The sequence below is a fragment of the Frondihabitans sp. 4ASC-45 genome (assembly GCF_049472575.1).
In the GTDB taxonomy this organism is placed as follows: Bacteria; Actinomycetota; Actinomycetes; order Actinomycetales; family Microbacteriaceae; genus Frondihabitans.
This window is the reverse complement of sequence record NZ_JBCEBN010000002.1, coordinates 1-113,037: the sequence shown is the minus strand read 5'-3', so window position 1 is coordinate 113,037 and position 113,037 is coordinate 1. Positions and strand designations below refer to the sequence as shown.

The 113,037-nt window shown below is 67.9% G+C and carries 108 protein-coding genes and 1 tRNA gene (1 of these 109 only partly in view); 56 read left to right on the top strand and 53 right to left on the bottom strand.

Annotated elements, in window-relative coordinates:
• From cydD to VH571_RS04145, 8 genes are all read right to left on the bottom strand, one after another.
• Positions 1-1,221 carry the 5' portion of a thiol reductant ABC exporter subunit CydD gene (cydD, locus tag VH571_RS04180; protein ID WP_423263477.1) on the bottom strand. The gene continues 468 nt to the left of window position 1, outside the view, so only the first 1,221 of its 1,689 coding nucleotides appear in the window; its start codon is at positions 1,219-1,221; its stop codon lies beyond the left edge, outside the window.
• Between the two features lie 10 nt (positions 1,222-1,231).
• Positions 1,232-2,236, bottom strand: coding sequence for a cytochrome d ubiquinol oxidase subunit II (gene cydB, locus VH571_RS04175; protein WP_423263476.1), 1,005 nt, complete (start codon positions 2,234-2,236; stop codon positions 1,232-1,234).
• Positions 2,236-3,648, bottom strand: a complete 1,413-nt coding sequence (locus VH571_RS04170) for a cytochrome ubiquinol oxidase subunit I (protein WP_423263475.1) — start codon at positions 3,646-3,648, stop codon at positions 2,236-2,238. Before VH571_RS04170 ends, cydB begins: the two co-directional genes overlap by 1 nt.
• A gap of 259 nt (positions 3,649-3,907) precedes the next feature.
• A complete protein-coding gene (locus VH571_RS04165) occupies positions 3,908-4,834 on the bottom strand; it encodes a glycine betaine ABC transporter substrate-binding protein (protein WP_423263758.1) in 927 nt (308 codons plus the stop codon).
• Entirely contained in the window at positions 4,834-5,580 is a 747-nt protein-coding gene (locus VH571_RS04160) for an ABC transporter permease (protein ID WP_423263474.1), read from the bottom strand. The genes VH571_RS04165 and VH571_RS04160 overlap by 1 nt, the downstream gene beginning before the upstream one ends.
• Positions 5,577-6,257 carry an ABC transporter permease gene (locus VH571_RS04155; protein ID WP_423263473.1) on the bottom strand — a complete coding sequence of 227 codons (681 nt, stop codon included), beginning with the start codon at positions 6,255-6,257 and terminating at the stop codon, positions 5,577-5,579. The genes VH571_RS04160 and VH571_RS04155 overlap by 4 nt, the downstream gene beginning before the upstream one ends.
• Positions 6,254-7,096 (bottom strand): ABC transporter ATP-binding protein, encoded by an 843-nt coding sequence (locus VH571_RS04150; protein WP_123944174.1) that lies wholly within the window; start codon positions 7,094-7,096, stop codon positions 6,254-6,256. The genes VH571_RS04155 and VH571_RS04150 overlap by 4 nt, the downstream gene beginning before the upstream one ends.
• A 143-nt stretch (positions 7,097-7,239) precedes the next feature.
• Positions 7,240-7,884, bottom strand: a complete 645-nt coding sequence (locus tag VH571_RS04145) for a TetR family transcriptional regulator (RefSeq protein ID WP_423263472.1) — start codon at positions 7,882-7,884, stop codon at positions 7,240-7,242.
• A gap of 64 nt (positions 7,885-7,948) precedes the next feature.
• Here VH571_RS04145 and VH571_RS04140 point away from each other — a divergent pair, with 64 nt between their 5' ends.
• Positions 7,949-8,665, top strand: a complete 717-nt coding sequence (locus VH571_RS04140) for an SOS response-associated peptidase (protein WP_423263471.1) — start codon at positions 7,949-7,951, stop codon at positions 8,663-8,665.
• A 190-nt stretch (positions 8,666-8,855) separates the two neighbouring features.
• The gene (locus tag VH571_RS04135; RefSeq protein ID WP_423263757.1) at positions 8,856-9,863 is read left to right on the top strand and encodes an App1 family protein; all 1,008 of its coding nucleotides are present in this window, start codon (positions 8,856-8,858) and stop codon (positions 9,861-9,863) included.
• 4 nt (positions 9,864-9,867) lie between these two features.
• Here VH571_RS04135 and VH571_RS04130 read toward each other — a convergent pair whose 3' ends face one another.
• Positions 9,868-10,620 carry an SDR family oxidoreductase gene (locus VH571_RS04130; RefSeq protein WP_123944180.1) on the bottom strand — a complete coding sequence of 251 codons (753 nt, stop codon included), beginning with the start codon at positions 10,618-10,620 and terminating at the stop codon, positions 9,868-9,870.
• A 288-nt stretch (positions 10,621-10,908) separates the two neighbouring features.
• Here VH571_RS04130 and VH571_RS04125 point away from each other — a divergent pair, with 288 nt between their 5' ends.
• Both VH571_RS04125 and VH571_RS04120 read left to right on the top strand, forming a co-directional pair.
• The gene (locus VH571_RS04125; protein ID WP_055958420.1) at positions 10,909-11,235 is read left to right on the top strand and encodes a DUF6504 family protein; all 327 of its coding nucleotides are present in this window, start codon (positions 10,909-10,911) and stop codon (positions 11,233-11,235) included.
• A 50-nt stretch (positions 11,236-11,285) separates the two neighbouring features.
• On the top strand, positions 11,286-13,133 hold the full coding sequence (locus tag VH571_RS04120) for a glycoside hydrolase family 15 protein (protein ID WP_423263469.1): 1,848 nt from the start codon (positions 11,286-11,288) through the stop codon (positions 13,131-13,133).
• 108 nt (positions 13,134-13,241) lie between these two features.
• On the opposite strand, the gene VH571_RS04115 is transcribed toward VH571_RS04120, so the two are convergent.
• Complete coding sequence (locus VH571_RS04115; protein ID WP_423263468.1) at positions 13,242-14,618, bottom strand: glucose-6-phosphate dehydrogenase; 1,377 nt, start codon at positions 14,616-14,618, stop codon at positions 13,242-13,244.
• 223 nt (positions 14,619-14,841) lie between these two features.
• Positions 14,842-15,900: an FUSC family protein gene (locus VH571_RS04110; protein WP_423263467.1), complete on the bottom strand. Its 1,059-nt coding sequence runs from the start codon at positions 15,898-15,900 to the stop codon at positions 14,842-14,844.
• 97 nt (positions 15,901-15,997) lie between these two features.
• Between VH571_RS04110 and VH571_RS04105 the strand changes: the two genes are divergently transcribed.
• The 4 genes from VH571_RS04105 (at position 15,998) to secA (ending at position 24,286) form a co-directional block, all read left to right on the top strand.
• Positions 15,998-19,477: a DNA polymerase III subunit alpha gene (locus VH571_RS04105; RefSeq protein WP_423263466.1), complete on the top strand. Its 3,480-nt coding sequence runs from the start codon at positions 15,998-16,000 to the stop codon at positions 19,475-19,477.
• Between the two features lie 208 nt (positions 19,478-19,685).
• Entirely contained in the window at positions 19,686-20,444 is a 759-nt protein-coding gene (locus tag VH571_RS04100) for a ComF family protein (protein ID WP_423263465.1), read from the top strand.
• A gap of 138 nt (positions 20,445-20,582) precedes the next feature.
• Entirely contained in the window at positions 20,583-21,284 is a 702-nt protein-coding gene (hpf, locus tag VH571_RS04095; RefSeq protein WP_055959337.1) for a ribosome hibernation-promoting factor, HPF/YfiA family, read from the top strand.
• A gap of 134 nt (positions 21,285-21,418) precedes the next feature.
• Positions 21,419-24,286 carry a preprotein translocase subunit SecA gene (gene secA, locus VH571_RS04090; protein ID WP_423263464.1) on the top strand — a complete coding sequence of 956 codons (2,868 nt, stop codon included), beginning with the start codon at positions 21,419-21,421 and terminating at the stop codon, positions 24,284-24,286.
• 303 nt (positions 24,287-24,589) lie between these two features.
• Here the strand turns inward: secA and VH571_RS04085 are convergent, their stop codons facing one another.
• Positions 24,590-25,093: an Rv3235 family protein gene (locus VH571_RS04085; RefSeq protein WP_228514442.1), complete on the bottom strand. Its 504-nt coding sequence runs from the start codon at positions 25,091-25,093 to the stop codon at positions 24,590-24,592.
• 118 nt (positions 25,094-25,211) lie between these two features.
• Entirely contained in the window at positions 25,212-25,484 is a 273-nt protein-coding gene (locus tag VH571_RS04080; protein ID WP_423263462.1) for a helix-turn-helix domain-containing protein, read from the bottom strand.
• A 105-nt stretch (positions 25,485-25,589) separates the two neighbouring features.
• Between VH571_RS04080 and VH571_RS04075 the strand changes: the two genes are divergently transcribed.
• A complete protein-coding gene (locus tag VH571_RS04075) occupies positions 25,590-27,089 on the top strand; it encodes a sensor histidine kinase (protein ID WP_055959331.1) in 1,500 nt (499 codons plus the stop codon).
• Positions 27,090-27,455: 366 nt separating this feature from the next.
• On the opposite strand, the gene VH571_RS04070 is transcribed toward VH571_RS04075, so the two are convergent.
• Positions 27,456-27,704, bottom strand: coding sequence for a WhiB family transcriptional regulator (locus VH571_RS04070; protein WP_055959328.1), 249 nt, complete (start codon positions 27,702-27,704; stop codon positions 27,456-27,458).
• Positions 27,705-27,927: 223 nt separating this feature from the next.
• Here VH571_RS04070 and VH571_RS04065 point away from each other — a divergent pair, with 223 nt between their 5' ends.
• Positions 27,928-28,329, top strand: a complete 402-nt coding sequence (locus tag VH571_RS04065) for a hypothetical protein (RefSeq protein WP_055959325.1) — start codon at positions 27,928-27,930, stop codon at positions 28,327-28,329.
• Between the two features lie 135 nt (positions 28,330-28,464).
• On the opposite strand, the gene bcp is transcribed toward VH571_RS04065, so the two are convergent.
• Positions 28,465-28,941, bottom strand: a complete 477-nt coding sequence (bcp, locus tag VH571_RS04060; protein WP_055959323.1) for a thioredoxin-dependent thiol peroxidase — start codon at positions 28,939-28,941, stop codon at positions 28,465-28,467.
• Positions 28,942-29,045: 104 nt separating this feature from the next.
• Between bcp and VH571_RS04055 the strand changes: the two genes are divergently transcribed.
• Positions 29,046-29,118 (top strand) — tRNA-Lys (locus VH571_RS04055).
• 239 nt (positions 29,119-29,357) lie between these two features.
• Here VH571_RS04055 and VH571_RS04050 read toward each other — a convergent pair.
• Complete coding sequence (locus VH571_RS04050; protein ID WP_423263461.1) at positions 29,358-30,044, bottom strand: GNAT family N-acetyltransferase; 687 nt, start codon at positions 30,042-30,044, stop codon at positions 29,358-29,360.
• Positions 30,045-30,212: 168 nt separating this feature from the next.
• Between VH571_RS04050 and VH571_RS04045 the strand changes: the two genes are divergently transcribed.
• From VH571_RS04045 to VH571_RS03995, 11 genes are all read left to right on the top strand, one after another.
• Positions 30,213-30,998 carry a BtpA/SgcQ family protein gene (locus tag VH571_RS04045; protein WP_423263460.1) on the top strand — a complete coding sequence of 262 codons (786 nt, stop codon included), beginning with the start codon at positions 30,213-30,215 and terminating at the stop codon, positions 30,996-30,998.
• 24 nt (positions 30,999-31,022) lie between these two features.
• On the top strand, positions 31,023-32,222 hold the full coding sequence (locus VH571_RS04040) for an SIS domain-containing protein (protein ID WP_423263459.1): 1,200 nt from the start codon (positions 31,023-31,025) through the stop codon (positions 32,220-32,222).
• On the top strand, positions 32,215-33,132 hold the full coding sequence (locus VH571_RS04035) for a carbohydrate kinase family protein (protein ID WP_423263458.1): 918 nt from the start codon (positions 32,215-32,217) through the stop codon (positions 33,130-33,132). Before VH571_RS04040 ends, VH571_RS04035 begins: the two co-directional genes overlap by 8 nt.
• Positions 33,129-33,857 (top strand): aspartate/glutamate racemase family protein, encoded by a 729-nt coding sequence (locus VH571_RS04030; protein ID WP_423263457.1) that lies wholly within the window; start codon positions 33,129-33,131, stop codon positions 33,855-33,857. Before VH571_RS04035 ends, VH571_RS04030 begins: the two co-directional genes overlap by 4 nt.
• Complete coding sequence (locus VH571_RS04025; RefSeq protein WP_423263456.1) at positions 33,854-35,395, top strand: amidohydrolase family protein; 1,542 nt, start codon at positions 33,854-33,856, stop codon at positions 35,393-35,395. Before VH571_RS04030 ends, VH571_RS04025 begins: the two co-directional genes overlap by 4 nt.
• Entirely contained in the window at positions 35,392-36,318 is a 927-nt protein-coding gene (locus tag VH571_RS04020; protein WP_423263455.1) for a polysaccharide deacetylase family protein, read from the top strand. The genes VH571_RS04025 and VH571_RS04020 overlap by 4 nt, the downstream gene beginning before the upstream one ends.
• Entirely contained in the window at positions 36,305-38,098 is a 1,794-nt protein-coding gene (locus VH571_RS04015; protein WP_423263453.1) for an oligopeptide/dipeptide ABC transporter ATP-binding protein, read from the top strand. Before VH571_RS04020 ends, VH571_RS04015 begins: the two co-directional genes overlap by 14 nt.
• Complete coding sequence (locus tag VH571_RS04010; RefSeq protein ID WP_055959303.1) at positions 38,095-38,955, top strand: ABC transporter permease; 861 nt, start codon at positions 38,095-38,097, stop codon at positions 38,953-38,955. The genes VH571_RS04015 and VH571_RS04010 overlap by 4 nt, the downstream gene beginning before the upstream one ends.
• A 9-nt stretch (positions 38,956-38,964) precedes the next feature.
• Positions 38,965-39,951 carry an ABC transporter permease gene (locus VH571_RS04005; protein WP_423263452.1) on the top strand — a complete coding sequence of 329 codons (987 nt, stop codon included), beginning with the start codon at positions 38,965-38,967 and terminating at the stop codon, positions 39,949-39,951.
• Between the two features lie 88 nt (positions 39,952-40,039).
• Positions 40,040-41,632, top strand: a complete 1,593-nt coding sequence (locus VH571_RS04000) for an ABC transporter substrate-binding protein (protein WP_423263451.1) — start codon at positions 40,040-40,042, stop codon at positions 41,630-41,632.
• A gap of 61 nt (positions 41,633-41,693) precedes the next feature.
• Positions 41,694-42,383, top strand: coding sequence for a GntR family transcriptional regulator (locus VH571_RS03995; protein WP_055959297.1), 690 nt, complete (start codon positions 41,694-41,696; stop codon positions 42,381-42,383).
• A 106-nt stretch (positions 42,384-42,489) separates the two neighbouring features.
• Here the strand turns inward: VH571_RS03995 and lepB are convergent, their stop codons facing one another.
• Together lepB and VH571_RS03985 are read right to left on the bottom strand one after the other, a co-directional pair.
• The gene (gene lepB / locus VH571_RS03990; protein ID WP_423263450.1) at positions 42,490-43,248 is read right to left on the bottom strand and encodes a signal peptidase I; all 759 of its coding nucleotides are present in this window, start codon (positions 43,246-43,248) and stop codon (positions 42,490-42,492) included.
• A 142-nt stretch (positions 43,249-43,390) separates the two neighbouring features.
• Entirely contained in the window at positions 43,391-44,005 is a 615-nt protein-coding gene (locus VH571_RS03985) for an HAD family hydrolase (protein ID WP_423263449.1), read from the bottom strand.
• A 1,069-nt stretch (positions 44,006-45,074) separates the two neighbouring features.
• Here VH571_RS03985 and VH571_RS03980 point away from each other — a divergent pair.
• Positions 45,075-45,866: a glucose 1-dehydrogenase gene (locus tag VH571_RS03980; RefSeq protein ID WP_423263447.1), complete on the top strand. Its 792-nt coding sequence runs from the start codon at positions 45,075-45,077 to the stop codon at positions 45,864-45,866.
• Positions 45,867-45,994: 128 nt separating this feature from the next.
• On the opposite strand, the gene VH571_RS03975 is transcribed toward VH571_RS03980, so the two are convergent.
• The 7 genes from VH571_RS03975 to VH571_RS03945 form a co-directional block, all read right to left on the bottom strand.
• Positions 45,995-48,070, bottom strand: coding sequence for a hypothetical protein (locus tag VH571_RS03975; RefSeq protein ID WP_423263445.1), 2,076 nt, complete (start codon positions 48,068-48,070; stop codon positions 45,995-45,997).
• On the bottom strand, positions 48,067-49,131 hold the full coding sequence (locus VH571_RS03970) for a glycosidase (protein ID WP_423263444.1): 1,065 nt from the start codon (positions 49,129-49,131) through the stop codon (positions 48,067-48,069). The genes VH571_RS03975 and VH571_RS03970 overlap by 4 nt, the downstream gene beginning before the upstream one ends.
• 45 nt (positions 49,132-49,176) lie before the next feature.
• Complete coding sequence (locus VH571_RS03965) at positions 49,177-50,010, bottom strand: carbohydrate ABC transporter permease (protein WP_055959272.1); 834 nt, start codon at positions 50,008-50,010, stop codon at positions 49,177-49,179.
• Complete coding sequence (locus VH571_RS03960) at positions 50,010-50,957, bottom strand: carbohydrate ABC transporter permease (RefSeq protein WP_423263443.1); 948 nt, start codon at positions 50,955-50,957, stop codon at positions 50,010-50,012. The genes VH571_RS03965 and VH571_RS03960 overlap by 1 nt, the downstream gene beginning before the upstream one ends.
• Before the next feature lie 10 nt (positions 50,958-50,967).
• Positions 50,968-52,254: an extracellular solute-binding protein gene (locus VH571_RS03955; protein ID WP_423263442.1), complete on the bottom strand. Its 1,287-nt coding sequence runs from the start codon at positions 52,252-52,254 to the stop codon at positions 50,968-50,970.
• Positions 52,255-52,359: 105 nt separating this feature from the next.
• On the bottom strand, positions 52,360-53,391 hold the full coding sequence (locus VH571_RS03950; protein WP_423263440.1) for a LacI family DNA-binding transcriptional regulator: 1,032 nt from the start codon (positions 53,389-53,391) through the stop codon (positions 52,360-52,362).
• A 323-nt stretch (positions 53,392-53,714) separates the two neighbouring features.
• Entirely contained in the window at positions 53,715-54,290 is a 576-nt protein-coding gene (locus tag VH571_RS03945) for a helix-turn-helix domain-containing protein (protein WP_423263439.1), read from the bottom strand.
• A 48-nt stretch (positions 54,291-54,338) separates the two neighbouring features.
• Between VH571_RS03945 and VH571_RS03940 the strand changes: the two genes are divergently transcribed.
• Both VH571_RS03940 and VH571_RS03935 read left to right on the top strand, forming a co-directional pair.
• Positions 54,339-55,409, top strand: coding sequence for an NAD(P)/FAD-dependent oxidoreductase (locus tag VH571_RS03940; RefSeq protein ID WP_423263438.1), 1,071 nt, complete (start codon positions 54,339-54,341; stop codon positions 55,407-55,409).
• A 33-nt stretch (positions 55,410-55,442) separates the two neighbouring features.
• The gene (locus VH571_RS03935) at positions 55,443-56,204 is read left to right on the top strand and encodes a hypothetical protein (protein WP_423263437.1); all 762 of its coding nucleotides are present in this window, start codon (positions 55,443-55,445) and stop codon (positions 56,202-56,204) included.
• A gap of 312 nt (positions 56,205-56,516) precedes the next feature.
• Here the strand turns inward: VH571_RS03935 and VH571_RS03930 are convergent, their stop codons facing one another.
• On the bottom strand, positions 56,517-56,768 hold the full coding sequence (locus VH571_RS03930; protein ID WP_423263436.1) for a hypothetical protein: 252 nt from the start codon (positions 56,766-56,768) through the stop codon (positions 56,517-56,519).
• Between the two features lie 139 nt (positions 56,769-56,907).
• Between VH571_RS03930 and VH571_RS03925 the strand changes: the two genes are divergently transcribed.
• Complete coding sequence (locus VH571_RS03925) at positions 56,908-57,549, top strand: maleylpyruvate isomerase N-terminal domain-containing protein (protein ID WP_423263434.1); 642 nt, start codon at positions 56,908-56,910, stop codon at positions 57,547-57,549.
• 25 nt (positions 57,550-57,574) lie between these two features.
• Here the strand turns inward: VH571_RS03925 and VH571_RS03920 are convergent, their stop codons facing one another.
• Entirely contained in the window at positions 57,575-58,354 is a 780-nt protein-coding gene (locus tag VH571_RS03920; RefSeq protein WP_423263433.1) for a hypothetical protein, read from the bottom strand.
• On the bottom strand, positions 58,354-58,938 hold the full coding sequence (locus tag VH571_RS03915; RefSeq protein ID WP_423263432.1) for an RNA polymerase sigma factor: 585 nt from the start codon (positions 58,936-58,938) through the stop codon (positions 58,354-58,356). Before VH571_RS03915 ends, VH571_RS03920 begins: the two co-directional genes overlap by 1 nt.
• A 380-nt stretch (positions 58,939-59,318) precedes the next feature.
• Between VH571_RS03915 and VH571_RS03910 the strand changes: the two genes are divergently transcribed.
• From VH571_RS03910 to VH571_RS03895, 4 genes are all read left to right on the top strand, one after another.
• The gene (locus tag VH571_RS03910) at positions 59,319-60,254 is read left to right on the top strand and encodes an alpha/beta fold hydrolase (protein WP_423263431.1); all 936 of its coding nucleotides are present in this window, start codon (positions 59,319-59,321) and stop codon (positions 60,252-60,254) included.
• Between the two features lie 56 nt (positions 60,255-60,310).
• Complete coding sequence (locus VH571_RS03905; protein WP_423263430.1) at positions 60,311-61,474, top strand: sensor histidine kinase; 1,164 nt, start codon at positions 60,311-60,313, stop codon at positions 61,472-61,474.
• Entirely contained in the window at positions 61,471-62,073 is a 603-nt protein-coding gene (locus VH571_RS03900) for a response regulator transcription factor (RefSeq protein ID WP_423263429.1), read from the top strand. Before VH571_RS03905 ends, VH571_RS03900 begins: the two co-directional genes overlap by 4 nt.
• Positions 62,074-62,431: 358 nt before the next feature.
• Complete coding sequence (locus VH571_RS03895) at positions 62,432-63,181, top strand: hypothetical protein (protein ID WP_423263427.1); 750 nt, start codon at positions 62,432-62,434, stop codon at positions 63,179-63,181.
• Between the two features lie 73 nt (positions 63,182-63,254).
• Here the strand turns inward: VH571_RS03895 and VH571_RS03890 are convergent, their stop codons facing one another.
• Together VH571_RS03890 and VH571_RS03885 are read right to left on the bottom strand one after the other, a co-directional pair.
• The gene (locus VH571_RS03890; protein WP_423263426.1) at positions 63,255-63,878 is read right to left on the bottom strand and encodes a DUF6518 family protein; all 624 of its coding nucleotides are present in this window, start codon (positions 63,876-63,878) and stop codon (positions 63,255-63,257) included.
• A gap of 165 nt (positions 63,879-64,043) precedes the next feature.
• Positions 64,044-64,733 (bottom strand): DNA-binding response regulator, encoded by a 690-nt coding sequence (locus VH571_RS03885; protein WP_423263425.1) that lies wholly within the window; start codon positions 64,731-64,733, stop codon positions 64,044-64,046.
• Between the two features lie 138 nt (positions 64,734-64,871).
• On the opposite strand from VH571_RS03885, the gene VH571_RS03880 reads away from it, so the two are divergent.
• On the top strand, positions 64,872-65,150 hold the full coding sequence (locus tag VH571_RS03880) for a GlsB/YeaQ/YmgE family stress response membrane protein (protein WP_423263424.1): 279 nt from the start codon (positions 64,872-64,874) through the stop codon (positions 65,148-65,150).
• A gap of 364 nt (positions 65,151-65,514) precedes the next feature.
• Here the strand turns inward: VH571_RS03880 and ypfJ are convergent, their stop codons facing one another.
• Positions 65,515-66,405: a KPN_02809 family neutral zinc metallopeptidase gene (ypfJ, locus tag VH571_RS03875; RefSeq protein WP_423263423.1), complete on the bottom strand. Its 891-nt coding sequence runs from the start codon at positions 66,403-66,405 to the stop codon at positions 65,515-65,517.
• A 232-nt stretch (positions 66,406-66,637) separates the two neighbouring features.
• Here ypfJ and VH571_RS03870 point away from each other — a divergent pair, with 232 nt between their 5' ends.
• From VH571_RS03870 to VH571_RS03855, 4 genes are all read left to right on the top strand, one after another.
• Entirely contained in the window at positions 66,638-67,168 is a 531-nt protein-coding gene (locus VH571_RS03870; protein WP_423263421.1) for an ArsR/SmtB family transcription factor, read from the top strand.
• Entirely contained in the window at positions 67,168-68,382 is a 1,215-nt protein-coding gene (locus tag VH571_RS03865) for an MFS transporter (protein ID WP_423263419.1), read from the top strand. The genes VH571_RS03870 and VH571_RS03865 overlap by 1 nt, the downstream gene beginning before the upstream one ends.
• Positions 68,383-68,494: 112 nt before the next feature.
• On the top strand, positions 68,495-69,199 hold the full coding sequence (locus VH571_RS03860) for a ThuA domain-containing protein (protein WP_423263418.1): 705 nt from the start codon (positions 68,495-68,497) through the stop codon (positions 69,197-69,199).
• Positions 69,184-70,281 (top strand): Gfo/Idh/MocA family protein, encoded by a 1,098-nt coding sequence (locus VH571_RS03855; RefSeq protein ID WP_423263417.1) that lies wholly within the window; start codon positions 69,184-69,186, stop codon positions 70,279-70,281. The genes VH571_RS03860 and VH571_RS03855 overlap by 16 nt, the downstream gene beginning before the upstream one ends.
• 215 nt (positions 70,282-70,496) lie before the next feature.
• Here VH571_RS03855 and VH571_RS03850 read toward each other — a convergent pair whose 3' ends face one another.
• The 3 genes from VH571_RS03850 to VH571_RS03840 form a co-directional block, all read right to left on the bottom strand.
• On the bottom strand, positions 70,497-71,405 hold the full coding sequence (locus VH571_RS03850; protein WP_423263416.1) for a DUF6578 domain-containing protein: 909 nt from the start codon (positions 71,403-71,405) through the stop codon (positions 70,497-70,499).
• A gap of 20 nt (positions 71,406-71,425) precedes the next feature.
• A complete protein-coding gene (locus VH571_RS03845; protein WP_423263415.1) occupies positions 71,426-71,641 on the bottom strand; it encodes a hypothetical protein in 216 nt (71 codons plus the stop codon).
• 252 nt (positions 71,642-71,893) lie between these two features.
• Positions 71,894-72,352 carry a MarR family winged helix-turn-helix transcriptional regulator gene (locus VH571_RS03840; RefSeq protein ID WP_423263414.1) on the bottom strand — a complete coding sequence of 153 codons (459 nt, stop codon included), beginning with the start codon at positions 72,350-72,352 and terminating at the stop codon, positions 71,894-71,896.
• Positions 72,353-72,412: 60 nt separating this feature from the next.
• Here VH571_RS03840 and VH571_RS03835 point away from each other — a divergent pair, with 60 nt between their 5' ends.
• From VH571_RS03835 to VH571_RS03825, 3 genes are all read left to right on the top strand, one after another.
• Positions 72,413-72,781, top strand: a complete 369-nt coding sequence (locus tag VH571_RS03835) for a VOC family protein (protein ID WP_194605849.1) — start codon at positions 72,413-72,415, stop codon at positions 72,779-72,781.
• A gap of 142 nt (positions 72,782-72,923) precedes the next feature.
• The gene (locus VH571_RS03830; RefSeq protein ID WP_423263413.1) at positions 72,924-73,136 is read left to right on the top strand and encodes a hypothetical protein; all 213 of its coding nucleotides are present in this window, start codon (positions 72,924-72,926) and stop codon (positions 73,134-73,136) included.
• A gap of 325 nt (positions 73,137-73,461) precedes the next feature.
• Positions 73,462-73,641, top strand: a complete 180-nt coding sequence (locus VH571_RS03825; protein WP_423263412.1) for a hypothetical protein — start codon at positions 73,462-73,464, stop codon at positions 73,639-73,641.
• A gap of 5 nt (positions 73,642-73,646) precedes the next feature.
• Here VH571_RS03825 and VH571_RS03820 read toward each other — a convergent pair whose 3' ends face one another.
• A complete protein-coding gene (locus tag VH571_RS03820; RefSeq protein ID WP_123944360.1) occupies positions 73,647-74,258 on the bottom strand; it encodes a TetR/AcrR family transcriptional regulator in 612 nt (203 codons plus the stop codon).
• 54 nt (positions 74,259-74,312) lie between these two features.
• Here VH571_RS03820 and VH571_RS03815 point away from each other — a divergent pair, with 54 nt between their 5' ends.
• A complete protein-coding gene (locus VH571_RS03815; protein ID WP_423263411.1) occupies positions 74,313-75,110 on the top strand; it encodes an SDR family NAD(P)-dependent oxidoreductase in 798 nt (265 codons plus the stop codon).
• 216 nt (positions 75,111-75,326) lie between these two features.
• Positions 75,327-75,593 carry a hypothetical protein gene (locus VH571_RS03810; RefSeq protein ID WP_423263410.1) on the top strand — a complete coding sequence of 89 codons (267 nt, stop codon included), beginning with the start codon at positions 75,327-75,329 and terminating at the stop codon, positions 75,591-75,593.
• A 20-nt stretch (positions 75,594-75,613) separates the two neighbouring features.
• Here the strand turns inward: VH571_RS03810 and VH571_RS03805 are convergent, their stop codons facing one another.
• Positions 75,614-76,171: an MOSC domain-containing protein gene (locus VH571_RS03805; protein WP_423263409.1), complete on the bottom strand. Its 558-nt coding sequence runs from the start codon at positions 76,169-76,171 to the stop codon at positions 75,614-75,616.
• A 131-nt stretch (positions 76,172-76,302) separates the two neighbouring features.
• Positions 76,303-76,749, bottom strand: coding sequence for a cytidine deaminase (locus VH571_RS03800; RefSeq protein ID WP_423263408.1), 447 nt, complete (start codon positions 76,747-76,749; stop codon positions 76,303-76,305).
• A 50-nt stretch (positions 76,750-76,799) separates the two neighbouring features.
• Between VH571_RS03800 and VH571_RS03795 the strand changes: the two genes are divergently transcribed.
• Positions 76,800-77,294, top strand: a complete 495-nt coding sequence (locus tag VH571_RS03795) for a GNAT family N-acetyltransferase (protein ID WP_423263407.1) — start codon at positions 76,800-76,802, stop codon at positions 77,292-77,294.
• Positions 77,295-77,361: 67 nt separating this feature from the next.
• Here the strand turns inward: VH571_RS03795 and VH571_RS03790 are convergent, their stop codons facing one another.
• Complete coding sequence (locus VH571_RS03790; RefSeq protein ID WP_423263406.1) at positions 77,362-77,784, bottom strand: arsenate reductase ArsC; 423 nt, start codon at positions 77,782-77,784, stop codon at positions 77,362-77,364.
• Positions 77,785-77,986: 202 nt separating this feature from the next.
• Here VH571_RS03790 and VH571_RS03785 point away from each other — a divergent pair, with 202 nt between their 5' ends.
• Positions 77,987-78,526 (top strand): cysteine hydrolase family protein, encoded by a 540-nt coding sequence (locus VH571_RS03785; protein ID WP_423263405.1) that lies wholly within the window; start codon positions 77,987-77,989, stop codon positions 78,524-78,526.
• A gap of 350 nt (positions 78,527-78,876) precedes the next feature.
• On the top strand, positions 78,877-79,317 hold the full coding sequence (locus VH571_RS03780; protein WP_423263403.1) for a hypothetical protein: 441 nt from the start codon (positions 78,877-78,879) through the stop codon (positions 79,315-79,317).
• A gap of 84 nt (positions 79,318-79,401) precedes the next feature.
• On the opposite strand, the gene VH571_RS03775 is transcribed toward VH571_RS03780, so the two are convergent.
• Together VH571_RS03775 and VH571_RS03770 are read right to left on the bottom strand one after the other, a co-directional pair.
• Positions 79,402-79,908 (bottom strand): hypothetical protein, encoded by a 507-nt coding sequence (locus VH571_RS03775; RefSeq protein ID WP_423263401.1) that lies wholly within the window; start codon positions 79,906-79,908, stop codon positions 79,402-79,404.
• Positions 79,909-79,943: 35 nt separating this feature from the next.
• Positions 79,944-80,360, bottom strand: coding sequence for a hypothetical protein (locus tag VH571_RS03770; RefSeq protein WP_423263400.1), 417 nt, complete (start codon positions 80,358-80,360; stop codon positions 79,944-79,946).
• 117 nt (positions 80,361-80,477) lie between these two features.
• Between VH571_RS03770 and VH571_RS03765 the strand changes: the two genes are divergently transcribed.
• Together VH571_RS03765 and VH571_RS03760 are read left to right on the top strand one after the other, a co-directional pair.
• The gene (locus VH571_RS03765; RefSeq protein WP_423263399.1) at positions 80,478-81,176 is read left to right on the top strand and encodes a hypothetical protein; all 699 of its coding nucleotides are present in this window, start codon (positions 80,478-80,480) and stop codon (positions 81,174-81,176) included.
• 58 nt (positions 81,177-81,234) lie between these two features.
• A complete protein-coding gene (locus VH571_RS03760; protein ID WP_423263398.1) occupies positions 81,235-81,567 on the top strand; it encodes a hypothetical protein in 333 nt (110 codons plus the stop codon).
• Between the two features lie 200 nt (positions 81,568-81,767).
• Here VH571_RS03760 and VH571_RS03755 read toward each other — a convergent pair whose 3' ends face one another.
• Positions 81,768-82,751: a diacylglycerol/lipid kinase family protein gene (locus tag VH571_RS03755; protein ID WP_423263397.1), complete on the bottom strand. Its 984-nt coding sequence runs from the start codon at positions 82,749-82,751 to the stop codon at positions 81,768-81,770.
• A gap of 173 nt (positions 82,752-82,924) precedes the next feature.
• Positions 82,925-84,292 carry a polysaccharide pyruvyl transferase family protein gene (locus tag VH571_RS03750; protein WP_423263396.1) on the bottom strand — a complete coding sequence of 456 codons (1,368 nt, stop codon included), beginning with the start codon at positions 84,290-84,292 and terminating at the stop codon, positions 82,925-82,927.
• Positions 84,293-84,491: 199 nt separating this feature from the next.
• Here VH571_RS03750 and VH571_RS03745 point away from each other — a divergent pair, with 199 nt between their 5' ends.
• Together VH571_RS03745 and VH571_RS03740 are read left to right on the top strand one after the other, a co-directional pair.
• The gene (locus tag VH571_RS03745) at positions 84,492-86,678 is read left to right on the top strand and encodes a glycosyltransferase (RefSeq protein WP_423263395.1); all 2,187 of its coding nucleotides are present in this window, start codon (positions 84,492-84,494) and stop codon (positions 86,676-86,678) included.
• Entirely contained in the window at positions 86,675-88,003 is a 1,329-nt protein-coding gene (locus tag VH571_RS03740; protein WP_423263394.1) for a glycosyltransferase, read from the top strand. The genes VH571_RS03745 and VH571_RS03740 overlap by 4 nt, the downstream gene beginning before the upstream one ends.
• Here VH571_RS03740 and VH571_RS03735 read toward each other — a convergent pair.
• The 7 genes from VH571_RS03735 to VH571_RS03705 form a co-directional block, all read right to left on the bottom strand.
• Positions 87,913-88,608: a hypothetical protein gene (locus VH571_RS03735; protein WP_423263393.1), complete on the bottom strand. Its 696-nt coding sequence runs from the start codon at positions 88,606-88,608 to the stop codon at positions 87,913-87,915. The genes VH571_RS03740 and VH571_RS03735 overlap by 91 nt on opposite strands.
• Before the next feature lie 512 nt (positions 88,609-89,120).
• Positions 89,121-90,587, bottom strand: a complete 1,467-nt coding sequence (locus VH571_RS03730) for a phosphatase PAP2 family protein (protein ID WP_423263392.1) — start codon at positions 90,585-90,587, stop codon at positions 89,121-89,123.
• A gap of 275 nt (positions 90,588-90,862) precedes the next feature.
• Positions 90,863-91,996, bottom strand: a complete 1,134-nt coding sequence (locus tag VH571_RS03725; RefSeq protein ID WP_423263391.1) for a Gfo/Idh/MocA family protein — start codon at positions 91,994-91,996, stop codon at positions 90,863-90,865.
• Positions 91,993-92,865, bottom strand: coding sequence for a ThuA domain-containing protein (locus tag VH571_RS03720; RefSeq protein WP_423263390.1), 873 nt, complete (start codon positions 92,863-92,865; stop codon positions 91,993-91,995). The genes VH571_RS03725 and VH571_RS03720 overlap by 4 nt, the downstream gene beginning before the upstream one ends.
• Positions 92,866-92,875: 10 nt before the next feature.
• Positions 92,876-93,751: a carbohydrate ABC transporter permease gene (locus VH571_RS03715; protein WP_194605810.1), complete on the bottom strand. Its 876-nt coding sequence runs from the start codon at positions 93,749-93,751 to the stop codon at positions 92,876-92,878.
• On the bottom strand, positions 93,744-94,619 hold the full coding sequence (locus VH571_RS03710) for a carbohydrate ABC transporter permease (protein ID WP_233573182.1): 876 nt from the start codon (positions 94,617-94,619) through the stop codon (positions 93,744-93,746). Before VH571_RS03710 ends, VH571_RS03715 begins: the two co-directional genes overlap by 8 nt.
• 95 nt (positions 94,620-94,714) lie before the next feature.
• Entirely contained in the window at positions 94,715-95,947 is a 1,233-nt protein-coding gene (locus tag VH571_RS03705) for a sugar ABC transporter substrate-binding protein (RefSeq protein ID WP_055959136.1), read from the bottom strand.
• 200 nt (positions 95,948-96,147) lie between these two features.
• On the opposite strand from VH571_RS03705, the gene VH571_RS03700 reads away from it, so the two are divergent.
• The gene (locus tag VH571_RS03700; RefSeq protein ID WP_235480933.1) at positions 96,148-97,167 is read left to right on the top strand and encodes a LacI family DNA-binding transcriptional regulator; all 1,020 of its coding nucleotides are present in this window, start codon (positions 96,148-96,150) and stop codon (positions 97,165-97,167) included.
• A gap of 22 nt (positions 97,168-97,189) precedes the next feature.
• On the opposite strand, the gene VH571_RS03695 is transcribed toward VH571_RS03700, so the two are convergent.
• From VH571_RS03695 to VH571_RS03685, 3 genes are all read right to left on the bottom strand, one after another.
• Positions 97,190-97,849 (bottom strand): hypothetical protein, encoded by a 660-nt coding sequence (locus VH571_RS03695; RefSeq protein ID WP_055959133.1) that lies wholly within the window; start codon positions 97,847-97,849, stop codon positions 97,190-97,192.
• A gap of 21 nt (positions 97,850-97,870) precedes the next feature.
• Positions 97,871-99,580, bottom strand: a complete 1,710-nt coding sequence (locus VH571_RS03690; protein ID WP_423263389.1) for a RecQ family ATP-dependent DNA helicase — start codon at positions 99,578-99,580, stop codon at positions 97,871-97,873.
• 218 nt (positions 99,581-99,798) lie between these two features.
• Complete coding sequence (locus VH571_RS03685) at positions 99,799-101,583, bottom strand: AMP-binding protein (protein ID WP_423263388.1); 1,785 nt, start codon at positions 101,581-101,583, stop codon at positions 99,799-99,801.
• A gap of 140 nt (positions 101,584-101,723) precedes the next feature.
• On the opposite strand from VH571_RS03685, the gene VH571_RS03680 reads away from it, so the two are divergent.
• From VH571_RS03680 to VH571_RS03645, 8 genes are all read left to right on the top strand, one after another.
• A complete protein-coding gene (locus VH571_RS03680; RefSeq protein ID WP_423263387.1) occupies positions 101,724-103,160 on the top strand; it encodes a protein kinase domain-containing protein in 1,437 nt (478 codons plus the stop codon).
• Between the two features lie 62 nt (positions 103,161-103,222).
• Positions 103,223-104,050, top strand: a complete 828-nt coding sequence (locus tag VH571_RS03675) for a helix-turn-helix transcriptional regulator (RefSeq protein WP_055959120.1) — start codon at positions 103,223-103,225, stop codon at positions 104,048-104,050.
• A 152-nt stretch (positions 104,051-104,202) separates the two neighbouring features.
• Positions 104,203-105,057 carry an ABC transporter ATP-binding protein gene (locus VH571_RS03670; RefSeq protein ID WP_423263386.1) on the top strand — a complete coding sequence of 285 codons (855 nt, stop codon included), beginning with the start codon at positions 104,203-104,205 and terminating at the stop codon, positions 105,055-105,057.
• Positions 105,054-106,034 carry an ABC transporter substrate-binding protein gene (locus VH571_RS03665; RefSeq protein WP_423263385.1) on the top strand — a complete coding sequence of 327 codons (981 nt, stop codon included), beginning with the start codon at positions 105,054-105,056 and terminating at the stop codon, positions 106,032-106,034. Before VH571_RS03670 ends, VH571_RS03665 begins: the two co-directional genes overlap by 4 nt.
• Positions 106,035-106,089: 55 nt before the next feature.
• Positions 106,090-108,192 (top strand): iron ABC transporter permease, encoded by a 2,103-nt coding sequence (locus VH571_RS03660; RefSeq protein WP_423263756.1) that lies wholly within the window; start codon positions 106,090-106,092, stop codon positions 108,190-108,192.
• Positions 108,193-108,314: 122 nt separating this feature from the next.
• Positions 108,315-110,042 carry a glucose-6-phosphate isomerase gene (gene pgi, locus VH571_RS03655; protein WP_423263384.1) on the top strand — a complete coding sequence of 576 codons (1,728 nt, stop codon included), beginning with the start codon at positions 108,315-108,317 and terminating at the stop codon, positions 110,040-110,042.
• 181 nt (positions 110,043-110,223) lie between these two features.
• The gene (locus tag VH571_RS03650) at positions 110,224-110,499 is read left to right on the top strand and encodes a hypothetical protein (protein WP_055959117.1); all 276 of its coding nucleotides are present in this window, start codon (positions 110,224-110,226) and stop codon (positions 110,497-110,499) included.
• A gap of 193 nt (positions 110,500-110,692) precedes the next feature.
• Entirely contained in the window at positions 110,693-111,736 is a 1,044-nt protein-coding gene (locus VH571_RS03645; RefSeq protein ID WP_423263383.1) for an NAD(P)-dependent alcohol dehydrogenase, read from the top strand.
• A 273-nt stretch (positions 111,737-112,009) separates the two neighbouring features.
• Here VH571_RS03645 and VH571_RS03640 read toward each other — a convergent pair whose 3' ends face one another.
• Positions 112,010-112,915, bottom strand: a complete 906-nt coding sequence (locus tag VH571_RS03640) for a WcbI family polysaccharide biosynthesis putative acetyltransferase (RefSeq protein WP_423263382.1) — start codon at positions 112,913-112,915, stop codon at positions 112,010-112,012.
• Between the last annotated feature and the right edge of the window lie 122 nt (positions 112,916-113,037).

Below are 113,037 nucleotides of genomic sequence, written 5' to 3'. Positions count from 1 at the left end.
CGGTGCACGGTCGGCCGTCTGCCAGTGCACCGAGCCCTCGTGCGGCGCTGTTCCGAGGAGGGCGGCGAGCAGTGTCGACTTGCCGACCCCGCTGGATCCTGAGATCGACGTCACGAGACCGACCGGAAGGTCGAGATCGACCGGGTCGAAGACGCGCCGCCCGTCGAAGGCCACGCTGAGCGCCCGTACCTCTAACACGTCGGCGTGCCCGACCGATTCAGAAGACGAAGGATCCGCGGAGCCGCCCGAAGCTCTCGCCGGAGCCGCACCGACCTGCTGGTCGAGCACCCCGAACACCTCGTCGGCAGCGGCCACACCATCGGCGGCAGAGTGGTAGTTCGCCCCGACCTGGCGCAGCGGCAGATAGGCCTCGGGGGTGAGGAGCAGCAGGAACAGGCCGACCGGCAGCTCGATCGACCCGGAGACGAGCCGGAGCCCGATGGCGACCGCGACGAGAGCGACCGACAGCGAGGCGGCCATCTCGAGGGCGAACCCGGAGAGGAACGACACCCGCAAGACCTTCATCGTCTCGGAGCGGTACTCGTCGGTGATGGCGCCGATCCGTCGCACCTGTCTCCGGTCGCGTCCGAAGACCTTCAGTGTCGAGAGGCCCCCGACCGCGTCGAGGAACGCTGTGGCGAGGCCGGCCAGGCGCTCCCACTGGCGGGCCTGGGCGGAGCGGGTCGTCCAGCCGATCAGGATCATGAAGACCGGGATCAACGGCAGCGTCACGACGACGATGATGCCGGTGAGGGCGTCCTGGGTGAAGAGGACGACCACGAACAGCGGGGTCGCCAGAGCCGTCAGGATCAGCTGCGGCAGATATTTGGCGAAATACTCGTCGAGTGCGTCGAGACCGGGCCCCACCAGGGTGGCGAGGCGGGCCGAACCGTGAGCGGCCACCCACGCGCGACCCTGACCTGCGATCGCCGCCACGAGTCGCGACCGCAGCTGGCTCTTGACGCGAACGGCCGTTCGCGCAGACAGGGCCTCCAGCCCCCACAGCAGCGCCGAACGAACGACGAGGGTCGCCCCGAGCCCGAGGAGAAGCGGCGGCAGCTCACCCGAACGCCCCTCGACGACCGCGACGACCGCCTGCGAGACGAACCAGGCGATGGCGACGGTCGCGGCCGTCTGCACCACGCCGAGGGCCGCACCCGCTACCAGAAACGAGCGGACGGACGACGCGTAGCGCAGCAGTCGCGGATCGAGGGGCTTCACGGTGCGACCGTCAGTGCGCCGACGCGGTGATGAGCGAACGGGTGACGCGCTTGCGGAAGATCCAGTACGTGAACCCCTGGTACCCCAGGATCAGCGGCACGAAGATCAACGAGATCCAGCTCATGATCGACAGGGTGTACTCGCCGCTCGACGAGTTCACGATCGTCATCGTGTTGGCCGGGTCGTTCGTCGCCACGAGCACGTTCGGAAACAGGGCGGCGAACAGGCTCGCGACCGTCACCGCGATCGTCGCCGCCATGAAGGCGAACGAGACCCCCTCGCGACCGCGGAGGTTCGCGACGAACGAGGCGACAAGGGTGACGACCGCGACACCGGAGAGGGCGATCGACAGGGGGCGACCGTGAGCGAGGCTGGTGGCGAGGAGGAACCCGCCGGCCACGACGATGGTGGCGACACCGACGCGGGTGGCCAGGTGGCGCGCCCGGATCCTGATCTCACCGTCGGTCTTGAGCGACACGAAGATGAGCCCATGAGTGAAGAACAGCAGCAGGGTGGCCAGGCCCCCGACGACCGAATACCAGTTGAAGAGGTCGGCGAAGGATCCGATGTAGTCGAAGTTCGCATCGAGCGCGAGGCCGCGGACGATGTTGGCGAAGACGACACCCCAGAGGAACGCCGGCACCACAGAGCCGATGAAGATCATCCGGTCGAAGTTGCGCTTCCACTTGTGGTCGGGCCGCTGGTGCCGGTATTCGAACGAGACTCCGCGGAGGATCAGTGCGAGCAGGATCAAGAGCATGATCAGGTAGAAGCCGCTGAACACGGTCGCGTACCACTCGGGGAACGCCGCGAAGAGGGCAGCACCGGCGACGATCACCCAGGTCTCGTTGAGATCCCAGACGGGGCCGATGGTGTTGATGAGCACGCGGCGGTCGGTATCGTCGCGGCCGAGGAACGGCAGCGACATTCCCACACCGAAGTCGAAGCCGTCGAGCACGAAGTACCCCGTGAAGAACAGGCCGATCAGCAGAAACCAGATGTCGGGGAGACTCATCAATAGACCGTCGCTTCGTGCATCAGCTTGCCGGTGGTCTCGTCGACCTTGGTCGGGGCGTCGGGCCCCTTCTGCGCGGCCTTCAGGATCAACCGGAACTCGACGACCATGAGCGTTCCGTAGATCGCGGTGAAAGCGAGCAGCGAGATGAGCACCTCGACGCCGGTGGTGCCGGGCGAGACGCCGTCACTCGTCTTGAGCAGCCCGAAGACGAGCCAGGGCTGTCGACCCATCTCGGTGAAGATCCAGCCGATCACCATGGCGGCGAGCGGGAGTGGGAAGCTCCAGGTCGCGGCACGCCAGACCCACTTGTTCTGCGGCATGCGGCCCTTGCGGGTGATCCAGAGGCCCACGGCCGCGATCATGATCGCGACGATGCCGAGGGCGATCATCCAGCGGAAGGCCCAGTAGGTCACCCAGATGATCGGCGTGTAGTCGCCCGGGCCGTAAGCCGAGACGTACTGCGCCTGGAGGTTGTTGATGCCCTCGACCGTGCCGGTGAACGTGTGCGTCGACAGGAACGACAGCAGGTACGGGATGCGGATGCTGAAGAGCTCGCTTACACCGTCGGGAGTGCCGAGGGTGAAGACCGAGAACGACGCGTCGAAGCCGGTCGACGTCTTGTAGAGCGCCTCGGCCGCAGCCATCTTCATCGGCTGGGTCTCGACCATGGCGAGGCCGAGCTGGTCGCCCGAGAGCACGGTGAGGGCGCCGGCGGCGAGCATCATCCACATGCCGAACCGTAGGGCCGGGCGCATGGTCTCGAGGTGCTGGTTGCGGTGCAGGTGCCAGGCGGCGACCGAGATGATGACGGCGGCCGAGACCATGAAGCAGGCGAAGAGCGTGTGCGGGAACGCCGCGAGGGCGACCTTGTTGGTCAGCACCTCCCAGAGGCTCGTGAGCTCGGCACGGCCCTTCTCCTCGTTGATGGCGTAGCCGACCGGGTGCTGCATGAACGAGTTGGCACAGATGATGAAGTAGGCCGACGCGATGCTGCCGATGGTCGCACCCCAGATCGAGGTGAGGTGCAGGCCCTTGGGCACGCGGTCCCATCCGAAGATCCAGACGCCGAGGAACGTCGCCTCGAGGAAGAACGCGAGGAGGCCCTCGAGGGCGAGCGGAGCGCCGAACACGTCGCCGACGAAGCGGGAGTACTCCGACCAGTTCATGCCGAACTGAAACTCCTGCACGATTCCGGTCACGACGCCCATTGCGAAGTTGATCAGGAAGATGCGGCCGAAGAACTTCGTCAGCTGGAGGTAGTGAGCACGGCCCGTGCGGTACCAGGCGGTCTGGAAGACGGCGACGGTGAAGCCCATGCCGATCGTGAGAGGCACGAACAAGAAGTGATAGATGGTCGTGAGGCCGAACTGCCATCTCGAAAGAAGGAGCGGATCGAGTAGCTCGTTCATGCGATGCTCACCGGGTGGTTCACGGGTGCCTCTTGTCATTCCGAGGGGTGGTCGTCTCGTCGTTGCGACTTCCTGGGGACACTTAAACCCTAAGAGTCCGGCGGGCCCCAATCGGGCCGTCTCACCTGCGAAAAGCCTGATCACGCCGGGGAACGCTCGATCCCGAGAGACTGCTGTCACGAGCGCGGATGACACAGAAGAAGGGCCGCCGTTCGAGTGCCTCTGACTCGAACGACGGCCCTTCCGGGGTGCTGCGACGTTACTTGACGAGCCCGGAATCGCTCAGGAACTTCTTTGCGATGACGGAGGCCGACGACTTGTCGTCGACGCTCGTGGTGTTGAGGTCGATCAGCGTGGCCTGCGTGAGCTTCGCGTTGACGTCCTCGATGATGCCGGCAGCCTTCGAGTCGACCTTGTCGTCGACCACGGGGATCACGTGCTGCGGCAGGATCATGTTCTCGGGGTCTTCGAGGCTGACGAAGTCGTTCGCCTTGATCGCCGGGCTGGCCGAGTAGATGTCGGCGAGCTGGACCTGACCGTTCTTCAACGCGGCGACGGTGTTCGCTCCGCCGGAGTCGCTGATGGTCTTGAGGGTAGCCGTCGCACCGTAGACCGACTTGAGGCCGGTGATGCCGTACGGACGGGTCTGGAACTCGGCGTTCGCTCCGACGACGAGCTTGCCCGAGTAGTCCTTCAGGTCGGCGAGGCTCGTGATCGAGTTGTCTTCCGAGAACTTCTTGGTGACGGTGTACGTGTCTTGGTCGGTCGCCTCGGCGGCCTTGAGGACCCGTAATCCGTCCGGCAGTGCATCCGGCAGAGCAGCTACGATGTCGTCCTCGCTCTTCGCGGTGGTCTTGGCGTCGTAGTACTGCAGCAGGCTTCCGCTGTAGTCGGCCATGACGTCGATCGTGCCCTTTTCGAGCTCGGGCAGGTAGACGTTGCGCTGACCGATGTTGAACTGGCGGTCGACCTTGAACCCGGCGTTCTCGAGCGCCTGGGCGTACGCCTCGGCGACGATCTCGTTGGAGTAGTACTGCTGCGAGCCGATCACGATCGTGTCACCGGACGCCGTGGCATCCGATCCCGACTTGAGCGGGTCGCTTGACGAGCACCCTGCCAGGGCGACCATAGCCCCGATCGCGACTGCGCCCACGAGGGCGAGCCGGCCTCTCTTCGCTGTGAACATCACTTGCTTCCTTCCTGGAGTGGGGATCCCACTACCGCGCGGGAACGGGTTGCTCCCGGGCGGTCGTTTTGAGTGCGTCCCGCGCGGACACCCGCGGGGACGACGAGGCGCTGGATGATCGAGAAGACGATCTCCAGGACGATGGCGAGGGCGACGACGAGAATCGCTCCGACGAGCATGTCGGTGTAATTCTGGGTGCCGAGACCGAGGAAGATGAAGATCCCCAGGCCTCCTGCGCCGACGTAGTTCGCCAGGGTCGCTGTAGCCACGATCTGCAGGGTGGCCGAGCGGAGGCCGCCGATCAAAAGGGGCAGGCCCAGGGGTACCTCGACCTGCGTCAAGATCTGCCACTCGGTCATTCCCATGGCGCGAGCCGCATCGACTGTCTTTCTGTCGACAGCCTCGATCCCCGAGTAAGCCCCCGCGAGGATCGACGGGATGGCGAGAATCACGAATGCGATGAGAGGAGCTCGAAGCCCAATACCAAGCAGTACTGCCAACAGGGTGATGACGCCGAAGGTCGGCAGGGCTCGCGCCCCTCCTGAGATGAGGACGGCCGCGGATCGACCGCGACCGGTGTGACCGATCGCGAGCCCGATCGGAATGGCGATGACAGCGGAAATGACGAGCGCGAGAAGGGTGTACAAGAGGTGCTCGACCAGGCGAGCGCCGATGGGGTTCAACGCCGCGTCGCCCCAGTTGGCCGGAGTGAAGATGAACTGAATTGCGTCAACGAAAAGGTTCATGCTGTTGCCATCACCCGCCTCGCGGCTCTGCGGCTAGGCGTCGCATTCGCCTTCGTCCAAGGCATCAGCGCCCGACCGAGAAGAACGAGGAGCCTGTCGAGGACGAGCGCGAGCACGACCGTGAGCACGATTCCGGACACGATCTCCGCAATGATGGCGCGCTGGAGTCCGTCGGTGAACAGAAGCCCGAGACCGTTGACGCCGAGAACACCGCCGACCGTGACGAGGCTGACGGTGCTCACGACGACGACGCGCATTCCTGCGAGAAGCACTGGCCCGGCGAGCGGAAAGTCGACTGCGAAGAAACGTCCCCACGCGCTGAACCCGATTGCGGTCGCCGACTGTCGGACGTCCGGCTCGACGGCTTCGAGGGCGTCAGCTGTAGACCGGACCATGAGCGCCATTCCATAGAGCGTGAGTCCGATGACGACATTGACCGGGCTTCGAAGACCGGTCCCGATAAGTAGCGGGAGAACGACGAGCAGCGGAAGAGAAGGGATGGCGTAGAGCAGACCGGCGACCGTGAGGAGTGGCCCACGGAACAGCCGGTAGCGGTTCGCCAGCCACCCGAGCGGCACGCTCAACACGAACGACAGGATGATGGGAGGGATGCTCAGCTGGAGGTGCGCCCACGCCGAGTCGGCGAGGTAGGGAAGGTTCTCGAGAACCCACTTCACGACAAAGGCCGATCCGCCACGGGAACTCGGCCGGTCAGAGTGCCCGCAGGGCGACCGTCGGCATCGACGACGATCGAGCCCGACGCCGTCTCCTCGATGTGCAACGCCCGCTTTCCGCGGTTCGCCCCGACGAAATCCGCCACGAAGTCGTCGGCCGGGTTCGCGAGGATCTCGGCGGGAGAGCCGACCTGGGCGATGTGGCCGCCCTTCTTGAGGATCACGACCTGGTCGCCCAGGTAAAAGGCCTCGTCGATGTCGTGGGTCACGAAGACGACCGTCTTGTCGAGGTCGCGCTGGAGGCGGATCAGTTCCTCCTGGAGGTCGGAGCGAACCAGAGGATCCACGGCGCCGAACGGCTCATCCATCAGCAGGATGTTCGGGTCGACGGCAAGACCCCGCGCGACGCCGACCCGCTGCTGCTGGCCGCCCGAGAGCTGGCTCGGGTAGCGGTCGGCAAACGCGCGATCGAGACCGACGGTGTCCATCAGCTCGAGCGCCCGGATCCTTGCTTCGGCCTTCTTGACGCCCTTGAGGAGTGGCACCGTCGCGATGTTGTCGACCACCTTGCGGTGCGGAAGCAGGCCGGAGTTCTGCATGACGTAGCCGATGCTGCGCCGGAGACCCACCGGCTCGAGGCCGCCGATGTCGTCGCCGTCGATCTGGATCGACCCCGAGGTGGGATCGACCATTCGGTTGATCATCCGGAGGATCGTGGTCTTACCGCACCCGCTGGAACCAACGAAGACCGTCGTCTTGCGGGAGGGGATCACGAGGCTGAAGTCTTCGACGGCACGAGTTCCGTCGGGATACTGCTTGGTTACCGAGCGGAACTCGATCATGGGCGACCCTTCTCGCTGGACATGGCATCGATGGACAGTTTCTTCGGGCACCTTCTTCGTGGGCACCACAAATCGACACACGCCAGGTCGTCACACTGAACCACAGTTGCGGCGGCAGTGTTACGAGGCCGTCATAAATCGCCTCAGGCGGACGGGATGCGCTCCAGATATGCCGCCACGACCACCCGGCTTTCGTCGAGGAAGCGCGAGTCGCCCTGAGGATCGTGCAGGAACGCGCGGGCGACGAGCGACGTCGACACCTCGGTCGCCACCTCGATCGCGAACTCGAGGTCGGCGGTGCGTTCGAGAGAGAAGATCTCGACGAGGTGAGACGTCAGTTGATCGGAAAGCGATCGACGCGCGTCGGCATCGCCCGAGCGGTCGGCCGTCTCGGTCTCGCTGAAGCGGATCGCGCGGAAGCCCGGCTCACTGCGGTACATCTCGACCTGGGCCGTGATGGCGAGGTCGAGGGCGGAGTGCCAGTCGGCCGAATCCGCCTCGCCGATCGCTGCCCCGAGCCGCTCGAGCAGGCGCGCGATGCTGCGCGCCGCCAGCGCCTCGACGACGGCGATACGGTCGGGAAAGTAGCGGTAGACCGTGCCGATGGAGGCTCCGGCCCGCTCGGCGACCATGGCCGTGGTCAGACGCTCGAAGCCGATCTCGTCGATGATGCCGGCAGCGGCGTCGAGGAGCCCGGTGAGCCGTGCAGAGCTTCTCGCCTGCACGGGCTCGTTCCTGAGCAGTGATGATCCCCCGGGCAGTGCTTCATTGACATCGGTGACGAGCAATGGTTCTCCTTCTTACAAGCGTTGCGACGCCTCGATGTCGTCCACCTACGGTTGACTGGACGTCATGTGCGGAAGAATCGTGATGGCGCGCGCCTCGAGCGACCTAGTGGCGCTCTTCGACGTGGACGTGACGGGAGACACTCTTCCAGAGCCTTCCTGGAATATCGCCCCGACTGCGCAGGTGAGTCTTCTCGTCGACGCGGCACCCCGGGGCGAGGATGCGGGAGGGCCGCCGATCCGTCGACTGGCCTCGGCGAAATGGGGCCTCATCCCCTCCTGGGCCGACGACCCTTCGGTAGGGTCACGCGCCTTCAATGCCCGCATCGAGACGGCGGCCGAGAAGCCCACCTTCCGCGACGCGGTCGTGTCGAGGCGCGCCGTGATCCCCGCCTCGGGCTACTACGAGTGGGTACCGCAGGCCGACGGATCCAAGCTTCCCGTGTACGTGAGCCTTCCCGACGACGAACTGATGCTCTTCGGTGCGCTCTACGAGTGGTGGCGCAATCCGGGCGCGGCAGCGAACGACGCCGGTCGCTGGATCCTGAGCACCACGATTTTGACCCGCGAGGCCGTCGGGCCGCTCGCCGAGATCCACGAGCGGATGCCCGTGCTGGTCGACGCCGAGATCATGGAGGACTGGCTCGATCCGCACACCGAGGGCGACGCCGACCTCCTCGAGGGCATCTCGGGCGAAGCCGAGCAGCACGCCTACCGGGTGACCGTGCGAGAGGTGCCGGGCGGGCAAGTCGGCGAGCCGCTGGCGAGCGCCGCAGGCGACTGATCGTCGCGGACGGGCAAACCGGCCGGCGTGCCAGAATGATCGAATGCTGGGCTCCCGAAAGTCGCCACCCGCCCGAAAATCCGACTCGACGAGCCGATTCGCCAAAAACCTCGCGCAAACCCCCCTCGGGCAGAGCCCCCTCGGCCAGAGCCAGCTGGCCCAGAACGTCGTCTCGCAGGGCGTCGAGCCGATGCTGCACCGGGCCGCGCGCATGGAAGACACGATCCACGAGTTCCGCGAGCGGAATGCCCGGCGACGCGGCCTGATCCCGACGATCGTCCCGTTCGTCGGCTACGGGGGCGACGGCTGGTTCCGCGTGCTCGGCCGCGTGCTCCTGACGAAAGACGGCGAGAAACGCTCTACCGGGCACACGCACGTGCGCGGTTGGAGGAGCTTCACCAGCGTTCCGATCGACGAGGTCGTCGTCGACGTGGTGGTCGACGGCGTCACCCATCACGCGACCGCCGATCGCGGCGGAGTCGTCGACGCTCGAATCGAAGTGGGATTGCCGCCGGGGTGGAACACCATCACACTCCGCACCGAGGGCTCCCTCGACGTCTCGGCGGAGATCTTCGTCATCGACCCGTCGGCGCGATTCGGCATGGTGTCCGACATCGACGACACCGTGATGGTGACTGCACTCCCCCGCCCGCTCCTCGCCGCCTGGAACACCTTCGTGCTCGATGAGCACGCTCGACGGCCCGTGCCCGGCATGGCCGTCCTCTACGAGCGCCTCCGCGCGACACACGACGGCTGCCCGGTCATCTACCTCTCGACCGGCGCCTGGAACGTGGCTCCGACGCTCTACCGGTTCCTCACCCGCAACTTCTACCCGCGCGGTCCGCTCCTCCTGACCGACTGGGGTCCGACCCACGATCGCTGGTTCCGATCGGGGCGCCAGCACAAGCAGCAGTCGCTGGCCCGTCTGGCACAGGAGTTCCCCGACATGGAATGGCTGCTCATCGGTGACGACGGGCAGCACGACGAAGACCTCTACGGCGGGTTCCTGCGAGATCATCCGAGCAACGTGGCCGGCGTGGCGATCCGCCAGCTGTCGTCGAGCGAGGCCGTGTTCGCCGGTGGCCGCTCCCGGAGCGAGGAGCGCGAGCGCGCCACCAACGTGCCCTGGATCTATGCGCCCGACGGCGCCGGCATCTGGGATCAGCTGGTCGAGAAGGGGCTCGTCGAGCCGAACTGAGCGGCTAGTGGCTGCCGGCCAGCATCTGCATCACCTGGTCGTAGTTACCGTTGGCCTCGGAGTAGCGCAGCGGCTTCACGCGCTCGACCATGACCTGCTTCTCGTCCGGTCGCTCGGTGAGGATCGACATGACCTCGTCGAGGAACTCGTCGACCGGCATGGCGCGCCCGCTGTCGTCCTGATCCTGACCGAGCAGGGTCGTAGCGACCGCCGGCGGGACCAGCTCGAGCACCTCCACCGACGTGTCGGCGAGCTGCAGGCGCAGGATGTCGGTGAACGAGGCCACGGCGGCCTTAGTCGCGTTGTACGTCGGAGTGAGGGCGAGGGGCGTGTAGGCGAGGCCCGAGGTGACGGTCATGATCGTGGCGTCCGGCTTGGTCTGCAAGAACTCGGTGAACGCGGCGATCGTGCGGATCGTCCCGAGCAGGTTGGTCGTGATCGTCTTCTCGGCGGTCTCGAGGAACCCGGCCGAGTGCAGGTCTTCCGGCTGCATGATCCCGGCCATGGTGATCACCACATTGAGCTCAGGATCCGACGCGGTCACCTTCGTGAACGCCTCCGCGATCGATGTCGGATCGGCGACGTCGAGCTCGAGACCGGTGATCCCCGGGTTGCTCGCCTCGATGTCGCGCAGCAGCTCGGCGCGGCGCCCGGCCACGATCACCTTGTTGCCCGCAGCGGCGAATCGCTGGGCGAGCCCCAGGCCGAGTCCCGAGGTGCCGCCGGTGATGAGAATGGTGTTTCCTGTCGTCTTCATGTCTTCACTCTGCTCGGGTCGGCGGGTCTCGGGTAGGGAGCGCTCAGCCGCGGACTCCCGGTCTCTGCTTCCTTCTCAGGTGGCTGGCCGGCTGCCTTTCCGAATTTGAAGGAAAAACCTCACGGGCGAAACGAAAACACAAGGATCCGACGGGGTCACGCACCGGGATCTCCTTCAAATTCGGAGAGGGCCGGGTCGGGGGCTGGGTTGGGGCTGGAAACGGGCGCGAATGTCGGTGGCGATTTCTAGAATTCGAACGTATCTTCGAATCAGACGAATAAGGCGCACATGAGAATCGACGAGCGAGTACCGGTCGAGACGACCGACGAGGGGTTACCCCTCCGATTCACCTGGCGCCGCGTCGTCTACGGGGTGGTCAGCTCGCCCGAGTACTGGATCACCCGGCAGGCATGGTGGGCGTCGGCGAAACGAGCGCCCCGCGGGGCCGGCGCCGACCTGATCGAGATGCCGGTCTGGCGAGTCGACGCCCTTCCCCTCACCGATGGCGCGCAGAGGGTCGACGGCACGTTCGACCTAGCCCGAGATCCCGTCAGCCACGAGTGGCTGCTGCTTGGTGTCTTCGACGACGAGGTCGATCAGCAGCTGTTCGCCTGACGCCGCCCTGGTTCGACCGATTCGAAGCTCCCGAGTGATTTGATGAGCCCATGCCCCTAGCGATCGAAGACTATGCACTGATCGGCGACTGCCACACCGCCGCCCTGGTCGGCCGAAACGGCAGCATCGACTGGCTGTGCCTCCCCCGGTTCGATTCGGCGTCGATGTTCGCCGCGCTTCTCGGCGACGACGACAACGGTCGCTGGCTGGTCGCGCCGAGCGATGAGGCCGCCACAGCCACCCGCTCGTACGTCGACAGCACGTTCGTGTTGACCACGCGCTGGGTCACCGCGACCGGTGAAGTCGAGGTGACCGACCTGATGCCCTACGGCGACAGGCGCGCCGATGTCGTCCGGCGAATCCGCGGCATCCGCGGCACGGTGACGATGCACGAAGACCTCCGCATCCGTTTCGCCTACACGACCGCTGTTCCCTGGATCAGGCAGATCCCCGATTCCGCCGACATTGCCGCCGGCCGGGGCGAGCCCGGCACGACCGCACTGATCGCGATCGCCGGGCCCGACGCCGTCGTCGTCCGCGGCCCCAAGCTCACCGCCTCCGACCACACCCACGAGGCCACCTTCGACGTCTCCGAGGGTGAGACAGTCGATCTGTCGCTGACCTGGTATCCGTCGCACCGCGAGCCGCCCGCTTCGATCGACGTCGGGGCGCGGATCCTCGACACGGTCTCGTGGTGGCAGGAATGGGCTTCCCACTCCGACGCCCCCGCCGTCTACTCCTCCGAGGTGCACCGCTCGCTCCTGCTGCTCCGAGCGCTCACCCACGAAGACACGAACGGCATCGTCGCGGCCGCCACCACGAGCCTGCCCGAGCAGTTCGGCGGGCAGCGCAACTGGGATTACCGTTACGTCTGGCTTCGCGATGCGTCGATGACTCTGCAGGCGCTGATCCTGCACGGCTTCGCCGACGAGGCCACCGGCTGGCGCGACTGGCTTCTGCGCGCCATCGCCGGCGACCCCGCCGATGTGCAGATCATGTACGGGCTGGCGGGCGAGCGCTATCTGGCCGAGACGACCATCGACGAGCTGCCGGGCTACCAGGGGGCTGCGCCGGTGCGCATCGGCAACGGCGCCTTCACGCAATATCAGGGCGACGTCTTCGGTGAGGTGATGGTCGCTCTTCACGATGCCCGCGAGCTCGGCGTCGAAGAGGGGGCTGATTCGTGGTCGCTGCAGCGGGCCCTCATGTCGTACGTCGAAGACAACTGGTCGCGGCCCGACAACGGCATCTGGGAGATCCGCGGCGAGGCGCAGCACTTCACGCACTCGCGGGTGATGATCTGGGCGGCACTCGATCGGGCGATCCGCGGCGTGCAGCAGTTCCACCTCGAGGGCCCCGTCGACCGGTGGCTCGAACTCCGCGAGAAGGTGCGCGACGAGATCGAGGAGCACGGCTACGACGCCGAGCGCAACTGCTACGTGCAGCACTACGGCTCGAAAGAGGTCGATGCGTCATTGCTGCAGCTCGCGCAGGTCGGTTATGTCGACGCCCACGACTCGCGCATGCTCGGCACGGTGAAGGCCATCGAAGAAGACCTCCTGCACGACGGCCTGCTTCTCAGATACCGCACCGAGTCGGGTGTCGATGGCCTGGCCGGCACCGAAAACCCGTTCCTCGCGTGCTCGTTCTGGCTCGCAGAGCAGTACGGTCGCAGCGGCCGCATCGACGATGCGACCCGGCTGATGGATCGCCTCGTCGGCTTCGCCAACGACGTCGGAATGCTCTCCGAAGAGATCGAGGTGGCGACGGGGCGTCACGTCGGCAACACGCCGCAGGCGCTGTCGCACCTGGCCCTCGTGCGCGCGGCCGACGCCATCGACGCCGCGATCGAGCACTCGCGCGGGGGCGATGCTCGTCGGCTCGCGAGTCAGGCCTGACAGAAGGCGTCCGCACACGCACGCGCTTGCAAACGCGAATCGGCCCAAGCACCGTGGCACGCCACGTCGCTTGGGCCGATTCGCGTCACATCCTCAGACGCGCGAGGCTCACGCCTCTTTCGAGGTGGTCCAGCCTTCCGGCCCGGACGAACCCGCGGGGTACTTCTCGAGCGGCACGTCGTCGGCCTGCCACGCGTCGATGACCGGCTGCACGATCGCCCAGCAGCGCTCGGCCACGTCGCCGCGGATCGACAGCGTCGGGTCGTCGTGGAAGATGCCCGAGAGCACCTCGCCGTAGGGGGTCAGCTCGGGCTTGCCGAGGTCGGTCTTGAAGACCGACTTCTCGAGCGAGAACGGGTTGCCCTGGCCATTGGTGGTGACACCGAGCTCGAGAGTCTCGGGGCTGATCTCGATGCGCAGCGTGTCGGGGCTGGAGGCGCCCTTGAGACCAGCAGGAAGCACCGGCACGGGCTTGAACGTGATCAGCACCTCCTTGCGCACCTTGGTCATGCCCTTGCCGGAGCGCAGGATGAACGGCACGCCGGCCCAGCGACGCGTCTTGATCTCGAACTCCACCTCGGCGAGGGTCTCGGTCTGGCGCTCGTTGTCGACTCCGTCTTCGTCGGAGTAGGCGGGAACGTCTTTGCCGTCGATGGTGCCGGCGGCGTACTGGCCGCGGCGGCTGGAGGCGACGGGATCGTTGCCTTTCACCCAGGTGGCGCGGAGGACGCGGGCGATCTCGCTGCGGAGCTCGATCGAGTCGATCGACGACGGGGCGTCCATGGCGATGATCGCGAGCACCTGCAGCAGGTGGCTCTGGATCATGTCGATCAGGGCGCCGGCCTTGTCGTAGTACTGCGCGCGACCCTCGAGGCCGAGGACCTCGTCGTAGAAGATTTCGACCTTCTCGATGTTGTCGCCGTTCCAGACCGGCTCGAAGAGGCGGTTCGCGAAGCGGAGGCCGATGATGTCGAGCACCGTCGAGCGACCGAGGAAGTGGTCGGTGCGATGGATGCGCTCTTCGGGGATGACCTTGAGGAGCTCCTCGTTCAGGTCGCGGGCGCCCTGCTCGTCGCTGCCGAAGGGCTTCTCGAGTGCCAGGCGGAGTCCGTCGGGAACATCGATCTCTTCCAAGGCCTTGATGACCTTGGTCGAGATGGCGGGCGGAAGCGCGAAGTACATGACCGGCGCGCCCTCGGAGGCCGCGAACAGCTTCTTGAGGTGCTCGGGATCGGTCGGGTCGCCCTGGATGTACTCGCTGGAGGCGAGGGTCCGCTTGGCGAGGTCGCTGCCGGCGTCGCCGTTGAAGGCCGTCTTGACGACGTCGTCCCACTCGTCGGTCGAGCGCTCGGAGCGGCCCGTCCCGATCAGCTTGACGTCGACGCCGCGGTCGCTCTTGAGCAGGCTCGCGAGACCGGGGAGGAGGAGGCGCTCGGTGAGGTCACCGGAAGCGCCGAGGATGATGAGTGTGCTCGTCTCCGTCATCAGACGGTCTGCTCGGGGCGAGTCGCGGTGCGGGAATTCATGGACGTCCTTTCCGAAGTGAAGCCCGTAGAAACGGGCCATGTGTCTCAACGCGCTCGTCAGGCGAGAATTCCCGGCGGAGGTCGGGTGCGGTCACGGGCGCGAGAGGCCACGATGCCAGCGTCAACCGTACTGCTCCGCGCCTGATCGTGTCGGCATCGGTCAAGTGGTGCGTGTCACCCGGTCAGCGTGCCAGGGCGACGAGGATCCGCGACGCCGACAGCGCCACCGACGCTTCTTCCGCCACCCGGCGCGGCGAGGGGTTCGTGCCGGCGTCGAGAGCGGACCAGGCGTCGTCGAGGGCGGCCTCGGCCCGAGAGATCGGCCGGGCGCGATCGTCGTGGGCCCGGATGGCGTCGGCGAGGGCGGCGTACAACGCCGCGAGGGGTTCGGTGACCGCGGATCCTGGGCTCTCGACCCGCCGGTCGGGATCGGCGCCGCGTCGTGCCAGCTCGCCGGTCACTTCGGCGGCGTCGCGCAGGTGGAAGGCGATCCGCTCGGCGATGCGCAGCCGGTCGCGGTCGTCGCTGAGGTCGATCCGTCGTCGGCGGCGAGGGTTCCACCGTTGCGACTCGTCGCCGTAGTCGACGGCCGCTCGCACCCGGGCGAGTGTCACGGGCAGGGATTCGATGCGGCTCTCGAACTCGTCGCCGTCGAGCGGCCAGTCGGCGCGGAACACTCCGGCGAGGTCGTCGGCCCGGTCGGCCAGCTCGGAGTGGAGGCGCTGCAGTCGATCTCGGGCGTCACCCGAGTAGAGCGGGGGCACGACCGTGAAGTTGATCACCACGCCCACGACGATGCCGACGAGCATCTGCACCGCATAACCCCAGGAGTAGTCCTCGCTGTCGGAGCCGCCGATGAGTAGCACGAACAGCCCGGCCATCGGCACCCAGTCGCGGCCGGCCCCGAGCAGGGGCAGCCCGCCGAGCAGCACGCCGACGCCGATCACCAGGGCGACAGTCAGCACCGTCGGGTTGCCGAGGGCCACGACGACCGCCGCGAGGCCGATACCGAGCACTAGCCCGGCGAGTGTCTGGATGCCCTGCGTCAGCGACGCCTTCACCGTCGGGTACATGCTCACGACGGCCCCGAGCGGCGCGTAGTAGGGGTAGTCGGCAGCAGTGCCCGGCACGTGCGGCGCGATCCACCAGGCGAGCGCCGCGGCGAGAGCCGCCTTGACGGCGAGAAGGATCCGGGGGTGCGCCAGCAGTCTCAGGGCGCGTCGATTTCCCGGTGAAGGCATCACGACAGACTGCCATACGGCGGCCTGTGAGCTCGTTGATCCGTGTCGGTCGCGTGACCTACACTGTTCGAACACACGTTCGAACGAGAGGGGTCGCATGGCATTCACGCATCTGCACGTGGCCTCCTCGTTCAGCGCTCATTTCGGCACGGCGACGCCGATGGATCTCGTCGCGCAAGCCGTAGCCAGCGGGGCCGATGCGGCGGCGATCACCGACCGCGACGGTCTCTACGGAGCGATTCGGCACGTCGGCGCCTGCCGGGCCGCGGGCATCGATCCGATCGTCGGGGTCGAGCTCGGCGTCCTGTCCGATGCCGAGGGCGGGTCTGCACGCGGCCGGTCGGCGGCCGATACCGATCGCATCGTGGTGCTCGCCCACGGCTCCCCCGCCGGCGGTGTGGCGGCGGGGGCCGGGTGGGCCTCCCTCTGCCGGCTCATCAGTGCGGCGCACGGTCGAGCCACACGCAAGACGAGCGGCACCGCGAACAGCGTTGCGACGATCGCCCGCTCACGGCTCCGAGCCTTCCTGCTGGGCGACGACGGTCCGGCCGGCACCGTGCTGCTCGGTCCCGACTCCGATGTCGGTCGGGCGGTGTCTCGCGGTGATCACGCGAGGGCGATGGCGCTGCTCGACGACTGGAAGACCCTGTTGCCGGGCGGTGTCGTCGTCGAGGTCGTCTGCCACCTGACCGAACCCGGCGAGAGCCGTTCTCTGCGTCACGCGGCCCGCATGCTCGAACTGGCCGACGCCGCCCGCGTTCCGGCGATCCTCAGCAACGCGGTTCGCTACCTCGAGCCCGATGGCGCCGTCACCGCCGACGTGCTCGATGCCGCGGGGCACCTCGCGGCCCTCGGGTCGTTCGAGCCGCAGCCCAACGCCCAGGCCTGGCTCAAAGGCCCCGGGGCGATGCGCGAGTTGGCACAGCAGATCGCGAGCGTCTCGTCGCTCGATCGGCGCAGTGCCGAAGAGATGCTGGCCGCAACCGAAGAGCTCGCCGATCGCTGCCGCCTCGACCCCGACGCCGATCTCGGCTGGCGCCGCCCGAAGGTTCCCGAGCTGAGTGCGATCGGTGTCGAGGGCGACCCCGACCAGGTGCTCTGGCGTCGCTCCGAGGCGGGCATCACCGAGCGGTTCGGCGACGTCTCGATGGCGAAGCGCGAGAAGCTCGAGCGACGCATGCGCGACGAGCTGAAGACCATCACCGGGTTCGGGTTCGCGAGCTACTTTCTCACGGTGGCCGACGTCTCGCAGCTGATGCGCGATATGCGGGTGCGGAACGCCGCCCGGGGGTCGGGCGCCGGTAGCCTCGTCACCTACCTGCTGCGCATCTCCAACGTCGATCCACTCGAGCACGACCTCCTGTTCGAGCGGTTCCTCGGCAACAAGCGCGAGACGCTCCCCGATATCGACATCGACGTCGAGTCGGCGAGGCGACACGAGATCTACCGGGCCATCTTCGACCGCTACGGCAGCAACCGGGTCACCCTGATGTCGATGCAGTCGACCTACCGCGGGCGCGGGGCCGTCCGCGACGCAGGGCTCGCTCTCGGCCTCGACGACGAGCAGATCGACCTGGTGGCGAAGAACGTCTGGCGATCGAACGCCCGCGACTTCCGCACCGCCCTCGCCGAGAAGCCCGAGTTGCGCGAGATCGCCGATCTCGCTCGCGAGAACGACCAGATCGAGCTGCTCGTCGACCTGACCGAGCGACTCGACCGACTCCCCCGGCACATCTCGATGCATCCGTGCGGCGTGATCCTCGGCGACTCCGACCTGCTCAGCATGACCCCGGTGCAGCCGAGCGGCATGGGGCTTCCGATGAGCCAGTTCGACAAGCACGACATGAACGACGCGGGCCTGCTCAAACTCGACGTGCTCGGCGTGCGCATGCAGTCGTCGATGGCCTTCGCGCTCGACGAGATCGAGCGCATCAACGGCCCGCGCACGGCCCTCGCCGGTGCGCTCCCCCTCGATGTGCCCTACGTCAACCGGCAGGGCCGCATCGAACTCGACGCGATCCCCCACGACGACGAGCCCACCTACGAGGCGATCCGCACCACCCATACCCTCGGCATGTTCCAGATCGAGAGTCCCGGGCAGCGCGAGCTGATCGGCAAGATGCAGCCCGACCAGTACGAAGACCTCATCGCCGACATCTCGCTGTTCCGGCCCGGCCCGATGAAGGGCAACATGGTCGCGCCCTACCTCGACACCAAGCACGGTTTTCAGCAGCCCGACTATCTGCATCCCTCGTTCGCCGAGTTCCTCCAAGACAGCTACGGGGTGGTGATCTACCACGAGCACGTGCTTCGCATTTTGAACGCCACCATGGGCATCTCTCTCGCCGAGGCCGACGAGATGCGACGCGCCATGACAAAGCGCGACGACCTCGAAGACGAGTTCCGGCAAAAGACGCGAGACAACCGCGACGAGCAGGGCCGACCGAAGTTCACCGAAAAAGAGATCGACCGCATCTGGGGCGTGCTCAAGGGCTTCGGGTCGTTCGGTTTCTGCAAGGCGCACGGCGCCGCCTTCGCCCTGCCCACTTACCAGAGCGCCTGGCTCAAGACCCACTACCCGGCCGAGTTCCTCGCCGGCATCCTCACCCACGATCCCGGCATGTACCCCAAGCGCCTGCTGCTGACCGAGGCGAAACGCATGGGCATCCCCGTCCTGCCGCTCGACGTCAATGCGTCGAGCGACGTCTTCCACGTCGAGCGGGTGAAGCCCCCGCGCACCCCCGTCGCCCGCTCGTACCCCGGCGAGCTCGGCATTCGTCTCTCTCTGGTCGACGTGCAGGGCATCACGGAGGCCGAGGTGACCCGGATCCTCGAGAACCGCCCCTTCACCTCGATCGCCGACTTCTACCAGAGGGCGACCCCGTCGAGACGGCTCTTCGAGCGGCTCGGCCAGGTGGGCGCCCTCGATTCCCTCGGCGGTGAGGGGCGCACGCGGGGTGACGTTCTGGCGAGAATTCGGCAGCTGACCAGCAGAGCCTCCCGCCCGAAGGCCACCGACGCCCTCAACCAGCTCGACTTCGACGTCGACGAATCGTCGTCGGTGCCGATCGGCACCCCTGACGTCTCTGTCCGTGAGCGGGTCAGCCGCGAGCTCGACATCCTCTCGCTCGAGGTCGGCGAGCACGTCATCGAGAGCTACCGGCCGATGCTCGACGACCTCGGAGTGATCCGAGCCGCCGACCTGCGGAACAACTGGAACGGCACGACCGTGCTCGTCGCCGGAATCCGCATCGCCACGCAGACGCCGCCGATGCGCAGCGGCAAGCGCGTCGTCTTCATCAGCCTCGACGACGGGTCGGGGTGCTCCGACTCGACCTTCTTCGAAGAGGCGCAGAATCGCGCCGGCTCCCTCCTGTTCGGCACGAAGCTGCTGCTGATCCAGGGCCGCACGAGGCGCACCGGCGAACGCGGCATTTCGCTCGAGGCCGACAACGCGTGGGATCTAAAGGCGCTCTGGCGAGACTGGCAGGCAGGGCGGGTTGCTGGCGGTTCGCTCGCCGAGGGGGTCGATGCCTCGGTCAGCGACGGTCTCGACGCCGGCCTGGTCAGCCCGTGATCGCGCCCGGCCGGGTCGGCCCGTGCTCGCGCCCGGCCGGGTCGGCGGGTGTTTCCAGGAGTCGGCGGGTGCTGCMSCMCCCCCCGACTCTCGATAACACCCGCCGACTCGCGCCCGACCACTTCTCCACAGGTTGCAGCGACGACGACTTCTCCCCAGATCGGTTTTCGAACGCAAGCAAGGATCCGTGCGCCGCCACGATCGACCCATGCCCTCTCTCGCACCCGCCGCCGCTCGCCCCCTGCCGCACGTCCGTTCCGCCCTCCGCGCCGCTCTCGCCCTCGTCGCACCCGCCGATTGCGCCGGGTGCGGCGCCCCTGACATCGAGCTCTGCGCCGACTGTTGCCGTCGGCTCGAGCCTCGGCCCCTCGTCGCCGCTCTTCCCGACGGAACGCCGCTCGTCTCCGGCCTCGACTACGAGGGCACCGCCCGCGACGTGATCCTGGCCTTCAAGCAGTCGGGTCGATGGCGACTCGCCAGGCCCCTCGGGCCGGCGCTGGCGGCCGCTCTGCGGCTCGCGGCGGCGGCGGAGGGGCCGCCGGTCGGAGTGGCGGCGTCGGAGGGATTAGCGGTCGGAGCAGCGGCGGCGGAGGGGCCGCCGGTCGGAGCCGCCTCGGTCGCGGTGCTGGCAGTGCCACCCTCGCGGGCCGGCCGCAGGCGACGGGGCTACGACCCTGTCGACCTACTGATGCGAGCAGCGGGGGTGCGGGTGTCGAAGCCGGGGTTTCGGATCCTGCGGTCATCGGCGCAGCAGAAGTCTCGCGGGCGGGCCGAGCGCCTCTCGGGGCGCCTCGGTTCGCTCGGGTGCTCGGGGCGGTGGGCCGGTGCGCGGGTCGTCATCGTCGACGACGTCACGACGACGGGAGCGACCCTGCAAGAGGCCGTGCGAGCGGCCAGGGCCGCGGGTGCGATCGTGATCGGGGTCTGCTGCCTCGCCTCGACACCACTGCGATCGGCGAGGCTGTGAGAAGCGGGGGAGACCGTGACGAAAAGATGAACAGCGCGTGACACGCACGCGTCGGGGTCGATACGGTGAAGCACACGAGGCGTGAAAGCACTACCGCCTACACGAACGGCGGCACGCTGAAGTGGCTGGAGGAACGTCATGGACATTTCCGTAACGGGTCGAAACGTGGGCATCACCGATCGATTCCGCGAGTACTCCACCGAGAAAGCCGAGAAGGTCGGCAGCCTCGCCCCCCGAGCACTGGCGCTCGAGATCAAGCTGACGAGGCACAACGAGAAATCCTCCGGGAGCGCGGGCGACGACCGAGTCGAGTTGACACTCATCGGCCCCGGCCCCCTGGTCCGAGCTGAATCAAGCGGCTCCGACAAATACGTCGCCTTCGACCTGGCCATAGGCCGGTTGCTCGAGCGAGTGCGACGAGCCAAAGACCGAACCAAGGTGCACCGAGGCCAGCACCGGCCCACGTCGCTGCACGAGGCGGCAGCCGTCGACTTCAGTCGGGCCGGAATCGTGCCGGCGTCAGCGGAGACGCTGGAGCAGGTCCGCACCGGTGCAGTGGCCACGGTCGCACCCGACGAGACCGCGGTCGAAGAGGAGTACTGCCCGGTCGTGATCCGCGAGAAGACGTTCGCGTCGACGCCCATGACCGTCGATGACGCGCTCTATTACATGGAGCTCGTCGGGCACGATTTCTACCTGTTCACCGACTCCGCCCACGACGGCCGACCGAGCGTCGTCTATCGCCGCAAGGGCTGGGATTACGGTGTGATCGCCCTCGACGACCAGGCGCCGACGCATCAGGAGACCGAGATGGCCATCCGGGGCGGCCTCGTCGGCTGAACCAGGAGCTGATCACGGACCCCTGGGTCGGAGCGCTCGCGCTTCTTCCCAGGGGTTCGGCCAGTAGGCTTGCTAAAATCACGGGCTGGTAACGCATCACCGGCGTCACAGCCCACCATTTACCAGGAGTTTCCGTGGCCAACGTTCTCGAGAAAGTCCTTCGCGTCGGCGAGGGTCGCACCCTTCGCCGCCTCAAGGCCTATGCCAAAGCGGTCAACGACCTTGAAGACGACTTCAAGACGCTCACCGACGACGAGCTTCACAACGAGACGGCTGAGCTGCGCGAGCGCTACGCCGGCGGCGAGTCGCTCGACGACCTCCTGCCCGAGGCGTTCGCCGCCGTGCGCGAGGCCGCGAGCCGCACCCTCGGCATGCGTCACTTCGACGTGCAGCTCATGGGTGGTGCCGCGCTACACCTCGGCAACATCGCTGAAATGAAGACCGGTGAGGGCAAGACGCTAGTCGCGACGACCGCCGCGTACCTGAACGCCATCGCCTCGCGCGGCGTCCACGTCATCACGGTCAACGACTTTCTGGCGAGCTACCAGTCCGAGCTGATGGGCCGCGTGTTCCGCGCCCTGGGCATGACGACCGGCTGCATCCTCGCGGGTCAGACTCCGGCCGAGCGGCGCGAGATGTACGCCGCCGACATCACCTACGGCACGAACAACGAGTTCGGCTTCGACTACCTGCGCGACAACATGGCGTGGCAGGCGAGCGACATGGTGCAGCGCGGTCACTTCTTCGCCGTGGTCGACGAGGTCGACTCGATCCTCATCGACGAGGCCCGCACCCCGCTCATCATCTCGGGCCCGTCGTCCGGCGAGGCAAACCGATGGTTCGCCGAGTTCGCGACCCTGGCCCGCCGCCTTCAGCCGGGCATCGACTACGAGGTCGACGAGAAGAAGCGCACCGTCGGTGTGCTCGAGCCAGGCATCGAAAAGGTCGAAGACTACCTCGGCATCGACAACCTCTACGAGTCGGCGAACACGCCTCTGATCTCGTTCCTGAACAACGCCATCAAGGCCGACGCGCTCTTCAAGCGCGACAAAGACTATGTCGTGATCAACGGCGAGGTGCTCATCGTCGACGAGCACACCGGTCGCATCCTGTCGGGCCGCCGCTACAACGAGGGCATCCACCAGGCGATCGAGGCCAAGGAAGCCGTCGAGGTCAAGGCCGAAAACCAGACGCTCGCCACCGTCACGCTGCAGAACTACTTCCGCCTCTACAAGAAGCTCTCCGGCATGACCGGTACGGCCGAGACCGAGGCCGCCGAGTTCATGTCGACCTACAAGCTCGGCGTGGTGGCGATCCCGACCAACCGCCCGATGCAGCGGGTCGACCAGACCGACCTCGTCTACAAAAACGAGACCGCGAAGTTCGAGCAGGTCGCCGAAGACATCGCCGAGCGTCACGAGGCCGGTCAGCCCGTGCTCGTCGGCACCACGAGCGTCGAGAAGAGCGAGTACCTCTCGAAGCTCCTCGCCAAGAAGGGCATCAAGCACGAGGTTCTGAACGCGAAGAACCACGCTCGCGAAGCCGCCATCGTCGCGCAGGCCGGTCGCCTCGGCGCTGTCACCGTCGCCACCAACATGGCCGGGCGAGGCACCGACATCATGCTCGGAGGCAACGCCGAGTTCCTGGCCGTCGCCGAAATGAACTCTCGTGGGCTGAGCCCCGTCGACACCCCCGACGAGTACGAGGCCGCCTGGGACGACGTCTTCACGAACCAGAAGGCGTTCGTGCAGGAGGAGGCCGAAAAGGTCATCGAAGCCGGCGGCCTCTACGTGCTCGGCACTGAGCGTCACGAGTCGCGCCGTATCGACAACCAGCTGCGCGGTCGATCCGGTCGCCAGGGCGACCCGGGTGAGAGCCGCTTCTACCTCTCGCTCACCGACGACCTCATGCGCCTGTTCAATTCGGGTGCCGCCGAGAGCCTGATGGGCCGGGGCAACGTGCCCGACGATCTTGCGATCGAGAACAAGATCGTCGGCCGCGCCATTCGCTCGGCGCAGTCCCAGGTCGAGGGGCGCAACGCCGAGATCCGCAAGAACGTCCTCAAGTACGACGACGTCCTCAACCGTCAGCGCGAGGCCATCTACGGCGACCGACGTCACATCCTCGAGGGCGACGACCTCCGCGAGCGAGCCGAGTCGTTCCTTGCGAGCGTCGTGAACGAGGTCATCGACTCCCACACCGGAGACGGCAACCCCGACGACTGGGATCTCGACGCCATGTGGACGGAGCTCGGCACCCTCTACCCGATCTCGATCACCATCGACGAGGTCATCACCGAGGCCGGCTCCAAGGCGAAGGCCACCCGCGAGTTCCTCGCCAAAGAGATCCTCTCCGACGCCCGTGTCGCCTACGAGGCCCGCGAGGAGTCGCTGGGCGACTCGGCCATGCGTGAACTCGAGCGCAAGGTCGTGCTCTCGGTGATCGACCGCCGCTGGCGCGACCACCTCTACGAGATGGACTACCTGAAAGACGGCATCGGCCTCCGGGCCATGGCTCAGCGCGACCCGCTGGTCGAGTACCAGCGCGAGGGCTTCGCTCTGTTCCAGAACATGATGGGCGCGATCCGAGAAGAGTCGATCGGCTTCCTGTTCAACCTCGAAGTCGAGGTGCAGAGCCAGGTCGGGCACGAGGGTCACGACCACGGTCCGATCATTGCGGCCAAGGGTCTCGGCGAGGGCGACAACAAAGACGCCGTGCTTAACTTCTCGGCTCCCAACACCGAGGGCGAGGTCGAGGTCCGCGACGAGCGGGGCCGGATCGAAAAGGCCGAGACCGCCCGCGCGCAGCGTCAGCAGCAGATCACCGAAGAGCTCGCCGACCCCGAGATCGCGGCCGCGCGAGCCACGTCGGGTTCGACCGAGGCCTCGGGTGGAGACGGGCTCCCCGCAGGCCGAGGCGCTTTCGGGCAGTCGACCTCGGGTGGCTCCGACGACGCCGCTCCGAACAACCGCGCTGAGCGTCGCTCGCAGAAGAAGAAGTAGCAGCTCCGTCCCGCACCACACTGGCCCCGGCCTGCGCACTGCGCGGGTCGGGGCTTGTGCGTGGTGGGGCTGCTTCGGGCTGGGTCTAGTCGCGTTTCGCGGGTTTAGTCGCGCTCTACCGCGACTAGACCTGCGAAACGCGACTAATTGGCGTCGTGTCGGCGTCGGCGTGCGCGGCGTCCGAAGCGTCGCACACCGTTTCACGCACGGCTAACCGATTATTCGGTAAGCGTTGCGTCAAACGGTTAGCGAAGCGCCCCGAGCAAAGCGGCCCGAGCGAAGAAGCACGGGCACCTACGACAGCTACAGCACGTGGATCGCCGTGGCACGCCACCGATGGTCGAACCCCTCGAGCCGCAGCGCCACCGCTCGGCTCCGCGCCCGCCCGTGCACCACGACGACCGCCTCGACTACGCCGTCGCAGGGCTCGTCGATCCGCACGCTGCCGACGCTCACGGCTGGCCGCCGAGCGGCTTCGCCCCGAGCGCTCCGAGCGCGAGCGGCGAGGTTCACCCGCTTCAACAGGTGCGTGAAAACGTCGGCCGTCACCCAGCGGGTGATCTGCTCGATCTCACGAGCACCCGCGAGGATCTCGACGACGCTCCGCGCGAGGTTTCGAGCAAGAGGCTCAGGATCCGGCAGCGCACTCCGCAGCGTCGGCTGCGGTTCGAAGAACGCATCCGCGACTGCTGGCGTAAGCCGTCGCCCGGACCGGCGCGGCGGTGACCCGGCGGGTGCGGGGGAGTGCTGACCACCGTCGTCGGTGATCGGATCGTCGCGACGGCGCGCGGCTGAAGAGGGGGGCATGTCGGCTGCTTTCGCTCGTGAACGGAATGAGCGTCCCGCACAGCGGGCGTAGCATCAACATATGACATTTCGAGGGAGCGACACGCGAGCGGGTGCAACCTGTGGACAAACTCGTCTGTCAGCGGCGAGAATCCGGATCGACGTCGGCAATGCTGCCGAAGTCGAAGCCGTTGAAGAGTGCCGTCCGACGCGCGTCTTCGTACCGGTCGTCGAGGTAGGCATTCAACTCGGACTCCTCGATCCGCCACGAGGGCACGACGCCGAGCTTCACGGCTCGCAGCTCTCCCGATTCGACGAGCGCGAGGACGTCGTCGAGGGGCAGGCTCAGCATTTCGGCAACCCGCTCGGAGGTGTAGAACCGACGCATCGGGGGCTCCTGTGCTGGCTCCATGCCTCGATTATCCGTCAGGACGAGTGCGAACGTGAGCCGTGTCGGGTGCGCACGCGTCGGATCCTCGGTTCGGGTCTTGTCGGACGGGGCGGATAGGCTGAAAGGGTGTCGACGCTCAGTGATCTCGTTCTCGCCCAGGGCCGCTCCAGTGAGGCCGATATCGAGTGGCTCCATCTGCTCGTGGGCGACTGGCAGCTGCTCGCCGACCTGGCGTTTGCCGACATGGTGCTGTGGGTGCCGACCGATTCCGATTCGTTCGTCGCAGTCGCGCACGCTCGGCCGTCGAGTTCGGCGACGCTCTTCTACCGCGACTTCGTCGGGCACGAGGTGCGCCCCGAGTGGCGTACGCAGGTACAGCAGGCCTTCGACACCGCACACATCGTCGATTCCGCCGCCCCCGACTGGTACGAAGAGACCCCGACGCGGGTGCGTGCCGTTCCCGTGCTCCGTCGTCTCGGTGCCGGGCGGCCGGACATCAGCGAGAGGCCCGTCGCGGTCATCACCCGCCACACCAACCTGAGCGAGGCGCGCACGCCCAGCCGGCAGGAGCTCACGTTCAACCAGTGCGCCAACGACCTCTTCGCCATGATCGAGGGCGGCGATTTTCCCGACCTGGGAGCCCCGACCGGTCCCCGCCGTGGTGCACCGCGCGCTTCCGACGGCCTGCTTCGCCTCGACGTCGACGGAACAGTCGTGTTCGCCAGCCCGAACGGCCTCTCGGCCTTCAACCGGATGGGCTTCGTCGGCGAGCTCGAGGGAGAGTCCCTGGCCGAGGTCACCACCGGGCTGCTCGCCGGCAAGATCGTCATCGACGAGTCGCTGCCGCTCGTCGTCACCGGGCGCGCACCCTGGCGCACCGACATCGAGGCGCGCGGCGTGACCGTGTCGCTCCGCGCCATCCCGCTCCGCGACCGCGGTGAGCGCGTCGGGGCCATCGTGCTCTGCCGCGACGTGACCGAGCTTCGCCACCAGGAGCGCGAGCTGATCACCAAAGACGCGACCATTCGCGAGATCCACCACCGGGTCAAGAACAACCTGCAGACCGTGGCTTCGCTGCTCAGGATCCAGGCCCGACGCACCCACACCGACGTCGCCCGCGATGCACTGAACCAGGCCATGCGGCGCGTGGCCTCCATCGCCGTGGTGCACGACACCCTGTCAGAGGGCCTCAGCCAGAACGTCGACTTCGACACCGTCTTCGACCGGGTGCTCATGCTGAGCGCCGAGGTCGCCTCGAGCCACAACACGACCGTGCGTCCGCAGTTCACCGGCAGCTTCGGGGAGCTCCCGACCGAGTATGCGACGCCGCTCGCCCTGGCGCTGACCGAGCTCGTCACGAACGCTGTCGAGCACGGGCTCGACGGGCGCGACGGCGACGTCGAGATCAACGCCGAGCGCACCGAAGAGCAGCTGCGCGTCAAGGTGCGCGACAACGGTGTCGGCCTGCCCGAGGGCAAGGTCGGCTCGGGCCTCGGTACGCAGATCGTGCGCACGCTGATCCAGGGCGAGCTCGGCGGCACGATCGACTGGCATACGCTGGTCGGGTCGGGCACCGAGGTGACGATCGAGGTGCCGTTGCGGTTCATCGAAAACATGGAGCGCTAGGGGCTGCGGTCGTGTGCGCCTGCCACGTGGGTGGGTGCGGCGGGCCCGCGGATCCTAGAGTTCTGCGGCACGGCCGGTCGAGTGTGCGCAATCTGCCCCTGGGCCGGCGGCTCGGGGCCGCTTGCGCACACTCGGGCCTCTGCCTCGGCAGGGCGGACGTCGAGTGCCGCCAAATGCAGTGCGCGGGCTGGCCGAGGGGGCATTAGGCGGCACTCGGGGCTGCGGGTGAGGCAGCGGCGCCGGGCGCGCGCAGCCCACACACCAAAGGGCGCGTTCCTCTGCAGGAACGCGCCCCCCGGGCGGTGCCGACCCCCCCCCCCCGAAAACGGCGGGTCAGCGTGTGAAGTTGTGGTGTGAGGCCAGCGGTCAGGAAGCGCGGCGGGCGCGAGCTGCGCGACGCTTGAGGGCGCGACGCTCGTCTTCGCTGAGGCCACCCCAGACGCCGGAGTCTTGCGACGTCTCGAGGGCGTACTGCAGGCACGTCTCGGTCACGGAGCAACGGCCGCACACCGCTTTGGCCTTGTCGATCTGGTCGACGGCGGGGCCGGTGTTGCCGACGGGGAAGAAGAGCTCCGGGTCTGCCGTGAGGCAGGCGGCCTTATCGCGCCAATCCATCTAGTGGTACTCCTTTTGACTCTGAACGCCGAAGTTTGCCTGCTGAGGGCACAGCAAAACACCGGGCGTTCCGTGGGGGGAAAGAAAAAGAATTCGGGAGGCGCGCACGGCAATGTAAGCGTCACTTCAACCTCAAATATGGTCGCATACTGGTGTGACCAAATCAAGGGGTTAAGTGGAGGCTTTGAGCGTGACCGAATCAGCTGAACCACACGGAGTCGAAATGCCCACGCAACAGGTGTCGGCCCGTAGACACCCCCTTCTGCTCCTCCTCGTCGTGCTTCTCGCGCTCGAATTCGCTGCAATGGCCATCGTGTCGATCGCCATGCTGGTGGCGCTGTTCCGGGCGGAGGCCGACACGCTCGCGGGCGGCATCGCGATTCTCGTGCTCGGAGTCATCGCGACGGTCTGGCTCGGGTTCATCGTCGTCGCCGCCTCTCGGGGGCGAGCGTGGATGCGCGGGGCGGCCATCGTCTGGCAGGTGATCATGTTCGCCGTCGGGGTCGGTTGCTTCCAGGGGTTCACGGCGACGCCGGCCGCCGGGTGGGCGCTCGTGCTGCCGGCCCTGGCCGTGGTGATCTTGCTGGTGTCGCCCCCGGTCGTCAGGGCTACGACGGCGCGGTAGCCGGATCCTGGCGCTTGGGCTCGTGGTTTGAGGGCGCTTGCAAATTCGAAGGAGAAACCGCGCCCCCATGACGAGAAATCAAGGATCCGGCCCGGCCGCCGCGAGAATCTCCTTCGAATTCGGAGGAGCCCCGGATCAGCCGGCGTCGAGCCCGAGCTTCTTGCGCAGGCTCTTCACGTGGCCGGTCGCCTTGACGTTGTAGAGCGGGAGGTCGACCGACCCGTCTTCGCCGACCACGATCGTGGAGCGGATCACGCCCGTGACGGTTTTGCCGTAGAGCGACTTCTCGCCATAGGCGGCGTAAGCCTTGTGCACTTCGAGGTCGGTGTCGGAGAGGAGCGGGAAGTTGAGGCCCTGCTCGTCTCGGAATTTCTGCAACGCGGGAGCCTCGTCTTTCGAGACGCCGAGCACCTGGTAGCCGGCCGACTTCAGGGAGTTGATGTTGTCGCGGAAGTCGCAGGCCTCCGTCGTGCACCCCGGCGTCGACGCGGCCGGGTAGAAGTAGACGATCACTTTCTGGCCCCGGAAATCGTTGAGCGAAACGGGTGCGCCCGACTCGTCGGGGAGGGTGAAGTCGGGTGCCGCGGCACCCTTCTCGAGGCGTTCAGACATGGTTCTCCTTGGGGGATCGGATGCGGCAGGCATGTGTTCGGGGCCTGTCGAATCTCATGCTAATGTTGTTCCTCGGTTGGGAAACTCTGGTTTCCACAGCCACTGCACCTCTAGCTCAATCGGCAGAGCAACTGACTCTTAATCAGTGGGTTCTCGGTTCAAGTCCGAGGGGGTGCACGAACGAAAAAGATCCCCGGTGGTCGAAGCGAAGCTTCTTCCCCGGGGCTTTTTCGTTGGTGCTGGTCTGGTCCGCGGACGTGCCTTCGGCAAGGCAATCTCGGGTGTTCGCGGCAAGCCGCTTCCCCGGGATTTTCGTTGTGCTGGTCTGGTCCGCTCCGCGGACGTGCCTCCGGCAAGGACAGACGGGGCCGCTCCGCGGACGTGCCTCCGGCAAGGACGATCCCGGCGGCGGCGACTCAGGCGCGCGAGGGCGACACGTCGACCACCTTCGAGTCGCGACGCACGACGAAACCCATCGCCTCGTAGAGACCCCTCGCCGGGTTGCCGTGGGCGACGTGCAGGAACGCGCGATCGCCGTCGAGCCGGATGCCCCGCGCGACCTCGGTGATGAGACGCCGCGCGTAGCCGCGACCACGGACTTCAGGATCCGCGCACACCGCGCTGATCTCGACCCACCCGGGCACGCTCAGACGTCGCCCCGCCATCGCCATGAGCCGCCCGTTCTCCACGACGCCGACGTACCCGCCGAACTCCACGGTGCGCGGGAGGAACGGCCCCGGACGGGTCAGTGAAGTCAGCCGGAGCATCTCGGTGACATCTGTCTCGTCGAGGTCGACGATGTCGGAGAGCCGTTCCCCACAGGTGTCGACGTCGTCGTCGGTCAGCTGGGTGAGACCGAGGTCGAGGTGCGTCTGCCAGCCGTGCGGCACGCGGAACTCGGACGGCACGAACATCGCGATCGTGTCCGCGCCCGCGATCGTCGCGAGGGAGGCCCAGTCGTCGTCAGTCGCGTCGAAAGGAATGGAGCCGAACGGTGCCACGTCGCTCGGATAGCGCAGGGCGGTGCCTTTGGCGAGGGCGTGGTGGGCGTGGCGCGTGCGGAGAGCGAGGCCGATCGGGTCGTCGAGAGGGTGCGCGTTCATGGTGCGTCAACGCTAGCGGCCTGCAAAGACATTCCCCGTCGAGGTCGATGACGGTCTACCGTATGGCCCGTTAACATGCTTTTCACACGCGGAAACGTGGCCGAAACACCAAACGGTATACCGTTTTGACATGAGCCGAAACGACACCGTATCGCTGGAGACAAGCCGATGAGCGGGTTCCGACTGGTGGGCGTGCTGCACCTCCCGCCCCTGCCGGGCGCGGCCAACTACGAGGGACGCCCGGTCGCCGAGATCGCTTCTGCCGCTGCCGACGACGCGCGGATCCTCGAGGCGGCCGGGTTCACCGACGTCATGATCCAGGACGCGAGCGACGAACCCCAGCCGACTCTCGTGGGCGCCGCGACGGTGGCAGCGCTGGCCGTCGTCGGAGCCGCCGTGCGCGCAGCCACCACGATCGGACTCGGCGTGGTCGTCGGCCACAACGACGGACCGTCGGGCGTCGCCATCGCGCACGCGGTCGGCGCCTCGTTCGTGCGGGTCAAGGTGCTCACCGGCGTCTCCATCGGACCGACCGGGTGGATGGAGGGCTGCTCGCTCGAGGTCGCCCACACGAAGCGCCTGCTCGGCAGCGACGTCGAGATCTGGGCCGATCTGCACGAGGCCACGAGCCTGGCCCTCAGCGGAGATCTCGCCTGGGCGGCTGCTCAGGCCCTCGACTTCGGCGGTGCGGATGCGGTCATCGTCACTCGCGACTCCGGCGTCGCCGATGCGGTGGCCGACATCGCCGCTCTCCGTGCCAGCGGTGCCGTTGGCGCCGACGTGCCCGTCTACATCGGCGGGCGCGTGAACGGCTCGAATCTGGCGACCGCCGTGGGCGGCTCGGACGGCGCGATCCTCGGCAGCGTTCTGAAAGACGGCGACGGCTACGACGCCCGAATCGACCCGACCACCGCTACTTCTCTCGGCGACGACGCCCGCGGCCACCTCGCCTGAACTCCTGACACCAGAAAGCGCCTCATGAACTCCACCGCTCTCGATAGCCCGCTCCTCGCCCCGGGAAGCCCGCTCGACGACCGCCAGAAAGCCGTCGTCGAGCGCGTCTCCGCGAAGGAGCGCGCCGGGATCCTGGCCCTGCCGACCGACGACCCGCTGGACCCCGAGCGCCGTCGTCGCGTCGACGCGACTCGCGGGGAGATGCTCGGTCAGCCGCAAGCCATCCGCGCCACCTGGGAGCGGAACGCCGACATGCTGCCGAGGGTCGCGGGGCGCATCGCCGAGAAGACGATCGATCGGGTGTTCCTCGTCGGTGCCGGTGACTCGCTCGCCGTCATGATCGCCGCACGCCGCACCCTCGAGCTGATGCTCGGCGTGCCGTGCGAGCCGGTCCAGGCCCTCGAATTCGCCTATTACCAGCAGCACCTCGTCACGTCCGACTCGCTCGTCATCGCCCTGTCGAGCTCGGGGGAGACGACCCGCACCGTCGAAGCCCTCCTGGTCGCCCAGCACGCCGGCGCGCTGACGCTGGCCCTCACCAACACGGTGGGCTCGACCCTCGACGTCGAGAGCGAGAACACCCTGCTGCTGCAGGCGACCCGCGTCGGCTGGCCCACGCAGTCGTCGACGACGGCCCTGTCGCTGCTGCTGCTGCTCGCGACCGAGGTCGGCCTGTACCGGGGCGTCGAGGCGGCACCGCGACTGCGCGCCGAGCTCGAGACCCTGCCCGAGGTGATCGCCGGAGTGCTGGCCGACCTCGACGAGCCGATCGCCGAGATCGCCCGCATCGAAGCCGAGCGCACCATGTACCTCTTCTCGGCCGGCGGGCCGAGCTGGGCCGCCGCCATCATCGGCGCCGCCAAGGTCAAAGAGACGAGCCCCGATCACGCCGTCGAGATCCAGGTCGAGGAGTTCCACCACTACAACAGCCAGAAGCCCGGCGAGCCCATGTTCTTGTTCGCGCCCACGGGGCCGTCGGTGCCGCGAAGTGTCGACACGGGGCGTGACGCGCATCGCTACGGCGGCACGCTGTACGTCGTCACGTCCGAGGGCGAGGGGGCGTTCGACGACTTCGCCGATGGGATCCTGCGCTTGCCCGCGGTCTCAGAGGCGCTCAGCCCCCTGGTCACCGTGATCCCGGCCCAGATGATCGGCTACCACCTCGGTATGGCGAAGTTCCATGCCGCAGAGGCGCATGCCGCTGAGGCGCAGCGCGATGCCTGACCCGATCGAGAAGGCTGGGTCGACTGAGAAGTCTGAGTCGACGTGGAAGTCGCTCGTCTGCATCGGCAACCTCACGATCGACGAGGCGGTGCACGGCGGCGTCCCGTCCGAGCCGGCCATGGGCGGCGACGCGGCCTACGCGGCTCTGTCGGCGAGAAGGATCCTGCGCGACGTCACCATGCTCGCGCCCGTGGGCAACGATCTGCCCGCGACCGTGCTCGATCAGCTGTCTGCGGCCGGCATCGCCATCGACGATCTGCCCGAGCGCGACCTGCCCACCGTCCGCAACACCGTGACGTACCACGACGACGGCTCGCGCACCTGGGCCATGCACGACGACGACGCCCACTTCGACGCCCTGTCGGTCTATCCGGCCGACGTGCCGGGCAGCGTGCTCGACGCCGACGGCATCGTCCTCTCGGCCACGAGTCTCGAGTCGCAGCTGGCGCTCACGCCGTGGCTCCGCCAGAACTCGGAGGCCGCCCTCTACCTCGACCTGCAGGAGGATTACCTCGAGGGCAACCGCGAGGCTCTCCTCGCCATCGTGGCCGTCTGCGACGTCTTCCTGCCGAGCGAGATCGAGGCGGTGGCGCTCGCCGAGACCACCGATCTCGAGCGAGCCGCCCGCTTCTTCGCCGGGCTCGGGCCGTCGGTCGTCGTCATCAAGCGGGCCGACAAGGGGGCACTCGTGCTGGAGAACGACACGGTGACCCTCGTGCCGAGCGCCCTGGTCGATGCGGTCGACTCGACCGGCGCCGGGGATGCCTTCTGCGGCGCCTTCGCGGCGGCGCACCTGCTTTCGGGCGACGCCGTCGAGGCGGCGAACCGAGGATCCGAGGCGGCACGGGTCGCGATCTCGGACTTCGGTATCGCGGGTCTTCTGCGTGTCTCCGCGGAGGTGCGCCCGTGACCGGCCCGTTCCGCATCGCGATCGTGAACCCCAACACGACCTCGGCCATGACCGACCGCGTCGTCGCCGCGGCCGCGCCGTCCGCTCGGCCCGACACGACCCTGCTCGCCATCACGCCGACGACCGGGGTGCCGAGCATCGAGAGCCACGTCGACGAGGTGCACGGCGCCGTCAGCGTGCTGACCGAGGTCGAACGGCTCGAACTGCTGCCCGACGCCGCGCGCCCCCACGCCTATGTCATCGCCTGCTTCGGCGACACCGGCCTGCCGGGTGCACGCGAGGCCGCGCGCGGCCCCGTCGTCGGCATGACCGAGGCGGCCCTCGTGACCGCGACGCAGCTCGCCCACCGCTTCACGATCATCACGATGCCGGAGCGCACCCGCGAGCAGTCCGACCGGGTCGTCCGCACCCTCGGGCTCGGTCACCGCGCAGTCGTCCGTGCCGTCGACGAACCGGTCGCGGCCGTCGAAGACTCCTCCCTGCACCTGCTCGACCTGTTCGTCGCCGAGGGGCGCCGGGCGCTCGCCGACGATCACGCCGAGGCGATCGTGCTCGGCTGCGCCGGGTTGGCCGACCTCGTCGAACCGCTCGGGCAGGCACTCGGCGTCCCGGTGATCGACGGGGTGGCCGCAGCGGTCTCGCTCGCGGAGGGCCTTCTCGCCCAGGGGCTCGGAACGTCCCGGATCAGCACCTGGGCCCGCCCCACCTCTGGAGGTGCCGCATGAGTCGCACGCTCTTCACCGACGTCTACGTCTACGACGCCGACAGCGAAGCCGGCATGTTCGGCCCGACCGACGTGCTCGTCGAGGGCACGAGTATTCGCCGCATCGGCGCCGAAGCCGCGGCGCAGTTCACCGCAGCCGAGGCCCGAGAGGGCGACGCCCGCATCGACGGCGGCGAACACCACGTGCTGGTGCCGGGGCTCATCAACGCCCACTATCACTCGCCGGCGAACCACCTCAAGGGGCTGCTGCCGAGCCTGCCGCTCGAGAGCTTCATGCTGTATGAGTCGCCGGCGGATCCTCGTCTTCGTCCCTCTCCTCGTGAGGCCTACCTGCGCACCATGCTCGCCGCGATCGAGATGCTCCGCACGGGCACGACGACGGTGCAGGACGACGCCTTTCTGATGCCGCACCCGACGCCCGACATCATCGACGCCGTGATGCAGGCCTACGCCGACAGCGGCATCCGGGCGAGTGTCGCTCTCGACCAGCCGACACTCACCGAGCGCGACAAGCTGCCCTTCATCGGCGGCTACGACGACGAGGCGGTGCAGGCGGCGCTCGATGCCGAGGCGCCTCTCGGGGCGGCCGGACTCCTCGAGAACTACGACCACCTCTTCGGCACCTGGCACGGCCGGGAAGACGGTCGATTGACCGCCGCGGTGTCGATCTCGGCGCCCCAGCGGGTCGACGTGCCCTACTTCGAGGCGATCGACGACCTCAGCCGGCGGCACTCGGTTCCGCTTTTCGCTCACATGCTCGAGACGAAGGTGCAGCGCACGCTCGCGACCGAGCAGCAGCGGTTCGCCGGCCGCTCACTCGTCGAGTACACGGCCGACCTGGGCCTGCTGAGCGACCGGATGAACGTGATCCACGCGGTCTGGACCGACGACTGCGACCTCGAGCTCATCGCCGACGCCGGTGCCGTGATCGCCCACAACCCGGTGAGCAACCTTCGCCTCGGTAGTGGCGTCGCGCCCTACCGGCGCATGCTCGACCTCGGCATCCCGGTCGCACTCGGCATCGACGAGGCGATCTGCGACGACTCCGCGAACCTCTGGGGCGTCGTCAAGACGGCGGGTCTCATCCACAACGTCGGCGGACGACCGAGCGACGAGTGGCCGACCGCGCGAGAGGTGCTCGACAGCCTCTGGCGCGGGGGAGCGGCCGCCCTCCTGCAGAGCGATCGGCTCGGCGAGATCCGCGAGGGGTTCGAGGCCGACATCACGATGCTCGACCTCCACGGATCGGCGTTCACTCCGCTCAACGACCTCCGGGGCCAGCTCGTCTACTGCGAATACGGAGCCGACGTGCGACTCACCATGGTCGCCGGCCGGGTGGTCTTCGACGGCTCCCGCGTCACCTCGGTCGACGAGACCGCCCTCCTGGCCGAGGCCCGCGAGGTCTTCGCCCACAAGCTCCCCGTCATCGAGCGGGCGAATCGCGAGGCCGACGCCCTCAGACCCCACTACGACGCAATGATCGCCGAAGCGGCCCGCACCGACGTCGGAATGACCAGATGGATCGGAACTCCCTCATGACGACCACCGCAGACTCCGGCGCGACGCTCGACTCGCACGACCGCTACGACTACTCGCCGATCACCGGGCGCCGCGGAGGCACCTGGCCGGGAGGCAAGAAGCTCGCCGTCTACGTCGCCATCGGCATCGAGGATTACCACTTCGGCGCCGGCCAGACCGAGAACCTCCTCGAGGGCGTTCCTGCCCCCGACCTCGTCAACACGAGCTGGCGCGACTACGGCAACCGGGTCGGCGCGTTCCGCCTGCTCGATCGCCTCAGCGGCCTCGACATCCCCGCCACCATCCTGCTCAACACGGCCGTCTACGACACCGCCCCCGAGCTGCTCGCCCACGCCCGGTCGCTCGGCGCCGAGATCGTGGGGCACGGCGTCTCGAACTCGGATTCGCTCCAGGGGCTCACCGAGGCCGACGAGGCGCACTACCTCCGCGGCGTCTCAGCGCGGATCGAAGCGGAAGAGGGCACGGCGCCTCTCGGCTGGTCGAGCCCGTGGCTCACTCACACCGAGTCGACCGTCGACCTCCTGGGCGAGGGCGGCTACCGCTACCTGCTCGACCTCCGCCTCGACGATCAACCGATCTGGCTGACCACCCGTGCCGAGCCGTTGCTCGCCATTCCCTACGCTCTCGAGCTGAACGACTCCACGTCGATCATCGGCCGCGGCGTCGGGGCCTCGGAGTTCGCCGACATGCTCATCGACGAGTTCGACGAGCTGCTCGACGCGGCGGGCGATCAGCCGCTCGTCATGAGCATCGTCGTGCACTCGTTCATCTCGGGCGTGCCCTTCCGTCTGCGCCAGCTCACCCGAGCGCTCGAGCATCTCGCGGCCCACCGCGACGACGTCTGGTTCACCCAGCCCCACGACATCTACGAGGCGGTTCGAGCGCACGCGACGACCGAGGAGGTCGACCATGTCGGCAACTGACGAGAAGGCCCCGGCCGCGTCGATCGCGAATCTGACTGTCGCCCTCACCCGCGACGGGGTCCGCTCCGAGGTGCTCCGTGGCGTCGACCTCGAGATCCAGCGCGGTGAGATCGTTGGTCTCGTCGGAGAATCAGGATCCGGCAAGAGCGTGCTCGCCCTCGCGCTCATGGGCCTTCTGCCCTCCTCGTCACGCCCGGAGACGACCGGAACCATCACGATCGCGGGTACCGACATGATCGACGGCTCCGCCGAGCAGATCCGCGCCGTCCGCCGGCACGAGCTGGGCGTCATCTTCCAGGATCCGATGACGTCGCTGAACCCGACCATGCGCGTCGGTCGGCAGATCACCGAGGCCACCGGCGACAAGGCCGAGGCGCTTCGCCTCATGTCCGCCGTCGGCATCCAGGACGCCGCCCTCCGCTTCACCGTTTACCCGCACGAGCTGTCGGGCGGTCTGCGTCAGCGGATCATGGCGGCCATCGCCTCGGCGGGTCGACCGTCGCTGATCATCGCCGACGAGCCCACGACGGCACTCGACGTGACCGTCCAGGCGCAGGTGCTCGACCTGCTCCGTCAGCTGCGCGACGAGTTCGGCTGCAGCGTGGTGCTCATCACCCACGACCTCGCCGTCGCGGCCCAGATCGCCGATCGCATCGCCGTTCTCTACGCCGGTCGCATCGCCGAGCTCGGGCCCGCCGACGTCGTGCTCCGGGAGCCGACCCACCCGTACACGGTCGGACTGCTGAACTCTCGCCTCGCGCTCGACACTCCGCGCGACACCGTGCTGCAGACTCTTCGCCCCGAGACGGCGACCGTCGCCGAACGGATGCGCGGGTGCGCCTACTCGTCGCGGTGCCCGCTTGCCGACGACACCTGCCGCGCGCAGCAGCCACCGCTGCTGGCGGTCGACGGGTCGGGTGCGGTGGACGGCTCCGAGCACGTCCGGGCCTGCTGGCGCGATGCGGCGACGGTGCGCGAGCTCGCCCTGACCCGATCGGACGCGCCGCGGATCCTCGTCTCCGGCTCGTCGACAGAGTCGGCCGCACCCGCCGTGGTGGTCGAGGGCGTCCACCAGCGCTTCGTCGTCCGCAGCGGCGGCCGCAAGCGCGAGGTGCACGCCCTGCGCGGCATCGACCTCATGATCGGCGCCGGCGAGGCAGTCTCGATCGTCGGTGAATCAGGATCCGGCAAATCGACCCTGCTCCGAGCGATCGCGGGCCTCGCACCCGTCACCTCGGGGCGCGTCGACGTCGCTCGAGGCGGCGCGCAGATGGTGTTCCAAGACGCGGGGTCGTCGCTCACGCCGTGGCTGAGCGTGGGGGAGATCCTCGGCGAGCGCCTGCTCCCGCTCCGTCTCGGCAAGACGGAGACGGCCGCCCGTGTCGAGACCGCGCTGGAGTCGATCGGCCTTCCGGCCTCGGTCTCTCGGGTGCGGCCGGGCGACCTCTCGGGCGGCCAGCGTCAGCGCGTGGCCCTCGCCCGCGCCACCATGATCCCGCCGGCGGTGCTGCTCTGCGACGAGCCGACCAGCGCGCTCGATGCGTCGCTCGCCGCCAGCGTGCTCAACCTGATCCGCGGCATGCGCGAGGAGCTCTCGATGACGGTGCTGTTCGTCACGCACGACCTCTCGGTGGCTCGTCTCATGGGCGACCGGGTCGTCGTGATGACGGAGGGGCGCATCGTCGAAGACGGCACCGCCGACCAGGTCATCCACCACCCCGAGCACCCGTACACGCGGTCGCTGCTCGCGTCCGTCCCCGAGATCGAGGCCGTCCGATGAGCGCCGATCTGACCGCCCGCCGCTTCGGGGTGCCGCAGGTGACGATCGCGCGGTTCGCCGGTCGTCGGCTCAATCTCGCGCTGGTCGGCCTGCTGATCGTCGTCACCCTGGTCGCGCTGTTCGCCCGGGTGCTCGCCCCCGACAATCCCGTCCAGCCGATCGGTGCCCTCAACCTGCCCCTCGGCTCGGAGGGTCATCTGCTCGGCACCGACGGGATCGGCCGGGACATCCTCAGCCGCACCCTCATCGGCATCCAGACGAGCTGGTTCTCGGCGCTCGTGGTCGTCGCGTCGGGACTCGTGATCGGCGGGATCATCGGGGTGGCCGCGGGAGTCTCGGGCGGCTGGCTCGACAACCTCCTCATGCGGCTCACCGACCTGTTCCTCGCGCTGCCGGGCACCCTCGTCGCGATCGCCCTGGTCGCCGCCCTCGGCTTCGGACTGCAGAACACGCTGATCGGTATCGCGATCGTCTGGTGGCCGTACTACGCCCGGATCATCCGTGGCGAGGCGCGTGCCATGGCCGCCAGGCCGCACGTGGAGGCGGCGCGTCTGGCCGGAATCAGCCGCACCCGGGTCGTCTTCCGGCACATTCTGCCGGGCGTCGTGCCGACCGCGATCGTGACCGCGAGCCTCGACATCGGCAACGTCGTCATCCTTCTCGCCGGGCTGTCGTTCCTCGGCCTCGGTCAGGCGGCTCCGGCCCCCGAGCTCGGCGCCGACACCGCCCGCAACCTGCAGCAGCTGCTCACGCAGTGGTGGGTGCCCGTCGTCCCGGGCCTCGCCGTGCTGCTCCTCAGCCTCGTCGCCAACCTCGGCGGCGACGCCATCCGCAATCTTCTCGCCGGACGCCGTTAGGAGGCCCCGATGACCCGCTTCCTGCTTCGCCGCACCGGCTCCGCCGTCGTGCTGGTGCTCGTGCTCACCGCCGTCGTCTTCGTGCTCCAGGCCGTGTCGCCCGGCGACCCCGTCAAGGCGTACCTCGGCAACAACGCCTCGCCCGCCGCGATCGCCGCCCAGCGTCAGGCCCTCGGGCTGAACGATCCGCTGCCCGTGCAGTACTTCCACTACATCGTGCACGCCCTCCAGGGGAACCTCGGGATGTCGCTGCGCACCCGGCGCCCGGTGATGGCCGACCTGCACGACTTACTGCCGGCGACGGTCGAGCTCGTGGCCGTGGCCTTCGTGCTCGCGCTCCTCCTCGGATCCTTGTATGCCGTATCCGGGTCGCTCCGCTGGCCCGGAGGCGCGTTCTTCCGCGGTCCGCTGCTCGTGCTGGCGACGGCACCGCCGTTCCTCCTGGCACTCGGCGGCATCATCCTGTTCTACGCACAGCTGCAGGTGCTCCCGGCGGCCGGTCGCGGGGTCGACTCGTCAGGCCCCTCCGGGTTCGTGCTCATCGACAGCATCCTCGGCGGCGACGCGAGGGAATTCGTTGCGGGGGTGCAGCACCTGGTGCTGCCGGCGGTGATCCTCAGCATCGCTCCGTCGATCTCGATCGGGCGGATCCTTCGGTCCAGTCTCGATTCGACGCTCGCCTCCGACTACGTGCGCACCGCCCGATCGAAGGGCCTTCGCCCGATCGTCGTGCTCGGCAAGCACGTGGTGCGCAACTCGCTCGGCCCCGGCCTCTCGATGGCGGGTCTCCAGCTCGGCTTCATGTTCGCCGGCGTCGTCGTGGTCGAGCAGGTCTTCAGCTGGCCCGGCATCGGCAACTACCTCGCGGCCAGCATCCCCACCTCTGACTTTCCGGCCATCGCGGGCGTCACGCTCGTGCTCGGCATCATCTACATCGTCGCGAACGCTCTCGTCGACGTTCTCCAAGCCCTCGCCGACCCGCGCCTCAACGCGTGACGGCGTGAAGCCCCACCCCGCTCCATCCCTGCACCACACCCCTCCCGCCGGAGCCTCCCCTCTCCGGTCCACCCTGCAAGGAGTCGAAGTGAAGAACGCACCCCTCACCACGAAGACGCGAGGAGTCATCGCCGCCCTGGCCGTGATCCCGCTGCTCGCCCTCGCCGCCTGCTCGTCGTCCGGCGGCTCGAACACGGCCAACCCGGCCCCGACCGACGGGGTGCTGACCGTCGGCCTCCTCGGCGACATCGGCCAGCCGCCGGACCCCGACATCTACTACGCCAACAACGGCCTCGCCATCGTGCTCAACACGTACGAAGGGCTCGTGCAGTACCAGAACAACGTCGACACCGTGAAGATCGCGCCGCGCCTGGCGACCAAGTGGACGGTGAACAAGGCCAACACGGTCTACACGTTCACGCTCCGCTCGGGTGTGACGTTCCACGACGGCACGAAGTTCACCTCCGAGGCGGTCAAGGCGTCGTTCGACCGGCGCAACACCGTCAAGGGCGGTGCCGCCTACATGACCGCGGGCATCAAGAGCGTCGCCACCCCCGACGACCTCACCGCCGTTGTCACCCTGAAGAAGGCGAACTCCGCCTTTCTCGACTACCTCGCGTCGCCGTTCGGCCCGAAGATGGAGTCGCCCACGGGCCTTGAGAAGAACGCAGGATCCGACAACGCCCAGACGTACCTGCAGACCCACGACCTCGGAACGGGACCGTACGAGCTGACCAGCGCCAAGACGGGCACCAAATACGAGCTCACGCAGTACGACGGCTACTGGGGCACCAAGTCGCCGTTCACCAAGGTCGATCTGCCGGTGTACAGCGACGCCTCGGCACTCCAGCTCGCCTTCGACTCCGGCGACGTGTCGGCGATCGTCGCGGCGCTCCCGTCGTCGAGCCTCACCAAATACGACGGCAACGACAAGTTCAACAGCGACTTCCTGCCGACCCTCCAGTCGGCCCTGCTGACGGTGAACCCGTCGAAGGAGTTCTTCGCGAACAAGGAGGCCCGCACCGCGTTCATGCAGTCGATCAACCAGAAGCAGCTGGTCAAGGAGGTGCTCGGCGCGCGCTCCTCGGTCGCGACCACCCTCTACGCCAAGGGCATGATCGCCGACGGTTCCGACAAGCAGAACATCAGCTACGACCCGACCGTCTTCGCCGCCTACGCCAAGACCCTCCCGGCCGGCACCGCGATGACTGTCGGCTACGCCTCCGACAACACCAACGCCCAGGCGATGGCGAACATCGTCACCGCCAACCTGCAGAACGACGGCATCAAGGCGACCGCGCAGGGGTACCCCACCTCGCAGGTCTTCGGCTGGGCCGCCGACCCGACGAAGGGCCCCGACGCCTTCATCGACGGCAACAACGGCCCCGACGGCGGCAGCCCGTACATGTGGGGCCACGTCTTCTGGGACAAGACCGGAGGAATCAACTACTTCCTCTGCGACAGCCCCTCGACCGACGCCGACCTGAACGAGGCCGTCGCGACCGGCGACACCTCGCTCTACGCCAAGGCCGCTCAGACGTACTCCGCGACCGGCTGCTACATGAACCTCTCCTACAACAAGGACTGGGTCGTGTCGCAGAAATGGCTCACCGGAGTCGCAGAGGCTCATAACATCGGTGCCAACGAGCTCGACTTCTCGAAGCTCGGAATCGCGAAGTAGGTCGGCCACCGGCCCCGGGGTGCATCGTGCACCCCGGGGCCCTCACCCGCGAGGAGCGGACGTGACAGAACCATCTGACGCAGGATCCGCGACCACCGTCGACCGACCCGCGTCGCTCTCGCGACAGGCGTACTCGGCCATCCGCGAGGGCATCATCCGCGGTGAGTACCCCCAGGGTTCGCGGCTCGCCGAGGCGCGCATCGCCGCTGAGCTCGAGATGTCGCGGGTGCCCCTCCGCGAGGCGGTACCGCAGCTCGAGCAGGAGGGCTTCGTCCGCACCTTCCCCCGGCGCGGCGCGGTCGTGACCGTGTGGGACGAGAAAGCGGTCAACGACCTCTTCGACCTCCGGCTCTACCTCGAGGTCGGTGCAGCGCGATTCGCCGCCCGCGAGGTCTCGCGCGGCGGCGACTCCGGGCCCCTCGACGAAGCCCTCCACTACTCGCAGAACGTCGTGCACTCGGGCGACGCCTACCGTGTCGCCGAGGCCAGCACCTGGTACCACGAGGCGATCGTCGACCTGTCGGGCAACGACCTGATGAAGCAGGTGATGCGCTCCGTCACCGGCCGGGTGCTCTGGCTGTTCTACCTGACCTCGCAGCTCGACGTCGATGAGGCGTTCGACGACCACGTGGCGCTCGCCGAGGCGATCCGCTCTGGCAACGAGCGCGTCGCCGAGTCGATCGCCTACACGCACATCGAGCGCGACCGGATCCCGTCCTTCACGGCGTTGCGGGCGGCGGGTGCGCGCTGAGGCTTGCTCTCGGCTGTCGCCGCCGCCTCGGGCGGCGAGACTCCAGTCGTTGCGGGTGTGGTCGACGGGCACCCGCATCTACTGGAGTCTCGCAGGGCTGCCGGCGTCAGTGTGTGGGGTCGGTGCCCTGGAAGACCGTGGGGTAGTTGCTCAGAGTGCCCCAGCGTGATGACGGCCAGGTGATGACGATGGCTCGTCCGACGACGTCGGAGATCGGTACGAACGGTTGCGACACGTCTTTCTGCGTGAAGTGTGCGGCGGAGTCGTCGGAGTTGTAGCGGTTATCACCGAGCACCCACAGGTCACCCTTCGGAACGGTCACCGTGTAGGTGAACCTGTCGGCGCGCTGGCCGGCCGTGACGTTGATGTAGGGCTCCTTGAGGGGCACGCCGTTGACCTCGAGCTGGCCGAAGTCGTTGCAGCACGCGACTTTGTCTCCGGGCAGGCCGATGACTCGTTTGACGAGGTGGTTGTCGCTGTCCTTCGTGCCGAGGCCCACAGCGGTGAGACCTGTCTGGATGGCCCCGATGACCGGGCTCGTGGAATCAGATTTCGGCGTCGTGTCGCTTGCTCCGAGCCATCCGCCCGGGTCCGAGAAGACGATGACGTCCCCACGCTGGAGGGGAGTCGCCTTGGGCACGAGTTCGTTGACGATGATGCGGTCGTTGACCTGAAGCGTGTTCGTCATCGAGGGCGATGGGATGTAGAACGAGCGGACCAAATAGGTCTTGATCAGGAACGAGATCAGAAGCGCCGCCAGCAAGACGATCAGGATGTCACGGACGAACCGTGCGGTGCTGTGGCGATTCTTGCGGGGTCGCCGAGCCGGGCCCGAGTTGACGACGTCCGTGGCAGATTCCCCCATGACCCTGATCGTAAGGGAAGCACGACGCAACCTCGGTCGGTCAGGTCACATGCAGGGCTCGATGGGGCCTTCGCGTTCGGCCTTCGCCAGGATCGTCCTGTAGACGCCACGAAGTATCAAGAAACCGAGTGCGAAGGCCATCTCAGGTCGCGAGAAAGGTCTCTATGGCAGCGATGGTGGTCTCGTTATCACGGTGCAGAATGGCGCGGATGCCGCAGTCCTCTGCCCCGCGCACCGGCTCCTCGTGGTCGTCGATGAAGAGCACCTGCTCGGCCGATGCGCCCATTCGGCGGAGCGCGGTGAGATACGCGCCCGAATCGGGCTTCGCGATCCCCTGCTCGTGGCTGTAGCAGATGGGGTCGAACAGCGAGGCGAAGCCGAAACGTCGCTCCTCTTCTTCTCGGGCACCATCGCCGGAGTTCGACAGGATGGCGAGGCCAGCGCGATCCCTCAGCGATCTCGCATGATCGAGCAGCTCGACGTTTGCCTTACCGCAGTAGGCATCCCAGAACTCGGAATGCATTGTCGCAATAGTTGCACTATCGGCACCCAGGGCGGCTCCGAGCTTGCGCCAGTACTCGTCTGCGACACCACTTCGTAGAGCCATGTCGGGGAGCTCGGCGGCGTGGAGGCGAGCTCGCAACTCAGTGACAGTCAGTTCGTGGCGGGCGCTCCAACGCTCATGCAGCGAGAGGGGCCAGTCGTCGTCGTCAACTATTTCGAGGACACCGCCGATGTCGTAGAGAATCCACTTCATCAGCGGAGGCTATCGCGGGTGCGCGCGAGGCGACGGCACGCGTGCATCAGATGCGTCGCCGGTGCGAGGCTTTATCTTGCCCGGATCGTAATTGGGGCGATTGGGGTCGCATAACCGCTGGTGGGGAATGAGATCGTGATGGAGCCGTCGGAATGGCACTCGGACGTGAAGGAGCCGCTGGCCGCCGGCTTGGTCCCCAACGGGGGCCTGTACTCAGAATCCGGAACTCGAAGCAGGACGATCCCGAATCTCACAGAGAGGGCCCCTCTCGCACGAAGAAACGTGTTCGTCTCGCGGGCGGTGATTCCAGGCCTTCCGTGGCAGGAAGCAGCTACTTCCGTGTAGGTGGCTCGGTGGCCGATGTAGCCGATAACGACCGTGGCGCCGGAGACGACGGCCATGACAATTCCCACGAGAGCCAAAGCGCGGCGAACGGTCACAGTAGGTGCGGTGGTGAGCCAGATTAATACGCGTGCAGCCGCGGCGAACTGAGCGATCACGAGCGAGGAGACCCCAAATAAAATTCCAGCCTGCTGCGCCACGAAAGTAGATATCGACGTGAGCGAACGTGCCAAGGCACACCAGTACGACCGTTACGCAGCTGAGCGTCAAGGCAGCAGCTGAGAGCAGCCGGCCAGATCTGGCCAGAACCCGCGAACGTCCATCCCCCATGTCCCCAAGCTACGGATGGACATCGGAGCTGTCGTCGCCCGCGAGACGCATTCGAGGCAACTCGGGGATGACAGTCGATGCCGGGCGCAGGTGCGCGGACGTCGGCTGAGGGCTGCCGAGTGCGCAGAAGTGGCCGCCAGCGTGGTGTTCGGGGGCCGTTTTCGCGCAATAGATGCCGAGCGCGCCGGTTGCCGGACGCCGAGTGGCGCCAAATGCCCGGGCTGGGCCGTCCGCGGAGGCAAATGGCGACACTCGATGGAGCAACCTACGGCCCACGCCGCTCGATCCCGCATTAAGGCAACAGGTGTAGCGTAAAGGCGGCTCCCCACAAGAGAGTCGGACTCGCCGCACCACACCGCTCCGAGCCCTTCATCGTCGAAGCAGGAGAAACACAGCCATGCCCAGCAGCACCCGATTCACCGACCGCGTCGTCCTCATCACCGGAGGCGGATCCGGCCTCGGCCGCGCCACCGCCCTCCGTCTCGCGTCCGAGGGAGCGAAGCTCGCCCTCGTTGACATCTCGCAGAAGGGCCTCGACGAGTCGGAGGCCGCCGTCCTCGAGGCGACGCCCGAGGCCGAGATTCTCACCACCCTCGCCGACGTCTCGAAGGAGGTCGATGTCGACGCCTATGTCAAAGCGACACTCGAGCGCTTCGGCCGCATCGACGGCTTCTTCAACAACGCCGGCATCGAGGGTCGCCAGAACCTCACCGAGAACTTCACCGCCGACGAGTTCGACAAGGTCGTCGCCATCAACCTCCGCGGCGTGTTCCTCGGCCTCGAGAAGGTGCTGAAGATCATGCGCGAACAAGGATCCGGCATGGTCGTCAACACGGCCAGCGTCGGGGGCATCACCGGCATCGGCAACCAGTCGGGCTACGCCGCAGCAAAGCACGGCGTCGTCGGCCTCACCCGCAACTCCGCCATCGAGTACGGCCAGTTCGGCATCCGCATCAACGCGATCGCCCCCGGCGCCATCTGGACCCCGATGGTCGAGAACTCGATGAAGCAGCTCAACGCCGACGACCCCCGCAAAGCTGCCGAGGAGTTCATTCAGATCAACCCGACGAAGCGCTACGGCGAGGCGAACGAGATCGCGTCAGTCGTCGCGTTCCTCCTGTCGGACGACGCTTCGTACGTGAACGCGACGGTGCTGCCGATCGACGGCGGCCAGTCGATCAAGTACTGACAGCCCCGCCCCGCCCAACCCCGCCCCGGGTGCCGAGTGCCGCTAAATGCGTGAGCCAGGCTCTGCGCAACGGCATTCGGCGTCACTCGGTGTACGGCGCGGGGAGCGGACGCGGCGCGACCAGCGGGTCAGCGGGTGGCGACGGCGAAGCCTCCGGCCGGGAGGTAGATGCTGCGCTCGCCCGTGAGGGTCTGCTTCAGGCGGCCCGTGTCGTCGTAGGTGCGCACCGTGGATCCTCGGCTGCCGATCGTCGCGCGCTGGGGGAGCAGCGACGTCGACTGGACGAGCTCCGACCGGGCATCACCTGTGCCCGAGAGCACGACGCGTGAGACCAGCGGTCGCACGAGCAAGGCGTCGACGGTCGTCGTGCCGCTCAGGGCACGCACCGACACCGAGGTCGCCGATCCGCGCAGCGGCAGCAGCAGCGAGGCGGGCAGAAGAGCACCCGGCACCGGGGTGACTCCCTGCGCACCGACCGTGGCACGGGTCACGCCGAGCGGTGTCCGCTTCGTCGAGCCCGTCCACAGCGCCACCGGAGCAGACCCCGTCGGCATCGCGATGACCGGATCGATGTGTCGTGCACCACCCGAGGCCGCGGCGGGCACGGCGAACGTCGCCGTCTCACCGCGATCGAGCGCGAGCTCGGAGCCGCCGCTGAGCTGCGACTCGCCGTTGGAGGCCGAGGTCGGGGTGACGACGGTTCCGGTGGTGGCGGTCGCCTTCTCCGCCTCGACGACACTGAGTCCGTCACGCGAGACGACGGTCGAAGCCGACTGCGCCAAGGCCGACACGCGAGGGTGCGCATCGAGCGCGATCATCGACAGAAGGCCGTGGATGGTCGATTCGGCTCCCGATCCGGTGTTGACCGAGCCGGTCGGCTGAACGCCATCGAACGTGACGCCCGTGGCGGGGTCGTAGGTCGGCTTGCCCGAGGTGTTGTTGCCGAAGTACCAGCTCGCCATGAGGCCGGCGAGCTGCTCGATGCCGGGGCTGTGCGCCGCATCCGCAGTGGCGAGGAGCGACTGGAGTCGCGAGTCGGCCCCGTAGGCGATCTGCGTCGTATCGGTCGGCGCCGGCGAGAAGCCGTTGATCGGACCGGTCGAGGTCAGCAGCGTCGACGAGAACGCCACCGAGTCGGTGACGGCGGGCTTCAGCAGCGACGGCTTCTTCAGCACGACCGAGGCCTCGGCGAGAGCGGCCGGCATCTGTGACGCCCACGAGTGGAACTGCGAACGCGACTTCGTCTCGGGCAGGATCGCCCCGTACGGCCACTTCTGCACGGCGACGGCGGCGGAACGAGAGGATCCCATCGCGGCGATCCCCTCGGAGAGCTCTGAGAGTGCCGAGCGGGCCGGGCGATCGTGGGGTGCTGCCTTCGAGTAGGCGGCGAGCCCCAGCACAGCTTCGGCCGAGGCACCGGCGCTGCCGACGATGAGCCAGCTCGGCACGCGAGTACCGTCGGCCACTCCGTACTTGCCGTAGGAGGCCAGTGTCGCGCGCTCGAGCGCCCTCACTCCGAGCTGCAGGCGGTCCTGCAAGAACGAGGCGAACGCCGGGTCGGTCGACTTGAACGCCGCGTAGCCCTCGCCGTAGGCCCAGAGCGTGCGTGCCAGCCAGTAGCTGTTGCCGCTGTCGGAGGGGTTCGGGAGTTCGACGGGCACCGGGCTCGGGTTGAGCGTGCCGTCGGGCTGCATCCACAGCACCACGTTGCCGGCGTCCGGCCCCGAGGTCGTCTGGAAGTACGCCGTCGACCTCAGCAGCTCGTACGCCTTCTCACGGCTCGACGCCGAGCCGGTCTGCTTCCAGTCGCGCAGGTAGACGACGGCCGCGCGTGACACGTCGTCGGAGTCGTACGACCCCTGACCCCAGTGCCCGGTCGCCGGGTCGAGCGGCCCGCCGCCGACCCGCTCGAACGTGTTGCCGGGCCGTGCATCGGCGTACACCCACGGCATGGTGAGCGTCGGCTGCGAGTCGAGGGCGTAGGTGGTGTGGCCCGCCGTCGCCGGGGGAGTCGTCTGATCGAGCAAGTAGTCGAGGTGCGCGAGATTGGTGAGGCGAGCCGTCGGGGTGCTCGCGGCAGGACGAGGATCCGGGGCGCTCGCGATCGCGGGGGAGGCGGCGGTGAGCCCGGCCCCGGCGGCGAGGGCGACCGTGCCGATCGCTGCGAGGGCCCGGATCCTGAAGGTCGTGCGCGACGCGGTCACGAGGCGACCCGTTCGAGGAGTGCGACGCCGATTTTGGAGTCGCCCATTCCGTAAAAGACGAAGTGCCTGCCGTCGATCTCTTCGATCGCGGTGGGGAACACGACGTTCGGCACAATGCCGCCGGTCTCGTCGGCGGTGGCGGGAGCGAGCAGCGGCTCGGTGCTGCGCGAGAGGACGACCGAAGGATCCGCGGCGTCGAGAATCATCCCGCCTGCCGCGTAGTTCACGTTCTTCTGCTGCGCGAAGGCGCTGTCGATCGTGCCGGTGACGCCGTGGTGCAGGAGCAGCCAGCCCTCGGGCACCCGGAGGGGTGCGGGGCCGCCGCCGATCTTGAGCTCCTCGAACGGAAACTCGGGGCCGGCGAGGAACCGGTGCTGACCCCAGCGGGTGAGGTTCGTGATGTCGCGGGCCACGTCGTCGACCGAGACGTAGCTGATCCAGATGCTCTGGCGGGTGTCGGTGGTGCCACGGGGCACGCGGATGCCCTCGCCCGGGGCGGTCTCGCCGATGTCCCACATCGGCCGGTGCAGCACGGCCAACGAGCGGACGCCGTCGGGGGCGGTGACCGGCTCGGGGAAGAACACGGTGTCTTTGTTGTGGAACAGACCGAGGTCCATGTCGAGGGTGTCGTCGTAGTCGAAGGTGACCGGGCCGAGTCGGCGCCACTCGCGGAGGTCGCTCGACACGGCGACGGCGGTGCGGGGTCCGAGGGGGCCGTAGGCGACGTAGGTCATCACGTCGAGGTCGAGCTCCGGGATCCTCGTCACTCGGGGGTCTTCGACGCCCGCGTGCGTGGCACCGCGCTCCCACCCGCGGTCGGGTTCGAGCACAATGCCGTCGCGTTCGACAGCGACGGGCACGCCGTCTTCGATGACGACCTTGGCCAGGCCGACCCGTGAGACGTTGCCCTCGGCGACCATGCGCGGGAGGAGGTGGAGGGCGCCGTCGGGCGTGCGGCCCGAGCCGGGGTTCAGGACGCCCTCGACTTCGAGGGCGTTGCCGGGCTCGGGCGTCATCACGACGCCCTGGCGGGAAAGACGGTAGGGGAATGCATCGGTCATGGGGTTCTCCAGGTGGGTGGGATTCGAGGGTCGGAAGCGGGCCGGTCAGCCCTTGACGCTCGAGCCCACGTCGGTCGAGATGAAGTAGCGCTGGAACACGATGAACAGCACGACGACGGGTGCGGCGAGCACCACGGCGCCGGCGAGCGTCGCGCCGAACGGGTTGGACGCGGTGGCGGCCACGTTCGAGATGTAGTTGGCGAGCGAGACGGCAAGTGGCTGCATGCTGGCCTGCTTCGTGATGAGGAAGGGCCAGAGGAACTCGTTCCACGGGCCGATAAAGGTCAGCAGTGCCGCGGTCACGAGAGCCGGGCGCACCAGGGGGAGCGCGATTCGCCAGAGGAGCACGAACTCGTTCGCCCCGTCGATCCGCGCGGCCTCGAACAGCTCTTTGGGAAGCTGCAGGAAGTACTGGCGGAAGATGATCACGGCCGTCGAGTTGATCGCGAACGGGAGGATCATGCCCAGATAGTTGTCTCCGAGCCCATACGTGCGGGTGATGAGCACGTAGAGCGGGATGATCAGCAACTGGAACGGGACGACCTGCACGAGCAGGGCGAGAGCGAAGGTGACGCCTCGGCCCCGCCACTGCAGCACGGCGAGCGAGTAGCCGACGAGCACCCCGAAGATCAGCGTGCAGACCAGCACCCCGGCCGTGAAGATGCCCGAGTTGAGCAGCCCCGAGAAGAGGTTGATCCGATCGTTGATCGCGGAGTAGTTCGCCCCGGTGATGTTGCTCGGATGCGGGAAGGCGCCGCCGAGACTGGCATCCTGCTTCGTCTGCAGCGACCCGATGATCATGTAGTAGAAGGGGAACAGGAAGACGAGGGCGCCGAGGGCGAGCACTGCGCTCCGCAGGGTGGCTTGGAACTTCGACATCAGTCTTTTCCTCCCGCGAATCGGTTCTGGAGCAGGGCGATCACGAGTACCAGCACGACCAGCACGACGCCGATGGCACTCGCCTCGTCGGGGTGACCCTGCTCGATGCCCTTCTGGTACATGAGCAGTACCGGCGACGTCGACGCGCCGTTCGGCCCGCCGCCGTTGGTCAGGAGGTACGGCTCGGTGAACAGGTTCGCGCCGGTGACCGTCGAGACCAGCAGCACCAGGACGGTCGCGGGGCGCACCCCGGGAACGGTGACGGAGAAGAACTTGCGGATGGCTCCCGCTCCGTCGGTCGACGCCGCCTCGTACAGCTCGTTCGGCACGTTCTGCAGGGCTGCCAGGTACAGCAGGATGTAGAAGCCCATCTGCTTCCAGGTGACGAACAGTGCGATCGACGGCATGGCCCAGTGCGAGTTGATCAGCCACGACGGACTGGGCGCCAACGGGCCGAGGATCTGATTGACGAGGCCCGAGCCGTTGAACAGGAACAGCCAGACCGCGACGACCGCGACGCTCGCCGTCAGGTAGGGGATGTAGTAGGCCACCCGGTAGAACGCCTTGAGGTGGGTGACCTTGTTGAGCCCCGACGCCAGCACGATGCTGAGCACGACCGTGAGCGGCACGTTGATGATCAGGAAGATGCCGACGTTGCCGAACGACCGGATTACATCGGGATCGGTGAAGGCGTCGACGAAGTTCGCCAACCCCACGAAGGGGCGGTCGACGACCGCTCCCGGTGCCGTGAAGAAGTAGTCGTGAAACGCGATGTAGACCGCGTACACCAGGGGGTAGGCGAAGACGACGAGCACGAACACGAGGTACGGCGCACTGAAGAGGAGGCCGAGCGGGTGCTTGCCCAGCAGCTTCTGACGAACACCGGCCGGCCCCTGACGCTTAGCGAGCGTCGGGGGCGGTGTCTCAGCGCCGCCGGTGGTGGTCACCGGGTCACCGTCACTTCTCGGCGGCGAGCTGATCGATCTTCGTCGCGGCGTCGTCGAGCGAGGTCTTGACGTCGCCCTTGCCGAAGATGACCGAATCGCTCCACGCGTCGCGGAATGCCTGCATCTCGGCAACGGTGTTGGGGCCGGACGGCACCTCGACGGTGCGGCTGGCCTGGTCGCCGAAGAGCTTGTACGACGGGTTCTTCGAGAAGTAGTCCGCGTACGTCGTGGCGAGATCGGTGCGCATCGGCATCTGGCCGGTGGTTTCGAGGAACTTCTGGTCGTTGGCGGTGCTCGTCGAGAACTTCAGGAAGTCCCACGCCGTGCCCTGGTTCTGGCAGGCGGTGAACATGCCGACGTTCTTCGCGTCGCTGAACGTGTAGGTCTTGTCGGCGGCGGTGCCGTTCTTCGTCGGCACGGGCACGGAACCCCAGTTGACGTCTTTGTAGACCGAGACGGCCCAGGGCCCGACGATCGCCATGGCGGCCTTGCCGTCCGCGAAGGCGTCGCCCTGGTACTTCTCCTGACCGGCGAGCTTGTCGGCGTAGAGGGTGCGCCAGAAGTTCGCGGCGTCGTAGCCGGCCTGGTCGTTGAAGGTCGACTTGCCGTCCTTCACGAGCTGCGTACCGCCCGACTCCGCCGCGTAGAGCGGGTAGAAGTCGAACGACATCTGGAAGAACTCGCTCGTCGGTGCCGGCAGGATCGCGTTCGGGGCGACGCCCTTGTCGACGAGCGTCTTCGCCGTCGCCGTGAAGTCGGCGTAGGTCGAGAGCTTCGGGTTATCGGCGTCGAGGCCGGCCTTCTTGAACAGGTCTTTGTTGTAGAAGATCATCACGGGGTTCGACTTCCAGGGGAACTGGTAGTACTCGCCGCCGGCGTCCTTGTACTGGTCCGCCTGGGATCCTGAGCGCGCTTCGATGTACTTCGCGCCGTCGGAGAACTTCGACAGGTCGACCATGCCGCCCTGCTTCACCCACTGGCCGACGGCCGAGGGGGCGGTGTTGTAGACCAGGCAGGGCGAGTTGCCAGCGGTGATGGAGGCGCCGATGACCTCTTCGGAGGTCTTGCCGGCGGGGATCTCCTGGCCGGTGACCTTCTCGTCGGGGTGGTCTTTGTTCCACGCCGCCACGGTCGCCTTGCCCCAGGCGACCTCCTGCTCGTTATTCGAGTACCAGATCTTGATGGGGCCCTTGGCGGTGAGTGATCCGCTGCTGCTTCCGCCGCCGCTGCACGCGGTCAGGCCGATCATTGCTGCTGCGACTACGGCGGCGCCGATGAACTTTGTGCGTCGTTGCACGATGTCTCCTCCAGTGGTGACCAGGCGGGCGTCTTCGCTCGCCGACCGAAAGCCGAAACGTTTCGGTAGAGGTGACGGTAGCACAGCTTCGACCGTGAGGGCCGGTCAGGTGTGAGCGGGAGCCGGACCGGTAGAGCCGCGGGGGAGGAGCCGGGCGGGCGTGATGTCGACATCGTCGACGCGCTCACCGGCGATGGCGGCGAGCAGCATCCTGGCCGCCTCGACGCCGAGTAGACGCGGTGTCGTGGCGATCGTGGTGAGCGACGGGCGGATGTACGAACCCAGCGCGATGCCGTCAAAACCGGCGACCGAGATGTCGTCGGGGGCGCGGACTCCGAGCTCGTCGGCCCGGGCCAAGAACCCGATGGCCGAGAGGTCGTTCGAGCACATCACGGCCGTCGGCCTCTCGTCCGGAGCGCGGTCGGTGAGGAGACGCGATGCCGCGGCCACACCGCCCTCATACGTGAAATCACCCTCGACGACTTGACCGGGTGCAAGGCCGTGCGCCGCCACGGCCTCGCCCCAGGCCCTCAGGCGCTGACCGGCGTGGATGAACTCGGTCGGCCCGGTCACGAGGGCGAGCCGGCGGTGGCCATGCGAGACCAGATGGTCGACGAGCTCGCGGATGCCCTCGACGTGGCTCTGACGGACCGCGGGCAGGGGAAAATCGGGTTCGGCATTGACGCCGACAGCGGGCAGGCCGAGTTCTTCGACCAGGGGGATCCGCGGATCCTCGACTCCCAATTCCGACAAGAAGACGCCGTCGACCCGGCGATTCGCGGCCAGACTTCGATACCGCTCGAGAGTCTCGATCTTTTCGGAGCCCATCTGCAGGATGAGCGCGTAGTTCTGCGCGTCGAGCACCGTCTCGATGCCGCCGATGAAACTGCCGAAGAACGGGTCGGACTCGAGCACGGACGGATCGCGGTGCACGACCAGGCCGACCGAGAACGCGCGCTTCGACGACAGGCTGCGGCCCCGGAGCGACGGCACGAAACCGAGCTCGTGAGCCGCCTCGACGATGCGCTTGCGGGTGGCCTCTGAGACGCCGGGTCGGTCGTTGAGTGCGCTCGAGACCGAGCTGATAGCCACGCCGGCTCGGGCCGCGACGTCGACGATGGTCACTCGGTTGTTCACGGGGTCGACCCTAGCGGGCATGTTGTTGCAGGCGAGTGTCGCCGAATGCTTGCACCGGCCGCTGACCGGCTGCATTTGGCGGCACTCGACGGTGGGGCGCGGGTGGGTAGCGCGGGTGGGCGGTGCCGAGTGCCGTCGAATGCTCGCGGCGGCCGCTTACCGACTGCATTTGGCGGCACTCGATGGCGGGGATGCGGCGGTGGCCCGGCGAGGATCCGGGGGCCCATTTGCGCACTCTCGCCGAGTGCCGCCAAATGTCGTGGGTGGCCGGCCGCCGGCTGCATTCGGCGGCACTCGCGTGACGGGCCGGAATCCAGCCCGGCTCAGCGCGGGTGCTGGTGCCCCGGCAGGTGGGCGCGCTCGCCGTCGTGGTCGAAGATCGTCAGGATCTCGACCGGCCCTTCGTGCGCGTGAATCGAGTGCGGGGTCATCGTCGAGAACTCGGCCGCCTGCCCCTCGCGCACGAGGATCGTCCGCTCGCCGAGCGTCAGCCGCACGGTGCCGCTCAGCACGGCGAACCACTCGTAGCCGGGGTGGACGCCCGGGCCACCCTCGTCGCGTTCGGCCGTGATGCGCATCTTGGCGATCGTCACCCCGCGTCGGTCGCGCTCGCGCGAGAGCAGCCAGACGGTGGAGCCCGGTCGCATCTCGGGCTCGGGGCGGATGACGACGTCGTCATCTCCCTCGGGTTCGACGAGCTGGTCGAGCGTGGTGCCGAGCGCCTGCGCGATCGGCACGAGCTGGTCGAGCGCGATGCGCCGGTGACCGGTCTCGATGCGACTGAGGGTCGAGGCCGAGAGGTAGCACCGAGCTGCGAGCGTGTCGAGGGTCCAGCCCCGGGCCACCCGCAGGCTGCGAATGCGTTGCCGGACGACCTCGTCGATTGCGTCTTGCGTCATACGCAAGAGTCTATGTCTTATAGGCACGAGTCGCCTAGCGTGGTGCCTATGAACGACATACAGAACACACGAACGGCCGCAGCTCAGGATCCGGCCGACGTCGAGATGGCCGACGCGGCCCTTCCCTTCGACGTCGTCGTCATCGGCGGTGGCGCTGCCGGCCTCGCCGCGGCCATCGCCCTCGGCCGATCGCGCCGCCGAGTGGTGGTCGTCGACGCCGGCGAGCCGCGTAATGCTCCCGCAGAGGGGGCCCACAACGTGCTCGGGCAGGAGGGTGTGTCGCCCCGCGAACTGCTCGCCCGCGGCCGTGCCGAAGCGAAGTCGTACGGCGTCTCGATCGTCGACGGGTTCGTCACGGCCGCATCCGGCGACGTCGACGATTTCACCGTCGAGATCGACGGGGGAGCGTCGTCGGTGCGCGCTCGCCGCGTGATCCTCGCGACCGGTCTCGTCGACGAGCTGCCCGACGTGCCCGGGGTTGCCGAGGCGTGGGGGCGCACCGTGCTGCACTGCCCGTTCTGCCACGGCTGGGAGGTGCGCGACCACCGCATCGCCGTGCTCGGCCGCAACGAAAACGCCCTGCACCAGGTGATTCTGTTCCGCCAGCTCAGCGACGACGTCACCCTCTTCCTCCATGAGGCGCCCGAACCGACCGACGAGCAGTGGGAGCAGCTCGCGGCCCTCGGAGTCCGGGTCGTCGTGCCTCGGGTCGAGCGACTCGTGGTCGACGGCACGCAGGTGCGGTCCGTCGAGGTCGAGGGCGGCCGGTCGTTTCCGATCGACGCGGTCGTCGTCGCGCCGCGGTTCGTGGCCCGGACCGAGCTCTTCGAAGCCCTCGGCGGCGCCGCGACACCGACCCCGTTCGGCGCGCAGATCGCAGCCGACCCTCGCGGCATGACGGCGCTGCCCGGGGTCTGGGCCACCGGCAACGTGAGCGACGCGATGGCGATGGTTGCGGCCTCGGCGGCCTCCGGCGTGATGGTGGGTGCCGCGGTGCACGGCGATCTCGCGCTGGCCGATCTCGCGCGGGCTGTCGCGGAGCGGCAGGAGCCCTTCTCGGCCGCTCAGGAGGCCGCGAACTGCGAGAAGATCCTCGGCGATCGTCGGCATGGGTTGTGACGGGCTAGCCGTCGTCGGTGGCAGGCTGGCCGCATGGGGAAGAAACGTGGGGCACTGGTCGTCGGGGTAATCGCTGCGGGAGCGCTGATGCTGGGCGGGTGTTCGGGAACGGGGGGCCAAGGATCCTCGGCTCCGTCGTCGTCACCCACCGTCTCGGCCGAACCTCCCAGCCCTACCCCGACCCCGACCCCCACGCCGAGTGCGACGCCGACCACGCCCGCCGTCACCCAGCCCGTGGCGAAGACCGTGAAGGCCGGCGTCGTGGCGTCCGGTGTGACGGCGACTGCTTCCGGCACCGGCCCGATGAACGTGAGCTACGAGCGCAAAGGTGAATTCGCCGTCGTGGTCGCGCTCAACTGCTCCGCCTGCAGGGGCGTTGCGACGGTGACCGCAGCGGGGCGGATGTCGCCGTTCGGTCGGGCTGCAGCGCCGTTGCGCGGATCCTTTTTGATGGACGTCTTCAAAAACGACCCCGTCAAGCAGACCTTCATCGTCGACGCGCAGGGAAGCTGGACGGTGACGCTGCAGAGCTGGAACGATCTGCCGACGGTGTCCGGAGCACAATCGGGGACGGGGCCGGCGGTGCTGTTCTTCTCGGACGACGTCTCGAGGCTGAAGGTCGATTTCAGGCCGGCCAAGGCGGGCGAGTCGTTCTCCGGCCGAGCCTTCACGACCTCCGACAAGCCGTTGCTGTTTGGCGAAAGCGGGGCGTTCTCGAAGGCGTTCGAGGTCGACCTGCCGGGCGTCCTGGCGATTCAGACGAACGGCACATGGACGGTGACGCCGGTGTCGTGAGTGCCGGGCTTGGCGCTAAGGCGCGGGCTTGGCGCTGAGGTGGGGCGGGTCGCGCTGGAGACAGTCCCGCCCTGGCGACGTTTTGCGCCGCGTCGAATTTGATCGCGCGCAAAACGCTTCGACGACGGGCCCTTCCCCCGGCACCAAGCGGCAACCCCCGCCGCTTCTCAATGGCGCTCATGACGAGGACCAAGAGTGCTGAAATGCCTCGGACGCGTCGCCCGTGCTTGAGCTGATGCTGAACGCGGTGAGTGGCCTCCGCCCAGCGACGGTCTTCATCGTCGGGCTGGGAAGTGACGTCAGATGGCGAGCTCACCGAGCAGTCTTTCGTGGGGGCTGTACGCCTGCGCCGACACCCTCGGCCGCCTCGAAAGCGGCTAGGGCCTTATGGGCCTGTTTCCTGGTCACCGCACCCGCCAACATCGAAAAGATGCCGAGCATGCCCAAGATCAGCGGGAAACCGGACAGGCCTGCGAAGGCCAACTCGAGGCAGCAGACCACCGTCATGGCGGCGCCGAACACGAGGGAATAGAGGCCCGACAGGCGTTGGCGGTCGATAGCCATACGTCGTTGAATCAGGCTGGGCACGCCCGCAAGCTATCTTGCGGGTGAGCTCCAGCGCAAGGGGTAGCCGGTCCGCTACTACCCGACGAAGTGGTTAGACAGGCTCCGCGTGAACGATACGAATCAGTAGTCTCGGGCCATGACCGACGCGACCGCATTCGCAGAGATGCAACAGGCGTTCGATGCTGCCGCCGGCTGGTTCGAGCAGACGGTGGACGCCATTGACGTCCGCGCTGATCAGTGGCACGTTTCGGCGCTCGGGGAGTGGACTGTGCGCGATCTCGTCGGCCACACATCGCGCGCTCTCCTGACGGTGGAGCAGTATCTCCGGCCGGGCCCATCGACGTCGACGGCATCGACGAACGACTACTACCGGGCTGTCCGAGAGTCGCGAGCTGATCCGGAAGCAGTGGCCGAGCGGGGTCGACAGTCTGCGGCGGATCTGGGCGATGATGCCGCCGGTGCCGTCCAGGAGGTGGCAGCACGGGTGAGGCTTCTCATCGCTCACCAGTCGGCGGACGCTCGGGTCGTCACGCCGGTCGGGGAATGGACTCTTGCCGCCTACCTTCCGACACGGGTCTTCGAGCTGGCGGTTCACACCGCTGACCTCCTCCGAGCCACTGGCCTCGAGGATGGCCGCGGTGCTCCGCCCACGGTGAATCGCGTGGCGCTGCGAGTGCTGAGCGACCTGCTCGCGGAGGCGAGTGACGACGACGCGGGGATGCTGCTGGCGTCGTTGACCGGACGGGGATCCTTGTCGCCTGTATTTTCGGTTCTTTGACTGATGAGCGCGGATTCTTCGCCGTTCAGGGGGTGGGGGTCGTGACCGAGTTGATGTCATCGGCCAACCCCTGGTCGAAGGGGATAGCCGGGGCCGTAGCGGTGCTAGCAGTTTGTCGGCCGACGACGGTATGGCCGTCAGATTTGTAGACGTCCACGGTCGCGGGCTGCTCAGCTTCCACGGTCTCCTTCCAGAAGACGTAGCCCCATTGGCCGTTATCTGCCCTGGCGCGAACGAGATCGGGGTGGCCCTTGTAGTTCTCCACACCGAAGGTCTGGCCATTCGAATTGACGCCCCAGTTGGAGGTGGTGGATGTGGCGTAGTGGAAGACCGCGCGCCACTTGGCCTGCGGCGAGGCGTCCACGCTGAGGATCGTCGTGCCATTCGCCGGCAGCTCGGCGTCTGAGATTCGCATGTGGTCTCCGGGATCGGCGATCCCGCAGCTGACCCCCGACTGAGTTCCGCCCAGGGTGTCAAACATGACCTTGCCGGTGGTACTGAGACAGGTGATGTCAACGATGACGGCATTCGCGAGGGGAGGGGCCTGACCGATGTCGACGAGAGCCGGTCCCGTGCGCGTGACGGTCGTCGTTGCGCCCAGGTCGTCGGTGACGGTCGATCCCGGGGTATTCGCGGCGACCAGTGCGGCGGCGCTGGTCGTAATGGCGATGGCCGCGACGCCGATGAGGGAGGCGGTGACGCGGGCGCGGCGTTGCCGGCGCTGGAGCCCGCTGCCCCTGGTGCCGATGGCGGTGAGTTCGGCGCGGATCGCGGCGGACGTGGCGGGCTGCATGTCGGTGATCATCAGAACGTGCCTTCCGGTGCGGTGCGAATCGAGGGGTTGAGGTCGTGCAGGTCGGCGCGGAGTCGCTTGCGGGCGCGGTGGAGTCGTACGCGTGCTGCGGGTGGTTTCAGACCAAGGGCCTGGGCTGCCTGCCAGACGGGCATATCTTCGAAAGTGGTCAGCACGAGAAGCGCGGCGTCCGTGGGTGAGAGTTCTTGAAGAGCGGCGTGGAGCCTCTGGCGAATCTCGATCTCTTCCGCGTCGATTGCTCGAGCGGGTTCGTCGCTGCGGGGCAGCTTGCTGAGAAGAGACCGGTATCGGCCCGCGGCACGGCGGTTGTTGCGAGCGAGGTTGACCGTCGTCACCATCAACCACGGCAGAACGGACCCCGACACGAGCGCGACGGTCTTCCGCTTGCGCCACAGCTCATAGAAGGCAGCCGCTGTGATGTCTTCGGCGTCGTGCGGATCGGTGACCAGGCTCAGTGCGCGGCGGTAGACACGCGGCCGGTGCCTATCGAACAGCCCGGCGAAGCCGGCGCCATCATTGCGCTGGGCCAAAGCCCAGAGGGGGCCGTCGTCGTTATCGTGCTGTTCGTCCTTCACACTAGGGAGTGTCCGGCTGGCGCTGTCGCGTTACAAACTGACGGGCTCGACCCAAGCTGATGTCCGGAGTACACACACGCATCGCTTCACCATGAAAAGAGAGGTCGCTCCACGGCGATGATTCTCGCAGGTGAACTGGCGCCCCTCCGCAAAGTGACGTGCTTCGGCCAATCCGACGTGGCGCGCCGCGTCTTTTCGGCCGAATCGCGTCACCTTTCGCACCGCACCGCACCGCAACGTGACACGTGACACCCCCAACCGTGACATCGGTCATGCCGCCTCGTGACATCGCGGCACTTCTCCGGGCACCGCGCCTCCGCTGAGATGGGAGAACACCCCAGCGGACTTCCGAGCCGCCCCCTGCCCGAGATGAGAACACCATGCGGAAACCCCTCAAGATCACCCTGCTGACGATCGGCGTCGTCATCGCGCTGCCGGTCTTGCTGCTCACCACGACCTCCATCGTGAACGCGGTGGCGACGAAATCCGAGCTGGCCGCCATCACTCCCTACGGCCAGCTCGTGTCGGTCGACGGCAAGAAGATGAACGTGGTCGTCAGCGGCACGGGAGCAGAGACGATCGTTCTGCTGCCGGGTCTCGGGACCGCCGCCCCGGGTCTCGACTTTCAGCCGCTCATCTCGCAACTCGACGACAAGTACCGCGTGGTCGCCGTCGAGCCATTCGGCACGGGGCTCAGCGACCAGACCGACGTGCCCCGCACGGCGAAGAACATCGCCCGGGAGGTGCACGAGGCACTGCACGAACTCGGCGTCGACCGGTACGTGCTCATGGGCCATTCGATCGCGGGAATCTACGCCCTCGAATACAGCAAGTTGTACGCGAGTGAGCTCATCGCGTTCGTCGGAATCGATAGCAGCGTGCCCGATCAGCCCGGCGCGAGCGACCCCGTCCCGACCGCCGGGCTCGTGGAACTCCGCAACCTGGGCATCCTGCGCGCCGTCACCGCGATCTCCGGTGATCCCTTCGCCGGGATGCCCTACGACGAGCTCACGAAAACCCAGATGCGGTTCTTGACCACGAAGAACTCGACCGCGCCCACGCTGCTCGACGAGATGAATCGCACCCCTGCCAACTTCGCGTCCGTCAGCGGCACGACCTTCCCCGCTGACCTTCCCGTACTGCTGTTCGTGGTGAAGGACGACGCGGGCTGGGTCAGCCTGCACGAGCGCCAGGCAGCGAGCGTCGACCACGGCGAGGTCGTCACCGTCACCGGCAACCACTACCTTCACCACACGCAATCCGCACGGCTAGCGAGTGACACGTCGGCATTCCTCGACGCCCTCCCGGTACGCTGAACACGATGACGGAGGCCAGGGCAAGCCCGCCCCGACCCGCCCAAGATCTGTGGCGAATGCGCGGTTCGACAGCGGCCACGCTCTGGGTGCTCGTTCTGATCGGCGCCTACCTCCAGATCGTGCTCGGTGTCGACGGCACACCGGGGCTCCGGACGACCGTGCTCCTCGTCGCCACGAGCGCGTCTGTGATTTTGGCTCTCGTCGTCGTTCCGCTTCTGCTGCGACCTCTCACGGGGGCATCGGTGAGAAACCCGATGGTCGTCGCCCTGCTCGCCGTGAGCGGCGTGACATGGGGGTTGGCAGTCATACCTCCCTTCGCCGGATGGGGGTGGGGCTTTCTCTTCGCGCTAGCCGGGGGAATGCTCAGCTGCCTCGTGCCTCGCTGGTGGAGCGCCGTCGTGTTGAGCGCGGTCCTCTTTGTGCTCGCTCTCGGCGGCCTGTCGGCAGCGGCCTCATCATCGCGCTCAGTCGAGGGGCCGACCGCACCCGGTGACGGATTCACCCTGGTCCTCGTCGGGACGCTAGCCTTGACGACTGTCCTGCCACTGAGCAGCGTCTGGGTTCTTCGGGTGGTCCTGCGCCTCGAGGAGGCCCGGCAGACCGCTTCGGACCTCGCCGTCGCAACCGAGAGACTTCGGTTCGCCACCGATCTGCACGATATTCAGGGTCACCACCTGCAGGTGATCGCTTTGAAGGCGGAGCTCGCCGAACGCCGTCTTCGTTCCGACCACCCCGCGCTCGCGGAGCAGGAACTCGCTGACATCCGCTCGATCGCCAAGGCCGCGCTCGACGACACGCGGGCCGTGGTGAACGACTACCGCACCGTGACGGTGGCCGTCGAAGCCAGGAACGCGGCTGCCGTTCTCCGCTCGGCCGGCATCGACTGTGAGGCACGCATCGAGGTGCCCGGTCTTCCCGCGGAGGTCGGAGCGGTCATGGCCGTCGCCATTCGCGAGGCCACGACCAACATCCTCCGTCACAGCCGCGCGACGCAGGCCTCCCTCGACCTGGCCCAGTCCGAAGTCGGCCCGTACGAGCTGACGGTGTCGAATAACGGGGCGGGCGCCCTGCGGTCGGGAGGAACGGGTCTGGTGGGAATCACCGAGCGTGTAACGGTCTGGGGCGGAACGGTGGAGACCCGGCGGCGTGGCGATGTCTTCACCCTCGTCGTCCGAATCCCCACAGACCCCAAGAGACAAGGATCCGAGGACGGCGCATGATTCGAATTGTCATCGCCGACGATGAAGAGCTCATCCGCGGAGCCCTCGTCGCGCTCCTGTCACTCGAGACCGACATCGAGGTGGTCGCGGATGTCAGTGACGGTCGTCAGGCCGTCGATGCGGCCTTGGCCCACCGCCCCGATGTCGCTCTGCTCGACCTGGAGATGCCGCACCTCGATGGAATCGACGCCGCTCGAGAACTCCGAACGCTGATGGCGTGTCAGACCATCATCGTCACTCGACATGCCCGACCCGGCACGCTCAAGCGTGCCCTGGCCGCGCAGGTCAGCGGCTTCGTGCCGAAATCGACCCCGGCGTCTCAGCTCGCCACCATCATCCGATCGGTTGCGTCCGGTGAGAGATACATCGATGTTCAGCTCGCGACAGCGGCGCTCACTGAGACGGAGAGCCCGCTGACCGACCGAGAGGCCGATGTGCTCCGCCTCACCCGGGCGGGCCTTCCCACGAAGGAGATCGCCCGAGCGCTCCACCTCGCCCACGGGACGGTTCGAAACCATCTGTCGTCGGCGATGTCCAAGCTGCATTCGTCGTCGCGGGTCACCGCGGCAGAACTGGCCCACGACAACGGCTGGATCTGACCGGGGGATTCGGCACGGGAGGGCTGCCGGCGTCGATGACCGGACGGGGATCCTTGGTGGCTTAGGCGCCGCGACGACGGCAAACTGACGCGGTTCGGCCATTCCGACGTCGCGCGCCGCGTCACTTCGGCCGATCCGCGTCACTTCGTGCCTGCAGACGGTACCTTGGCTCGCGGCGAGGTCATGCGCTCAAGTACGAGCGCGCCATGTACCAAGATGACGTCTATTTGGTACCTCACTGTTCACGACCGAGTCCTTCGAAATGTACAGGTAACGCAGTCGGGGGGAACGGGCCGGTCGGCGCGGGCCGCTTGTCGATAACCTCCGAGTATCGGAACATGATCGGGAAGCATCGGCAATGACGCCTTCATCGACTCCTCCCCACTCGCTGCCTGACGTGGCGTGGGGATGGCGGCTGCTGCGGCCAGCGCTCTATCTGCGCCTGTGGCGTTTCCGGCGACTCGTGTCCGGCGGGTTCTATCTGCCAGATGATCCAGACGAGCAGACTCACGACGGTGACAGGATCCTTTTCGTCGGAAGCCTGGAAGCCGCGCGTTTCGGCGTCGTCGACGAGCAGCTGTCGACGCTGTCTCAGGTGGCGAGAGACCTCGAGAGGCGGCGCGACCGTCGGTGTGACTGGCTTTTTCCGCGGACCACGATTCGTCGGCCCCGTGACGGGTTCACCGAGGACTTCCGGAGCCACGGCGATATCGATGCCGCGGTGGTCGCGATCGGGTACTCCGACGTCCTCCTCATGACAACCGCGCGGTCGTGGTCGAGAGAGCTCCGTCGTCTACTGGAGGGAATCAGGGAGGGGTCGGGTACGTCATGCCCGATCGTCCTCGCCGGATTGCCGCCCATGGACAGGTTTCGGCAGACGCCTCGAATCGGCAGGAAGCGAATCAGGCAGCAGGTCATCCGTCTTAATCGAGCGTCGGAGGAGCTCGCGATGTCGATGCCCGAGTGCTTCTACGTGCCGTTTCCCGAAGTCACCGGCGCCGCGACTCAGGTCGGACCCGAAGAATTCTCCTGGGCGAACGTGCACCGCCTCTGGAGTTCCGAGCTCACCACGGCGGTTGTGGAAGGGTTCGACGCGCGAAACCTCTGAGCCGGAGTACTGGACGGGCTCGGGCCGTGACGTCGGCCTTGCCTTCGTACCATCGCACCTGGGGTCGCGGGGGTCAGAGGAGGGCGAACGCCGACACGAATGCGGCGGTTCCGGCGACGGAGAGAGCGACCGCGAGACCACGGTCGCGTCGGCGGCTGAGTCGGCGCGCCAGCAGCCAAGCAAGAACACCCAGGCCGATCGCGATGCTGATCACCCAGTAGAGCCACCCCGTCGTATCGGCCACTCGCAGGAGGCCGGAGACGCCGTCGCCGATCATGACGGTTGCGAAGATGCCGCCACCGAAGGCCCGAAGGGCACCCGCGGGGGAACGCCACCAGTAGCCGGCCAGCCCGACGACCGGCCCGGCGAGAGTTGCCACGGTGAAGTAGAAGTCGCCGGGGCCGTAGGAGTCGGGAAAGCCGCGGAGTGTCGATACGACCGCGTAGCCCTGAAGAAGCGCATGGAAGACGACAAGCCCGAGCCCGGCGGCGACCCACCAGCGACGTGCACTGCTCCAGCGGGTGCAGACGACGGTTACGACGAACGCCAGGAGAGTCCAGCCGCTGTTCGAGTTGGCGAACGAGCTGACGCCGTCCGGCAGATACTGCTGGCCGAATGATGTCGCCCCGCCGAGCAGAAGACCGGCCGCCGCTCCGACCAGCCACCAGGCGAGCGTGTATCCGATGGATCGTCCCATGCGTCCACACTCGCAGAGGCGACCCGAGAGGTCGTCGCCCCAGCGGACGACACGTGGTGGGCGGGGATACACCTCAGGGTGGAACAGAGTCGGGCGACCGGCTCGCGACTAGCTGTCTCGCAACCGGCTGACTCGCAACCGGCTGACTCGCTACCGGCTGACTCGCTACGGCCCGCCGAGCCAGTGGTCGATGCGGTGATGGTCGGGTGTGAAGCCGTGCCCGACGCCCCAGAGCACCGCCTGGGTGCGACTCTCGGCGCCGATCTTTCGGTACACCGAGCGGATGTACGACTTGACCGTGTTCGGGCTGAGGTAGGTCAGCGTCGCGACCTCGGCATTGCTCTTGCCCTGGGTGATCAGGGCCAGGATCTCGGATTCACGGTCGGTGATGCCCTCGCGGCGCCCCGGCCAGTCGAGCCCTGCCGCGCTCGGCGCCCGTCGACCGGGTTCGCTCACGACGATCTCGCCGCGTGCCACAGCCTCGAGGGCCTCGACGAGCTCGCGCGCGGGCAGGGTCTTCGACAGGTATCCGTGCACGCCCTGACCGAGAGCCGTCTCGACCAGCTCGGGTTGGAAGTTCCAGGTATAGACGACGACATGACGGGCCTGCGGGTTGGCGACGAGCCCGGCGATCTCGTGGTGGTCGGACTCCGGTTGGGCGAATGAGTCGTACAGCACGATGTCGATCGAGTCGTGCAGTACGGCGTTCGCGTCGATCTCGGACACGAGGATCCGATCGCGGTACGAATCGAACATGTGCGCCAGCCCCATCAGTACGACGTCGTAGTCGTCGACCAGCGTCACGGTGAGGGGCCGGGTCGTCGCGCCTGTCGTCGCGTTCGTCGTCGTGGTCATGGATTCAGCATCCCACCCCCAGGGGTGTGACGGCACACCCCCCGGGGTGGTTGAGTCGACCTATCGCTGAAACTGGCGTTCCCATCCGCACCACCACCACCGCACGCCCCCGCGTGCACCGAAAGAAAAGAGAACATCATGATCGGTCTGCTCATCACCCTCATCGTCGTCGGCCTCATCGCCGGCTTCATCGCCCGTGCGGTCATCCCCGGACGACAGAGCCTCGGAATCGTCAAGACGATCATCCTGGGCATCATCGGTTCGTTCGTCGGTGGCTTCCTCGGCTTCCTGATCTTCCAGCACGACCCGATGGACGGCTTCTTCCAGCCCGCCGGCCTCATCGGCTCGATCATCGGCGCCATCATCGTGCTGTTCATCTACACCCGCGTGGTCGGACGCAGCGCCGTCAACCGCTGACCCGGATCCTCGATCGCGCCGCGCCTCCCGGGCACGCAGCTTCGGCTGTGTCCGGGAGGCGGCTCTGTTCGGCGAGTGCCGTGAAATGACACTGCGAGGCCCGGCTGGGAGGCGTTTGCCGACACTCACCGCGGCGGGCCACCGGCGCGCCACGGGCGACGCGCCGCTGCCAAGGGCGCGTGCTCGCCGAGTGCGCAAATGCGGCCCGCGGCGTAGGTCGAGCGGGCCGTTTCTGTGCATTCGGTGGCGGCGTCGGCTGGCGAGTGGCGTCAAATGCCGCTTCGAGGTCGGCCGAGCGTGCATTTGGCGGCACTCGGGGGCTGGCGGCAGGCGCGGGCCAGGGCGGCGCCGGGCGCGACCGAACCTACAGCGCCCCGGCCGACACTCCGAACGTGTCGCAGGACGCAGCCCCGCGGCCGCGCCCGACCTCGAACCACTTCTGACGCTGGGCCGAGGATCCGTGGGTCCACGAATCGGAGTCGACGCCCGAGCCACTGGCGGCCTGAATACGGTCGTCGCCCACTGCCGCGGCCGCATCGAGAGCGTCCGCGACCTCGGCTCGGGTGACCGGTGCCAGGAAGGCGGTACCGGTGGAGTCGGTGGTCGTCGATGCCGCACCGACCCACGCCCCTGCATAACAGTCGGCCTGGAGTTCGAGGCGGATGGTGTCGGATCCTGGGCCCGTTTGTGTGCGGTCCGCAGTGTCGAAACTGCCGCTCTCCTGCTGGATGTGGTGACCCCACTCGTGCCCCACGACGTACATCTGGGCGAGGGGCCCCGCGGTCGCGCCGAAGTCCTGGCGGAGTTGGTCGAAGAACGCGGTGTCGACGTAGAGGGCTCGATCGGGCGGGCAATAGAACGGTCCGGTCGACGAGCTTGCTCCGCCGCAGCCGGTGGTCGTCGAATCGGTGAAGAGGAAGAAGTCGGGGGTGTCGTAGCGCACGCCGAGTTTTGGCGCCTCGGTGCTCCAGTAGGTGTCGAGGGAATCGGCGGCACCGGCCATTCGGCAGTCGATGTTCGCGTTGGCGTCGGCGCCGGTCGTGCAGCTGTCGAGGGAGCTCGATTCGATCTGCTGCGGGCCTGCCCCGGAGCCGCTGCCGTCGCTGACCACGCCCGACAGGTCGACGCCCGTGAACTGGCCGATCAGGTACACCGCGATGGCCACGACCCCGATGCCTCCACCCGCGACCCAGGCCGTGCGGCCACGGCGCTTGACCTTGCTGCTGTCGATCCTCGCGTCGTCGTTGAATGACATGCCTGCACGTTAGTGGCCCGGCGCGGCGAGGGGCCGGTGGTGGCCTGGTGCGTGCGCGTTGTGACCCCTGCAAATTCGAAGAAGAAACGCGAGGGCGACCCCGCCGATCGTGATGTCTGCGTTCGGCCGGGCGCGTTTCTCCTTCAAATTTGCAAGGGGGCACACTCGCCTCGCGGCTGCGACCCCCAAACAGTTCTTTGACAGTCGCGGTTGGCGCCACCAGAGTGGACGCGTGGACCCCCTCGAAAGCCTCCGCGCCACGGCGCATCCCCTCCGCCTCCGCATCCTGTCGCTCGTCACCGCAGCGGCGTTGAGCGCCGCCGAGGTCGCACGGGAGCTCGATGTCACCCAGGCCAACGCCAGCTATCACCTGCGCCTCTTGGAGCGAGCGGGCCTCGTGCGGGTGGTCGAACGAACGAGGGTGCGAGGCGGCGACGCCAAGCGGTACCGACACGAGTCGTCGGCCGAGCCGTTCGTGCCCCTCGACGAATCCGAGGATCCTCAGGCAGTCGATCCGGCCTCCTTTCGGCACTACGTCGCCACTCTCGCCGCTGAGCTGCAACGTCGAGCGGAGTTCCCCGCAGACGGACCACGCGTGTCGACCGATGCCGAGCTGTGGCTGGATCCGGGGGAGTGGGCCGCGATCGTCCAAGCGGTCGGAGATGCCTCGGCGCGGCTGCATGCCAAGGCGCTGCCGACACGAACGCCCGGTGCCGTCCGAGTGTCGATGTCGGCGGCGCTCTTTCAGATGGACCGCCCCTGATGCGCGGGCCTCTGGCCTCCCCGCCGTTCCGGTGGTTGGCAGCGGCGCGTTTCACAACCGTGTTGGGCAACTCGGTCGCACCCCTCGCTCTCGCTTTCGCGGTGCTCGACCTGACCGGCTCGGCCTCCGATCTGGGCCTTGTCGTCGCCTGTCGCTCGGTAGCCAACGTCGCGGTACTGCTCTTCGGAGGCGTCCTCGCCGATCGGTTCTCGCGAACCCTCCTTCTGACCGGGGCATCGATCGCAGCGGCGCTGAGCCAGGGGGTCATCGCCGCCCTCGTGCTTGGCGGCACGGCGACGATTCCGTTGCTGGCAGGCCTCAGCGTCGTCAACGGCGCCGTCGCGGCCGTGAGCTTTCCCGCCTCGGCCGCACTCGTTCCCTCGACGGTCGAGCCCGACCAGCTGCGCTCGGCGAACTCGATCCTCCGTCTCGGCGTCAACGCGGGAACCCTCATCTCGGTGGCCATCGGATCGCTGGTGATCGCGGCAGTCGGCCCGGGGTGGGGGCTCGCCTTTGACGCGTTCGCATTCCTCGCCGCGGCCGCGCTCTTCTCGCGGATCCGTGTGCGCGGCCCGGCGGAGACACCGGAGGAGCGGCAGAGCATCCTGCACGATCTGCGCGAGGGCTGGGGCGAATTCTCTCGGAGAACGTGGGTGTGGGTCGTGGTCGCCCAATTCATGGTCGTGAACGCCGCCTTCGTGGGAGCGATCGCCGTGCTCGGACCTCTCATCGCCGACCAGACCTTCGGGCGCGCCTCGTGGGGGCTGATCATCGCGTCCGAGACCGTGGGCCTCGTGCTCGGCTCGCTTCTCGCCCTCCGATGGCGCCCCTCCCGAGCGCTCGGCATCGGCGTGCTGCTGGTGGCGATCTCCGCGCTCCCGGTGACGATGCTGGCTCTGCACCCGTCGGTGCCCTGGCTGATCGTCTGCTTCGCTCTCGGCGGGATCGGGATCGAGCAGTTCGGCATCGCGTGGGACCAGTCGCTGCAGCAGCACATCCCTGGAGACAAACTGGCCCGGGTCTACTCGTATGACGCCGTCGGATCCTTCGTGGCCATCCCCCTCGGGGAGGTCGTCGTCGGGCCGCTGTCAGCAGTCACCGGCACGCAACCGGTGCTGCTCGGCGCAGGCGCACTCATCGCCCTGGCGAGTCTCGCCGTGGCCTGTGTCCCGAGCATCTGGCGCATCAGGAATGCCCCCGTCGCACCGGCATGACCGTCGGCCGTGGCACGAGCCCCGGTGTCGCTGCGCGCTGAGTCTCCGTCGCCGTGTCAGGGTGAGTACGCGGGAGGGTCAGCGTCGCCTCCCCTCGAGAAAGGCCGTCACCGTGTCAGAGATAGGTTCGCGCCGGGCCCTGGTGGTGCGCGGCGGGTGGGACGGCCACCAGCCGGTCGAGGCCACCAACCTCTTCCTCCCGTTCCTCCGCGAGCATTTCGACGAGGTGCGGGTCGAGGAGTCGACCGCCGTCTACGCCGACACGGACTACCTGCAGACCGTCGACCTGATCGTCCAATCGGTGACGATGTCGACCATCGCGGACGACGAGTTCCACGGCCTCCAGTCAGCGGTCGTCGCCGGCGCAGGGTTCGCTGGCTGGCACGGCGGCATTGCCGACTCGTTCCGGAACAACTCCGACTACCTGCACCTCGTCGGCGGGCAGTTCGCCACCCACCCGGGCAAGGCTCCCGGCGAACGCACCGGCACGCCCGCCGATAACTACGTTTCGTACACCGTCTCGATCACCGAGGTGGGTGCCACCCATCCGATCACGGCCGGCGTCCGCGATTTCGAGCTCACCACCGAGCAGTACTGGGTGCTCCACGACGACTACAACGACGTCTTGGCGACGACGACCCAGAAAGTCCGCCCGTGGGATCCTTTTCACCGCGAGGTCACGAGCCCTGCCATCTGGACGCGGCAGTGGGGCGAGGGGCGCGTCTTCGTCGCGACCCCGGGCCACCAGGTCGACATCCTCGAGCAGGATCCGATTCGCTCCATCATCGAAAGAGGGCTCCTGTGGGCAGCGCGCTGAAGGTCGGCATCATCGGGGTCGGCACCATCTCGGAGCAGTACCTCGACAGTCTCCACCGGCTGCCCGGGTTGCGGCTCATCGCCGTGGCCGATATCGACGCGGCTCGCGCACAGCGGGTCGCCGACGAGCAGGGTGTGCAAGCGCTGAGCGTCGACGAACTGCTCGGCGACGACGAGATCGACGCGGTGATCAACCTCACCCTGCCGCAGACGCACGTCGAGATCGGAATGCGCGCCCTTGCCGCCGGAAAACACGTCTTTGCCGAGAAGCCGCTCGGTCTCACCCCTGACGAGGCGCGACCGATGCTCGATCTGGCGACCTCGAAGGGCCTGCGAGTCGGCAGCGCCCCCGACACCGTGCTCGGCACCGGCGTGCAGACCGCTCGCCATCTTCTCGATTCTGGTCTGATTGGCGAGCCGGTTGCGGCGCAGGTGCACTGGTCGGCTCCCGGCCATGAAGCGTGGCATCCGGCGCCGCTCTTCTACTACCAGTCGGGTGGTGGCCCCCTGCTCGACATGGCGCCCTACTATCTGACCGCTCTCATCACGCTCTTCGGGCCTATTGAACGCGTCACCGGTTCGTCGACCCGCTCCGGTCGGGAACGGACGGTCGCCACGGGGCCGCTCGCCGGCACGCCGATCCCGGTCGACGTCGACACTCACGTCAGTGCGCTCGTGCAGCACACGAGCGGCGTGACAGCGACCCTCACCGTGAGCTTCGAAGTGCGGGCGACGAGATCGCCGTTATTCGAGGTGTACGGAACGCAGGGCACGATCGCCGTTCCCGATCCCAACTGGTTCTCCGACGCGGTCGAGGTCTCGACGGTCGACGATCTCGCGTTCCGCGCGGTTTCGGTGTCGGCCGGCTACGAGGAGGCCGGACGCGGCTACGGGCTCGCCGACATGGCCCGCGCAATCGAGACGGATCGGCCGCACCGGGCCTCGGGCGAGCTCGCTTTCCACGTGCTGGAGGCGATGGACGCGATCGTCCGGTCGAGCGCCGAGAAGCGGGTCGTCGAGCTGACGAGCACAGTTGCCCGGCCGGAGCCGGTGCCGCGCGGTGCTGCCCCCGATACGTGGTGACGCGCGCTGGTTGTGCGTCGGCAGTGTCGCGCTGGGTGGCTCTGCGCTGTAGGGATGCCCTCGAGCCGGTGACCTCGCGCGAATCGGCCGACCTCGCGCGCCGCGGCGCTGTGACGTTGGCCGATTCGCGCGACCTCGTCGGACCGCCGGGCGAAGCGACGCGGATCGGCCATTAGCGCACGGCGCGCCGCGTCACATTGGCCGATTCGCGTCGCTTAGCGCGATTGCGCCGCCGCGAGACGCGCCCGAGTGACCGTCGCCACGTACCCGATCACGCCGTTCGGCCGGATTAGCCCGTCGCGCCGCGCGGTCGAGTCGACCTCGGTGAGCACCGTCGCCCCGCGCACCGGGAACCGCTCGCTCCTAGGTTCGCCCACTCTCGCATACGCGTACAGGGGCATCACCGCCTGCAACGCCGTCACCGTGCCGACCAGAGTGCCCGTGTCGGAGTCGTCGTCGCGATAGTTGTCGACCTGGCCTGCAACGGTGGGAGCGCCGTCGAACACAGTGTCCATCCACTCTTCGTCGGATGCCGAGATGGTCCATTCGACGTGGTCGCCCACGTGGACGTCATCAGGCTCCTCCTCGACCTGCCAGTTGGTGAGCCAGACGGCCGTCACGCCCGCCGCAACGTCATGCAGTTCCCGTATCTCTACTGCGGCGTCGCGGGTGCGCAGCGCCGAGGCCGCCGTCCCCATCGCCAAGAGCCCGGACGCGACACCGACGACCAGAATCGACACGACGTCGAGGCTGAAGAACACGCCGATCCCGGCCCCCGTGAAGATCCCCACGAGGACGCCCTCCACAGCGCCCGTGGCGAGACGAGCCGATTTGGGTGGGAGTCGTCGCGAAAAACCAGAAAACGAGGATCCGGCAACCGCCCCCGCACCAGCCCCCAGCAGCCCCCAGACGACTGCCGCCACGACCCCGAACCCCGCGTAGAGAAGCGTCCATTGCGCTGCGGCGGCGACACCGTCGTCCGTCACGATCGTCGCTACGAACACCCCTTCGGCGAACAGCATCGGGACGCCGTACGCGCTCAGGGCGCCGACGAGGGCACCCCGGAAGGCGAGTGTCACGACGGGGGAGCGGATGGCGCGCCGCTCGGTCGGAGCCGCACTCACCTCTGCCGACGCCTCCCGCGTCACTGGCGGTTGCGGCCGATGGCGCCGACGATGGCCGACGCAGCGATCAGGACTGCACCCGCAATCAAGCCCGAGCCACCCAGGATCGAGTCGACGACCGCACCGCCGTCGAGGGCTGTGGAGACGACGAGGACGAGGCCGAGGACGCCGAGTGGCACCCCGATTCCAAACAAGATCATGGTCGTGTCGGTGGTGCGGGTTGCGGTTTTGGCCATGGTCGAGAGCCTAGGGGTGGTGGGGCCGGATCCTTGTGCTGTGTCGTGTCGCGAGTGCTCGCGAGATGGCCGTGTCTGCGTCCCGCCGGCGCCGCGGCTGCAGATCAGGCCATCTCGCGGGCCTGCCCCCCCCCCCCCCGACGCTGACGTCGCGTGAATCGGCCGACCTCGCGCGCCGCGGCGCTGTGACGTTGGCCGATTCGCGTCAGGTTGCGAGCCAAGCCGGGCCACCCGGAGCGGCGCGCCGCCGACCTACCCGGCCGGGTTGCCCTCGCGCAGGGAGCTGATCATGGAGCGCAGGATCCTGAACGCCTTTGCCTGCTCGTCGCCCGACATGCCTGCGAGCATCCTCACCTCCACGGAGCGCACGGCCGCCGTCGCCGCCGACAGGTGCTGCCGACCCCGGGGAGTGAGCCGAGTGGGCAGGGTCTTGCCGACCGGGGCCTGAGCCGGTCGCGTGACGAAGCCGTCGCGCTCGAGGGCCTGCAGCAGCACGTTCATCGACTGGCGTGTGACGAATGCGCCACGCGCCAGGTCGGAGTTCGACAGGCCCGGCCGCTGCGCGAGGAGCTCGAGGCACGAGTAGTGGGTGATGGTCATGCCGAGGGGGCGCAGCACCTCCTCCATGGCGGCGCGGAGGGCGCTCGAGGCCTCTTTGAGCAGGTAGCCAAGCGAGGTGTCGAGGTCGATCGCGTCTCCGTCTTGACTCATGTCAGTATTCTGACATAGGTTGAGCTATGTCAGAAAGCTGACACGAAAAAGGAGAACCACATGCCCGTCACCGGCCCCGACTTCCTCTCGATCCAGGTTCACGATCTTGATGCGTCGCAGGCGTTCTACGAGAACTACCTCGGCCTCGTCCGCTCTAAGGCAGGCCCGCCGCACGCGGTCGTCTTCGAGACCACGCCGATCGCCTTCGCGCTGCGCGACGTCGTCGCCGGTACCGACCTTGAGTCGGTTGACCAGCCCGGCATCGGTGCGGCGATTTGGCTCCACGCGACCGACGTGCAGGCGATTCACGACGCACTCGTCGCCGACGGGCACACGATCGTTGCAGCGCCGATCGACGGCCCGTTCGGTCGCACCTTCACCTTCGCCGACCCCGACGGCTACCAGATCACGCTTCACGATCGCGCTTGAGTCAGCCGCCCTCGTCGTAACCGGCGACATCGCGCGATTCGGCCAACCTCGCGCGCCGCGGCGCTTTGATGTTGGCCGATTCGCGTCACCTCGCACTCGCTGAACGCTCGCGCCGGCGCTCCAGGCGCGTACGGTGAGCATCATGCAGAGCAGAATCGGGCGCATCGCCCTCGTGGCAGTCGGACTCGTCGTCGCAATCGTCGGCGCGGTCTTCGCGGGGCAGGGTCTCAACCTGATTCCGGGGAGCACGATGACGGGCGACCGGACGTGGCTCTACGTCGGCGCCGTGATGGTCGTGGTCGGCCTCATTCTCGTGTGGCTCGGACTCCGCCGTGCGCCGAGTGGTCGCGCCTGAGGCCGAACCAGCCTGCAGACCGATACCGGATGGATACATCTGGCCCTCGTGCCACGACGCGTGGTGAGTAAGACTCGGCTATATGCGACACCGTCCGCTCCTTCTGCTTCCGCTCTCGACAGTAGTGATTGCGTTGTCTGCACTGAGCGGCTGTGCATCATCGGGGGATGATCCGGCGGCATGCGTCCCTCTCGTTGATGTGACACCGAGGGCGGTCTCACCCGGAGACTCGATCACCGTGGTGATCGACAAGGGTTGCGATCGTCCCCGGCCCCGAGGTGGTTGGAGCGTCGCTGCCCGCCCAATTGGCAAACCCGAGCTTGCGGTGACGTCGACCTCAGATGCTCAGCTCGTCGACGGGTTCTCGGTGACGATGACCGTTCCCGCCTCGTTCCCGGCAGGAGAGGCATATGCCGAGATCGCGGGCTGGAATTACTCGCTCTGCAACGACAATGGAAGCTGCGCGAGCCCCTCCGGCTCGTTCACCGTCAGCGCCGGTCAGTGACCGAATCAGCCCTCGTTGCCGACCTTGTGCAGTACGTCCAAGGCGGAGTCGATCGCAGCCTCCAAAGGCCATGACGCTTTCTCGGGCTGACTCAACACGAGCCCGCCCTGAAGCGCCGCGAGAATGGCCACCGCGATTCGCTGAGGGTCGGCAGCGACGTCGACCCAGCCGGCGTCTTGCATTTTCGTGACCCCCGACGCCAGCAGCAACCTCCAGGTCGTCATACTCTCGGTGATGATTCGAGCCAGCTCAGGATCCGTCATGGCGGCTTGCGTCGCCATCGAACCGATCGGGCAGGCCCAGCGTCCGAGCCCGATGTAGTAGTCGACGAGGGCGTCACGCCAGGCGTGCCACGACTCCCAGCTCGAGAGATCGTCGATGTGCGGCTTCTGCGCCGCGAAGAGTTCACCGCCCTCCCAGACTGCGACCTCGCGCACCAGTTCGGCCTTGCCGCCGGGGAAGTAGTGGAACAGCTGGCTTTTGCTGGTGAGCGTCGCTGCTCGAACGGTGTCGAGGGTCGTCCCGCCGATGCCGGACGCGAGGATCTCGCGCCCTGTCGCCTCGATGATGCGTTGCCGAGTGGCCCGGCCGCGCTCAGTGATGTTCGCCTCCTGCATTGCTCAAGACTACCTCGATGGACTCACCGGTCCAATCCATGCTAGTAATGGACCATGAAGTCCAACGAAGAAGAACTCGCCTCCCTTACGCCCGACGCCCGCCTTGTCGGCCGAACCGCCCTCGTCACCGGATCGAGCAGCGGCATCGGCGAAGCCATAGCTCGCGTGCTCGCCGCCTCCGGTGCCCACGTCATCGTCAGCGGTCGCGACACGGCCCGCACACAGGGCGTCGTCTCGACAATCGAACGGGCCGGCGGCAGCGCCTCGGCACTCGTGGCCGACCTCGGGTCGTCGACCGCCGACATCCGCCGGTTCGCCGCCGAGGCCGTCTCTCTCGGTGGTGGCCGCATCGACATCCTCGTCAACAACGCCGGCATCTATCCCGCTACACCGACCGCCGATCTCGCCGACGACGACCTCGACGCCGTACTCGCGACCAACGTCCGTGCGCCGCACGTACTCGTAGCCGCCCTCGCGCCCGCCATGGCCGAGCGGGGGAGCGGATCCATCGTCAACATCGGTTCGTGGATGGCCCGCGTTGGCGTGCCCTTCGGGGCGATATACACGGCCTCGAAGGCGGCACTCGAGCAAATGACGCGCACGTGGTCGGCGGAGTTCGGCCCTCGTGGGGTCAGCGTCAACACGGTATCGCCGGGTGCGACGAGCACGCCCGGCAACGCCGAGAGCGCCGACGTCCTCGCTGCGATGACGGCCGGCACGGTGGCCGGCCATCCGGTGCGACCGGTCGATGTCGCCTACGCGGTGCGCTTCGCCGTCTCAGACGAAGCGGCTTTCCTGCACGGATCGGTCATCGACGTCGACGGCGGAATCGCTTACACCCGGCTCGCCTGACGTTCGACCCGCGGGTGGCGGGTGGCGACCGGCGGGTGGCGACCCGCGACCCGCGACCGGAGCGATGCTCGTGCTGACGGTGGGTTTCACGCTCGCGGGCCTCGTCTTCTTCACCGGTGCCGAGCGCGGAGTGGTCGCGGCGTACTACTTCGCGCTGCACATGATGCGCGGGCTGTAGCGGCGAGGGGCTCGTGTGCCGCTCGGTAGGCTTCGGTCGTGTCCAAATCACCCGCTGCCCCCGCGCCTCAAGGCCGCCGCCGCGCAAATATGACTCTTACCGTCACGGGCCTGGCAGTAGCCGTCTTCGGGCTCGTGGTGTTGGGGGCGGCCCTTCTTTTTAACCACAGCACCAGCAACGACGGTGGCGGCGCGAATATCGGCGCCGGGGTGCTGGCGTTGGTTGGTACGTTCATCGGCGTGTGCGGCCTCGTGGTTCTGCTGATTGCTGCGGCAATTGCTCTCGGGCGTCGTCGCGCTCATTGAGGGCTAGTGCTTCGGAGAGCTCACACGGGCTGGAGAGGCACGGCTTCGCCGGCCGGTAGCTCGACCCGAATCTCGTCGCCTGCACGAACAGTGCCACCCGCGACGACCACGGCCATCACCCCGCCCTTGCGTTCGACAGCTCCGTCTTCGGAGCGGCCGAGGACTTCCCGGAGCAACCCGGGCTCGAAGCCGTTGATCTGCTGGCAGGGGTTGCGCAGCCCGGTGACGCGGACGACAGCCTCCTCGCCGAGGCGAAGGAGAGTGTCAGCCGGGAGCGCTAGGAGATCGACACCGCGCGTGGTCACGTTCTCGCCGAGCTGGCCAGCCTCAACCCGGTAGCCGGAAGCAGCTACCTCATCGAACAGCTCGGCGTGGATGAGGTGCACCTGCCGCAGGTTGGGTTGGTTCGGGTCGCGGGCCACTCGCGACCGGTGTTGAACCGTCACGCCCGCATGGGTGTCTCCCTCGATACCCCAGCCGGCGACCAGCGTGATCTCGTCGACGACGGGCTTACTGAAACGATGGTCAGGATCCCGGCTCACGGCCACGACGGATCCTTCTGGGCTGATCGACGGCATGCGTCGATTCTCGCTTATCGTCCGGCCCGATCGAGCTCGCGGGCCAAAGTGACGAGGATCGGCCAAACCGACTCGGCGCGCCGGGTCGGAATGGCCGATGGGCGTCGCTTAGCAGTCCGGCTCGGGGAGCATCACCCAGCGTGCTGTGCCGCCGAGGGCCAGACGTCGTCGTCGGCGAAAACCGTTGCCCAGTAGTACGGATTCACGTCGAGGAGCGTACGACTTGACCAGCCCGCCGAGCTCGCCGGGTCGTGCACGCCGACCTCCACGCTCGGGCCCCACACGGCGAGCCTCTCCTGGCAGGCGCCGCACGGAGACAACACGGTGAAGCCAGTTCTGCCCGGCTCGCGGCTCACGCAGATCGACGCAACGATTCGCGCGCCCTGGGTATAAGCCGCACAGATCGGACCGGTTTCGGCGCAGAGGTTCATGGCGGCGTTGAAATTGTCGAGCGCCACCCCGGTGAGGATCGAACCATCCTCGAGATACGCCGCCGCCGCAACCGCTTCGGGAGCATCGGGCCAGCGGAGGTTCATCTGCTCGATGGCTCGGTCGAACAGTTTCTGATCAGCGTGCATCTGACGAGTCTTCCAGAGCCACCCTTCTCGCTCGTCGGAATAATGGGGGCATGCACGACACCGCCACTGCCCAGAGCGCCATTCGACCGGCCGCCGCTGCCGACATCGACCAGTGCATCGCGATCTGGGTCGACGCCTGCGCCGCACGTGACGGCACGGCGTTCCCCGGGGTGGCTGAGCGGGCGCGCCCGAAGTTCGACGGCAACGCCGCGTGGTTCGTCGCCGGGCCTACTGACGACGTCGAGGGATTTGTGCTGGCGACTGCTCCGGGGAGTGGTGAGCCGTCGGATCCTGAGGATGCTGCGATCGTGGGACTGCTTGCGGTCGCACCGAGACAGCAGACGCGGGGACTCGGGAGAGCTCTGCTGGGAGCTGCCACGGACGAGCTTTCACGGCGGGGGTACCGGAGGGCCGCGCTGCACGCGCTTCTCGACAACACCCCGGCGGTCCGGCTCTACGAGAGCGAGGGGTGGGTCGCTGTGGGCGAGGAGTACGAGCACTCCCTGCTGAAGCGCCCGATGCGCACGTTCGCGCGCCTTTTGTAGGGCCACGCGCCCACGAGACCTCACAAACGACGTGTCTCAGCCGCGGTGAGCAGTCAAATTTGAGGTCTCACGGTGCCGACGGCAAGACGGCCGGGAGGAGGTCGGCCAGGAGCGCCTCGACGCGCGAGCGGATGTCGTCGCGGATGGGGCGTACCTCGTCGATCGCCTTGCCCGCCGGGTCGACGAGCTCCCAGTCGTCGTAGCGCTTGCCGGGAAAGATCGGGCAGGCGTCGCCGCAGCCCATCGTGATGACCGCGTCGGATTCGCGAACCTGATCGGTCGTCAGGCGCTGGGGAACGTTGCCGGTGATGTCGATGCCCACTTCGGCCATCGCGGCGACAGCTATGGGGTTGATTGCGCTGCCCGGTTCGGATCCACCGGAGAGCACCTCGACGCGGCCGCCCGACAGCTCTCTCATGAAACCGGCGGCCATCTGAGACCGGCCTGCGTTGTGGACACACACGAACAGCACTGTCGGCTTCTCGGCCATTGGTTCTCCAGTCAGTGACTCTCGCCGTAGGCGTTCATCTTGTCGGCGGGCAAGCGCCCCGGCAGCACGGTCTTGGCGCCTCGACGCGTAACCAGCCTAGGCGGGATCGTAGGTGTCGGTCGGCGAGACGGCGAGAGGTGGGGTCGATGGGGCCGGGTCGATGTGGCCGGGTCGGCGTCGCCGGTGAGGCCATACTCGAACCATGACCCGCGCACTCCTCCTCGTTGACATCCAGCTCGACTACTTCCCGGGAGGCGCCTTCCCCCTGGCCGAACCCGAAGCGGCAGCGGTCGCCGCGCGCACCGTTCTCGACTCGTTCCGCGAATCGGGCGAGCTCGTCGTGCACATCTTCCATGTGGCGACCGCCCCCGACGCGACGTTCTTCGTGCCCGAGACCCCCGGCATTGGCTTTCACCCAGCGGTCGCGCCGCTCGACGGGGAGACAACTCTCGAAAAGCACCAGCCGAACAGTTTCATCGACACCGGGCTGGAGACAGTGCTTCGCGAGGCCGGGGTCACCGAGCTGGTCATCGTGGGGATGATGAGCAGCATGTGCATCGACTCCACCACCCGGGCCGCGCACGAGCTCGGCTTCGTCTGCACGGTCGTCTCGGATGCGTGTGCCGCCCCCGATCTGACCCTCGGCGAGACCACCGTTCCCGGTGCCAGCGTTCACGCTGCATTCATGGCCGCCCTCGACGGAAGCTTCGCGACAGTCACGCCCAGCGCGTCGCTCGTGTGACAACTGGTGGGTGCGGGGCGAGCGACGTGGGCTAAACCCCCGCGCGGCTCCGGCCCCGGCAGATGAACCCCCTGCGGCGACGGCCCCGGCAGCTAAACCCCCGCGCGGGTCCGGCCCCATCAGCTGAACCCCCGCACGGCCAGGGCGGCCTGGCGCAAGGTGGGTCGCCAGACCGCACGGGGGTGCAAGTGCGGTCGCAACCCGGTCGCGGGCTCGCGCACCAACCCGGGCTCAAGCTCGCGCACCAACCCGCGCCCAGGCTCGCTCACAACCCTGCGAGTCGACGCACCCGACAAGCGAGATGTCCCATCCCGGCAGACATCGGAGCGCCGGTGCCCTAGATTCTCGGCATGGCCTTTGAGCAGAAGTACGACGCCGCGACTCGCGAAGCGGCGACAGCCCGTGTCCTCGAACGCCGCGCCACGAATCCGAAAGACCGGCACGTCTTCATGGTCGTCGCCGATGAATTCGGTGTCGGCCAGCAGTCGCTCCGCGCCTGGGTCGCTGCTGCGACGCCGGAATCCGACAAGCCAGCACGAAAGAAGCAGCGACCGCGATTCTCGGCCGTGGTCACGACAAAGGTGGCCCCAGACGACGAACCGGCCGCGGCGTCCGACGAGATTGAGGCGGTCGCGGATCCTGAAATACCCGTGTCTCGTTCCGCGATGACACCGGACAAGGATCCGGCCCCGGCCGACACAAAGGTCACCGCCCTCGAGGCGGAAGCAGCCGATCTGCGCCGCGGCAACGACGCTCTCAAGGCGGCTATGCGGCTGCTGCTCGACGCGTGACAGGCGAGAGGCCGCCGTCGCCGGCGGGCCCGCCGACAGGGCCGCCGAAAGCTACCTATCCCTGACCGCGACGCGGCCGAGACATCAGTCAGCCCAGACGTTTTCGGTGATCTTGCGCGGGGGGTTCGCCCCGACGGGCGCGTAGCCGTCGGTCGTGAAAAGGTAACCGTGCTGGGTCTCATCGGACATCCCGGTCACCTGGGCGGCCTTGTCCATGTGGTCGCTGGAGCAGATGGTCCAGGTGTTTGCGCTCTTCGGGTTGAGGTTGTGCGCAATGAGGCAGGCACCGCCCGACTTCGTCTCGGCGATCCAGAACGTCGTGCCGTGGTCGGATCCCGCGCGACGCTGGCTGTTCAGAACGACCTCGTCGTCCTCGACGGCGGCGGTGTCATCGGGGAGTGCATCGGTCGAGGTGAAGGCACGGTGCAGGATCGCGAAGCGGTCTTCGGCATTGGCCTTGTGCGCTGCCGCGGCGACGGTCTTGTGCGAGGACGGCTGCACCGTGGGCGGCGCGAAAGCGGTACAGCCTGCGGTGGTGAGCGCTGCTGCGACGACGGCGACGGAGCAGAGAATGGTACGGCGATAAGACATGGTTCCCCCTTGTTGGGCCCGAGCCTAGGGGCGACTCAGCCCCCGGGGCAATCGTTGCTGCCGGAGAAGCAGGGGCGATAGTCGGCGGGGAGAGGCTCGTGGACTGGATCCTGGTTCCACCGGTTCTGTGGCACGGCCAGCACGTACGCGAATCCGAACATGCCTATGGCCAGAGCTAACGAGCAAACGACTGCGAGCACTTTCCGGCGCAAGAGAGCCAGCACCAGGCTGGCAGCAACCACCGTGACGCCGAGCCCGGCCGTGACGAGGTAGCGCAGGCCGTCACTGGGCGCCGCGGTGGGGACTGTCCCGCCAATGGCGAAGTAGACCTCGAAGAACTGCCATGCGAGGGCCGCCATGATGCTGGAGCCGAGCACCCCGAGGCCGGCCTGAATACCGGCGTGACCGATCGGCTGACGGCTTGCCGCCATGGCATCGTGCTCTCCGTTCATGGGTCGAACTTACGGCGTGGGCCGCACGGCGGCATCCCTCTCAAGGGGGAGCCGCGGGCGCGCCGAGGGGGCAGAAAATGCTAGGTTCGCGAGCCAAAGGGCCCCTAGGATCCGGGTATGAGTGATTCTCGGGTCGTCCTGGCCCCCGCTTCCGCTCCCGCACCCGAGCCCTCGGGGTCGGCCAGGCGACGGCGACCACGCCTGATCGCAGCCGTGGCCATCGCGGCCTTGCTGGTCGCCGCGGCCGCGGCCATTGCCTGGCCCGTGAGCACGGCGATCGCCCGCGACGGCGTCGTCATCCGTCAGGACGCCCGCCCGTGGGCCTGCGCCTCGGGCGCGATCACCACGCAGCCCGTTGACGACTCGCTCGACGACGGTCAGCAGCAGTTCGACTCGCTCGTCACCGTCACGAAAGGGCTCGACTGCCGACTGCGCATCGTCGTCGACAACACCGGCGGACGCGCGGTCTCGATCGGCCGTCTCACGCTGCCGCTATTCGGCCCGGGCAGCCGTGTCGACGTCGTCGCAACGCAGCTCGATGGCGACATCTCGACGGCTTTCCCGGTGCGGACGGCGGGTGACGACCTCGACGCCCGCTTCGATATCGCCGGCGGCCTGACGATCGACCCCGACACCGCCGAGGTGCTCTCGGTCGAAGTGAAGTACAGCAAGAAGGGCTACGGCTGCTCACTGAGCGCCGGAAGCAGCATGTCCGACTTCCGGCCGGTCGTGCAGGTCACCTCCCGGGGGATGACGGGCGACGTCGTCGCAAGCCACGGCTGGTTCGGCTTCGCCGGTGCCGCAGGCTGCCCGTAACGTTTCGCCACCGAAAACGGGCCACCACCCGTGTGCGGCGATCTGCCATGATCTACCCATGACCCCCTGGTGGTGCGCTCTCTACCTCACCGGCTTTGCCGTCGTGAGCCTCACGCCCCTGCTCCGAGCACGCCGCGAGCCGGGCCGGTGGAAGTGGAACTGGGGCATCGACAAGGGCCAGCCCCGACTCGAGCGCTGGATCGACACGGCAGCCACGGCGGCGATGTTGTTATCAGTCGTCATGGTCCAGCTGCAGATCGAGTTCTCGCCCCTGGTGTCGGGAGCCGTGGCCGGCCTCAGCGTGATTGTTCCCGGGCTTCTGTCCAACGTGATCCATAACATTGCGGTCACGCGTCGAGAGCGCGGCGCTCGGGTTCTGACAGTCGACTAAAGCGCAGGATCCGGGCCGACCCCGAGGTCACAACCGCGGGTGGGCCGCCGACGTCCGTCGGATCGGCGGTGCCCCGGGATCCTCGTCGCCCTAGTCGCTCGCGAATGCGCACAAACGGCCGCTCGCCGGTGGACTGAGGGCACCTTCTGTGCTCTCGCGGCACCCACCCCACGTCAGCGTGACCAGACGCCGAGAGCGGATCAGCCCTTCGGTACCCGCACGGTCAGACCACCGGGCTTGACCCGTGTGCGGAATCCGACGGCCTTGCCGAATCCGTCGCCGTCGATCTCGATGTCTTCGGCGTCACGCAGCTTGACGGTCACCGACTTGACCTTCACGTAGCGGAGCTCTTCGTTCTCGGTGCCCTTGAGCTTGTCGGCGAAGGGCAGTCGGCGGATGACCCCGTTCTCCCAGAACACCTTGTACAGGATCTTGAGCCAACCGAGCACGCTCTCCGGGCGCAGCAGGAGCACGTCGAACAGGCCGTCGTCGATTGCCGCATCGGGTAGCAGCAGGATGTTAGCGGGTAGAGCGCCGCAGTTGCCGATGATGATCGTGTTCGCCCGCATGGAGCGAGCGGGCTTCCCGTCGAAGCTGTAGCGGAAGTTCAGCGAGTTCTTCTCGAGCAGGGTGGTGACGAGCGCCTTCGCGTAGGCGAGCCATCCGACGCGCTTCTTGAGGTCGGCGTCGGTGTTGGCCAGCATGCGGGCGTCGATTCCGAGGCCCGCCATGACGACGTAGACGTGCTTCGTGACCGAGTCGTCTTCGCGGCGGATGTCGATCAGGCCGAGGTCGATGGCGCGATCATCGCCGCTGAAGGCGGTGTGGAGCGAGTTGTCGAGATCCTCGAGGGTCAGCTTGAGGTTGCGCGCCAGCAGGTTGCCGGTACCGGACGGCAGGAGCGCGAGCGACGCCTCGCTGTCGTGCATCGCCTCGGCCACCGCGCGCACGGTGCCGTCGCCGCCGGCAGCGATGATCATGTCGGCGCCCTGCTCGAGCGCCTTCTTGGTCACCTCCTGGCCGGCGTCCTCTTTCGACGTCTCGAACCACAGGGTCGTCTGCCAGCCGGCTTCACGCTCGGCGGTGGCGACGGCCGCTCTCACGGCGCCGACGTCGATCTTGATCGGGTTATAAACGACAGCGGCACGGCGGGCGGCTGATGAGGAGCCGGAGGCGGAGGGCATGCGCTCAACATAGTGGGGGCGGTCGGGCGGAGCCCCGGGAGGGTGTACCCCGGCGCCTGCAAATTCGAAGGAGAAACCGCCGACGGGCCCCCGCCGATCGCGATGTCCTCGTCGCCGGGAGCGCGTTTCTCCTTCAAATTTGCAAGGGGGGCGGAGGTGCAGCAGTAGGGGAGCTACAGGCCGAGGGCGCGAGCGACCCGATCCCACCACGCGTCGGAGGCCGCGCGGATCTCGGCGACCCGCGACTCCCACGCCGAGCGGATCCCGTCGGCCGACGACCACACGTCGAGCACGCCGGCCACCGCCGACCCGTCGATCACGTCAGAGGCGGTGAGCACACCGGTCTGCCCGAAGTTGCCGAGGGCTCCGGTCAGCTTCACGGTCGTGTAGTCGTCGACGGCGATGCCCACGGTCGGTACGCCGGCCGACACAGCGAAGATCGCCGGGTGGTAGCGGCTCGATACCGCGAGCGACGCACCGCGAGCGAATCGGGCCGCGGCGATGCTGTCGGTGGTCGGCTCGATGCGGCTCGGCTGCGTCATGCGGTCGATCACGCGGCGGTGCACGAGCGAGTCGCCCGCCTCCGGAGCAGACCCCGAAGAAGCAGAGTCGGAAGAAGCAGGCCCAGAAGAAGCAGACCCAGAAAAAACAGACCCAGAAGAAGCAGACCCAGCAGGATCCGCGACACCGCCGCCGAGAGCCGCGAAGTGGGCGAAGAAGACGATCTCGAGTCCGGCCTCCTCGGCCACCCGGTCGAGCAGCTTCGCCATGCCCTCGGCGAAGGCGTCGCGGTCGAGGCCGCCGACGTGGGCGGCGAGCGTCACGGCGCAGTAGGGCCGAACCGGTTCGACCCCGGCGTCGTCAGCGTCCGAGGAAGCGGGAGAAGCGGAGGATCCTGCCCCTTCTGCCCCGAGGAAGCTCGCGTCGTCGATCGTGCCCGTCACCCGATCGCCGGTCACGCCGAGCTCGTGCACGAGTGCCAGCGACGCGGTCTCGCGGAGCCCGACGAGCTTCGCCGAGTCGAGGAGGCGGGCGACCAGATCGCGGTCGTCGCCGGTCAGCTCGGGGCCGATGGTCTGCCCGCTGACGACGAACGGCTTGTCGAAGTGGGCGGCGAGAGCAGCGAGGGTGGCGCGCTCGAAGATGTGCATCGGCCAGATGGAGGCCATGTTGCCGCCGCCCGAGACGGCGACGCCGTCGGCGGTGCGGACGGCCTCGATGACGGCCCACGCCCAGTCGTCAGCCGGCAGGGCTTCGTCGTCGCCGTCCGCCGCGGCGAGAACCCGCCGCATCCGATCCTCCTGCGCGGTTCGGAGCGCCTCGCCGGTGACCGCAAAGCTCGACGGGGCGAAGTCGACGTTGCGGATCGCCTCGACGCCGTAGCGCTGGCGGGTCTCGGCCGGGTTCGACGAGAGCGAGACGATCTCGACCCCGGCGTCACGTCCCCGCAGCTGCCGTACGAACTCCTCGAACATCGCTTCGTCGCCGATGTGGATCATGTCGGAGAGCACTCCGACGTCTCCGAGAAGGACAATTCGCACAGCGGTCTCCGTGACTCGTGGGGTTGCAGAACAGGGCCTCCCGATCGTACTGACTTCGCATTCGGCTGAACGACACCTGGAAGGCTTAGAGTTCGGTCGCAGGATCCGCGACGCCCTGTACCCCGCCTCGTACCCCGTCTGAGGCGTCTCCGTCCTGTCGCGCTCCACCAGAACTGCCCCGAACGAAAGGGGAATCGCCATGGGAATCCAGACCTCCCTCGACGCCCTGCACACCGCCGACCGTCTGATCGACGCGATGCGCCTCGCCGACGACCTCGCCTTCGAGGCCGGGCGAACCGGTGGCGTCCGCACCATCAGGATCCTGGCCGCGGCCATCGCCTCAGACGACCAGCTGACGGCCATCGCCGCCACCCATGCTCTCGCCGAGGTCATCGACGAGCAGGTCGACGGCATCCTCTCGGCGCTGCTGTCGAGTGAGCGGGGATTCCTGCGCGAACACGCGGCCAGCGCTCTCGGCTCCCGGTTGCCCCGGCCCGACACGGTGGGGCGCCTCATCGGCCTGATCAGCGGCGGCGGGTTCGGCGGCATGGTCGCGCAGCGCACTCTCGAGCAGTGGTCGCCGCAGGTTCCCGACCTCGTGGCCGTCGGCCTCGAGGGAGCATTGCTCGGGGTTCGTGAGCCCGCCGCGCGCTACCGCCTCGTCGAGACCCTCGGCCTCGTACGCGGTCGTGTCGCGACGCGACCGCTCCTCGCGATCGCTGCGGACGCCGCTGAAGAAGAGCGGGTGCGGGTTGCCGCAGTCGCGGCCCTCGGCCAGCGGCGCGGACACCGCAGCATCGCCGGTGTCGTCGAGCAGTTGGCGGTCGGCGACGGGTTCCTCGCGCAGGCGGCACGCATGGCCCTGGTCGACCTGGCTGCCGGAAGCGACCAGACCGGCCGACCCGACGACGGCCGCGACGACGAACCGCGCGAGCGCGAGACCGGTGGCCTCACCGTGGCTCAGCTCTTCCTCCACGCCGACATCGATGCGGGGCTGACCCAGGCGGGCAGCGGCGACAACGGAGGCATCGCGACCCTCCTGGTGCGTCTCGGCGACGAGCTCGTCACCGGCGACACCGTCGACCGCGTCCTCACTCTGTCGCGAGGCTCGGTCGCCGGGGCGCTCGAAAGCGTCGCAGCGATCGCAGGATCCGACACGGGGCACCTCTACGGGCGCATTCCGCTTCTGAGCGACCCGGTTCCGTCGGCTGAGGCCTGGCCGCTGCGGGTGGCTGCGCGTCGCGGCATCCGCCGGATCCTTCGCGCCTCGGGTGGCGTCGACATGCTGCACCTGCGCATGGCCGATGTGGGCAGCCTGGCCGCCGCCGATGTGGCGCGCGAGCTCGACATTCCCGTGGTGTTCACCGTGGCGCCGGATCCGCACGCCGTCATTCAGTCGCTCGACCTGGCCGGCTCGCTGACGCGCTGGAACTTCGGCGACCTCGACGAGCGCGAGCACTTCTGGTTCCGCAGCCGTCTGGTTCAGGAGCTCGCGGCGGATGCCGCCCACACCGTGCTCTTTCCGCGGCCGAACCTCGAGACCGACATGCGCGAGCTCGTCGGCATCGACGTCACCGCGCACCCCGAGCGACACACGATCGTGCCCGAGGGCATCGACCTCGAGGTCGTCGATCGGGCCGTCGCCGAAGCACGCTCGCACGCGGCGGGGGAGGCGCCCTCCGGGGCTCTCGTCGAACTCCGCGGCCTCGTCGAGGCCCTCCCGGAGGAGCGTCGTGGGCTTCCCCTCATCGTCAGCGTCGGTCGGTTCCACCGGGTGAAGGGCATGGCGACGATCGTCGCTGCATGGGCGTCGCGCGATTTGAAAGACCGTGCGAACCTCCTCCTGATCGGCGGAAACCTCGACCAGCCGAGCCCCGACGAGCGCGAGCAGCTCGGCTTGATGGATGTCGTCGTGCCGTCGGCCGACCGAGCCGCAGCCGGTCTCCTGCTGCCGGGGCACCAGCCGAACGACACAGTCGCTCGCTGGGTCGCCGCGGCCCGCTTCGGTCTGCCCGGGCTGAGCGCCGCCCAGGGCGTCTACGTCTGCGGAAGCCTGAAGGAGGAGTTCGGCATCGCGCTCCTGGAGGCGATGGGCTCCGGGCTGCTCGTGGTCGCTCCGAACGGTGGTGGCCCCGCCACCTACGTGCACGACGGCGACACCGGGTTCCTCACCCGCACCTGGGATGCCGCACTGTTGCACGACGCGATGCTGTCGGCGCTCGACGCTGCCGCACGCGAAGACTCCGACGAGCGGGCCGACCGGTCGCGCGCGACGGTGGAAGACAGCTTCACCATCCAGGCCATGGCCCGGTCGCTTTCGGAGGTCTACGGAGACGTTCACGACGATGAGGTCGTCCTTCACGACTGGAGCCTCGCGACCCGATGACCCTCTTGATCATCAGCCCCGACTACGCCTCGCACCTTCTTCCGCTGGCGACTCTCGGCACCGAATGGCGCGACCGCGGTGACCGCGTCGTCGTCGCCACGGGCCCTGCGACGGCCGCCATCGTCGAGTCGTTCGGATTCGAGCGCGTCAATCTGCAGCTCGCCCGCGGGTCGAACCCGGGTGTCATCCGGGCGGAGGAGCAGCCCGAAGGCGAAGACGACTCGCTCCGTGGCTTCTTCGACGCCACCCGCGAGGGCATGGTCGAGACCCTCGCGTATCAGGCCGCAGAGCGCCTCACCGACCTCATGTGGATGCCGGTCGACACGGCCCGGCAGGTGCAGCGCGTCGTCGCCGAGGTGCAGCCCGACCAGATCATCGTCGACCACCTTGCGTTCAGCGCGAGGCTGGCGTTGACCGCGGCGCGCATCCCCTTCGCCGACGTCGTGCTCGGTCACCCCAGTGCGCTGCCGGTAGCGGGAGAGGTCTACGGCTACCCGCCGGCGTGGCCGGGGGCGTTCGAGCCGGATCCTGCGTCGTTGACCGCTTTGCGCGAGCTTTGCGACCGCGTCAGCGACTCCTTCACCCGCGAGTGGAACACCGCTCTCGCCGAGCTCGACCCGCAGGCGCCACCGAGCGACTCGGCGTTCGCGGAGCATGGCGACCTACTGCTCTACAACTATCCGGCTGAGCTGCACGACCCCGCGAGGGAGCTGCCGCCCCACGCGTTCTTGGGCTCGGCCGTGCGCGACGAGCCGGTCGATGCCGAAGTCGAGGAATGGCTCGCCTCGTCCGATTCGCCGTTTGTCTACGTGAGCTTCGGGTCGTTCCTGTCGGTGCGCTCCGACGTGGTGGCCCGGGTCGTGGACGCTCTCAAGTCGCTCGGCCTTCGGGCGGCGGTCGCGGTCGGCTCGGCCGATCGCTCCGATCTCGGTTCCCTCCCGGGTGACTGGTTGGTCCGGGAGTTCTTGCCGCAGGTGCGACTTCTTCGAGCTGCTTCGGCCGCCGTCACGCACGGGGGCAACAACAGCGTGACCGAGGCGGTGACCGCGGGCGTGCCTCTGCTCGTGCTGCCGTTCTCGACCGACCAGTTCGCCGGTGCCGAGGCCATAGAGCGTGCGGGGTTCGGCATCGCTCTGGCTCCGAATACGGCTACCGTGCCGCAGCTCGGCACGGCTCTCCAAGCGGTGTTGGACTTGCCCCGCGAGAAACTCGACGCGTTGTCGGCCTCGCTCGGTCAGACGCCCGGGCGCACGCGAGCGTTCGATGCGCTCGTGTCGAACACGAACCTGGCCATGTCGTCGGAGCTGCCGGACGCCTCGCGGTAGCTCTCCATGAGGGTCGCGTTGGCGTCGTAGTACGGCCCTTCGCGCACCTCAGCCGTGTGGTGCAACGCATAGACGGTCCCCTTGTGACGCTGGGGCGGGGCGCCGAGCAGCGTCTCGTGAGCGACGAACCAGGCGGCGTCTTCGAAACCCCAGCCGCGGAAGCGCTCGTCCTGCCCGCCGTGGCTCCACCAGGTCGCGGGCGTCGTGACGTAGACGCCCGAGCAGGCGCCGCGCACGAGTTCGAACTCGCACTCGGTGAGCGGCGTTCCGGCGTGGAACTGCTCGGTGCCGTCGCGCCCGAGCCAGTGGTACTCGGTGTACGGGAGTTGCACGAGCGGCGACGTGCGGGCGGCGGCGATCGCGGATCGCAGCGGGCGGATCTCGGGGAGCGTGTCGGCGTCGCCGATCACGACGACCTCGTCGGCGTTGCGTGCGGCATCGGTCACGCCGATGTTGCGGCAGCGGGCCAGGTTGAAGACCTCGTCACCCGAGTCGACGGTGACGATCTCGGCCTCCGGAAGATGCTCGCGGTACCAGGCGACGACGCGCTCGAAGGCGTCCACTCGAGAGGGCTGAGGGCGCCAGGGGAGCACGACGGTGACCATCCGTCGAGCCTAGCTGTGCGGTCAGGGCCGGGAGCGCAGGATCCGGCACACGTCGCTCGGATCCTGCGCCCGTCACGCCTCGAACTGCGCTCGGCCCTGCCGCCTGCAGGTCTGTGGTTCGTTTGCAAATTTGAAGGAGAAACCGCCGGTCAACCCCGCCGATCGCGATGAATGCGTCGGGTGCCCGTGCATTCTCCTTCGAATTTGCAGCCTGTGCGGGTCGTTCCCGCCGGCACGGTCTCGTGCGGCAGAATACGAATATCGGTCTGGGAATCCAGGCAAGCCTAGGCCGGACTCGAAGGATAAAAGAGAAAAACCCCTGCAGGAACAGGGGTTGATCTCGCCTCGTGAGAGGCCAGTGGTCTGAGTTGCACGTAAACTCGGATAACTGACTATCCGAGTATACGTGTATCCCCTTCCTTCCGGTAGGGGTGCGCAGACCGCAAGCCTCCTGCCCTGGTGATACGGCGGCCCCGAGTCCACTCGGGGCCGCCTCGCCGGCTTCGAACCGCTCAGCGGCGGTGTGAAACGACCTTGACGACCTTGGCCTTGCCGCCGGTGCTCAGCACGGTGACCGTCTTGTTCTTGTTCAGCTGCACGGTCGCGCTCGTGGCGGCCGCGAGGTTGAGGCGCTGCCATGAGCCGGTCGCCTTGCGAGTCTGGTCGAGCGGGTAGCCGGACGAGATCTCGGTCTGAGCGAGCACCGAGGTGCGCTGGGCCGCGGTGAGGGTCGGGAACGCGGTGTGCAGCAGGTTGCCGGCGCCGGTGGGCACGGAGGCCTTGAGGCCGCTCGTGCCGACCTTCGGGATTCCGTACGTGAGGCGGCTCGTGTAGACCTTCACGGCCGACTTCCGATCGGTGACGACCTGAGCCGTTCCGCCGGGCAGCTTGTTTCCGGCGTAGGGGTTGTTCGTGTAGTTCTTCTCGGAGGCGATGCACTTCGCGAGGGAAGCTCCGCACTGCTTCGAGAGGTAGCTCGTGAGCTCCTTGCGCGCCGGGGTCAGAACACCGTCGACGTACGCCTTGTCCGACCAGCGGGCAGCCAGCGCCGCCTCGCCGTCGATGCGACCGCCGATGATGTCGAGCGGGTAGTGCACCCCGAGGACGATGCGGTTGTTGCCGGCCTCGGAAGCCCGGGTCAGGATCTCCGGTGCGAGCTGGGGGAGCAGGGTCGCGAGCGTGATTCCGGCCTGGTAGGCCGTCGTCGTGTGGCCGCTCGGGAACGACCCTCCCGTGCAGATGCCCGTCGTGCTGTAGCTCGGCGACAGGGCGACATCGCTCGACGAGAAGCGGTGGCTCGAGTCGACCGCGTCGGCAACGCGCACGATCTTGAGGTTGCCGGCGGCGTCGGCGTAGCTGTGGCCGACCCGGTTCGCCAGGAGTGACGAGGCGTTGACGACGGTGGGGGAGCAGCCGGCGGCGTCACCCGCGACCGGAGTCGAAGTGGAATCGGTGGGAACGAAGGGGCGCGGGTAGCTGAAGTTCGCCTTTGCGGCGCTCGTGCCGACGTAGGCGCCCGAGGTGCCGTTCGAGCTGTTGATCAGAGCCGACGTCAGGGGAAGAGCCCCCGAGTTGCGGCCCTTGATGTAGATCGCGGCGAGCTTCGAGCCGAGTGCATCGGCGATCGTCATCGACTGGTCGTACGCCGTGCCGGTGGCGTTCTGGTACTCGGAGTCTTGTAGCGCCCGGAACTTCTGTGCCGTGGTGGCGTGATTGTTGATCCAGACGGCGAGCTTGTCGTTGGCGGCGAGAGTGGGGCCGTCCTCGACCGTGCCGTGCAGGTCGTTCTTGCCGGTCGACGTCCAGAACTGGTTGTAGCCGGTGAGCAGCGGGATGAGGTCGGGGGCGGTGGAGTCGCTCGGGTAGGTCGTCGCCGCGGTAGCGGACAGCGGGGTCGCGACAAGAGCCGCGACGGCGACCGCGGCAGCGATGCCGAAGCCGGCGCGAGTCAGTGCTCGGGAATGCGTGGGTGTGGGCATGAGTCCTTCTCCGGTTCGCCAGTGTCGCGGCAGAGCGGCACCGAGGGGGTGGTGAGGGATTGACGCTAAGACACGGAGTTGACCGGCACCCCACGAACTGGGGTCACGCAGGTGAACATTATTGCGCGGTGTGCACTATCGCGGGTCGGCGGCGAAGGGCCGCGGGGCCACGGGGCCGCGCTGCAAATTCGAAGGAGAAACCGCCACTCGACCCCGGCCGATCGCGATGTCTTCGCCGGCCGAGCGCGGTTTCTCCTTCAAATTTGCAAGAGGGGCTAGACGGCAGACGCGACCTGCCCCAGCGCCGCCCGTGCCGAACCCCACGACGCCAACCGCTCGCGCACGTCGCCACGCTGCTCGACCTCCAGCGCCGAAGCGAGCGACGCGTCGAGCACATCGTCGATCAGGATTCGTCGGCCCTCGTTTTTCGAGGCGATGGCCGCCTCGACCATGGCCAGGCTCAGCACGTTGCCGTGCACCTCGCCGTCGGGGCTCTCGCCCGTGCGGAGGGCACTGACGAACGCCGCGAGGGATCCTGCGATTTCTACTCCGACCGATCCGAGAGCGTCGGGGTTGCCCGGCTGGCCGTCGATCTCGCTCACGGGAGCGTCGTCACCGCTCCAGGTCGCGGCACCGGCCTCGCCCGAGACCCGCCAGGAGCCGTTCCACGACGTCTCGAGGCCGGGGCTGCACCACGAGCCGTCGTACGTGTAGCGCAGGCCGCCCTCGAATTCGAAGATCGCCGACGCCGCCGCATCGCCCCGGTACCACGACCACGACGGGTTGAACGATTCGCAGTAGACGGCGACCGGCTCGGCGTCGAGCAGGTAGCGGGCCGAGTCGAAGGCGTGGATCGCCATGTCGAGGAGGAGGACGTCGTCCATCTCGTCGCGGAACCCACCGAAGTGCGGGGCCTTGGCGAACTGTGTGCTGAGCAGGCCGAGCCGTCCGAGCAGGCGGGCGTGCTGCTTGAAGGCGACGAGCTGGTCGTTGTAGCGGCGCGACTGCGACACCATGAACAGCTCGCCGGTGATCTCGGCCGCAGCCACCAGCGAGAGGGACTGCGCGACGGTCGGTGCGACGGGCTTCTCGCCGAGCACGGGCAACCCGAGGAACAGTGCCTGGGTCGTCACCGGGTGGTGCGCGACCGGCACGGTGATATCGAGGATCGCGTCGGGCCGGGTTAACTGGACGAGGGTTTCGAGATCGGCGTCTACCGGGAGTGTCGGGTCGCCGTAGAGGGCGGCACCGGCACGCGCCGTGTCGAGATCGAGATCGACGATGCCGACGAGTTCGACGTCGGGGGAGGCAGCGATCACCTCGAGCCACGCCCGACCCATGCCTCCGGCGCCGACCTGGATCACCCGGAGTGGCCGGTCGGCGGAGTCGACCCGGCGGAAGGCGCTCACGCGGAGACCGAGGATCCGGCCGACGCCGCGACGTCCGACCCCGAAGCGGAAGCCTCCGCCGGAGAGGCAGGGGCCTCGAGCGGGTGGTCGAACGGCCCGGCGTAATGCTGCCCGTCGAAGTATTCGCCGAGGTCGTAGCGACGGAGCGTCGGCATCTCACGCGGGCGCTCGGGGCGTGCCCACTCGCAGCCGTTGGCGAGCACGCGACGGACGTCTTTGTGGAAGTAGACGGGGAAGTCCTGGTCGCCGGGCGAGAAGTAGAAGATCTTGCCGAGCCCGCGACGATAGGTCATTCCGGAGCGGAACACCTCGCCGCCGGTGAAGCCCGAGATGAAGATGAGCTCATCGGGCGTCGGCACGTCGAAGTACTCGCCGTACATCTCTTGTTCGGGGATCACAATGGGGTTCGGCACGCCGCGGGTGATGGGGTGCTGCGGGTTGACTGTCCACACGAGCTCCTGGTCGTGCTCGCTGCGCCAGCGCAGCGTGCAGGTGGTGCCCATGAGCTTGCCGAAGATCTTCGACCAGTGGCCCGAGTGCAGCACGAGCAGGCCCATGCCCGAGAGCACGTGGCGGTGCACACGATCGACGATGAGGTCGTCGACGTCGGCGTGGGCCGCGTGCCCCCACCAGGTGAGGACGTCGGTGTTTTCGAGCAGCTCGTCGGTGAGGCCGTGCTCGGGCATGTCCATCGTCACGACGGTGATGACGGCGTCGGGAAGGTTCTCTTGGATGCCGGCGGCGATGGCCCCGTGCATGCCGTCGGGGTAGCGCTCGGCGACGTGAGCTTCCACCTTCTCGTGGACGTTCTCGCCCCAGACGGTGATTCGAAGGGGCGCAGCGCGGAGGGGTGATGTGGTGTCAGTCATGGGGAGTCCTTTACTTGACCGCGCCACCGGTGGCACCGGCGGCGATGAATTTCTGGGCTGCGAGAAGCAGCACGATGGCGGGGATGGAGGCCATCACGGCGGCGGCCATGACGGTCGACCAGTCGGAGGTGAACGTGCCGATGTACTGGTAGATGCCGAGGGTGATCGGCTGGACGTCCTGCGTCGTCGTCAGGGTGAGGGCGAAGAGGAAATCGCTCCAGGTGAAGAGGAACGTGAACAGCCCGGCGGTGATCAGCGAGTTGACGCTGATCGGCAGCACGATGGAGCGGAAGGCCCGGAAGTTGCCGGCCCCGTCGACCTTCGCCGCCTCGATGATCGAGGTGGGGATGTTCAGCATGAAGGCCCGCATGATCAGGATCGCGAACGGGATGCCCGCGGTCGAGTCGGCGAGGATCAGCCCCGGGATCGAGTTGAGCAGACCGAGGTCGTTGTACGCGGCGTAGAGCGCGTTCGCGACCACGATGCCCGGGATCATCTGCGAGATCAGGATCCCGAACAGGAGGGCGTTCACGCCCCGCACCTTGAACTGGGCCAGCGCGTAGGCAGCGGGCGTCGCGATCACCAGGCTGATGATCACGCTCCCGAGAGCGACGAGCAGGCTGGTGACGAGGTTGCCTGCTTGATCCTGGAACGCCTGCACGTAGCCGTTGAACTGCGCGTGGATCGGGAACCAGGCCGCCTCGATGGCCGGCCCGGCGGGCTGCAGCGAGATGTTGATCATCCAGTAGACCGGGAAGAGCATGACAGCCAGGATGAGCACGCCAACGGCGGTGAGGAGGTACTTCTTCCCGTTCCCGCGGACGCGGGGTTTGGGCGTTGCCCCGCGGCCGGCGGGGCGCCGGAGGGGGAGTGCGGTGTCAGTCATCGACGGCCTTCCTGTTGAGGCGGAGATAGACGATCGCGAACAGGGCCGAGATCACGATGAGGATGTTGCTGAGAGCGGCTCCCGAGCCGAAGTCGAACTGTTTGAACGACAGGTCGTACGACTGGGTCGCGATGGTCTGCGTGGCATTCGCCGGGCCGCCGTTCGTCAGGCCGAGGATGATGTCGAGCACCTTGACCGTGTAGACGACTCCGAGGACGAGCACGACGCTGACCACCGGTCGCAGCATCGGCCAGGTGATGTGGCGGAACGCCTTCCACCCGGTTGCGCCGTCGAGCGAGCCCGCCTCGTAGAGCTCTTCGGGGATGTCTTGCAGCCCGCCGTACAGGATCGTCGTGTTGAAGGGGATCCCGATCCAGATGTTGACCAGGATCACGGTGATCAGGGCCACGCTCGGGCTTGTGAGCCAGGGCACGGGGCCGATGCCGACTCCGCCGAGGAACTGGTTGAGAACGCCGGAGTCTTGGTCGAGGATCCACTTCCAGACCGCGCTCGAGACGATGAGCGGCAGCAGCCAGGGCAGCAGCAGCAGCGAGCGGAGCACGCCCGACAGCGGGAAGTTGCGGCGGAAGAACAGGGCGAAGAGGAGACCGATCGCGAACTGCCCGACGATCGAGCCGATCGTGAAGAGGGCGGTGTTGAGCAGCGCGGTGCCGAAGAGCTGCGAGCCGAGCACCTTGACGTAGTTCTGCAGGCCGACCCAGGGGGCTTCGCCGGTGTAGAAGGTCGTCGTCGTATAGGCCTGGAAGCTCATGATGACGTTCTTCACGACGGGGAAGCCGAAGAAGAGGAGGAGGTAGACGGCGGCCGGCACCAGGAACAGGAGTTGGAACAGTCGCTCCAGCTTCATGCCGCCCGGCCTCCGCCGGGGCCGCGGCGACGAGACGCGAGTCTCGTCGGCCGCGGCCCGGCGCGTGGTGCGCGCCTGAGCGGTGGAGGTCATCGTCAGTTGCTCGACTGGGCGTTCTTCAGTGCGTCGGCGGGCGACGACTGACCGGTGAGCGACGACTGCACGGCGGTGTAGATCTTCGTCGCGGCCTTGGGCCAGTCTTCGCCGAGCTCGCCCGTCCGGGCACGAGCACTGGCGACGAGGTCGACGAACACCTGTTCTGCGGGAACGTCTTTTCCGAACTGCTCGGCCGCGGCGGTCTTCGAGGGGATCGTGTAGCGGAGTTTCGCCATGCCGAGCTGGTTCTTCTCGGAGTTCATGCAGTCGACGATCTTCGCCGCGACCTTCTGCTTGGCCTTGTCGCCGGTGTTCGGCACCGTCCAGACCTCGCCGCCGAGCGGGGCGACCGCGGTGTCGCTGGCCGACTGCACGGGGATCTGGGCGATCCCGTAATCGACCTTGCTGTCTTTCAGGCCGGGGATCTGCCACGGGCCGTTGATCATCATCGCGGTCTTGCCGGCGATGAACTGGTCGTTCACGTCGGCCTGCGTCCAGTTGACGACGCTCTTCGACATCGAGCCGTCTTTCACGAGGTCGGTCCAGAGCGACAGGGCCTCCTCGGTCTGGGGCGTGTTGATGTCTTTCTCGTCGCCGCCGTTCGACCACATGAACGGCAGGAACTGCCAGGTGCCCTCGTAGGTGGCGTTCGCGTCGACCGCGAATCCGTACTGGCTGCCCTTGGTGAGCTTCTTCGCGTCGGTCTTCAGCTCGTCCCAGGTGGTCGGGGGAGTGATGCCGGCCTTGTCGAGGATGTCTTTGTTGTAGAACAGCGCGATCGTGTTGACGGTGGGGGCGAGGCCGTAGACCTTGTCTTTGTAGGTACCGGCGTCGAGCACGCCCTTGGCGTAGCCGTCGGTCGAGATGCCGTAGTCGGTCAGCGGCGACAGGGCGCCGGTCGCGGCGATCTGCTGCAGGTCGGGGTTGTCGAGCATCAGCACGTCGGGCAGCGTCTTGGAGGAGGCCTGCTGGAGGACCTTCTGGATCAACGAGGATCCCGGCACCAGGGTCCGGTTGATCTTCACGTCGTTCGCGGCCCCGCATTTGTCGAGGTAGTCGCCGATGACGGTCTTGTCGTTGCCCTGGTTGTAGTAGTCGAGGACGGTGATGGAGTCGACCTTGCCGGACGACGTCGAGCCTCCGCTGCCGGAGCAGCCGGCGAGCACGAGGGGGATGGTGGCAGCCATGGCGACTGCTCCAAGGGCGGTTCCGAATCGGGATCTAGGCTTCATTGCTTAGCTCTTCTCTTGATGGGTGCAGGGCACGGCATCGTGACTGCCGCGATCGGGAGCCGCGGCCGGATCGCTTCGTCGCGTTCCCGAGTGGGCACGACCGTAGCAGTAAAGCGCTTAGCCAGTAAAGCGCTTAACGCAGATTTTTCGTGAGTGATTCACGAGTACAGTGACTCCACCGGGACCACGAGGGGGCAGGCATGGCGACCATGCAGGAGGTGGCGATCCGCGCGGGCGTCTCGATCGCGACCGTGTCGTTCGTCGTGAACGGCACCAAGAACGTCTCGCCGGGCACGCGCGAGAAAGTCACGACGGCCATGGCCGACCTGGGCTTCCGCAACAACGTGGTGGCCCGGGCGCTAGCCAGCCGTCGCACCCGGATCCTCGCTCTGCTGTTTCCCGCGCTCGAGCACCGCCTCGGCAGCACCGCGCTGCAATTCGTGTCGAGTGCGGCGGCCCGCGCCTCCGAGCTCGGCTACCACCTCGTGCTCTGGCCCGCCGGCACCACCGCCGACGACCTCACCGAGCTGCTCTCGGGCGGTCTGGCCGACGGCGTACTCGTGATGGAGGTCAAGATGACCGACCCGCGCATCGAGAAGCTGGTCGAGATGGACGTGCCTTTTCTGTCGATCGGGCGTACGTCGGATCCTTCGGCTCTGCCGTTCGTCGACATGGACTTCGAGACGACCGTCGAGAACGGCCTCGACTACCTGCAGGGTCTCGGCCACCGACGAATCGGTCTCGTGATCGAAGACCTCGAGGGCACCTCGATGGACGGCTACGGCCCGCACATCCGCGTCGAGCGGTCGTTCCGGAGCGGAATGCTGCGCCGCGAACTCACCCCGGTGGTCGTGGCGTGCGGACCCTCGGCGCGCGGCGGGCGGGAGGCGGCCCGGATGCTGCTCGAGCAGGATCCGAAACTCACGGCCGTCATGATCATGAAAGACGACTCCACGTTCGGGCTCGTGAGCGGCCTCACGTCAGCGGGGCTCAGCGTGCCGGACGACGTCTCGATCCTGGCTGTCGCCTCGTCGAACGAATCGGGTGCCGCGACCGAGCCGGTGCTCTCGACGATGAACGCCCCCGGCCACGAGCTCGGCGGCCTGGCCGTGGAGGCGCTCGTCGCCCGACTCGACACCGGATCGACCGAGCTGCCGCACGTGCTGCTGCCCTGCGTGCTGAACGTCGCCGACTCGACCGTGGTGGCGCGCGAGCGGTAGCTCCGAGCAGCCGGCCGGTCGCTCAGGCGCCGGCGATTCCGAGTCCCACGAAGACGAGACCCGTCACGGCGAGCGCTGCCGCGAGCAGGCGGCGGAAATCCTGCCGACCGAGCCACGAGGATCCGCGAGCCGCCAGCCCGGCCACCCCGGGCAGGCGCTCCCACAGGAGGCCGAGCACGAGGTACGGCCCGATCATGGCCGCGACGAAAACGCCGTAGGCCGCGATGCGCAGGCCCCAGTCTGGGCTCAACCCGGAGATGACGCGGCCGGTCACGTACATGGTCACGACGCCGCTGATGCTCACGAGCGTATTGGCGAAGCCGAGGGCGACGAGGTCGACGGGTCGAGTTCGCCGGGTTCGGGGCCGCCTGATCTTTCGGGGTCTCCTGCTCAGACGAAAGACGACGAAAGCCGTCAGGAGAAGGAGGGCTGCTGCGACGAAGTCGACCGATCGGCGGATGAGAGCCGCCTCGACGCGTCCGCGATAGGAGTCGATGAACGTCTGCGGGTCGACGCTCCGGAACGCGACGAGGAGAAGCGTTGCAGCCACGACCATGCCGAGGCAGAGGCTGCCGATGAGGAGGAGGGGGTGTCGGTCGCCGCGGGTCAGCACGCGGAGGGCTATGCCCGTGAGGGCGGGGCTGAAGCCCATGACGAGCCCCAGGCTGATCAGGGGAACCACGGGTGGATGCTAGCGGGCTTCTCAGACGAGCGTGAGCAGATCGTGTTCGACCACGTCGGTCACGCCGAGCACTTTGTAGCCCTCGCTCTCGAAGAACACGGTCACCCGGTCGCCGTCGGTGCTCATCACGGTGCCCTCGCCCCAGGCCGCGTGCGTCACCCGCGAGTCTGTGGGGAAGACCGCAGGATCCGGCGTGCCGTCTGCCGAACCGGTCGCCCCGTCGCTGCCCGGCTCGCTCTCCGCGCGCTCGCAGTCATCGCAGTTGCCGCAGCGCTCGGGCGAGTCCTCGCCGAAGTAGCCCAGCAGGCGCCGTCGCCGGCATCCTGGAGCCTCGGCGAATGTACGCATCATGTCGATCCGCGACTTCTCGACGCGCTCGCGGGTCTTGGCGATCGCGCGAGCCGCCTCGGCGGCACCGCGCGCGTCGAAGTCACCGACGACCTCGAAGCCGTCGGTGCTCTCGGCCAAGGTGCCGGCTTCGAGCAGCAGGTCGATGAGCCTCGACACCGTGCGGGAGCCGAGGGCGAGCTGGTCGGAGACCTCCCGACGGGTGGCGGGTCGGCCGGCGGCCTCTAGGGCGGTGAACACGGCGCGGATCTCCGAGCGACGGGGGAGCCCGGACGCGAAGAACGAGCGGAGCGAGAGATCCTCGGCCCGGTAGTGGAGAGTCGCCAGCGCGGGCTCGCCGTCGCGGCCAGCCCGGCCGATCTCCTGGTAGTACGCGTCGAGGGAGTCGGGAACATCGGCGTGCACCACGAAACGGACGTCGGGCTTGTCGATGCCCATGCCGAAGGCGCTCGTGGCGACCACAACGTCGACCTCGCCGGCGTGGAAGCGCTCGTGCAGCTCTCCGCGCTCGGCGGACCGCTGGCCGCCGTGGTAGCCGACGACCGTCCGGTCGGGGCATCGTTCGGCGATCTCGGCGGTGTAGCTCTCGGTCTCCCGGCGGGTGGCGACGTAGACGATGCCGGGGGTGACTTCGTCCGCGACCTGATCGACGACGGCCCGGATCTTCTCGTCGTCGTCTTCGTGGCGGACGACCTCGAGCCGGAGGTTCGGCCGGTCGAAGCCCCGGCTGAGGATCAGCGGGTCGTCGAGACGCAGCCGCTCCACGATCTCGTCCCGGACCGGGCCCGACCCGGTCGCCGTGAGGGCGAGGACTCCTGGCCGTCCGAGACGCTCCACGATCTCGCCGAGGTGCAGGTAGTCGGGCCGGAAGTCGTGCCCCCACGACGACACGCAGTGCGCCTCGTCGACGACGACGAGCGCCACTCCCGCGTCCCGCAGTCGATCCACGGTCTCGTCGCGGGCGAGCTGCTCGGGGGCGAGGAAGACGTACGTGATCTCGCCCGCCGCGAGGCGGTCCCAGCTCTCGTCGTTCTCGGCGTCCGTCCGGCCCGAGTTGACGGCGACGGCGGCGGGCGCGTCCGGGCGTCCGATGAGGCCGGCGACCTGGTCGGCCTGCAGGGCGATGAGCGGTGACACGACGACCACGGGTGCGCCGAGTACGGCCCCGGCGACCTGGTAGATCGCTGACTTGCCAAAGCCCGTCGGCATGATGGCGAGCGTGTCGCGTCCGGCGACAACGGCCTCGATGGCTTCGAGCTGAGCCGGGTGGAGATCGTCCCAGCCGAAGAGGTCGGCCGCGGCTCGGGTGATGCGCTTGGTGTCGGTCTTGGTGCGGGTGTCGCTGTGGGTGGGCGTGCTGCGGCGGGTGCGGGCGGTGCTCATGGCGTCTCTTTCGAACGGGAACAGACGTTTAGCCCAGTCCCGCTCGGATCGACACGCCGACCACTGTCAGTCGTTCCCTGGCCGACTCGTACCCCGTCGGCGGCGCGGTCGGGAAGCGTACCCGGTCGACCGGTCGTGCGCTCCCGTCCACCCGCGAACCGGCCTCAAGTGAGCGGCCGGCCGCGAAAAGGGCGGCAACGTGACGTGCCCGACTCGGGCTACCGGCGCCCCGCACCCAACTCGGGGAAATCGGTGTCGCGCCACTCGCCGGTGAGGGGCTCGGCACCCGGCAGAACGGCGCGGTCTTCGCGCTCGCGGAGCTCGACCCGGCGGATCTTGCCCGAGATCGTCTTCGGCAGCGGCCCGAACTCGACGCGCCGGACGCGCTCGTAGGCGGGCAGTGCTGAGCGGGCATGCCCGAGCACGGCAAGGGCGGTCTCGGCGGTGGGCTCCCACCCGGCGGCGAGCGTGACGTACGCCTTGACGACATTCAGCTTGATGTCGTCGGGCGCCGGCACGACGGCCGACTCGGCGACGGCAGGGTGCTCGAGGAGGACGCTCTCGACCTCGAACGGCGACACCTTGTAGTCGGACGACTTGAAGACGTCGTCGGTGCGCCCGATGAACGTGATGAAACCATCGTCGTCGCGCGAGGCGACGTCGCCGGTGTGGAAGACGCCGTCCCGCAGGGCGGCGGCCGTGCGGTCCGCATCGCCGAAGTAGCCCGACATGAGATTGACCGGGCCCGCCGAGAGATCGAGACAGATCTCGCCCTCGGATCCTGCCTCGCCGGTGACCGGGTCGATCAGGGTGACCGCGACGCCGGGAAGGGGCTTGCCCATCGAGCCCGGCTTCACGACGTCGCCCGGGCGGTTGCCGATGATGGCCGTCGTCTCGGTCTGGCCGTAGCCGTCGCGGATCGTCAGACCCCAGGCCTTCTCGACGCGGGCAATGACCTCGGGGTTCAGGGGCTCGCCCGCCGAGACGATCTCGCGGAGGCTGCTCGGGCGCGCACCGAGATCGGCCTGGATCAGCAGACGCCACACCGTCGGCGGCGCACAGAAGGTCGTCACACCGGCCGATTCGAGCTGCCCGCGCAGAGCCGCGGCGTCGAACCTGCCGTAGTTGTAGACGAACACGGTCGCCTCGGCGATCCACGGCGAGAAGAAGCAGCTCCACGCGTGTTTGCCCCAGCCGGGCGAGCTGATCGCCAGCTCGACGTCGCCGGGTCGGAGGCCGAGCCAGTACATCGTGCTCAGGTGGCCGACCGGATACGAGACCTGCGTGTGAACGACCATCTTCGGTCGGGAGGTGGTGCCGGAGGTGAAGTACACGAGGCACGCGTCGTTGCGGCCGGTGGTGATCGACGGGCGCGCGGATCCTTCTGTCGCTTCGGGGTCGAGGGAATCCGGATAGTCGACCCAGGTGTCGTCGGAGGCCGCAGCCGCACCGCCCACAGCGATGCGGGTGAAGTCGCCGGTGACCGTGTCGAACTTGTGCGTCTCGTCGGCGTTCGTGATCACGTGGCGGACGGCGCCGCGATCGATGCGATCTTGAAGGTCGTGCGACTCGAGCATCGTCGAGGTCGGCAGGATGACCGCGCCGAGCTTGATCACCGCGAGCATGGTCTCCCACAGCTCGAACTGGTTGCCGAGCATGAGCAGCACGTGGTCGCCCTTGCCGACACCCAGCCGGTACAGGTGCGTGGCGAGCTGATCGGAGCGGGTGGCCATCTCGTCGTAGGTGGTCTGCGACGAGCGGCCGTCTTCCTCGACGATCCAGAGGGCCACGCGGGAGTTGCCCCGCGCGATCACATCGAACCAGTCAATCGCCCAGTTGAACGTGTCGCCGACGGCCGGCCATTCGAACGAGTCGACTGCTGCGGCGGCCTCGGCGGCCAAGTCGGTCGAACCGGCGGAGTCGGTCGAACCGGTCCAGTCGGTCGAACCGATCAGTGAATCACGGGCGGCTCGGTAGGCAGCGGTGCCCGGAGATGTCGTCATGAAGCCATCTTGCCCGCTCCACCTCCGAGTGGGTTTCCCGCTAGCGGGCCTGTACCCAGGGCGCAACCGGGGGCGCCGAGCGCGGCGACTCGGCATACTGGACCCGTAGAGCCGCCCGTGCGACAGGAAACGAGACGACGATGACCCTCCCCGATCAGGAGAGCGGCGACCCGGTGCGCATTCTCGGTGGGCGCTACCGCCTCGAGAAGGTCATCGGTCAGGGCGGCATGGCCGTCGTCTACCGCGGTCACGACGAGACCCTCGACCGGTCCGTCGCCGTCAAGGTGTTCCACGCCGGGCTCGTCGACATCGCCCGCCAAGAGGCCGAGCAGGGGGTGCTCGCCTCCCTCGAGCACCACAACCTGGTCAGCCTTCTCGACGCCGGAGTGACCGAGACCAACGGTCGGCCCGAGCGATTCATCGTCATGCCCTTCGTCGCCGGGCAGAACCTCGAGGAGCGACTCTCGGCCGGGCCCCTTGCGGCACGTCACGTCGCCGAGATCGGCTACGACCTCGCCGAAGCCCTCGACTACATCACCGCGCACGGTATCATCCACCGCGACCTGAAGCCGTCGAACATCCTCCTCGTCGACTACGGCAACCCGACCGATCGTGCCCGCGCCAAGCTGACCGACTTCGGCATCGCGCTCGCCGACGACGTCGAACGCCTGACCGCTGACGGCATGACCACCGGCACGGCGGCTTACCTCAGCCCCGAACAGGCCCGCGGAGCCCACGTCGGCCCGGCCAGCGACGTCTACTCGCTCGGTCTCGTGCTGCTGCAGTGCTTCACGCGGCGCCGCGAGTTCCCCGGCTCGCTCGTCGAGTCGGCGGTCGCCCGGCTCTCGCGCGACCCGGTGGTACCCGAGCCGCTTCCGGCGCACTGGCGGCACGCTCTCACCGTCATGACAGCGCAGGATCCGGCGGCCCGCCCAGTGGGCCCCGCGCTCGTGGCGCTACTTCGCGACGTGGTCCTCGCCGAAACCGCCGCGTCAAGCGAGGGGCTTGTCGGCGGTGTCGAGGCCGCTTCGGCCGCCGCCGCTCCTTCCACCTCGGCCTCCGCCACGACCGGCGCACACCCGGCAGCTCTCGACACGCTGCCGGGCGAGGCGCTCGAGCGGCTCACGACGCTCGCGGCCCGACTCTTCGACGCGCCGATCGGTCTTCTCAACGTGATCGATGACGACCGCGTCTGGTCGAACTCCTACTTCGCCGAGGGCGTCGACGACGCGGCCCGGAACATCGCCTTCGACCCCGCATCGCCGATCTCGACCGTTCCGGTCGTCATCCCCGACGGCACGGCTCACCCCGAGATGCGCAACAGCCCCCTCGTCACCGGGTCGCTGGGCCTCCGGTTCTACATCAGCGTTCCCGTCACTCGGCACGACGGTCAGACCATCGGCACGCTGTCGGTGCTCGACGTGGTCGCGCGCAGCGTCACCGAGGGCGAGCTGGCGAACCTCGAAGATCTGGCCGCTCTCGCGGCGTCGCAACTGGAGCTGCGCCAGGAGTCGCTCCGCACCACGAGCGATGCGCTGTCGCTCGGCGACTGGGATCAGCAGACCCAGGCCATGTGAGCATGGCCGACCCCGCGGCGAGCTACCCGATCGGGTAGGGAGGCGGCGGGTAGGGTGGGCTCGTGAACGAGCTCGCGGATCCTGATGTCCATGCGTCTCGCGAGCTCCTCCTCGAGCACGCGCGCACCGTTTCCGAGCAGGCCGACCGGCATGCGGTGACGCTGGAGTCGATGCTCGCCATCCTCCGATCGGGGCGCCTCGACGACCGGGCTGCCCGAGCGCTGGCGATCGACGTGGCAGCGGCCTCGCTCGTCGAGGCGCGGATGGCGACCGACCAGCAGCGCGAGGCGATGCTCGAACCCGTCGTCGGCGCGTTCGCCCGGCTTCGAGCCGACCTCCGGCCGCTCGTGCGGTTCGGTGACCTCGACGTGCAGTTCGTCGAGCCTCCCGTCACCGGCCGAGCCCTGCCCGGCGAGGTCGCCCATGCGGCACGGGCGATCGTGCGGAGCGCCGTGCTGGCCTTCGTCGACACGGGCGAGAGTCGTCGCGTGCGCATCCAGTGGGACTGCGACGGGCTCAACCTGCTCATCGGAATCCGCGACGACGGGCTCGGCGAGTTGACCGTGCACGACGATTCGCTCAGCCCGATCGCCGAGCGGGTGTCGGCTCTCGACGGCGAGCTGCGGGTGTCGTCGACTCCGGGCTGGGGGTCGGAGCTGTCGGTCGCCCTCCCGCTCGATCCGCCAGCCGAGCCCGATCCGCTGCTCGAGGCCGTCGAGTTGAGCCCGCGCGAGCGCGAGGTGCTGCGGCTCGTGGCGTCGGGTGCGCGTAACCACGACGTCGCTCAAAAGCTCGGCATCAGTGACAACACGGTCAAGTTCCATGTGTCGAACCTGCTGCGGAAGGCCGGTGCGCGGTCGCGGGCGGAGTTGGTGGCGCAGGCGCGCTAGCCGGGTGCTGATTTCTGCGTGTCTGCTCGTCGCATTCGTCGAGAGTGCGCAAATGGGCCCTACTGCCCCGCCCGGAGGCTCATTTGCGTACTTTCGCCGGCCGTCGGCGACAAAGGTGGCTAGGCGAAGGTTGGTTAGGCTAACCTAACTACGTGACCTCCCAGGATCCGAACTCCCTCCTCCTGACTGTGGGCGACGACCTCTCGGCCCAGTCGATCGACGTCGCCTACGACGGCGTTCCCGTTGTCCGGGGTGCCGACCTTACGTTCGAGACCGGCCGGGTCACGGCTCTGGTCGGCCCCAACGGCAGCGGCAAGTCGTCACTGCTCCGCACCATGGCGCGGCTGCAGAAGCCCGCGGCCGGCGACCTCCGTCTTCGCGACTCCGACGCCCTCTCGCTCTCGATTCGAGACTTCGCGAAGCGGGTCGCGCTGCTCACTCAGGGGCGCCCCACGCCGGGCGGGCTCACCGTCCGCGACGTGGTCGACTTCGGGCGTCACCCGCACCGCAGCCGCTGGGGTCGCTCTGACGCCGGGGGAGCGGCAGCGATCGACCACGCGCTCGAGGTCACCGGCATGACGGCCTTCGCCGAGCGAAGCGTCGAGCACCTCTCGGGCGGTCAGCTGCAGCGTGTGTGGCTGGCGAGCTGTCTTGCACAAGAGACGGGTGTCGTGCTGCTCGATGAGCCGACGACGTACCTCGACCTCCGCTACCAGGTCGAACTGCTCGACCTCATCCGCGATCTCGCCGACGACAAGGGCATCGCAGTCGGAGTCGTGCTCCACGATCTTGACCAGGCAGCCGCGGTCGCCGACAGCGTCGTGCTCCTGGACGCGGGCCGCGTTGTCGCGACCGGCGCACCCACCGACGTGCTCACCTCCGACCTTCTGACCCGGGTCTACGGCATCCGCATCGATGTCGACACCGACCCCGCCACAGGCCGTGTGCGCACCCGCGCCATCGGCCGCCACCACACCCGCAGCGAAAGGCTCCACACCTCCTCATGATGAGACGACGACTCCTACTGACCGCCGCCCTCGCCACCTCCGCCGCGCTCGCGCTCAGCGCGTGCGGCACCACCGAGGCTGCGGCCCCCGAGACGAAGGCGGCCGCGGCGGCGATCTCTCTGACCGACGCGAGCGGCACGAAGATCACCCTCGACGGACCGGCCACGAAGGTCGTCGGAACGGAGTGGAACGTCGTCGAAAGCCTGCAGTCGCTCGGCGTCGCTCCGGTCGGTGTCGCCGATGTGAAGGGCTACAACGCCTGGGATTCCACCGTTCCGGTGGCCGCCGACACGAAAGACATCGGCACCCGCGGCGAGCCGAGTCTCGACACGATCGCCACCCTCGCTCCCGACCTCATCGTGGCGACGACCGATCTGACCACGGCTTCGCTGAAGCAGCTGCGCAAGATCGCTCCCGTGCTGGAGGTCCGCAGCGCGAACGGCACCGGCCAGATCGACCAGATGTTCGAGAACGTCGACCTCATCGCCAAGGCCACCGGCACCGAAGACAAGGCCGCCGAGCTCAAGAAGTCGTTCGACACCACGATCGCCGACAGCAAGAAAGCTCTCGCCGACGCTGGCCTGGACGGCGCGAAATACACCTTCGCCGATGGCTACGTCGACGCCAACCAGGTGAGCATTCGCCCGTACACGGCGACGTCACTGATCGGCGAGGTGAGCAGCGAGCTCGGTCTCGAGACCGCCTGGAAGCTGAAGGGCGACGCCGACTACGGTCTCGCCGCCACCGATGTCGAGGGTCTGACGAAGCTCGGCGACGTTCAGTTCCTCTACGCGACCAACAAGGTGGACGGCGACGATCCCTTCGCGAAGACGCTCGCGTCGAACGCGGTGTGGAAGTCGCTCCCGTTCGTCGAAGACGACCAGGTGCACCGCCTGCCCGACGGAATCTGGATGTTCGGTGGCCCGGAGTCGATGGAGGCCTACGCTGACGCGGTCGTCGCCGCCCTCGTGAAGTAGCACCGTGACCGCCACCGCCGAGAAGACCGCCGGCACGAGCGCCGAGACGCCAGCGATGCAGGAGTCGACAGGGACGACCTCGACGACCGCGACGACAGCGACGAGGATCCGGCCCGCCGCCCCGAGCGATCAGCCGCTCCCGCGCCTCCGACTCACCGCGGTGGCGGTCCTCCTCCTGGCGCTCGTGGTCGTGCTCGGCCTGATCGACATCGTGCAGGGCACGGCCGCGGTCGGACCGGCGGAACTCTGGCAGGCCCTCACCGGACGGGCGAGCGAGAGTGGTTCGGCCGTGATCCTGTCGTCGCGGCTGCCGAGGATGGAGGCCGGGATCCTCGTCGGTCTCGCCCTCGGAATCTCGGGCGCCGCACTCCAGGCCATCAGCCGCAACGTCCTGGCGTCGCCCGACACGCTCGCGGTCAATGCCGGTGCGTACTGCGCCCTCGCTGTGGCCGCGGTCACCGGTTTCTCGCTGCCGCTGCTCGCATCGAGCGGCATCGCGTTCGTCGGCGGCCTCGTGGCTGCGGCCGTCGTGCTCGCCCTGTCCGGTCTCGGAAGCGGCACCGTGCGCTTGGTCCTCGCCGGCAGTGCCCTGGCACTCGGCGTCGGTTCGGTGACGAGCGCCCTGATCCTGCTGTTCCCCGAGCGCACGATCGGTCTGTATCAGTGGGGCGAGGGCAGCATCGGCCAGAGCGGCCCGGAGGGTGTGCTGCAGATGCTGCCGGTGGCGGTCGTCGGAGTGCTCGGCCTCCTCGCCCTCGGCCGCCGGATCGATGCGCTCGGCCTCGGCGACGACGCGGCACGGAGCCTCGGCGTCGGGGTGCGCTCGACCCGGACCGCCGCTGTCGTCTTCGCCGTGCTCCTCGCCGCGGTCGCCGTGACTCTGGCCGGCCCGATCGGGTTCGTCGGGCTCGCCGCGCCCGCGCTCGTCCGCCCCCTGATCCGTGTTGTCCCGGGTCTCGTCCGCTCCCGAGCCTTCTTTCCCATCGCGGGGCTCGCCGGTGCCGTGGTCGTCCTCGCCTCCGACGTGCTGCTCCGGCTCGTGATCGGTGCCGACGCGTCTGTGCGCGTGCCGACCGGGGTCGTCACCGCTTTCGTCGGCGCGGTCTTCCTCGTCGTCCTGGCGTTCCGGTCCCGCGACTCCGGGGGAGTCGTCGCGACCGACGGTCACCCGGTCAGGTCGAGGATCCGAGTCGCCACGACGATCGCGATCCTCGCGCTGGTCTTCCTCGTCGTTGTCATCGCCTCTGCCCTCCTGGGTGACGCGAAGCTGCTGCTCGGCGACGTCGCCAACTGGATCCAGGGCCGATCGGGGCAGGTCGTGACCTACGTTCTCGACACGCGGGCGCCACGCGTGCTGGCGGCCGTGGTGGCGGGTGCCGCGCTTGCGTTGGCCGGCACGATGGTCCAGGCCGTCACCCGCAATCCGCTGGCGGAGCCAGGGATCCTCGGTGTCTCCGGCGGAGCCGGCCTCGGTGCTGTGCTGCTGGTCACAACCGTGCCCGCGGCCGCGACCTGGGGAGTGGCGGGAGCCGCGTTCGCCGGCGCCACGATCGCCGCGCTGATCGTCTTCGGCCTGTCGGCTCGCGGTGGTTTTCAGCAGAACCGCCTCGTGCTCGTCGGCGTCGGCGTCTCGGCCGCCACCACCGCGCTCATCAGTCTGCTCATCGTCCTCACCGACCCCTATAACGCCGCGAAAGCGCTGACCTGGCTGTCGGGATCGACCTACGGGCGCACTCTGCCCGATGTCGCGCCGGTCGCGATCGCCCTCGCGGTCGGTCTCGTTGTCTCGGGGTTCGGCCACCGCGAGCTCGACCTCGTGGCGCTCGACGAAGACACGCCGCGCCTGCTCGGGCTCCGGCTGTCGTCGACCCGGCTGGTCTTCCTCGCGGTGAGCGTGCTGCTGACCGGCACCTCGATCGCCTCGGTCGGGGCCATCGGGTTCGTCGGCCTGGTGGCGCCCCACGCCGCGCGGGCACTGGTCGGGCGCCGCCACACGCGGGTGATCCCCGTCGCCGTGTTCCTCGGGGCGATCCTCGTCGGTCTCGCCGACGTCGCCGGCCGCACCGTCATTGCGCCCGCGCAGCTCGGCGCCGGGCTCTTGACGGCGCTCATCGGCACTCCGTACTTCGTCTGGCTGCTCTGGCGGTCGAGGCGCTGACGCGAGCTCGGCAAAGCCCGGTGAACCTCGAACGCCCCGCGGCAATAGAGTTGATGGCGGCCCGCCTCGCAATGCTGTCTGAGCCGCGGGCCACGTACTGTTCCGGTATCCAGGAGGACCCCTTGACCGAATCCGCCCCCGTCGACCCCACTTCGACCGACGCGTGGAAGCAGCTCGCCGGCATCGCCGACGGCTTCACCCCCGACCTCCGCGGCTGGTTCGACGCCGACGCCAGCCGGGCCGACCGCTACACCTTCCAGGCCGCCGACCTCACCGTCGACCTGTCGAAGGGCCTCGTGACGGAGGAGATCCTCGGCCACCTGCTGAAGCTCGCCGAAGACACCGGCGTCGCCGACCGCTACCAGGCCATGATCTCGGGTGAGCACATCAACGCCACCGAAGACCGCGCCGTGCTGCACACCGCCCTCCGCCGCCCGAAAGACGGCGCCGGCCTCGTTCCCGAGAAGGGCTTCGTCGTCGACGGCCAAGACGTCGACAAAGACGTGCACGCCACCCTCGACAAGGTGTTCGCCTTCGCCGACAAGGTCCGCTCGGGCGAATGGGTCGGCGTCACCGGCAAGCGCATCGAGACGGTCGTCAACATCGGCATCGGCGGCTCCGACCTCGGTCCCGTGATGGTCTACGAGGCCCTCAAGCCCTACGTGCAGGCCGGACTCGAGGCTCGCTTCGTGTCGAACATCGACCCGACCGACGTCTACGAGAAGACCGCCGACCTCGACCCCGAGACCACGCTGTTCATCGTCGCGTCGAAGACCTTCGGCACGCTCGAGACCCTGACCAACGCCCGCCTCGCCCGCGAGTGGCTTTGGAAGAAGCTGGCCGATGCCGGCGTCCTCGCCGACAGCGATGACGCCCGCAAAGGCGCCGTCGCGAAGCACTTCGTCGCCGTCTCGACCGCCCTCGACAAGGTCGCCGCGTTCGGCATCGACCCCGAGAACGCCTTCGGCTTCTGGGACTGGGTGGGAGGCCGTTACTCGGTCGACTCGGCCATCGGCACCTCCGTCGTCATCGCGATCGGCCCCGACAACTGGCGCGAGTTCCTTGCCGGCTTCCACGCCCTCGACGAGCACATGCGCACCACGCCGCTCGAGCAGAACGTGCCCGTGCTCATGGGCCTGCTCAACGTCTGGTACTCGAACTTCCTCGGCGCGCAGAGCCACGCGGTGCTTCCGTACGCGCAGTACCTCAGCCGCTTCCCGGCCTACCTGCAGCAGCTCACCATGGAGTCGAACGGCAAGAGTGTCCGCTGGGACGGCTCGCCCGTCACGACCGACACCGGCGAAGTCTTCTGGGGTGAGCCCGGCACCAACGGCCAGCACGCGTTCTACCAGCTGATCCACCAGGGCACGCGCCTCATCCCCGCTGACTTCATCGCCGTGGCCAACCCCGGCCACCCGCTGAAAGACGAGACCGGAGACGGCGCCGGAGTGGAGCCCGGCCAGGATGTGCACGAGCTCTTCATGGCGAACTTCTTCGCTCAGACGAAGGCGCTGGCATTCGGCAAGACCGCTGAGGAGGTGCGCGCCGAGGGTACGGCCGAGTCGGTCGTTCCGGCCCGCGAATTTAGCGGCAACCGTCCGACCTCGTCGATTCTCGCCCCGGCGCTCACCCCGAGTGTCGTCGGCCAGCTGATCGCACTGTACGAGCACATCGTGTTCGTCGAGGGCACCATCTGGGGCATCGACTCGTTCGACCAGTGGGGCGTCGAGCTCGGCAAGCAGCTCGCCCTCCAGGTGACGCCGGCCGTCGGCGGCGACGCTGAAGCCCTCGCGGCTCAAGACTCGTCGACGAAGGCGCTCATCGAGAAGTACCTCGCGCTGCGCAAGTAGACGGCAGACGCCATCGAGGCCGGGTCGCTCCACTGGGAGCGGCCCGGCTTCGTCGTCTTTGTGCGGCGATTGCCGGATCCTGCGCGGTATGGGCCCGAAGTTACGCGCCGCAGGCCCGAACCTGCGTGGCGCACAGGCGCGGTGCCTATCGTTCACGGAGCACTACCGATAGGAGAACCTCATGGACACCATCAACGGCGCACCCGACCGACGCGACAGCGACGACCCGACCTTCGACAGCCCGCGATCGGAGGAAGCCACGGAAGAGCTGCAGAACACCGACATCACGGATTCGCCCGCCGTGGACGGCGACACCGACGTCGACGCGGTGAAGGCGCTGCCCGGCACCGGCGGCCCCGACGACGGCGGCGACATCGAAGTCGACGAGTCGGAGCTCAACCTCTCGGGCGATTCGATCCCCGGTCACCCCAAGCCCGGCGATCGCCGCGCGCACTAGCTCGCACGGCTCGTTCTTGCTGCTCTGCTGAGGGGCGAGACTCCCCGAATGGCCCATCCGCACCGACGCGGATGGGCCATTTCTGGAGTCTCGCCGAAACGCGCAGGCGGCCGGAGCATACTGGGAGCAGGATCCGCCACAGGTGTCGGAGAACGACCTCGGGCAGCGCTCTCGCGGAGGAGGAGAAACACTCATGAAGGCACTTCGATACACCGCCATCGGCCAGGCTCCGGAGGTCGTCGACATTCCCGTTCCGACACCGGGCCCGGGGCAGATCCTGCTCAAGGTCACTGCGGGCGGTGTCTGCCACTCCGACGACTACGTCATGGGACTCAGCGAAGAGGAATACACCGGCGCGGGCTACCCGTTGCCGATGACGCTCGGTCACGAGGGCGCGGGTATCGTCCACGAGCTCGGCGAGGGCGTCGAAACCGTCAAGGTCGGCGACGCGGTCGCCGTGTACGGCCCCTGGGGCTGCGGCTACTGCCACAACTGCTCACAGGGTCACGAGAACTACTGCACCAACGCCGCCGCACTCGGCATCACGCCTCCGGGGCTCGGAACAGACGGCTCGATGGCCGAGTACATGCTCGTCGACGATGCCCGTCACCTCGTACCGCTCGGTGACCTCGACCCGATCAAGAACGTCTCGCTCACCGACGCCGGTCTGACGCCCTACCACGCAATCAAGCGGAGCCTGCCGAAGCTCGGCGCCGGCACGTTCGCCGTGGTGATCGGAACCGGCGGTCTCGGTCACGTGGGCATCCAGATCCTGAAGGCGCTGTCCGGGGCGACCGTCATCGCGCTCGACGTCAGCGACGAGAAGCTCGAGCTGGCTAAGCACGTCGGTGCCGACGTCACACTGATCAGCGACGCCTCTGCGGCCGAGAAGATCCGCGAGATCACCGGCGGTCTCGGTGCGAACGCGGTGTTCGACTTCGTCGGCGCAAAGCCCACCATCCCGTTGGCTGTGTCGGTCGCGGGGATCGACTCCGACGTCACGATCGTGGGCATCGGAGGCGGCGACGTGAACTTCGGCTTCGGCACCATCGCCTACGACGCCGCCGTGCGGGTGCCTTACTGGGGGTCGCGGAGCGAGCTCATCGAGGTGCTCGATCTGGCGCGCGCCGGCAAGATCGACGTCGAGGTGCAGGAGTACTCCCTCGACGACGGCGCTCGTGCTTACGCCGACCTGGCTGCAAGCACGATTCGCGGCCGGGCTGTGATCGTCCCGTAGCCGGTCCGCCCCCGACTGGCGGCGAGACTCCAGTAGTTGCGGGTGCTGGGCGCCCGCATCAGCAACTACTGGAGTCTCGGCGTCGAGCATGACGGGGCGGACGGGCAGCGTGGCGGCACCGCCCCGGAGGTCGACTCTCTAAAAGCGTGATTGATTCCAGAGTCAATTGCGCTTTTTTGAGGGGCCGGTCCCCGTGCCGCCAGCAACCCGGCAGGCCGCGAGTCACCCACCTAGGTCGCCAGTCACCCACCGAGCAGCAACCCGGCAGTCCGCTCAGCGCGACGCGAAGAGCGCCAGCGTCGCCGCGTGCCGAGCAATGCCGGCAGCGACGATGTCGGGGTTCGCGGCGTACCACTCGAGGTGCTCGCGGCGAACGAGCTCCGCAGAGACGTCGGCACCGTCGACGACCCAATGGTCGCGAGGCGCGTCGGGCAGCCCGAACGCCTCGACGACGACGGGCAGGCGCGGCGCGTGCACGCGGTTCAAGAGCGGCCGCCCAGGATCCGCGACCCGTTCCGAAAGCCCGAGCCGCGCGCGCACCCGGCCCGCGAGGGCTTCGAAGACAGCGTTGCCGGGGTGGTTGATGGTCCGCATGAGGTCGAACGATGAGGGGGTGGCGAAGAGGTCCGAGACGGTGATCGTGTCGTGCGCCTGCTCTCGGCGCGTGAGCTCCGCGATCGACTGGGCGGCGACCGCGCGGACGACCTCGACCGACGGGGGCGCGACGGGTGCCCCGGCCGCCTCGGCGAGCAGCAGCAGGTCGTGGTACTCCACGAGGGGCGGCACGAGAGACGCGTCACGCGGCGGGCGCACGATCGCGTGGGTCGGGTACAGCCCGGCGAAGCGGATCACCGGCACGGTCACCGTGCGGCCGTGCGGCATGCGCGCTGTGAGCTGACGCACGCCGAGGGGGAGGCCGTGGTAGTCGTCGCGAACGGGCTGACTGATCAGGAACGAGGCGCGGGCGAGCCACCGATCGAGGTGCGGGAGGTCGGATGCGGTGAGCTCGTGCACGGCGGGCATGCGAATCGTGGTGAGGTCGGGGCCGGAGAGCAGGATCCTCGTCGATTCCGCCTGGCAGTTACCGACCACCAGGGCGACCGGGCCCGTGTCTTCCGGCTCGTCGAGGCCGTAGAAGTGCGAGTAGTGGAGGGTGCGCGGATCGGTCACCCTCCCCATCTTCCTCGCCGCAGACGGGCCGAGTGCGATTTGCGATACCCGTGGGGAATTTTCGAGCGGTGGCCGGTTGTTGACGGGCGGAGGCGCAGGTGCGCCTCCGCCCRWYACAGCATCGAGAAGGT

Excerpts from the sequence above, each read along its gene's own strand:
- cydB (WP_423263476.1), bottom strand. The coding sequence starts at position 2,236 with ATGAGTCTCCCCGACATCTGGTTTCTGCTGATCGGCCTGTTCTTCACG.
- VH571_RS04170 (WP_423263475.1), bottom strand. The coding sequence starts at position 3,648 with ATGAACGAGCTACTCGATCCGCTCCTTCTTTCGAGATGGCAGTTCGGC.
- VH571_RS04165 (WP_423263758.1), bottom strand. The coding sequence starts at position 4,834 with ATGTTCACAGCGAAGAGAGGCCGGCTCGCCCTCGTGGGCGCAGTCGCG.
- VH571_RS04160 (WP_423263474.1), bottom strand. The coding sequence starts at position 5,580 with ATGAACCTTTTCGTTGACGCAATTCAGTTCATCTTCACTCCGGCCAAC.
- VH571_RS04150 (WP_123944174.1), bottom strand. The coding sequence starts at position 7,096 with ATGATCGAGTTCCGCTCGGTAACCAAGCAGTATCCCGACGGAACTCGT.
- VH571_RS04140 (WP_423263471.1), top strand. The coding sequence starts at position 7,949 with ATGTGCGGAAGAATCGTGATGGCGCGCGCCTCGAGCGACCTAGTGGCG.
- VH571_RS04135 (WP_423263757.1), top strand. The coding sequence starts at position 8,856 with ATGCTGCACCGGGCCGCGCGCATGGAAGACACGATCCACGAGTTCCGC.
- VH571_RS04130 (WP_123944180.1), bottom strand. The coding sequence starts at position 10,620 with ATGAAGACGACAGGAAACACCATTCTCATCACCGGCGGCACCTCGGGA.
- VH571_RS04125 (WP_055958420.1), top strand. The coding sequence starts at position 10,909 with ATGAGAATCGACGAGCGAGTACCGGTCGAGACGACCGACGAGGGGTTA.
- VH571_RS04120 (WP_423263469.1), top strand. The coding sequence starts at position 11,286 with ATGCCCCTAGCGATCGAAGACTATGCACTGATCGGCGACTGCCACACC.
- VH571_RS04115 (WP_423263468.1), bottom strand. The coding sequence starts at position 14,618 with ATGACGGAGACGAGCACACTCATCATCCTCGGCGCTTCCGGTGACCTC.
- VH571_RS04110 (WP_423263467.1), bottom strand. The coding sequence starts at position 15,900 with ATGCCTTCACCGGGAAATCGACGCGCCCTGAGACTGCTGGCGCACCCC.
- VH571_RS04105 (WP_423263466.1), top strand. The coding sequence starts at position 15,998 with ATGGCATTCACGCATCTGCACGTGGCCTCCTCGTTCAGCGCTCATTTC.
- VH571_RS04100 (WP_423263465.1), top strand. The coding sequence starts at position 19,686 with ATGCCCTCTCTCGCACCCGCCGCCGCTCGCCCCCTGCCGCACGTCCGT.
- hpf (WP_055959337.1), top strand. The coding sequence starts at position 20,583 with ATGGACATTTCCGTAACGGGTCGAAACGTGGGCATCACCGATCGATTC.
- VH571_RS04085 (WP_228514442.1), bottom strand. The coding sequence starts at position 25,093 with ATGCCCCCCTCTTCAGCCGCGCGCCGTCGCGACGATCCGATCACCGAC.
- VH571_RS04080 (WP_423263462.1), bottom strand. The coding sequence starts at position 25,484 with ATGGAGCCAGCACAGGAGCCCCCGATGCGTCGGTTCTACACCTCCGAG.
- VH571_RS04070 (WP_055959328.1), bottom strand. The coding sequence starts at position 27,704 with ATGGATTGGCGCGATAAGGCCGCCTGCCTCACGGCAGACCCGGAGCTC.
- VH571_RS04065 (WP_055959325.1), top strand. The coding sequence starts at position 27,928 with ATGCCCACGCAACAGGTGTCGGCCCGTAGACACCCCCTTCTGCTCCTC.
- bcp (WP_055959323.1), bottom strand. The coding sequence starts at position 28,941 with ATGTCTGAACGCCTCGAGAAGGGTGCCGCGGCACCCGACTTCACCCTC.
- VH571_RS04050 (WP_423263461.1), bottom strand. The coding sequence starts at position 30,044 with ATGAACGCGCACCCTCTCGACGACCCGATCGGCCTCGCTCTCCGCACG.
- VH571_RS04045 (WP_423263460.1), top strand. The coding sequence starts at position 30,213 with ATGAGCGGGTTCCGACTGGTGGGCGTGCTGCACCTCCCGCCCCTGCCG.
- VH571_RS04040 (WP_423263459.1), top strand. The coding sequence starts at position 31,023 with ATGAACTCCACCGCTCTCGATAGCCCGCTCCTCGCCCCGGGAAGCCCG.
- VH571_RS04035 (WP_423263458.1), top strand. The coding sequence starts at position 32,215 with ATGCCTGACCCGATCGAGAAGGCTGGGTCGACTGAGAAGTCTGAGTCG.
- VH571_RS04025 (WP_423263456.1), top strand. The coding sequence starts at position 33,854 with ATGAGTCGCACGCTCTTCACCGACGTCTACGTCTACGACGCCGACAGC.
- VH571_RS04020 (WP_423263455.1), top strand. The coding sequence starts at position 35,392 with ATGACGACCACCGCAGACTCCGGCGCGACGCTCGACTCGCACGACCGC.
- VH571_RS04015 (WP_423263453.1), top strand. The coding sequence starts at position 36,305 with ATGTCGGCAACTGACGAGAAGGCCCCGGCCGCGTCGATCGCGAATCTG.
- VH571_RS04010 (WP_055959303.1), top strand. The coding sequence starts at position 38,095 with ATGAGCGCCGATCTGACCGCCCGCCGCTTCGGGGTGCCGCAGGTGACG.
- VH571_RS04005 (WP_423263452.1), top strand. The coding sequence starts at position 38,965 with ATGACCCGCTTCCTGCTTCGCCGCACCGGCTCCGCCGTCGTGCTGGTG.
- lepB (WP_423263450.1), bottom strand. The coding sequence starts at position 43,248 with ATGGGGGAATCTGCCACGGACGTCGTCAACTCGGGCCCGGCTCGGCGA.
- VH571_RS03985 (WP_423263449.1), bottom strand. The coding sequence starts at position 44,005 with ATGAAGTGGATTCTCTACGACATCGGCGGTGTCCTCGAAATAGTTGAC.
- VH571_RS03980 (WP_423263447.1), top strand. The coding sequence starts at position 45,075 with ATGCCCAGCAGCACCCGATTCACCGACCGCGTCGTCCTCATCACCGGA.
- VH571_RS03970 (WP_423263444.1), bottom strand. The coding sequence starts at position 49,131 with ATGACCGATGCATTCCCCTACCGTCTTTCCCGCCAGGGCGTCGTGATG.
- VH571_RS03965 (WP_055959272.1), bottom strand. The coding sequence starts at position 50,010 with ATGTCGAAGTTCCAAGCCACCCTGCGGAGCGCAGTGCTCGCCCTCGGC.
- VH571_RS03945 (WP_423263439.1), bottom strand. The coding sequence starts at position 54,290 with ATGACGCAAGACGCAATCGACGAGGTCGTCCGGCAACGCATTCGCAGC.
- VH571_RS03940 (WP_423263438.1), top strand. The coding sequence starts at position 54,339 with ATGAACGACATACAGAACACACGAACGGCCGCAGCTCAGGATCCGGCC.
- VH571_RS03935 (WP_423263437.1), top strand. The coding sequence starts at position 55,443 with ATGGGGAAGAAACGTGGGGCACTGGTCGTCGGGGTAATCGCTGCGGGA.
- VH571_RS03930 (WP_423263436.1), bottom strand. The coding sequence starts at position 56,768 with ATGGCTATCGACCGCCAACGCCTGTCGGGCCTCTATTCCCTCGTGTTC.
- VH571_RS03925 (WP_423263434.1), top strand. The coding sequence starts at position 56,908 with ATGACCGACGCGACCGCATTCGCAGAGATGCAACAGGCGTTCGATGCT.
- VH571_RS03920 (WP_423263433.1), bottom strand. The coding sequence starts at position 58,354 with ATGATCACCGACATGCAGCCCGCCACGTCCGCCGCGATCCGCGCCGAA.
- VH571_RS03910 (WP_423263431.1), top strand. The coding sequence starts at position 59,319 with ATGCGGAAACCCCTCAAGATCACCCTGCTGACGATCGGCGTCGTCATC.
- VH571_RS03905 (WP_423263430.1), top strand. The coding sequence starts at position 60,311 with ATGCGCGGTTCGACAGCGGCCACGCTCTGGGTGCTCGTTCTGATCGGC.
- VH571_RS03900 (WP_423263429.1), top strand. The coding sequence starts at position 61,471 with ATGATTCGAATTGTCATCGCCGACGATGAAGAGCTCATCCGCGGAGCC.
- VH571_RS03895 (WP_423263427.1), top strand. The coding sequence starts at position 62,432 with ATGACGCCTTCATCGACTCCTCCCCACTCGCTGCCTGACGTGGCGTGG.
- VH571_RS03890 (WP_423263426.1), bottom strand. The coding sequence starts at position 63,878 with ATGGGACGATCCATCGGATACACGCTCGCCTGGTGGCTGGTCGGAGCG.
- VH571_RS03885 (WP_423263425.1), bottom strand. The coding sequence starts at position 64,733 with ATGACCACGACGACGAACGCGACGACAGGCGCGACGACCCGGCCCCTC.
- VH571_RS03880 (WP_423263424.1), top strand. The coding sequence starts at position 64,872 with ATGATCGGTCTGCTCATCACCCTCATCGTCGTCGGCCTCATCGCCGGC.
- ypfJ (WP_423263423.1), bottom strand. The coding sequence starts at position 66,405 with ATGTCATTCAACGACGACGCGAGGATCGACAGCAGCAAGGTCAAGCGC.
- VH571_RS03865 (WP_423263419.1), top strand. The coding sequence starts at position 67,168 with ATGCGCGGGCCTCTGGCCTCCCCGCCGTTCCGGTGGTTGGCAGCGGCG.
- VH571_RS03845 (WP_423263415.1), bottom strand. The coding sequence starts at position 71,641 with ATGGCCAAAACCGCAACCCGCACCACCGACACGACCATGATCTTGTTT.
- VH571_RS03840 (WP_423263414.1), bottom strand. The coding sequence starts at position 72,352 with ATGAGTCAAGACGGAGACGCGATCGACCTCGACACCTCGCTTGGCTAC.
- VH571_RS03835 (WP_194605849.1), top strand. The coding sequence starts at position 72,413 with ATGCCCGTCACCGGCCCCGACTTCCTCTCGATCCAGGTTCACGATCTT.
- VH571_RS03830 (WP_423263413.1), top strand. The coding sequence starts at position 72,924 with ATGCAGAGCAGAATCGGGCGCATCGCCCTCGTGGCAGTCGGACTCGTC.
- VH571_RS03820 (WP_123944360.1), bottom strand. The coding sequence starts at position 74,258 with ATGCAGGAGGCGAACATCACTGAGCGCGGCCGGGCCACTCGGCAACGC.
- VH571_RS03815 (WP_423263411.1), top strand. The coding sequence starts at position 74,313 with ATGAAGTCCAACGAAGAAGAACTCGCCTCCCTTACGCCCGACGCCCGC.
- VH571_RS03805 (WP_423263409.1), bottom strand. The coding sequence starts at position 76,171 with ATGCCGTCGATCAGCCCAGAAGGATCCGTCGTGGCCGTGAGCCGGGAT.
- VH571_RS03800 (WP_423263408.1), bottom strand. The coding sequence starts at position 76,749 with ATGCACGCTGATCAGAAACTGTTCGACCGAGCCATCGAGCAGATGAAC.
- VH571_RS03795 (WP_423263407.1), top strand. The coding sequence starts at position 76,800 with ATGCACGACACCGCCACTGCCCAGAGCGCCATTCGACCGGCCGCCGCT.
- VH571_RS03790 (WP_423263406.1), bottom strand. The coding sequence starts at position 77,784 with ATGGCCGAGAAGCCGACAGTGCTGTTCGTGTGTGTCCACAACGCAGGC.
- VH571_RS03785 (WP_423263405.1), top strand. The coding sequence starts at position 77,987 with ATGACCCGCGCACTCCTCCTCGTTGACATCCAGCTCGACTACTTCCCG.
- VH571_RS03780 (WP_423263403.1), top strand. The coding sequence starts at position 78,877 with ATGGCCTTTGAGCAGAAGTACGACGCCGCGACTCGCGAAGCGGCGACA.
- VH571_RS03775 (WP_423263401.1), bottom strand. The coding sequence starts at position 79,908 with ATGTCTTATCGCCGTACCATTCTCTGCTCCGTCGCCGTCGTCGCAGCA.
- VH571_RS03770 (WP_423263400.1), bottom strand. The coding sequence starts at position 80,360 with ATGAACGGAGAGCACGATGCCATGGCGGCAAGCCGTCAGCCGATCGGT.
- VH571_RS03765 (WP_423263399.1), top strand. The coding sequence starts at position 80,478 with ATGAGTGATTCTCGGGTCGTCCTGGCCCCCGCTTCCGCTCCCGCACCC.
- VH571_RS03760 (WP_423263398.1), top strand. The coding sequence starts at position 81,235 with ATGACCCCCTGGTGGTGCGCTCTCTACCTCACCGGCTTTGCCGTCGTG.
- VH571_RS03755 (WP_423263397.1), bottom strand. The coding sequence starts at position 82,751 with ATGCCCTCCGCCTCCGGCTCCTCATCAGCCGCCCGCCGTGCCGCTGTC.
- VH571_RS03745 (WP_423263395.1), top strand. The coding sequence starts at position 84,492 with ATGGGAATCCAGACCTCCCTCGACGCCCTGCACACCGCCGACCGTCTG.
- VH571_RS03740 (WP_423263394.1), top strand. The coding sequence starts at position 86,675 with ATGACCCTCTTGATCATCAGCCCCGACTACGCCTCGCACCTTCTTCCG.
- VH571_RS03735 (WP_423263393.1), bottom strand. The coding sequence starts at position 88,608 with ATGGTCACCGTCGTGCTCCCCTGGCGCCCTCAGCCCTCTCGAGTGGAC.
- VH571_RS03730 (WP_423263392.1), bottom strand. The coding sequence starts at position 90,587 with ATGCCCACACCCACGCATTCCCGAGCACTGACTCGCGCCGGCTTCGGC.
- VH571_RS03720 (WP_423263390.1), bottom strand. The coding sequence starts at position 92,865 with ATGACTGACACCACATCACCCCTCCGCGCTGCGCCCCTTCGAATCACC.
- VH571_RS03715 (WP_194605810.1), bottom strand. The coding sequence starts at position 93,751 with ATGACTGACACCGCACTCCCCCTCCGGCGCCCCGCCGGCCGCGGGGCA.
- VH571_RS03710 (WP_233573182.1), bottom strand. The coding sequence starts at position 94,619 with ATGAAGCTGGAGCGACTGTTCCAACTCCTGTTCCTGGTGCCGGCCGCC.
- VH571_RS03705 (WP_055959136.1), bottom strand. The coding sequence starts at position 95,947 with ATGAAGCCTAGATCCCGATTCGGAACCGCCCTTGGAGCAGTCGCCATG.
- VH571_RS03700 (WP_235480933.1), top strand. The coding sequence starts at position 96,148 with ATGGCGACCATGCAGGAGGTGGCGATCCGCGCGGGCGTCTCGATCGCG.
- VH571_RS03690 (WP_423263389.1), bottom strand. The coding sequence starts at position 99,580 with ATGAGCACCGCCCGCACCCGCCGCAGCACGCCCACCCACAGCGACACC.
- VH571_RS03685 (WP_423263388.1), bottom strand. The coding sequence starts at position 101,583 with ATGACGACATCTCCGGGCACCGCTGCCTACCGAGCCGCCCGTGATTCA.
- VH571_RS03680 (WP_423263387.1), top strand. The coding sequence starts at position 101,724 with ATGACCCTCCCCGATCAGGAGAGCGGCGACCCGGTGCGCATTCTCGGT.
- VH571_RS03665 (WP_423263385.1), top strand. The coding sequence starts at position 105,054 with ATGATGAGACGACGACTCCTACTGACCGCCGCCCTCGCCACCTCCGCC.
- VH571_RS03660 (WP_423263756.1), top strand. The coding sequence starts at position 106,090 with ATGCAGGAGTCGACAGGGACGACCTCGACGACCGCGACGACAGCGACG.
- VH571_RS03650 (WP_055959117.1), top strand. The coding sequence starts at position 110,224 with ATGGACACCATCAACGGCGCACCCGACCGACGCGACAGCGACGACCCG.
- VH571_RS03645 (WP_423263383.1), top strand. The coding sequence starts at position 110,693 with ATGAAGGCACTTCGATACACCGCCATCGGCCAGGCTCCGGAGGTCGTC.
- VH571_RS03640 (WP_423263382.1), bottom strand. The coding sequence starts at position 112,915 with ATGGGGAGGGTGACCGATCCGCGCACCCTCCACTACTCGCACTTCTAC.